General features: G+C 71.2%; 88 protein-coding genes, 5 tRNA genes and 1 pseudogene. 24 read left to right on the forward strand and 70 right to left on the reverse strand.

Annotation, left to right across the window (positions count from 1 at the left end):
• Positions 1 to 34: 34 nt before the first annotated feature.
• From ACZ5Y0_RS23560 to rpsB, 10 genes are all read right to left on the reverse strand, one after another.
• Complete coding sequence (locus ACZ5Y0_RS23560; RefSeq protein ID WP_469130660.1) at positions 35 to 883, reverse strand: maleylpyruvate isomerase N-terminal domain-containing protein; 849 nt, start codon at positions 881 to 883, stop codon at positions 35 to 37.
• Between the two features lie 25 nt (positions 884 to 908).
• Positions 909 to 1,925, reverse strand: coding sequence for an ABC transporter ATP-binding protein (locus ACZ5Y0_RS23565; RefSeq protein ID WP_469130661.1), 1,017 nt, complete (start codon positions 1,923 to 1,925; stop codon positions 909 to 911).
• Positions 1,925 to 3,607 (reverse strand): ABC transporter permease, encoded by a 1,683-nt coding sequence (locus tag ACZ5Y0_RS23570; RefSeq protein ID WP_469130662.1) that lies wholly within the window; start codon positions 3,605 to 3,607, stop codon positions 1,925 to 1,927. The genes ACZ5Y0_RS23565 and ACZ5Y0_RS23570 overlap by 1 nt, the downstream gene beginning before the upstream one ends.
• Positions 3,583 to 4,671: a thiamine ABC transporter substrate-binding protein gene (locus ACZ5Y0_RS23575; protein WP_469130663.1), complete on the reverse strand. Its 1,089-nt coding sequence runs from the start codon at positions 4,669 to 4,671 to the stop codon at positions 3,583 to 3,585. The genes ACZ5Y0_RS23570 and ACZ5Y0_RS23575 overlap by 25 nt, the downstream gene beginning before the upstream one ends.
• Positions 4,672 to 4,929: 258 nt before the next feature.
• Entirely contained in the window at positions 4,930 to 6,036 is a 1,107-nt protein-coding gene (gene rlmN, locus ACZ5Y0_RS23580; protein ID WP_469130664.1) for a dual-specificity RNA methyltransferase RlmN, read from the reverse strand.
• Positions 6,037 to 6,502: 466 nt separating this feature from the next.
• Complete coding sequence (locus ACZ5Y0_RS23585) at positions 6,503 to 7,726, reverse strand: phosphatidate cytidylyltransferase (protein WP_469130665.1); 1,224 nt, start codon at positions 7,724 to 7,726, stop codon at positions 6,503 to 6,505.
• On the reverse strand, positions 7,726 to 8,283 hold the full coding sequence (gene frr / locus ACZ5Y0_RS23590; protein WP_073499094.1) for a ribosome recycling factor: 558 nt from the start codon (positions 8,281 to 8,283) through the stop codon (positions 7,726 to 7,728). The genes ACZ5Y0_RS23585 and frr overlap by 1 nt, the downstream gene beginning before the upstream one ends.
• A gap of 195 nt (positions 8,284 to 8,478) precedes the next feature.
• Positions 8,479 to 9,243 (reverse strand): UMP kinase, encoded by a 765-nt coding sequence (pyrH, locus tag ACZ5Y0_RS23595; protein ID WP_469130666.1) that lies wholly within the window; start codon positions 9,241 to 9,243, stop codon positions 8,479 to 8,481.
• Between the two features lie 185 nt (positions 9,244 to 9,428).
• On the reverse strand, positions 9,429 to 10,265 hold the full coding sequence (gene tsf / locus ACZ5Y0_RS23600) for a translation elongation factor Ts (protein WP_366059832.1): 837 nt from the start codon (positions 10,263 to 10,265) through the stop codon (positions 9,429 to 9,431).
• A 155-nt stretch (positions 10,266 to 10,420) separates the two neighbouring features.
• A complete protein-coding gene (gene rpsB / locus ACZ5Y0_RS23605) occupies positions 10,421 to 11,344 on the reverse strand; it encodes a 30S ribosomal protein S2 (RefSeq protein WP_469130667.1) in 924 nt (307 codons plus the stop codon).
• Between the two features lie 340 nt (positions 11,345 to 11,684).
• Here rpsB and ACZ5Y0_RS23610 point away from each other — a divergent pair, with 340 nt between their 5' ends.
• Positions 11,685 to 12,290 carry a murein hydrolase activator EnvC family protein gene (locus ACZ5Y0_RS23610; RefSeq protein WP_469130668.1) on the forward strand — a complete coding sequence of 202 codons (606 nt, stop codon included), beginning with the start codon at positions 11,685 to 11,687 and terminating at the stop codon, positions 12,288 to 12,290.
• Positions 12,291 to 12,310: 20 nt separating this feature from the next.
• On the opposite strand, the gene ACZ5Y0_RS23615 is transcribed toward ACZ5Y0_RS23610, so the two are convergent.
• From ACZ5Y0_RS23615 to proS, 18 genes are all read right to left on the reverse strand, one after another.
• Complete coding sequence (locus ACZ5Y0_RS23615; RefSeq protein WP_469130732.1) at positions 12,311 to 12,865, reverse strand: TetR/AcrR family transcriptional regulator; 555 nt, start codon at positions 12,863 to 12,865, stop codon at positions 12,311 to 12,313.
• A gap of 105 nt (positions 12,866 to 12,970) precedes the next feature.
• On the reverse strand, positions 12,971 to 13,804 hold the full coding sequence (whiG, locus tag ACZ5Y0_RS23620) for an RNA polymerase sigma factor WhiG (RefSeq protein ID WP_469130669.1): 834 nt from the start codon (positions 13,802 to 13,804) through the stop codon (positions 12,971 to 12,973).
• A gap of 289 nt (positions 13,805 to 14,093) precedes the next feature.
• Positions 14,094 to 15,254 (reverse strand): DNA-processing protein DprA, encoded by a 1,161-nt coding sequence (dprA, locus tag ACZ5Y0_RS23625; RefSeq protein ID WP_469130670.1) that lies wholly within the window; start codon positions 15,252 to 15,254, stop codon positions 14,094 to 14,096.
• Entirely contained in the window at positions 15,251 to 16,864 is a 1,614-nt protein-coding gene (locus ACZ5Y0_RS23630; RefSeq protein WP_469130671.1) for a YifB family Mg chelatase-like AAA ATPase, read from the reverse strand. The genes dprA and ACZ5Y0_RS23630 overlap by 4 nt, the downstream gene beginning before the upstream one ends.
• The gene (locus ACZ5Y0_RS23635; protein ID WP_469130672.1) at positions 16,865 to 17,266 is read right to left on the reverse strand and encodes a YraN family protein; all 402 of its coding nucleotides are present in this window, start codon (positions 17,264 to 17,266) and stop codon (positions 16,865 to 16,867) included.
• 77 nt (positions 17,267 to 17,343) lie between these two features.
• Positions 17,344 to 17,652 carry a DUF2469 domain-containing protein gene (locus tag ACZ5Y0_RS23640; RefSeq protein ID WP_003965949.1) on the reverse strand — a complete coding sequence of 103 codons (309 nt, stop codon included), beginning with the start codon at positions 17,650 to 17,652 and terminating at the stop codon, positions 17,344 to 17,346.
• A gap of 56 nt (positions 17,653 to 17,708) precedes the next feature.
• Positions 17,709 to 18,233 (reverse strand): NUDIX hydrolase, encoded by a 525-nt coding sequence (locus ACZ5Y0_RS23645; RefSeq protein ID WP_469130673.1) that lies wholly within the window; start codon positions 18,231 to 18,233, stop codon positions 17,709 to 17,711.
• Positions 18,223 to 19,005, reverse strand: coding sequence for a signal peptidase I (gene lepB / locus ACZ5Y0_RS23650; RefSeq protein ID WP_469130674.1), 783 nt, complete (start codon positions 19,003 to 19,005; stop codon positions 18,223 to 18,225). The genes ACZ5Y0_RS23645 and lepB (ACZ5Y0_RS23650) overlap by 11 nt, the downstream gene beginning before the upstream one ends.
• A gap of 267 nt (positions 19,006 to 19,272) precedes the next feature.
• Complete coding sequence (lepB, locus tag ACZ5Y0_RS23655) at positions 19,273 to 20,253, reverse strand: signal peptidase I (protein WP_469130675.1); 981 nt, start codon at positions 20,251 to 20,253, stop codon at positions 19,273 to 19,275.
• Positions 20,141 to 21,235, reverse strand: a complete 1,095-nt coding sequence (lepB, locus tag ACZ5Y0_RS23660) for a signal peptidase I (protein WP_469130676.1) — start codon at positions 21,233 to 21,235, stop codon at positions 20,141 to 20,143. Before lepB (ACZ5Y0_RS23660) ends, lepB (ACZ5Y0_RS23655) begins: the two co-directional genes overlap by 113 nt.
• Complete coding sequence (gene lepB / locus ACZ5Y0_RS23665) at positions 21,228 to 21,962, reverse strand: signal peptidase I (protein WP_469130677.1); 735 nt, start codon at positions 21,960 to 21,962, stop codon at positions 21,228 to 21,230. Before lepB (ACZ5Y0_RS23665) ends, lepB (ACZ5Y0_RS23660) begins: the two co-directional genes overlap by 8 nt.
• A 45-nt stretch (positions 21,963 to 22,007) precedes the next feature.
• Positions 22,008 to 22,358, reverse strand: a complete 351-nt coding sequence (rplS, locus tag ACZ5Y0_RS23670) for a 50S ribosomal protein L19 (protein WP_010353847.1) — start codon at positions 22,356 to 22,358, stop codon at positions 22,008 to 22,010.
• Between the two features lie 134 nt (positions 22,359 to 22,492).
• Positions 22,493 to 23,326, reverse strand: coding sequence for a tRNA (guanosine(37)-N1)-methyltransferase TrmD (gene trmD / locus ACZ5Y0_RS23675; protein ID WP_469130678.1), 834 nt, complete (start codon positions 23,324 to 23,326; stop codon positions 22,493 to 22,495).
• Positions 23,326 to 23,916 carry a ribosome maturation factor RimM gene (gene rimM, locus ACZ5Y0_RS23680; RefSeq protein WP_469130679.1) on the reverse strand — a complete coding sequence of 197 codons (591 nt, stop codon included), beginning with the start codon at positions 23,914 to 23,916 and terminating at the stop codon, positions 23,326 to 23,328. Before rimM ends, trmD begins: the two co-directional genes overlap by 1 nt.
• Positions 23,917 to 24,073: 157 nt before the next feature.
• On the reverse strand, positions 24,074 to 24,313 hold the full coding sequence (locus ACZ5Y0_RS23685; RefSeq protein WP_005479813.1) for an RNA-binding protein: 240 nt from the start codon (positions 24,311 to 24,313) through the stop codon (positions 24,074 to 24,076).
• Positions 24,314 to 24,318: 5 nt separating this feature from the next.
• Positions 24,319 to 24,738 (reverse strand): 30S ribosomal protein S16, encoded by a 420-nt coding sequence (gene rpsP, locus ACZ5Y0_RS23690; protein ID WP_469130680.1) that lies wholly within the window; start codon positions 24,736 to 24,738, stop codon positions 24,319 to 24,321.
• Between the two features lie 329 nt (positions 24,739 to 25,067).
• Entirely contained in the window at positions 25,068 to 25,664 is a 597-nt protein-coding gene (locus tag ACZ5Y0_RS23695) for a hypothetical protein (protein WP_469130681.1), read from the reverse strand.
• A 320-nt stretch (positions 25,665 to 25,984) separates the two neighbouring features.
• The gene (gene proS / locus ACZ5Y0_RS23700) at positions 25,985 to 27,400 is read right to left on the reverse strand and encodes a proline--tRNA ligase (protein ID WP_469130682.1); all 1,416 of its coding nucleotides are present in this window, start codon (positions 27,398 to 27,400) and stop codon (positions 25,985 to 25,987) included.
• A 203-nt stretch (positions 27,401 to 27,603) separates the two neighbouring features.
• Here proS and ACZ5Y0_RS23705 point away from each other — a divergent pair, with 203 nt between their 5' ends.
• Positions 27,604 to 28,464, forward strand: a complete 861-nt coding sequence (locus ACZ5Y0_RS23705) for an SAM-dependent methyltransferase (RefSeq protein ID WP_469130683.1) — start codon at positions 27,604 to 27,606, stop codon at positions 28,462 to 28,464.
• Between the two features lie 40 nt (positions 28,465 to 28,504).
• Here ACZ5Y0_RS23705 and ftsH read toward each other — a convergent pair whose 3' ends face one another.
• The 6 genes from ftsH to nsdA form a co-directional block, all read right to left on the reverse strand.
• Entirely contained in the window at positions 28,505 to 30,454 is a 1,950-nt protein-coding gene (ftsH, locus tag ACZ5Y0_RS23710; protein WP_469130684.1) for an ATP-dependent zinc metalloprotease FtsH, read from the reverse strand.
• Positions 30,455 to 30,552: 98 nt separating this feature from the next.
• On the reverse strand, positions 30,553 to 32,103 hold the full coding sequence (gene ffh, locus ACZ5Y0_RS23715; protein ID WP_469130685.1) for a signal recognition particle protein: 1,551 nt from the start codon (positions 32,101 to 32,103) through the stop codon (positions 30,553 to 30,555).
• 245 nt (positions 32,104 to 32,348) lie between these two features.
• Positions 32,349 to 34,802: a [protein-PII] uridylyltransferase gene (locus ACZ5Y0_RS23720; protein ID WP_469130686.1), complete on the reverse strand. Its 2,454-nt coding sequence runs from the start codon at positions 34,800 to 34,802 to the stop codon at positions 32,349 to 32,351.
• 26 nt (positions 34,803 to 34,828) lie between these two features.
• The gene (locus tag ACZ5Y0_RS23725) at positions 34,829 to 35,167 is read right to left on the reverse strand and encodes a P-II family nitrogen regulator (protein ID WP_003997576.1); all 339 of its coding nucleotides are present in this window, start codon (positions 35,165 to 35,167) and stop codon (positions 34,829 to 34,831) included.
• Positions 35,164 to 36,504, reverse strand: a complete 1,341-nt coding sequence (locus ACZ5Y0_RS23730; RefSeq protein ID WP_469130687.1) for an ammonium transporter — start codon at positions 36,502 to 36,504, stop codon at positions 35,164 to 35,166. Before ACZ5Y0_RS23730 ends, ACZ5Y0_RS23725 begins: the two co-directional genes overlap by 4 nt.
• A gap of 327 nt (positions 36,505 to 36,831) precedes the next feature.
• A complete protein-coding gene (nsdA, locus tag ACZ5Y0_RS23735; protein ID WP_469130688.1) occupies positions 36,832 to 38,325 on the reverse strand; it encodes a transcriptional repressor NsdA in 1,494 nt (497 codons plus the stop codon).
• A gap of 445 nt (positions 38,326 to 38,770) precedes the next feature.
• Between nsdA and ACZ5Y0_RS23740 the strand changes: the two genes are divergently transcribed.
• Both ACZ5Y0_RS23740 and ACZ5Y0_RS23745 read left to right on the forward strand, forming a co-directional pair.
• Positions 38,771 to 39,427, forward strand: a complete 657-nt coding sequence (locus tag ACZ5Y0_RS23740; protein WP_469130689.1) for a bifunctional DNA primase/polymerase — start codon at positions 38,771 to 38,773, stop codon at positions 39,425 to 39,427.
• A gap of 231 nt (positions 39,428 to 39,658) precedes the next feature.
• Positions 39,659 to 39,874 (forward strand): hypothetical protein, encoded by a 216-nt coding sequence (locus ACZ5Y0_RS23745; protein ID WP_469130690.1) that lies wholly within the window; start codon positions 39,659 to 39,661, stop codon positions 39,872 to 39,874.
• A gap of 238 nt (positions 39,875 to 40,112) precedes the next feature.
• On the opposite strand, the gene ftsY is transcribed toward ACZ5Y0_RS23745, so the two are convergent.
• Positions 40,113 to 41,315 (reverse strand): signal recognition particle-docking protein FtsY, encoded by a 1,203-nt coding sequence (gene ftsY, locus ACZ5Y0_RS23750; protein WP_469130691.1) that lies wholly within the window; start codon positions 41,313 to 41,315, stop codon positions 40,113 to 40,115.
• Between the two features lie 378 nt (positions 41,316 to 41,693).
• Between ftsY and ACZ5Y0_RS23755 the strand changes: the two genes are divergently transcribed.
• Positions 41,694 to 42,665, forward strand: a complete 972-nt coding sequence (locus ACZ5Y0_RS23755) for an LLM class flavin-dependent oxidoreductase (protein WP_469130692.1) — start codon at positions 41,694 to 41,696, stop codon at positions 42,663 to 42,665.
• A 90-nt stretch (positions 42,666 to 42,755) separates the two neighbouring features.
• Here the strand turns inward: ACZ5Y0_RS23755 and ACZ5Y0_RS23760 are convergent, their stop codons facing one another.
• The 4 genes from ACZ5Y0_RS23760 to ACZ5Y0_RS23775 form a co-directional block, all read right to left on the reverse strand.
• Entirely contained in the window at positions 42,756 to 44,174 is a 1,419-nt protein-coding gene (locus ACZ5Y0_RS23760; RefSeq protein WP_469130693.1) for a sugar porter family MFS transporter, read from the reverse strand.
• Positions 44,175 to 44,427: 253 nt separating this feature from the next.
• Complete coding sequence (locus tag ACZ5Y0_RS23765) at positions 44,428 to 48,201, reverse strand: AAA family ATPase (RefSeq protein ID WP_469130694.1); 3,774 nt, start codon at positions 48,199 to 48,201, stop codon at positions 44,428 to 44,430.
• A 232-nt stretch (positions 48,202 to 48,433) separates the two neighbouring features.
• The gene (locus tag ACZ5Y0_RS23770) at positions 48,434 to 48,637 is read right to left on the reverse strand and encodes a hypothetical protein (protein ID WP_073491170.1); all 204 of its coding nucleotides are present in this window, start codon (positions 48,635 to 48,637) and stop codon (positions 48,434 to 48,436) included.
• A gap of 378 nt (positions 48,638 to 49,015) precedes the next feature.
• Positions 49,016 to 49,297, reverse strand: a complete 282-nt coding sequence (locus ACZ5Y0_RS23775) for an acylphosphatase (RefSeq protein ID WP_469130695.1) — start codon at positions 49,295 to 49,297, stop codon at positions 49,016 to 49,018.
• 222 nt (positions 49,298 to 49,519) lie between these two features.
• Between ACZ5Y0_RS23775 and ACZ5Y0_RS23780 the strand changes: the two genes are divergently transcribed.
• On the forward strand, positions 49,520 to 50,692 hold the full coding sequence (locus ACZ5Y0_RS23780; protein WP_469130696.1) for a CAP domain-containing protein: 1,173 nt from the start codon (positions 49,520 to 49,522) through the stop codon (positions 50,690 to 50,692).
• A gap of 49 nt (positions 50,693 to 50,741) precedes the next feature.
• Here the strand turns inward: ACZ5Y0_RS23780 and ACZ5Y0_RS23785 are convergent, their stop codons facing one another.
• Positions 50,742 to 51,332, reverse strand: coding sequence for a flavodoxin family protein (locus ACZ5Y0_RS23785; RefSeq protein WP_469130697.1), 591 nt, complete (start codon positions 51,330 to 51,332; stop codon positions 50,742 to 50,744).
• Between the two features lie 135 nt (positions 51,333 to 51,467).
• Between ACZ5Y0_RS23785 and ACZ5Y0_RS23790 the strand changes: the two genes are divergently transcribed.
• On the forward strand, positions 51,468 to 51,869 hold the full coding sequence (locus tag ACZ5Y0_RS23790; protein WP_469130698.1) for a winged helix-turn-helix transcriptional regulator: 402 nt from the start codon (positions 51,468 to 51,470) through the stop codon (positions 51,867 to 51,869).
• On the opposite strand, the gene mutM is transcribed toward ACZ5Y0_RS23790, so the two are convergent.
• The 8 genes from mutM to ACZ5Y0_RS23830 form a co-directional block, all read right to left on the reverse strand.
• The gene (gene mutM, locus ACZ5Y0_RS23795; RefSeq protein ID WP_469130699.1) at positions 51,842 to 52,762 is read right to left on the reverse strand and encodes a bifunctional DNA-formamidopyrimidine glycosylase/DNA-(apurinic or apyrimidinic site) lyase; all 921 of its coding nucleotides are present in this window, start codon (positions 52,760 to 52,762) and stop codon (positions 51,842 to 51,844) included. The genes ACZ5Y0_RS23790 and mutM overlap by 28 nt on opposite strands.
• Before the next feature lie 120 nt (positions 52,763 to 52,882).
• On the reverse strand, positions 52,883 to 53,716 hold the full coding sequence (rnc, locus tag ACZ5Y0_RS23800; protein ID WP_469130700.1) for a ribonuclease III: 834 nt from the start codon (positions 53,714 to 53,716) through the stop codon (positions 52,883 to 52,885).
• Between the two features lie 7 nt (positions 53,717 to 53,723).
• The gene (gene rpmF / locus ACZ5Y0_RS23805) at positions 53,724 to 53,897 is read right to left on the reverse strand and encodes a 50S ribosomal protein L32 (RefSeq protein WP_007493396.1); all 174 of its coding nucleotides are present in this window, start codon (positions 53,895 to 53,897) and stop codon (positions 53,724 to 53,726) included.
• 2 nt (positions 53,898 to 53,899) lie between these two features.
• On the reverse strand, positions 53,900 to 54,553 hold the full coding sequence (locus tag ACZ5Y0_RS23810; RefSeq protein WP_469130701.1) for a YceD family protein: 654 nt from the start codon (positions 54,551 to 54,553) through the stop codon (positions 53,900 to 53,902).
• A 155-nt stretch (positions 54,554 to 54,708) separates the two neighbouring features.
• Entirely contained in the window at positions 54,709 to 55,764 is a 1,056-nt protein-coding gene (locus tag ACZ5Y0_RS23815; protein WP_469130702.1) for an ATP synthase F0 subunit B, read from the reverse strand.
• A gap of 122 nt (positions 55,765 to 55,886) precedes the next feature.
• Positions 55,887 to 56,366 carry a pantetheine-phosphate adenylyltransferase gene (coaD, locus tag ACZ5Y0_RS23820; RefSeq protein WP_469130733.1) on the reverse strand — a complete coding sequence of 160 codons (480 nt, stop codon included), beginning with the start codon at positions 56,364 to 56,366 and terminating at the stop codon, positions 55,887 to 55,889.
• A gap of 26 nt (positions 56,367 to 56,392) precedes the next feature.
• Positions 56,393 to 56,980, reverse strand: coding sequence for a 16S rRNA (guanine(966)-N(2))-methyltransferase RsmD (gene rsmD / locus ACZ5Y0_RS23825; RefSeq protein ID WP_469130703.1), 588 nt, complete (start codon positions 56,978 to 56,980; stop codon positions 56,393 to 56,395).
• Positions 56,981 to 57,060: 80 nt separating this feature from the next.
• Positions 57,061 to 60,213 carry a helicase-related protein gene (locus ACZ5Y0_RS23830; RefSeq protein ID WP_469130734.1) on the reverse strand — a complete coding sequence of 1,051 codons (3,153 nt, stop codon included), beginning with the start codon at positions 60,211 to 60,213 and terminating at the stop codon, positions 57,061 to 57,063.
• 232 nt (positions 60,214 to 60,445) lie between these two features.
• Here ACZ5Y0_RS23830 and ACZ5Y0_RS23835 point away from each other — a divergent pair, with 232 nt between their 5' ends.
• Both ACZ5Y0_RS23835 and ACZ5Y0_RS23840 read left to right on the forward strand, forming a co-directional pair.
• Entirely contained in the window at positions 60,446 to 62,290 is a 1,845-nt protein-coding gene (locus tag ACZ5Y0_RS23835; RefSeq protein WP_469130704.1) for an HSP90 family protein, read from the forward strand.
• Entirely contained in the window at positions 62,287 to 65,253 is a 2,967-nt protein-coding gene (locus ACZ5Y0_RS23840) for a tetratricopeptide repeat protein (RefSeq protein ID WP_469130705.1), read from the forward strand. The genes ACZ5Y0_RS23835 and ACZ5Y0_RS23840 overlap by 4 nt, the downstream gene beginning before the upstream one ends.
• 30 nt (positions 65,254 to 65,283) lie before the next feature.
• On the opposite strand, the gene ACZ5Y0_RS23845 is transcribed toward ACZ5Y0_RS23840, so the two are convergent.
• Positions 65,284 to 66,990 carry a DAK2 domain-containing protein gene (locus ACZ5Y0_RS23845; RefSeq protein WP_469130706.1) on the reverse strand — a complete coding sequence of 569 codons (1,707 nt, stop codon included), beginning with the start codon at positions 66,988 to 66,990 and terminating at the stop codon, positions 65,284 to 65,286.
• A 255-nt stretch (positions 66,991 to 67,245) separates the two neighbouring features.
• On the opposite strand from ACZ5Y0_RS23845, the gene rpmB reads away from it, so the two are divergent.
• Positions 67,246 to 67,431: a 50S ribosomal protein L28 gene (rpmB, locus tag ACZ5Y0_RS23850; protein WP_004924906.1), complete on the forward strand. Its 186-nt coding sequence runs from the start codon at positions 67,246 to 67,248 to the stop codon at positions 67,429 to 67,431.
• Between the two features lie 532 nt (positions 67,432 to 67,963).
• Here rpmB and thiD read toward each other — a convergent pair.
• On the reverse strand, positions 67,964 to 68,770 hold the full coding sequence (gene thiD, locus ACZ5Y0_RS23855; RefSeq protein ID WP_469130735.1) for a bifunctional hydroxymethylpyrimidine kinase/phosphomethylpyrimidine kinase: 807 nt from the start codon (positions 68,768 to 68,770) through the stop codon (positions 67,964 to 67,966).
• Entirely contained in the window at positions 68,770 to 69,735 is a 966-nt protein-coding gene (locus ACZ5Y0_RS23860) for a thiamine-phosphate kinase (RefSeq protein WP_469130707.1), read from the reverse strand. Before ACZ5Y0_RS23860 ends, thiD begins: the two co-directional genes overlap by 1 nt.
• Positions 69,736 to 69,941: 206 nt before the next feature.
• Between ACZ5Y0_RS23860 and ACZ5Y0_RS23865 the strand changes: the two genes are divergently transcribed.
• Complete coding sequence (locus ACZ5Y0_RS23865; RefSeq protein ID WP_469130708.1) at positions 69,942 to 70,175, forward strand: Lrp/AsnC family transcriptional regulator; 234 nt, start codon at positions 69,942 to 69,944, stop codon at positions 70,173 to 70,175.
• A gap of 20 nt (positions 70,176 to 70,195) precedes the next feature.
• Complete coding sequence (locus ACZ5Y0_RS23870) at positions 70,196 to 70,705, forward strand: DUF3515 domain-containing protein (RefSeq protein ID WP_469130709.1); 510 nt, start codon at positions 70,196 to 70,198, stop codon at positions 70,703 to 70,705.
• Between the two features lie 50 nt (positions 70,706 to 70,755).
• Here ACZ5Y0_RS23870 and ACZ5Y0_RS23875 read toward each other — a convergent pair whose 3' ends face one another.
• The 3 genes from ACZ5Y0_RS23875 to ACZ5Y0_RS23885 are packed head-to-tail and all read right to left on the reverse strand — an operon-like array spanning position 70,756 to position 73,771.
• Positions 70,756 to 71,913, reverse strand: coding sequence for a D-alanine--D-alanine ligase family protein (locus ACZ5Y0_RS23875; RefSeq protein ID WP_469130710.1), 1,158 nt, complete (start codon positions 71,911 to 71,913; stop codon positions 70,756 to 70,758).
• Between the two features lie 59 nt (positions 71,914 to 71,972).
• Complete coding sequence (locus tag ACZ5Y0_RS23880) at positions 71,973 to 72,983, reverse strand: NAD(P)H-dependent glycerol-3-phosphate dehydrogenase (protein WP_469130711.1); 1,011 nt, start codon at positions 72,981 to 72,983, stop codon at positions 71,973 to 71,975.
• Complete coding sequence (locus tag ACZ5Y0_RS23885) at positions 72,980 to 73,771, reverse strand: lysophospholipid acyltransferase family protein (protein ID WP_469130712.1); 792 nt, start codon at positions 73,769 to 73,771, stop codon at positions 72,980 to 72,982. The genes ACZ5Y0_RS23880 and ACZ5Y0_RS23885 overlap by 4 nt, the downstream gene beginning before the upstream one ends.
• Positions 73,772 to 73,932: 161 nt before the next feature.
• Between ACZ5Y0_RS23885 and cofC the strand changes: the two genes are divergently transcribed.
• Both cofC and ACZ5Y0_RS23895 read left to right on the forward strand, forming a co-directional pair.
• Complete coding sequence (gene cofC, locus ACZ5Y0_RS23890; RefSeq protein ID WP_469130713.1) at positions 73,933 to 74,571, forward strand: 2-phospho-L-lactate guanylyltransferase; 639 nt, start codon at positions 73,933 to 73,935, stop codon at positions 74,569 to 74,571.
• Between the two features lie 10 nt (positions 74,572 to 74,581).
• Positions 74,582 to 74,785, forward strand: a complete 204-nt coding sequence (locus tag ACZ5Y0_RS23895; protein ID WP_469130714.1) for a hypothetical protein — start codon at positions 74,582 to 74,584, stop codon at positions 74,783 to 74,785.
• Positions 74,786 to 74,884: 99 nt separating this feature from the next.
• On the opposite strand, the gene ACZ5Y0_RS23900 is transcribed toward ACZ5Y0_RS23895, so the two are convergent.
• From ACZ5Y0_RS23900 to leuC, 4 genes are all read right to left on the reverse strand, one after another.
• On the reverse strand, positions 74,885 to 75,544 hold the full coding sequence (locus tag ACZ5Y0_RS23900; protein WP_469130715.1) for an HU family DNA-binding protein: 660 nt from the start codon (positions 75,542 to 75,544) through the stop codon (positions 74,885 to 74,887).
• Positions 75,545 to 75,681: 137 nt separating this feature from the next.
• Complete coding sequence (locus tag ACZ5Y0_RS23905; protein WP_469130716.1) at positions 75,682 to 75,912, reverse strand: SCO5555 family protein; 231 nt, start codon at positions 75,910 to 75,912, stop codon at positions 75,682 to 75,684.
• 283 nt (positions 75,913 to 76,195) lie between these two features.
• Positions 76,196 to 76,789 carry a 3-isopropylmalate dehydratase small subunit gene (gene leuD, locus ACZ5Y0_RS23910; protein WP_469130717.1) on the reverse strand — a complete coding sequence of 198 codons (594 nt, stop codon included), beginning with the start codon at positions 76,787 to 76,789 and terminating at the stop codon, positions 76,196 to 76,198.
• A 6-nt stretch (positions 76,790 to 76,795) separates the two neighbouring features.
• Positions 76,796 to 78,226, reverse strand: coding sequence for a 3-isopropylmalate dehydratase large subunit (gene leuC, locus ACZ5Y0_RS23915; RefSeq protein WP_469130718.1), 1,431 nt, complete (start codon positions 78,224 to 78,226; stop codon positions 76,796 to 76,798).
• 207 nt (positions 78,227 to 78,433) lie between these two features.
• Here leuC and ndgR point away from each other — a divergent pair, with 207 nt between their 5' ends.
• Entirely contained in the window at positions 78,434 to 79,150 is a 717-nt protein-coding gene (gene ndgR, locus ACZ5Y0_RS23920) for an IclR family transcriptional regulator NdgR (protein WP_028806673.1), read from the forward strand.
• A 130-nt stretch (positions 79,151 to 79,280) separates the two neighbouring features.
• Here the strand turns inward: ndgR and ACZ5Y0_RS23925 are convergent.
• Positions 79,281 to 79,705 (reverse strand): annotated as a pseudogene (locus tag ACZ5Y0_RS23925) (DUF4188 domain-containing protein); the annotation flags it as partial.
• Between the two features lie 151 nt (positions 79,706 to 79,856).
• On the opposite strand from ACZ5Y0_RS23925, the gene ACZ5Y0_RS23930 reads away from it, so the two are divergent.
• Positions 79,857 to 80,501 carry a MerR family transcriptional regulator gene (locus tag ACZ5Y0_RS23930; RefSeq protein ID WP_469130719.1) on the forward strand — a complete coding sequence of 215 codons (645 nt, stop codon included), beginning with the start codon at positions 79,857 to 79,859 and terminating at the stop codon, positions 80,499 to 80,501.
• A 70-nt stretch (positions 80,502 to 80,571) separates the two neighbouring features.
• Here ACZ5Y0_RS23930 and ACZ5Y0_RS23935 read toward each other — a convergent pair.
• The 9 genes from ACZ5Y0_RS23935 to ACZ5Y0_RS23975 all read right to left on the reverse strand — a co-directional run bounded on the left by ACZ5Y0_RS23935 (position 80,572) and on the right by ACZ5Y0_RS23975 (position 84,632).
• Positions 80,572 to 80,644: transfer RNA gene (locus ACZ5Y0_RS23935), tRNA-Glu, on the reverse strand.
• Between the two features lie 28 nt (positions 80,645 to 80,672).
• Positions 80,673 to 80,744, reverse strand: a tRNA-Gln gene (locus tag ACZ5Y0_RS23940).
• Positions 80,745 to 80,764: 20 nt separating this feature from the next.
• A tRNA-Glu gene (locus ACZ5Y0_RS23945) sits at positions 80,765 to 80,837 on the reverse strand.
• Positions 80,838 to 80,899: 62 nt separating this feature from the next.
• Positions 80,900 to 80,972: transfer RNA gene (locus ACZ5Y0_RS23950), tRNA-Glu, on the reverse strand.
• A 39-nt stretch (positions 80,973 to 81,011) separates the two neighbouring features.
• A tRNA-Gln gene (locus ACZ5Y0_RS23955) sits at positions 81,012 to 81,083 on the reverse strand.
• Positions 81,084 to 81,174: 91 nt separating this feature from the next.
• Positions 81,175 to 81,906: an HAD family hydrolase gene (locus tag ACZ5Y0_RS23960; RefSeq protein WP_469130720.1), complete on the reverse strand. Its 732-nt coding sequence runs from the start codon at positions 81,904 to 81,906 to the stop codon at positions 81,175 to 81,177.
• 153 nt (positions 81,907 to 82,059) lie between these two features.
• Complete coding sequence (gltX, locus tag ACZ5Y0_RS23965; RefSeq protein ID WP_469130721.1) at positions 82,060 to 83,544, reverse strand: glutamate--tRNA ligase; 1,485 nt, start codon at positions 83,542 to 83,544, stop codon at positions 82,060 to 82,062.
• On the reverse strand, positions 83,537 to 84,313 hold the full coding sequence (locus ACZ5Y0_RS23970; RefSeq protein WP_469130722.1) for a fumarylacetoacetate hydrolase family protein: 777 nt from the start codon (positions 84,311 to 84,313) through the stop codon (positions 83,537 to 83,539). The genes gltX and ACZ5Y0_RS23970 overlap by 8 nt, the downstream gene beginning before the upstream one ends.
• 133 nt (positions 84,314 to 84,446) lie before the next feature.
• A complete protein-coding gene (locus tag ACZ5Y0_RS23975; protein ID WP_356562054.1) occupies positions 84,447 to 84,632 on the reverse strand; it encodes a hypothetical protein in 186 nt (61 codons plus the stop codon).
• Positions 84,633 to 85,228: 596 nt separating this feature from the next.
• On the opposite strand from ACZ5Y0_RS23975, the gene ACZ5Y0_RS23980 reads away from it, so the two are divergent.
• The 8 genes from ACZ5Y0_RS23980 (at position 85,229) to ACZ5Y0_RS24015 (ending at position 95,822) form a co-directional block, all read left to right on the forward strand.
• Positions 85,229 to 88,981, forward strand: a complete 3,753-nt coding sequence (locus tag ACZ5Y0_RS23980) for a sensor histidine kinase (protein WP_469130723.1) — start codon at positions 85,229 to 85,231, stop codon at positions 88,979 to 88,981.
• Positions 88,982 to 88,990: 9 nt separating this feature from the next.
• Entirely contained in the window at positions 88,991 to 89,404 is a 414-nt protein-coding gene (locus ACZ5Y0_RS23985) for a roadblock/LC7 domain-containing protein (RefSeq protein ID WP_003993189.1), read from the forward strand.
• Positions 89,405 to 89,517: 113 nt separating this feature from the next.
• Complete coding sequence (locus tag ACZ5Y0_RS23990) at positions 89,518 to 89,916, forward strand: DUF742 domain-containing protein (protein ID WP_019058642.1); 399 nt, start codon at positions 89,518 to 89,520, stop codon at positions 89,914 to 89,916.
• Positions 89,897 to 90,472, forward strand: a complete 576-nt coding sequence (locus ACZ5Y0_RS23995) for a GTP-binding protein (protein ID WP_030793795.1) — start codon at positions 89,897 to 89,899, stop codon at positions 90,470 to 90,472. Before ACZ5Y0_RS23990 ends, ACZ5Y0_RS23995 begins: the two co-directional genes overlap by 20 nt.
• Positions 90,473 to 90,852: 380 nt before the next feature.
• Positions 90,853 to 94,152 carry a sensor histidine kinase gene (locus ACZ5Y0_RS24000; protein WP_469130724.1) on the forward strand — a complete coding sequence of 1,100 codons (3,300 nt, stop codon included), beginning with the start codon at positions 90,853 to 90,855 and terminating at the stop codon, positions 94,150 to 94,152.
• Between the two features lie 10 nt (positions 94,153 to 94,162).
• Positions 94,163 to 94,576 (forward strand): roadblock/LC7 domain-containing protein, encoded by a 414-nt coding sequence (locus ACZ5Y0_RS24005; RefSeq protein ID WP_033321188.1) that lies wholly within the window; start codon positions 94,163 to 94,165, stop codon positions 94,574 to 94,576.
• A gap of 96 nt (positions 94,577 to 94,672) precedes the next feature.
• Positions 94,673 to 95,260: a DUF742 domain-containing protein gene (locus ACZ5Y0_RS24010; protein ID WP_469130725.1), complete on the forward strand. Its 588-nt coding sequence runs from the start codon at positions 94,673 to 94,675 to the stop codon at positions 95,258 to 95,260.
• A complete protein-coding gene (locus tag ACZ5Y0_RS24015; protein ID WP_071369867.1) occupies positions 95,241 to 95,822 on the forward strand; it encodes a GTP-binding protein in 582 nt (193 codons plus the stop codon). Before ACZ5Y0_RS24010 ends, ACZ5Y0_RS24015 begins: the two co-directional genes overlap by 20 nt.
• A gap of 316 nt (positions 95,823 to 96,138) precedes the next feature.
• Here ACZ5Y0_RS24015 and ACZ5Y0_RS24020 read toward each other — a convergent pair whose 3' ends face one another.
• Positions 96,139 to 96,330, reverse strand: a complete 192-nt coding sequence (locus ACZ5Y0_RS24020) for an acyl-CoA carboxylase subunit epsilon (protein WP_469130726.1) — start codon at positions 96,328 to 96,330, stop codon at positions 96,139 to 96,141.
• Between the two features lie 57 nt (positions 96,331 to 96,387).
• Positions 96,388 to 97,274: acyl-CoA carboxylase subunit beta (locus ACZ5Y0_RS24025; protein ID WP_469130727.1), on the reverse strand; the 887-nt coding region annotated here is incomplete at its 5' end.

Consider the following 97,274-nt stretch of genomic DNA (forward strand, 5'->3'; position numbering starts at 1 on the left):
CCCTACCGGGGGTAGGGGCGGGCCACGCGCCGGTTCAGCCGAAGATCGTCTTGTCCAGCCAGAACTCCAGCAGCTTCCGCTCGCCGAGGACCTCCAACCCGGGTGCGTCCAGCGGCAGTCGGCGGTAGAACGCGAGCAGGACCGAGGTGAGCGGGCCGCGCAGCGTGACGGTCGCCTTCTCATGGCTGCTCCGGCGCCAGACGATCCCCTGCTCGGTCAGCTCCACCAGCATCCCCCACCCTTCGGACGGAAAGACCCCCGTCCCGCCCGGCCCGGCGTCCAGCCCGGCCGGGGCGTCCGTGGCGAGAAGTCGGATGGTGCGGCCCCGGTGTTCCGCGGCGCGCAGCTCGTCGGACGCCCGGTGCGGCAGGTTCCGCTGCACCCACTCCACCAGGTAGAGCCACTCGTCGAGCGCGTCGGCGGCGATCTCGGGCGCCACCTCGTAGGGCAGCCCGGCGGTGAGTGCGGCGTCAGCGCGGTGCACGGTGATCTCGTGGGTCATCCGGCGGGCCCAGAAACGGACGTTGCCCTCGCCCGCCCAGCCCCACACCCTGGTGTCGGGCCCGGCCTCCCGCAACGCGGCCACCACCGCCTCACCGGTCCGGGCGAGCCAGGCGTCCAGCGCGGCCGGATCACCCACGGGCTCCGGCCCGCCGTGCGAGGGGACCCGCTCCTGCGGGATGTCCTCCTGCGCCCGCGTCCGCACCAGCAGTTCCACCCAGCACAGGACACCGCCGGTGTGCCGGACGAGCTGCTCCAGGGACCAGTCGGGGCAGGTCGGCACGGTTGCCGAGAGATCGGCACCGGAGGTGACGATGGACCGCAACTGGCCCACCTGGCGAGCGATTTCGTCGCAGTACCTGTCATGCGCGAGAAGGGTCATGCGCCACACGGTACGGCCGGAACGATCAGTCGAGCACGACGATTTCGGCCGAGTCGAACTCCACTCCGACCGTGTCCCCGACCTCCGGCGCGAGCCGCAGCGCACAGGCGGCCTCCAGGCGCGGCGCGTCCTCCGGCTGAAGGTGGACGGCGACATGGGTGCCTTTGAAGGTGCGGGCGGCGACCGTGCACGGCAGGCCCAGCCGGGCGTCGACCAGCCGTACCCCCGCCGGCCGCACGAGCAGCGTCCGGGCGCCCTGCGGGGAACCGGGGGGCACCGGCGTCTTGCCCCAGGGCGTGTCCGCGGCCTCCCCGGCGACGCTCGCCTCCACCACGTTGTCGAAGCCGAGGAAGCGGGCCACGAACGCGTCCGCCGGCCGCTGCCACACCTCGAGCGGCGTGCCGGACTGGGCGATCCGGCCGTCCCGCATCACCACGACCCGGTCGGCCAGCGCGAACGCCTCGCCCTGGTCGTGGGTGACGGCCAGCACCGTGGTGCCCAACCGGGCGAACAGTTCCCTGAGTTCGACGACGAGGCGTTCCCGCAGCGTCCGGTCGAGCTGCCCGAGCGGCTCGTCCAGCATGAGCAGCCGTGGGCTGGGCGCGAGCGCTCGGGCCAGCGCGACCCGCTGCTGCTCACCACCGGAGAGCGCGGCGACGGACCGCCGGGCGGCATCCGGCAGCCCGACCAGGTCGAGCAACTCGTGTACCCGTTCCCGCTGTCGGCGCCGGTCGGTGCCGCGCATGCGCAGGCCGAAGGCGACGTTGCCGCCCACGTCCCGCTGCGGGAACAGCTGATGGTCCTGGAACATCAGCCCCAGACCGCGCCGGTGCGCGGGCACGTCCGCCTGGTCACGTCCGTCGAGCACGACCCGTCCGGCGTCGAGGGGTTGCAGTCCGGCCACGACCCTCAGCAGCGTCGACTTGCCGCTGCCGCTGGGCCCGAGCACGCACACCACCTCGCGCTCGGCGACGGCGAGATCGACGGCGTCCAGTACCGCCCGCCCTCCGAACCGCACGGTCGCGCCTTCGAGCCGCAGCATCAGAACTCCCCCGTACGGTCGGTGCGCAGCCGCTCCAGCACCAGCAGGGCGATCGCGCACACCAGCATCAGAATCGTCGAAAGTGCCATCGCCTGGCCGTAGTTCATCTCGCCGGCCCGCCCCAGCAACCGTGCCACGGCGACGGGCAGGGTCGGGTTGTCGGGCCGCGCGATGAACACCGTCGCGCCGAACTCCCCCAGCGACACGGCGAAGGCGAACCCGGCCGCGACCAGCAGCGCCCGTCGCACCATCGGCAGGTCCACCTCCCGCCACACCCGCCACGGCGACGCCCCGAGCACGGCCGCGGCCTCCCGCAGCCGCTCGTCCACGGCCCGCAGCACCGGCAGGATGGTCCGTACGACGAACGGCACGCCGACCAACGCCTGCGCGAGCGGCACCAGGATCCAGCTGGCCCGCAGGTTCAGCGGAGGTTCGTCGAGCGCGATCAGAAAGCCGAAGCCGACGGTCACCGCGGAGACGCCCAGCGGCAGCATCAGCAGCGCGTCGAACCCGCGGACCAGGCGCCCGGCGTCCCGCCGGGTCAGGGCCGCCGCCGCCAGCCCGCCGATCGTCACCGCGATCACGGTGGCGGCGAGGGCGTACTCCAGCGAATTGCCGATCGCCTCGATCGGCGGGACCAGGAACACGTTGCCGTCGTCGCTGGTCAACGCCCGGTAGTAGGCGAGGTCGGGGGCGTCGAGGGAGCGCTGCACCAGCACGGCCGGCGGCAGCACGAGCAGCAGCGCGACGGTGCCGAGCACCCCGGCCAGCAGGGCCCACTGCCCGGCGCCGCGCGGCCGCCGCGCCGTCCCGGCCGCGTCCACCAGCCGCAGCGCGCTCTCCCGCCGCCGTACCGTCCAGGCGTGCACGGCGAGGATCGCGCCCACGGCGGCGAACTGGACGATCGTGAGGACGGCGGCCGTCGACAGGTCGAAGATCTCCGAGGTCTGCCGGTAGATCTCCACCTCCAGCGTGGAGAACGTCGGCCCGCCGAGGATCTGCACCACGCCGAAGGAGGTGAAGGTGAAGAGGAACACCATGAGCGTGGCGGCGGCCACGGCCGGCGCAAGGGCCGGCAGGGTGACCTGCCGCCAGGCCCGGAAGGGCGAGGCGCCCAGCATCCGGGCGGCCTCCTCCTGCCGCGGGTCGAGCTGCGCCCACAGTCCGCCGACCGTCCGCACGACGACGGCGTAGTTGAAGAAGACGTGCGCGAGCAGGATCGCCCACACGGTGGTGTCCAGCCGTACACCCCACAGGTCGTCGAGGAGACCGCCGCGCCCGACCAGTGCCAGGAACGCGGTACCTACGACGACGGTCGGCAGGACGAAGGGGACGGTCACCACCGCCCGCAGGACCTGTTTGCCGGGGAAGGAGAAGCGGGCGAAGACGTAGGCGGCGGGCAGCGCGATCAGCAGGGTGAGCGCGGTGGAGGCGAGCGCCTGCCAGGTGGTGAACCACAGGACGTGCCGGATGTCGGCCTGCCCGAGCACATCGAACAGGCGTCCGAAGTGCCAGCCGCCACCGGAGTGCAGTCCGCGCGCGAGGATCGCGCCGACCGGATAGGCGAAGAACAGCCCGAAGAACGCGACGGGCGCGGCCATGAGACCCAGCCGCGTCGCGCTCCCGGTACGCCGGCGTCGCGTGGCCGCCCGCCGGTCTACTTCAGTACGAGCGAGGTCCACGACTTGACCCACTGGTCGCGGCCCGCGGCGATCTTCGCCGGGTCCATCGTCTGGGGATCCTTGGCGGCCGGGCCGTACTCGGTGAACTCGGCGGGCACGGCCGCGCCCTTCGCCACCGGGTAGACGAACATGTTGAGCGGCATGCTCTCCTGGAACTCCTTCGAGAGCATGAAGTCGATCAGCGCCTTGCCGCCCGCGCTGTTCTTCGCGTTGCTCAGCAGTCCGGCGAACTCGACCTGCCGGAAGCAGGTGCCGGTCGCCACGCCGGTCGGCGCGGTCGTCGGCTTCGGATCGGCGTAGATCACCTCGGCGGGCGGCGAGGAGGCGTAGGACACGACGAGCGGCCGGTCCCCGCCGGCCTTCCTGCCGCCGGCCGAGCCGGAGAACTCCTCGTTGTAGGCCTGCTCCCAGCCGTCGACCACCTTCACGCCGTTGGCCTTGAGCTTCTTCCAGTAGTCCTCCCAGCCTCCCCGGTCCCCGTCCCCGTACTCGGCGGCGGTGCCCAGCAGGAAGCCGAGGCCGGGCGAGGAGGTGGAGGCGTTCTCGGTGACGAGGAGGTTCCTGTACGCCGGCTTCGCCAGGTCGTCGAAGGTGGCGGGCGGCGCCAGCTTGTGGTCGGCGAAGTACTTCTTGTCGTAGTTGACGCAGATGTCGCCGTAGTCGACGGGGGTGACCCGGTGCTTGCCCGCGTCCAGCTGGTACTGCCCCTCGACCTGGTCGAGTCCCCGGGCCTCGTACGGCTGGAAGAGGCCGTTGTCGAGCGCGCGGGACAGGAGCGTGTTGTCGACGCCGAAGAAGACGTCGCCCTGCGGGTTGTCCTTGGTGAGGATCGCCTTGTTGACGGCCTGCCCGGCGTCGCCGTCCTTGAGGACCTTCACCCGGTAGCCGGACTGCTTCTCGAAGTCGGCGAGCACGTCATCGGAGACGGCCCACGAATCATGGCTGACGAGGGTGACGGTCTTGTCCGAGCTCTGCGAGGAACCGCCGGCGTCCGACGATCCGCAGGCGGACAGCGTGACGAGACCGAGACCGACGGCCGCGGTCACGAACGTCCTGGTGTGCACTGGAATTCCTCCTGGAGGTGACCAGGAAGAGACGCGGCCCCGCCCGGGACCCGCGAGGGGTGCCCGAGCAGGGCGCAACAGCTCGAGTAGTGACCGAACTTCCTACCCAGAATGACCTGGGCGAGGTTCAGAGGGTCTGCGGCCCGGTTGCCGCACTCTCAGCGCTGTGGCGCTCCCCTGTCGGAATATGAAGATGTCTGGTTCATGAACCTGTCCGAGAACAGGACAGTGCTCAAGTCGGTACTTACGTCGGTCAGACTACCGCTCGGTGGCGGCGAGCTGACCACACGCCCCGTCGATCTCCTGGCCACGGGTGTCCCGGACGGTGACGGGTACCCCGTGCGCCGCGATGGCCTCGACGAACGCCTTCTCGTCCTCGGGCCGGGACGCGGTCCACTTGGAGCCCGGCGTCGGGTTCAGCGGGATCAGGTTCACATGCACGGGCCGGCCCTTGAGCATCCGCCCGAGCCGGTCGCCCCGCCAGGCCTGGTCGTTGATGTCGCGGATCAGCGCGTACTCGATGGACAGCCGACGCCCGGACTTCTCGGCGTACTCGAAACCGGCGTCCAGCACCTCGCGCACCTTCCACCGCGTGTTCACGGGGACGAGCGTGTCACGCAGCTCGTCGTCGGGGGCGTGCAGCGAGATGGCGAGCCGGCACTTGAAGCCCTCGTCGGAGAACCGGTTGATCGCCGGAACCAGCCCCACGGTCGAGACGGTGATCCCGCGCTGCGAGAGCCCCAGCCCGTCGGGCGCGGGATCGGTGAGCGCGCGGATGGAGCCGACGACCCGCTTGTAGTTGGCGAGCGGCTCGCCCATCCCCATGAACACGATGTTGGACAGCCTGGCCGGCCCGCCGGGGACCTCCCCGTCGCGCAGCGCCCGCATCCCGTCCACGATCTGGTGCACGATCTCGGCGGTGGACAGGTTACGGTCCAGCCCGGCCTGCCCCGTCGCGCAGAACGGGCAGTTCATCCCGCAGCCGGCCTGCGAACTGATGCACATGGTGACCCGGTCCGGGTACCGCATCAGCACCGACTCCACGAGCGTGCCGTCGAACAGCCGCCACAGCGTCTTGCGGGTGGTCCCCTGGTCCGTCGACAGATGCCGTACGACCGTCATCAGCTCGGGCAGCAGGGCCTCGCGCAGCTTCTCGCGGGCACCGGCGGGAATGTCGGTCCACTCGGCCGGGTCGTGCGCGAACCGCGCGAAGTAGTGCTGGGACAGCTGTTTGGCGCGGAACGGCTTCTCACCGATCTCCGCCACCGCCTCCTTCCGCTCGGCGGGCGAGAGGTCGGCGAGGTGCCGCGGCGGCTTCTTGGCTCCGCGGGGGGCGACGAAAGTGAGTTCTCCGGGTGCAGGCATAACACGTCCAGTGTGGCAGATCATCCGCGGGACCCCAGGCCGGAGCGGGGTGGGGGTGGTCACCCGTGGGTGCCGGCTGTCAACCTTGGTCGGCTTCGGACGGCCCGGGGACGGCACCCGAAGAGGTGCGGCTGCGCCAAACTGGCGGCCCAGAGCGGCCCAGCGCCATCGAAGAGGTTCCGTAGTGCCGACAACGCGGCCAGGGCCCTGCTGTCGGCTCCGCCCGCTCATCCGGGTGCAGGCACAGCACGTGCGGTGGCGCAGACCGACTCGGGTGCCCGGTCGGCTCGGAACAGCCCGCCGATCACGCCGGCGCACCTCTTCGTCCGGTGCCATTCCTCCGCAGTACAGCTTCGGCCTGCGCCGCCCGTTCTGCGCGAGCGGCGGGTCACGCCACGAGCCCCCGTCCGCGGGGACGGGGGCTCGTGGGGCGGACTGGGGCTCGTGGGGAGGGCCGGCGCCCCCCTCAGCCGGACCCCACGAACAGCACCAGCAACAGCCACACCACCGGCGCGGTGGGCAGCAGCGAGTCCAGACGGTCCATGATGCCGCCGTGGCCGGGGAGCAGGGTGCCCATGTCCTTGATGCCGAGGTCCCGCTTGATCATGGACTCGCCGAGGTCACCGAGGGTGGCGCTGGCGGCGACCGCCAGGCCCAGCAGCAGGCCCTGCCACCAGGTGCCGTCCTCGATCACGAACTCCATGCACAGCGCGCCGACGACCATCGCGAACGACACCGCGCCGAGCAGCCCCTCACGCGTCTTGCCGGGGCTGATGCGCGGAGCGAGCTTGTGCTTGCCGAAGCGCCAGCCGACGGCGTACGCCCCGGTGTCGCTGACCACGGTCAGGAGCAGGAACGTCAAGACGCGGCGCGCTCCGTCGTCCGCGGTGAGCATCATGGCGACGAAGGTGGCCAGGAACGGGACGTAGAAGGCCGCGAAGACACCGGCCGTGACGTCCTTGAGGTAGCCCTCCGGCGGTTCCGTCATCCGCCAGACGAGGACCGCCAGCGCGGTCAGGGCCATGGCGACCCAGGCACCCTCGGCGCCGCGGGCGTACCCGGCGACGACCATGGCCGCGCCACCGACCGCGAGCGGCACCAGAGGAGCCTTGATGCCCTTGCGCTCCTGGAGACGGCTGGTCAGTTCCCACAGGCCGACGACGACGGCGACCGCGATGACGCCGACGAACACGGCCTTGACGACGAACAGCGAGGCGATGATCACCGCGCCGAGTCCGACGCCGACGCCTATGGCCGCAGTCAGGTCACGGCCCGCGGTCTTCTTCTGCGGGGCGGGTGCCGGCTGTGGTGCGTCGGGCATGGGCTCCGGATTCTGCGGCACCGCCGCAGGGGGCTGTGCCGACGGGGTGTCGTCACGGAACGTCCCCGCTGGGGACGTCTCGTTCCGGAACGTCCCGCCGTGGGGCCCGCCGCGGAACGTCTCGTCGCGGAACGGGGGGCCGCCCAGCCGAGCGGCCCCCCGGTCGTCGTCCTGGTCTCCGCCATGAGCCGGCACGTCGGGGACGATGGGCATGGGGCGAGTCTGCTGCGCCTCAGGCGCATCGTACGCGGGACCCGCCGAGGCAGCCCCCCGGACAGGTCCGTGCGGGACGGCCCCGTGATCGTTGGGCCCCCAGTACCCGGCCTGTGAACCGGCACGTGGCGGAGCGCCCCAGGAAGAGTCGTTCATCAGACCTCGAGCAGCTCCGCTTCCTTGTGCTTCAGGAGCTCGTCCACCTGCGCGACGTACTTCGCGGTGGTGTCGTCGAGTTCCTTCTCCGCGCGGCGGCCCTCGTCCTCGCCGACCTCGCCGTCCTTGACGAGCTTGTCGATGGCGTCCTTGGCCTTGCGGCGCACGGCGCGGATGGACACCTTGGCGTCCTCGCCCTTGCTCTTGGCCACCTTGATGTAGTCGCGGCGGCGCTCCTCGGTCAGCTCGGGGAACACCACTCGGATGATGTTGCCGTCGTTGCTGGGGTTGACGCCCAGGTCCGAGTCACGGATCGCCTGCTCGATGTTGCGCAGCGCGCTCTTGTCGAACGGGGTCACGACTGCCATCCGCGGCTCCGGCACGGAGAACGAAGCCAGCTGGTTGATCGGCGTCGGCGCGCCGTAGTAGTCGGCCACGATCTTGTTGAACATCGCCGGGTGCGCACGGCCGGTGCGGATCGCGGCGAAGTCCTCCTTGGCGACCACGACGGCCTTCTCCATCTTCTCCTCGGCCTCGAGGAGGGTCTCTTCGATCACCACTTGCTCCTGCGTGTCTTGAGTAGGCCCGGCTGCGGTTCCTGGCGGAGGCGGCGGCCGGCTGCGTCGCGTCTTCTTCCTGCACGGTTCCCGACCGGCAGGACATTGTCCATCCCCCGACCCGGGTCCGTCGCCCGGTCAGGTGCTGTCGTACGAACCGGGGTTCCTACGGACCGGACCGGGGAGTTGCACCGGTCAGGCCCGGCTGCCTTCCTCACTCACCAGCGTGCCGATCTTCTCACCCTTGACGGCCCGCGCGATATTGCCCTCGGCGAGAAGCTCGAAGACGAGGATCGGGAGCTTGTTGTCGCGGCACAGCGTGATGGCGGTGGCGTCGGCGACCTTCAGCTCGCGGGTGATGACCTCGCCGTAGCCGAGGGCGTCGAACTTGACGGCCTCGGGGTTGGTCTTCGGGTCGGAGTCGTAGACGCCGTCCACGCCGTTCTTGCCCATCAGGAGTGCCTCGGCGTCGATCTCCAGGGCGCGCTGGGCGGCGGTGGTGTCGGTGGAGAAGTACGGCATGCCCATACCGGCGCCGAAGATGACCACGCGGCCCTTCTCCAGGTGGCGCACGGCGCGCAGCGGGATGTACGGCTCGGCGACCTGGCCCATGGTGATGGCGGTCTGGACGCGGCTGTCGATGCCCTCCTTCTCCAGGAAGTCCTGGAGGGCGAGGCAGTTCATGACCGTGCCGAGCATGCCCATGTAGTCCGAGCGGGCCCGGTCCATGCCGCGTACCTGGAGTTCTGCGCCGCGGAAGAAGTTGCCGCCGCCGATGACCACCGCGATCTGCGCCCCGTCACGCACGACGGCCGCGATCTCGCGGGCGATCTTGTGCACCACGTCGGGGTCGACACCCAGGCTGCCGCCACCGGCGAAAGCCTCTCCGGACAGCTTCAGCAGGAAGCGTCCGCTCACGTTGCCGTCGTCGCTCTTGTGGGGAGCGTTGGTGGTGGTCATGGGAGATCCCGCCTCTTTCACGTGGTGCACATACGAAGAAGGCCACTGCCGGTGGGGTGTTCGCAACCCATGCGCGGCAATGGCCTCCTCGTCAGATCTGCTGTCGTCCGTCACACGCCAGGTGACGGCGTCCACGGACGACTGCTGCCGACCCTATCGGGCCGGGTGTCCGTCGCGGCACGGACTCAGATGCCGACCTTGATGCGCGCGAAGCGCTTCAGGGTGACACCGGCCTCGTCCAGGACCTTCTGCACGGACTTCTTGTTGTCCAGGGCGTACGGCTGACCGAGGACCGTGGCGTCCTTGAAGAAGCCGTTGAGACGACCCTCGACGATCTTGGCGATCGCGGCCTCGGGCTTGCCCTCGGCGCGGGTGGTCTCCTCGGCGATGCGACGCTCCGACTCGACGACCTCGGCCGGCACGTCCTCCTTGGAGAGGTACTTCGGCGCGAAGGCGGCGATGTGCTGGGCGATGCCCTTGGCGACCTCGGCGTTGGGCTTGTCCAGCTCGACGAGGACACCGATCTGCGGGGGCAGGTCGGGCATCGTGCGGTGCATGTAGACGGACACGTAGCCGTCCGCGAACTGCGCGAAGCGGTCCAGGACGATCTTCTCGCCCAGGTTGGCGTTGGCCTCGTCCACGAACGCCTGGACGGTCTTGCCGGGCTCGATCTCGGAGGCCAGCAGCGCCTCGATGTCGGCCGGGGAGGTCTTGGCGACGTGCTCGGCGATCGCGTTGGCGACGGCCTGGAACTTCTCGCCCTTGGCGACGAAGTCCGTCTCGCACTTCAGCTCGACGAGGACGCCGGAGGAGTTGTCGTCGGCGATGACCGAGACCACGGCGCCGTTCTCGGCGGAGCGGCCTTCGCGCTTGGCGACGCCCTTCTGGCCCTTGATACGGAGCGCCTCGACGGCCTTGTCGACGTTGCCCTCGGCCTCGTCCAGCGCCTTCTTGCAGTCCATCATGCCGGCGCCGGTGAGCTCGCGGAGCTTCTTGACGTCGGCGGCGGTGTAGTTCGCCATGAGTCTGTGAGTCTTTCTCGAAGTCTGGAAGATCGAAGATCTACGGGGTCATTGGCCTACATGGAGCTGTAGGGCCGTGACCCGCCGCTGACCTACGGGTGAACGGCGGGAGCGGACGTGATGTCACCGCTCCCGCCGTCGCACGGCCCGACGGGTCAGGCCTGCTCGTCCTCGGCGGCCGGAGCCTCGGCGGCCGGAGCCTCGGCCTCGGCGGCCGGGGCCTCCGCAGCCGGGGCCTCCTCGGCGGCGGGCGCCTCGGCAGCGGCCTCGGCCGGCTTCTCGGCGGCCTCGTCCGAGTCCGCCTTCTTCTCGCCCTCGAGCAGGTCGCGCTCCCACTCGGCCAGCGGCTCGCCGGCGGCCTTCTCGCCCTTGCCCTCGGTGGCGACACCGGAGCGGGAGATGAGGCCCTCGGCCACGGCGTCGGCGATCACGCGGGTGAGCAGGGTGACGGAGCGGATCGCGTCGTCGTTGCCCGGGATCTTGTAGTCGACCTCGTCGGGGTCGCAGTTGGTGTCGAGGATGGCGACGACCGGGATGTTGAGCTTCCGGGCCTCGCCGACCGCGATGTGCTCCTTCTTGGTGTCCACGATCCAGACGGCGCTGGGAACCTTGGACATCTCGCGGATACCACCGAGGGTCTTCTCGAGCTTGGTCTTCTCACGCGAGAGGACCAGGAGCTCCTTCTTCGTCAGACCCGACGCGGCGACGTCCTCGAAGTCGATCTGCTCGAGCTCCTTGAGGCGCTGCAGACGCTTGTAGACGGTCGAGAAGTTGGTGAGCATGCCGCCCAGCCAGCGCTGGTTGACGTAGGGCATGCCGACGCGGGTGGCCTGCTCGGCGATGGCCTCCTGCGCCTGCTTCTTCGTGCCGACGAACATGACCGTGCCGCCGTGGGCGACGGTCTCCTTGACGAACTCGTAGGCGCGGTCGATGTACGACAGCGACTGGAGCAGGTCGATGATGTAGATGCCGTTGCGCTCGGTGAAGATGAAGCGCTTCATCTTCGGGTTCCAGCGACGGGTCTGGTGACCGAAGTGGACGCCGCTCTCCAGCAGCTCCCGCATCGTGACGACGGCCATGGCCGTTCTCCTCGTTTTTCTCGGTTGTGCCGCGGGGACCGGACGATTCCCGCGCCTGACGCCCGCGATGCGCCGAGCCACGAAGGACCGAGGGGCGCAGATACCGGAATCCGACCGATGTCGGGGCCCCGGTACCGGGGCGTGCGAAGTCGACCCGGTGACCCGGATCGCCAGAAGAAGTGTACGGGACCCGCGGGGCGGCGGGTGACGCCGCTGTGCGACCGGGGAGTGGTCCACAGGTCCGCGCGGACCCGCCCGGTACGGGTGACGCCGCTGTCCACAACCGGGGAGTGGTCCACAGGTCCGGGCGCCGTCGGTCCGCGAGCGGGACGGTTCCCCCATGCGTGTCGTACGACTGCCCGCCCTGCTGCTGGGCCTCCTGTTCACGGCGACGGCCTCGACGGCCGGCGCGACACCCTCGCCGCCGCCCCCGGTCGCGACTCCGGCTCCGGTCGCGGCTCCGCCGCCGGTCGCGGTGCCGATTCCGGTCCCGGCGATCGCCCGGTCCTGGCCGGTAGGCACCCGCCCCGCGGTGGTACGCGGCTGGGACCCCCCGGCGTCCCCGTACGCCCGGGGCCACCGGGGTGTCGACCTGGCGGCCCCCGCCGGCGCCCCGGTACGGGCCGTCGCGGCGGGCCGGGTGCTCTTCGCGGGCCAGGTCGCGGGCAGAGGCGTGGTCTCCCTGGAACTGACGGGCACGGGCATCCCGCCCCTGCGCACGACCTACGAGCCGGTACGTCCGTCGGTCACCGAGGGCGACGAGATCAGCCCGGCCCAGACGATCGGCACCCTCGCCCCCGCGCCCTCCCACTGCCCCACCGCATGCCTCCACTGGGGCCTGCGCGGAGACGGGACCTACCTGAACCCGCTGTCCCTGCTCCCCGCATGGCTGGGAAGAAGGGCCCCGTCACGGCTGCTACCGGTACTGGGCGTGCCGTTGCCCTGATCACATGAAGGACGCGGGACCTACCCCCGAACCCCCCGCGTGACCATCCCCACCGCCGCCTCCGTCACCACGGACGGCTCCTCCACGCCCAGCTCGATCCTCCGCACAGCCGCGTCCACCACCCCCTGCACCAACATCGCCGCCAACCGCGGCTCCGCATGCCCCAGCTCCTCCACCGCCTCGACGATCATCGCCACGAGACCCCCGTGCGCGGCACGGATCTTCTCCCGTGCCCCCGCGTCCAGCTCGCTCGCCGAGATCGCCACCACGGCTCGGTGCCGCCGGTCCCCGACCAGCGCGAGCTGCCGCCGCACATACGCCTCGACCTTGGCCCCCGGCCCGTCCGCCGCGGCCATCGCCGCCCCGACCTCGGCCGCCCAGACGGGGAAGTCGACCTCGCACAGCTCCTCGACCACGGCCGCCCGTGACCGGAAGTACTCGTACACGGAGGAGCGTGCGAGCCCCGTCCGCTCGGCGAGGGCGGGGAAGGTCAGCGCCTCCGTACCGCCCTCGGACAACAGCGAACGAGCCGCGTCCAGCAGGGCGGCTCGCTGCATCGACCGGTGCTCGGCCACGGAGGCCGCTCGAATCCTTGGCACGTCAACCACTGTACGGACGCCGCACCCGCACGGGGAGTGGCTCCGCCCGCACGACCGCCGCACGGCCACGGTCCGCCCAGGTCAACGCCCGAAGCTCGCCAGCTTCGCGCGCAACTGGAGCACGGATTTGGTGTGGATCTGACTGACCCGGCTCTCGGTGACCCCCAGCACGTTGCCGATCTCGGCGAGGGTCAGCCCCTCGTAGTAGTAGAGCGTCACGACCGTCTTCTCCCGCTCGGGCAGCGTGTTGATGGCGCGGGCCAGGAACCGCCGCAGCTCCCGGTCCTCGGCCACCTCCACGGGGTCGTCCGCGGTGGTGTCCTCCAGCGTGTCCATGACGCTGAGGCCGCTCTCGCCGCCGACATGCAGCAGTTCCTCCAGGGCCACCACGTTGGCCAGCGACAACTGACTGAACACCGAGTGCAGATCGTCCACCGCGATACCCAGCTCGGCGGCCACCTCGACCTCCGACGGTGTCCGCCGGAGCCGCGCCTCCAGGGTGGCGTAGGCCCGTTCCACGTTCCGCGCCTTCTGCCGTACGGACCGGGGGATCCAGTCCAGCGCCCGCAGCTCGTCGATCATCGCGCCCCGGATCCGGGTGATCGCGTACGTCTCGAACTTGATCTCCCGCTCGATGTCGAACTTCTCGATCGCGTCGATCAGGCCGAACACCCCCGAGGACACGAAGTCCGCCTGCTCCACGTTGGGCGGCAACCCGACGCTCACTCTTCCCGCCACGTACTTCACGAGGGGCGAGTAGTGCAGGATCAGCTGCTCCCGCAGCCGTTCGTCCCCCGTCGCCTTGTACGACCGCCACAGCTCGTCGAGTGTCGAGGGAGCGGGCGGCCGCACGCCACCGTCACGGGCGGCTGGGGGGATCGCCGCCCGGTCGGACCCGGAGGTGTGCTGGGGCATTCGTCGCCTTGTGTCGTTCTGCCGTGATGTGCGCGCGGTGGGGGTGTCTGAAGTGAGCCGTCGGTCTGCTGTCGGTGGTGCCGAGTGGCCGGTCTGTGCCGTAATCCTCGTGAGCGTAGCGTGACTGGACTGTCGCGGTGTGCGTACAGCGTGTCTGACCCTGTCCGCAGATACGTTCCGCTGGGCGCCCCCGCGGGGCAGGGCGGTCGCCCTGCGTGACCGGCGGTCGCGTCAACTGCGGGCGTGCGCAAGGGGTTCGGCATTCCCCCGGACGGCCGAACCGCCTCGGTCAACACGGGCGTTCCCCCGCCCGGAGGGAGACCATCGCCTGGCGTGTCAACTTCCAGTCGTCGCCGTGTCGTTCGACGTAACCGAGCGCCCTGAGTTCGTACAGTCTCGCGATGGCGTCGTCCGTGGTGGTTCCGCCCTCGCGGGCGATCTCGGTGACCGCCGCGGCCCGCCGGCCGGGAAGCGCGGCCAGGACGCGCCGGGCGTCCGGCTCCAGCAGGTCGCGGGGCAGCACCGGGCCGCGCCGCTCCGGGGCCAGTTCTCCGATGCCGCCGACCAGTTCGACGACCTCCGCGGCGTCGGTGACCAGCACGGCTTCTCCACGCAGGAGCTCGTGCACCCCCGCCGACAGTCCGCTGGTCGCGGGCCCCGGGACACCCATCGTGTGCCGGCCCAGCCGCAGCGCGGCCCGCGCGGTCACGAGGGAACCACTGCGGTAGGCCGCCTCGACGACCACGGTGCCCCCGGTGAGCGCGGCGATGACCCGGTTGCGCAGGATGAACCTGCTCTGCGTGGGATGGTCCCCGGGCGGCAACTCCCCCACCACCAACCCCTGTTCCGCGATGCGGTCGATCAGCGCGGTGTGCCCGCGCGGATAGGGCCGGTCGACCCCGCAGGCCAGTACGGCGACGGTGGCACCGCCCGCGGCGAGCGCGCCCCGGTGAGCGGCGCCGTCGACTCCGTAGGCACCGCCGGAGACCACCACCCAGCCGCGCTCGGCGAGTCCGGCGGCGAGGGTGGCCGCCATGTGCGCGCCGTACTCGGTGCAGGCGCGGGCGCCGACGACCGCGACCGACCTGAGCGCCCACATCCGCAGGCTGGGCCGACCGCGGACCCACAGGCCCAGCGGCCGGGCGTCCCCGAGGTCGTCCAGCGGACCGGGCCACTCGGTGTCCCCCGGGCACACGAACCGCACTCCGGTCTCCCGGGCGACGGCGAGGTCCCGCTCGGGCTGGGCCCGGGCGGCCCGCGCCAGGATCCCGGCCCAACGCTGCTCGGTCACGCCGGGCAGGACCTCCCCGCCGTCCCGCAGCCGCCGCACCACCTCTCCGGCGCCGCGCTCACGCACCCAGCCGCCGCCGATCTCGTCGCCGGGTTCGAGCACCCGTGTGAGGAAGGCCCGCGCGAGCCGTTCCCCGTCCGGCTCGCCGGTGCCCCTCATGTCAGCGCTCCGAGCGCCATCGGCACGCCGCGCGGGACCCCCGTACGCAGTTGCAGGGCCAGGGCGACGTCCCCCGCGTCGGGCCGGTCGTGTCCGACGAGGTCGGCGACGGTCCAGGCGACGCGCAGGACGCGGTCCAGCCCGCGGGCGGTGAGCACCCCCCGCTCCAGACTCCGCTCGGCCTCCTCCATCGCGCCGGACACAGGATGCCAACGGCTGCGCAGCTCCCGTCCCGGCACCTCGCTGTTGGTGCGCCAGGGTGTGCCCGCCAGCCGGGCTCCCGCGCGCTCCCGTGCGGCACGGACCCGGTCGGCGACGGTCGCCGTGGAGTCGCCGCCGGGTCCGCGGTGGGTCAGCTGGGCCCGGCTGACCTGGTCGACCTCGACCCGCAGGTCCACCCGGTCGAGCAGCGGCCCGGAGAGTCGGGCCTGGTAGCGGCGGATCGCCGAGGGCGGGCACTCGCACAGGGTGTCGCGCTGCGAGAACCGGCCGCACGGGCACGGATTCGCCGCCAGCACCATGAGGAACCGCGCGGGAAACCGCACCACCCCGGCGCTGCGCGCGATCACGACGTGTCCCGCTTCCAGGGGCTGTCGCAGGGCGTCCAGGGCGTGGGTGCTGAATTCGGGGGTCTCGTCGAGGAAGAGAATGCCGCGGTGAGCCATCGACACGGCTCCGGGCCGGGCGATGTGGGGGCCGCCGCCGACGAGTGCCTGCATGGTGGCCGAGTGGTGCGGGGCGCAGTACGGGGGGACGTCGATGAGCGGCTTGCCCGGCGGCAGCAGCCCGGCGACCGAGTGGACGGCCGTGACCTCCAGGGACTCTTCCCGGCTCAGCCGGGGCAGGACGGCCGGCATGCGCTCCGCGAGCATGGTCTTGCCCGCTCCTGGCGGCCCTTCCAGGAACAGGTGGTGACCGCCCGCCGCGGACACCTCGACCGCCGTGCGCGCCGACCGCTGTCCCACGACGTCCGCGAGGTCGTGCCCGTGGTCGTGCGGGGCGGCACCGAGACCGTGCCCGCCGGTGCCGGGCATCCGCAGCCCGGCCATGAGCGGGTCCGGCCGTCCCGGCTCCTCCGGTTCCTCGTCGGGCACCGGTTCGTCGGCGAGGACGGCGATCAGCTGGCGCAGACTGCGCACCCCCAGCACGGAGACGCCGGGGACCAGGGAGGCCTCCGCGGCGGCGCACTCGGGCACCACCACCTGTTCGTAGCCGGCGTCCGCCGCGGCCAGCACCGCGGGAAGCATCCCGCGGACCGGGCGGACCCGTCCGTCGAGACCCAGCTCCCCGACCATCACGATGTCGGCGAGCACCCGCGGGTCGATCCGCTCGGCCGCGCCGAGCACGGCACTGGCGATGGCGAGATCGAAGCCGCTTCCGGCCTTGGGCACGGAGGCGGGGCTGAGGCCGACGGTGAGCTTCTTCTGCGGCCATTCACCGCCCGAGTTCACCACGGCCGCCCGTACCCGGTCCCGGCTCTCGCTCAGGCTCTTGTCGGGCAGCCCCACCAGCGTGAACGCCGCCACTCCGGGCTCCAGGTCGGCCTGGACCTCGACCACGACGCCTTCCACGCCCACGAGCGCCACCGAGCAGGTACGCGCGAACCCCATTCAGGCCACCCCCCGCACATGCTCGACGAGAGCGGCCCCGCGGCGGGGCAGGAGGACGCCGACCAGGTCGATGCGGACGCCGCCCGGCGGGGCTCCCCCGTGCGTCTGGATCCATCGCTCGGCGAGTCCGCGCAGCCGCTCGGCCTTCTCGGGCGTCACCCCCGCCATGGGGTGCTGGAAACCGCCGTCCCTGCGGGTCTTCACCTCGCAGAAGACCAGCACGTCGCCGTCCCGCGCGACGATGTCGATCTCTCCGGTCCTGCCGCAGCGCCAGTTGCGCTCCAGGACGGCCATCCCGGCGTCGGCCAGCCGCCGGGCGGCCAGCTCCTCGCCGTACCTGCCGAGTGCCCCTCGTGCCAGATGCGTGTTCATGTCGGCACCACCTCCGGCGCCCACGTTCACGCATCCCCGGCACCGGAAAGGATCTTGGTGCACAAGTCAGGGACTGTGGAAAACTCCGTCACCCCTCCGGGGGACGCTCACCCGCCCGGAAGCTCCAGATCGCTCTTGTTCAGCTCCTCGATGTTCACGTCCTTGAACGTGAGTACGCGCACCTGCTTCACGAACCGGGCCGGCCGATACATGTCCCAAACCCAGGCATCCGCCATCGACACCTCGAAGAACACCTCACCCTGGACCGAGTGCACCTGCATCTCGTAGTCATTGGTCAGGTAGAAACGCCGCTCGGTCTCGATCACGTATTTGAACAGACCGACGACGTCGCGGTACTCCCGGTAGAGCTTCAGCTCCATCTCGGTCTCGTACTTCTCGAGGTCCTCGGCGCTCATGGCATGTTCCCCTTCAGCCGTGCGATCCCCCCATTGTGCGCCAGTCCCGTGCGCCGCTAGACGATTTCCGTGTCAAGGGTCACGGGCCGGGCCGGAGGACCTTCGTCGAGCAGCCTGCTCAGCAGCCCGGCGAGTCTGGTCGGATACACCGTCTCATGTGCCTGGGTCAGTTCCCGGCACGTCCACCAGCGCGCTCCGGAGACGCTCCGCCGCTCCAGCTCGGTCAGGGCCGTCGCCCCGGTCGCGGTCACCGTCGTACGGGCCAGGTAGTACCACTCGTCCTGGTCCCAGCGGCGGCCCGCGAACGGGAAGGAGCACCTCCGGCGCCACAGCACCGGGCCGAGGTCGACCTCGGTGATGCCGGTCTCCTCCGCGAGTTCCCGCAGCGCGGCCTGTTCACGGGTCTCGTCGCCCTCCACGCCCCCACCGGGCGTGAACCACCAGTCGTCGGCCGGATCGTCCGGCTCATGACCGTGCAGCAGGAGGACGCGGTCGTCGGGGTCGAGAAGCACCACCCGGGCGACCTTGCGCAGTCCGCCCTCGTACGGGTCGACGCCCGCGTCCGTCGTCTCAGCGGGCACCGGCGGGCTCCCGGCGCGTGCCGGCGCGGCCCCGGGCGGCGCGCTTGGCGATCGGGCCGTACGCGCCGCCGCCGAGGACGAGCACCGCGCCGGCCACGATCAGCCAGCCGATCGTGCGCAGTGGGCCCGGCTCGGACAGCGCGCCCAGCGACGTGAAGCCGGTGGGGCGCTTGAGCATGCCGTTCATGGGCCATACGACGGCGTCCACGCGGGCCTTGACGGAACCGCGCGCGACCGTGCCGCTGGCGGCGTCCGTGAGGTGGGCGGTGGAGTCCAGGGAGCCCTGGCGTTCGTCGCCGAGCAGGAAGAGGCGGCCCTCGGGGACCTTCACGGTCGGGAAGTCCGTGATCTCGGCGAGGCTGCCCTCGGGCAGATACGGTTCCTCGATCTGCTTGCCGTTGACGGTCAGCTTGCCCTCGGTGCAGCAGGAGACGGTGTCCCCGCCGACCGCGACGACCCGCTTGACCACGGGCGCGTTGCTCGCCCACGTCTTGTCGGTGAAGACGACGACGTCACCGCGGCGCACCTCGTCACCGTCCACGACCTGGGCGAGGACCCGGTCACCGGCGTGGATCGTCGGCGTCATCGAGCTGGTGGGCACGGTGTACGGCCGGTAGATGAGCGCAGCCCAGCCGAATCCGCCGAGGAACAGCGCGAGGCCCAGCGCGACGGCCACACCGGACAGAACGTGTCCGGTCCGGCTGCCCACCGGGCCACTGCTGGTGCCACCGCCGTTGTGCGGGGCCGTCCGTGTCGTGCTCTCGCCACCCATGGATCCGCACCCTACCGGGCGGTACCGAGCCGGGTCAGCCCCTCGTCCCGGCCCGTGCCGTGGCTTGAGGAAGGGTTTGCCCAGCCCCTCCCCAGGTCCCCGGCGGATCACCGGTCCCCATGCGGATCGGCGGAATCCCCTGGCGGATCCACCGGACCCGAGCCGGTCAAACCGGTCCCCCGAGCGGTCAAACCGGTCCCCCGAGCGGACCAACCGGTCCAGGGGCGGATCAGCCGGTCCAGGGCGGATCGCCGGGTCCTGGCCGGATCAGCGGGTCTCGGCCACGTCGGTCCGCCGGCGGCGCCACAGGACCACCGGGACGACACCGACGAGGGCGACGCTCTGCGGCGCGACCGTGAGGGCGGCCGAGGCCGCCGACCGGGTCTTGAGACCGTCCTGGTCGAAGGTGTCCGGCACCGGCAGCGTGCCCCAGCGGTTGATCGGCCAGGCCTTGACGATGGCGCGGCCGACGACCTGGTCGACGGGGACCATGCCGTGGTTCTTGTCGGACTGGTTGTAGCGGGAGTCGCGCGAGTTCTGGCGGTGGTCGCCCATCACCCAGATGAAGCCCTCGGGGACCTTCACCGTGAACTGGCCGCCCTGGTCGTCCATGCTGCACGGGGTGTTGCCCGGGTACACGTACGGCTCGTTCAGCGCCTTGCCGTTGACCCTCAGCGGGCCGGTCTTGTTACAGGAGACGGTGTCACCGCCGACCCCGATCACCCGCTTGATCAGGTCCTTCTCCTCCACCGACGGCATCAGGCCGATCCAGCTGAGGAAGGTCTGGATCGCGTTCGGCTCCGCGGTGGGCTCGCCGGCGAGCCAGGCGTCCGGGTCGTGGAAGACGACGACCTCGCCCCGCTCGGGCTCGGAGCCGAACCACGGGGTGAGCTTGTCGACGAGGACGCGGTCGCCCTCCTGGAGGGTGTTCTGCATCGAGTCGGAAGGGATGGAGAACGCCTGCACCAGGAACGTCTTGATCAGCAGCGCCAGGACGAGCGCGATGCCGATCAGGATCGGCAGTTCCTTCCAGAAGGAGCGCGGCTTCTTCGCCCTGGGGGCCCCGTCACCGGAGCCCTCTGCCGTCACGGGAGGCTGACCGTCCCCGGGCCCGTCGTCTCCGGCCGCCGGGGCATCACTCCCGGAGGTCACAGCGCCGTCCGCGGCCGGACCGGCCGCGTCCACGGGGTGTCCGCGGTGCTCCTCGCCGTCGTGCCCCGACCGTGCGCCAACCGCCACATCCCCCACGCCAACTCCTCACTCTGTGCCGCTGCCTGCCCCACATGCGGCGCAGGCCCACCACTCCCATAACGAGCGGGAGTTCCGCAGGGCTCGGGAGTCGGATCGTTCCGTTCGGATCGTCGGGGGCAACCCTATGCGACCCGTCGGACTGCGCGGTCGCCCCGGACGCCGAGTCGGTCACGGAGGAAAAGGTTTGCGGTTCCTTGAGGGAGTTCCAGTGGCCCAGTGGCCAGGCGATGACCATGGCGCGACCCACCACCCCGTCCTCGGACACCGTGCCGCCGTACTCCGTGTCCTGGTGGGACCGGGAGTCCGCGGAGTTCTCCCGGTGGTCGCCCATCACCCACAGGCGTCCCTCAGGAACGGTGATGTCGAAGGGTGTGAGCGAGGGGGCGTTGGCGGGATGGAGATAGTCCGCCTCGTTCAGGGGGACGCCGTTGACGGTGACCCGTCCCTGCGTGTCACAGCACTGGACGTGGTCGCCGCCCACGCCCACGACCCGCTTGATCAGGTCCTTCTCGTCGTCGGACGGCAGCAGACCGATGAAGGTGAGTCCTTCCTTGATCTGCTTGACGACGATGGGGTCCTCCTTCTTCGTGGTGGGCTGCTCGTCCTTGAGCCAGCCGCCGGGGTCCTTGAAGACGACGACGTCCCCGCGCTGCGGCCTGGAGCCGAACCACGGGGTGAACTTGTCGACCAGGACCCGGTCGCCGATCTGGATCGTCTGCTCCATCGAGCCGGACGGGATCACGAAGGCCTGCACCAGGAAGGTCTTCAGGACGAGCGCTATCAGGACGGCGACACCGACGAGCAGCGGGATCTCGCGGACGGCGCTGCGCCTGCGCTTGCGCTTGACCTTGCGCTGGAGCTTGCGCCGCTCCGCGCGCGTGCGGCCGCCGGCGGGGCCGGCGGCGCGCCGGACGCCGGTGGGCAGGAGGTTGTCCGCGGCGCTGTCGGACACGCCGCGGGGCTTGCCACGGTTACCCATGGGCGCCCGCCGGGTCCGGCTCGGTGCCCGCCCCCGGGACGCGCGCGTAACCGCTGGGGCGGTGCAGGCGGGTGAGGTGGGCGAAGGGCCACACGATCCAGTCGGCCCGGCCGATCACGACGTCGACGGGAATCATGCCGCCGCCCGGCGAGCCGAGATGGTCGCGGGAGTCGCTGGAGTCACTGCGGTGGTCGCCGAGAACGAACAGGGTGCCCTCGGGCACCACCACGTCGAAGGGCACCGTGGACGGGCTGTCGCCCGGATACAGGAACGTCGACTCGTCGACCGGCCGGCCGTCCACCTGGATCCTCCCCTCCTTGTCGCAGCAGACCACGTGGTCTCCCCCCACACCGACGACGCGCTTGATGTAGTCGGCGTCCCCGAAGTACCCGGTGCCGTCGAACACCACGACGTCGCCGCGCCGCGGCTCGGCACCGAAACGGTACGCCAACCTATTTACGAGCACGCGGTCACCGATCCTCAATCCGTTCTCCATGGATCCGCTGGGAATCTGGAACGGTTTCACCACGAAGAGATTGAGGAGCAGCGCGAACAGCAGGCAGATCGACAGGGTCAGACTGATCCACCCGCCCGGCACCCAGTCCGTGATCCGCGCCACCAACGCGAAACGCGACCGTTCCTCCGATCCCTCCGGGTCCGGGATCGCTCCGGGATCGGAAGGGCGGGAGGAGCGGTCGCGCTCCGTCGGCTGAGCTTCGGTGTCCATCGGGGCCAGATGCTATCCGGCCCCGCCATGAACTCCTGAAGGCGCTCAGTTGTCGCGCTTCTCCTTGATCTTCGCGGCCTTGCCGCGCAGCTCACGGAGGTAGTACAGCTTGGCGCGACGCACGTCACCGCGGGTGACCAGCTCGATCTTCTCGACGATCGGGGTGTGCACCGGGAAGGTGCGCTCGACGCCGACGGAGAAGGAGACCTTGCGGACCGTGAAGGTCTCGCGGACACCGGCGCCCTGACGGCGGATGACTACGCCCTTGAACTGCTGCACACGGGAGCGGTTGCCCTCGATGACGCGGACGTGGACGTTGACGGTGTCACCCGGGCGGAAGGCCGGGACGTCGCTGCGCAGCGACGCGGAGTCGACGGTGTCGAGCAGGTGAGACATTTCGTCTGCTTTCCTCGTTGATGCCACAGGTCATCAACGGAAACTAGGAGTTCTGAAGGGGAGTGGTGCACATCGGGGCGGGCGTCATGTCCCCCTGTGGCAGGGGCGCACGCCGGACGGCGCACAACAGCGACCTATTGTTCCACGCCGTCGGTCCTGCGCCAAAATCGGCCGTACGGCTCACCGTCGGGGTCAGGTGACCAGCCCAGGATCGAGAGCATCTCACGGTCCTTCTTGTCGAAGGCCTTGGGGTCACAACGCTCGATCAGGTCGGGCCGGTTGGCCGTCGTACGCCGCAGGGCCTCGTCACGGCGCCAGCGGGCGATCTTCCCGTGGTGGCCGCTGAGCAGCACCTCGGGGATCTCCCGGCCGCGCCAGGCGGGCGGCTTGGTGTAGACGGGGCCTTCCAGGAGGCCGGCCATGGCGCCGGGCGCGAAGGAGTCGTCGCGGTGGGACTCGGCGTTGCCGAGCACGCCGGGCAGCAGCCGGGCCACGGCCTCCGTGACGACCAGGACGGCCGCCTCGCCGCCGGCCAGGACGTAGTCGCCGATGGAGATCTCGTACACGGGGATGCGGGTGGCGTACTCGTCGATGACGCGCCGGTCGATGCCCTCGTAGCGGGCCGGGGTGAAGATCAGCCACGGCCGCTCGGAGAGTTCGACGGCGAGTTCCTGGGTGAAGGGCCGGCCGCTGGGGGTGGGGACGACGAGCGCGGGGGCGTGCGCGCCCTGCTCGTAACCGTCGGCGAGGACGGTGTCGAGGGCGTCGCCCCACGGCTCCGTCTTCATGACCATGCCGGGGCCGCCGCCGTAGGGGGTGTCGTCGACGGTGTTGTGCCGGTCGTACGTCCACCGCCGCAGGTCGTGCACCTGGACGTCCAGTTGCCCCCGCGCGCGTGCCTTGCCGACCAGGGAGACGTTCAGCGGGTCGAGGTACTCCGGGAAGATCGTGACGACGTCGAGACGCATCAGGAGCCGTCCCCGGTCTCGTCGGCGGTCCCGTCCAGTTCCTCGTCCGCGCTCTCGTCCCGCGCGGAGGCGATCTCGGCGCGGTCGTCGATGAGGCCGGGCGGCGGGTCGATGACCGCCCGCTGCTCCTCCAGGTCGATCTCGACGACGATCGCCTCGACGAAGGGGATCATCACCTCGCTCCCGTCGGCCCGCTCGACGATGAAGAGGTCCTGGGAGGGCAGGTGCGAGATCTCCGTGATCCGTCCCACCTCGACGCCGTCCGTCGTCACCACGTCCAGGTCCATGAGCTGGTGGTCGTAGTACTCGTCCTCCTCCTCGGGGAGCTCCTCCGGGTCCACCTCGGCGATCAGGAGGATGTTGCGCAGGGCCTCGGCCGCCGTGCGGTCGGTGACTCCCTCGAAGCGCAGGAGGAGACGGCCGCTGTGCACCCGGCCGGTCTCGATCGTGAGCGGACCCTTGGCGGCGGGGTCCGTGGCCAGTACGGCGCCGGGGGCGAGCCGCAGTTCCGGCTCGTCGGTGCGGACCTCCACGGTGACCTCGCCCTTGATGCCGTGGGCGCGGCCGATCCGTGCGACTACGAGCTGCACTGTCGAAGATCTCCTGTCGTACCTGTCGTACCTGTCGTACCTGTCGTACCTGTCATGCCTGGCGTACGTGTGTACCTGTCGTCACGACCGCCGTAACGACTGCGGGCCGGGGACGGCCCAGTGGCCCTCCCCGGCCCGAGCCGGTGCTGCTGACGCGTCAGCGGACGTGGTCGACGTCGACGAGGTCGACGCGGACACCGCGGCCGCCGATGGCGCCCACGACGGTGCGCAGAGCGCGTGCGGTGCGACCGTTGCGGCCGATCACCTTGCCGAGGTCGTCCGGGTGGACCCGGACCTCGAGCACCCGCCCACGGCGCAGGTCGCGCGAGGCGACCTGCACGTCGTCGGGGTTGTCGACGATGCCCTTCACGAGGTGCTCAAGCGCCTCTTCGAGCATGGTGCTCAGGCCTCGGTCGACTCGGACTCAGCCGCGGCCTCGTCCTTCTTCTCAGCCTTCTTCTTCTGGGTGATGGCCTCACCCTTGCCCGCGTCGTCGCCGCCGAGGGCCTCGAACGACGGGCGCGCCTTCTTCGGCTCGGCGACGAGCAGCGGAGCCGGGGCGGGCTCGCCCTTGAACTTCTGCCAGTCGCCGGTCTTCTTCAGGATGGCGAGGACGGGCTCGGTCGGCTGCGCGCCGACACTCAGCCAGTAGGCCACGCGGTCGGCGTCGACCTCCATGACCGACGGGTTGTACGTCGGGTGGTACTTGCCGATCTCCTCGATCGCACGACCGTCACGACGGGTACGGGAGTCGGCGACGACGATGCGGTAGTGAGGCGCACGGATCTTGCCCAGACGCTTCAGCTTGATCTTGACTGCCACGGGAGTCAGTTCTCCTGGATTGACGTGGTTGGGCACGGCAGATTGCCGCGTGGGGTTGCGGTACCCGAGTGCCCGATGGACGCGTCAGCCGGAGGAGAGAGGGGTCCTGTGCGGCTGTCGAGTACAGCTGGCCATTCTGCCACACCCTGAGGGCCCTCCTGAGCCGTGGGTTCACCGGGGCATGCGGCAGCAGCACCCGGCGCCACGATCGCCCACGGCGGCCGTGCGTCAGGTGCGCGTGCCGCGCCGCGGGGAGCCGTCGGGTGACGGCTCCCCGCGGCGTCCGTCGGACCGGCAGCCACGAGATGCCGGTACGTCCGCGCCCGCGGTCACGCCGCGCCCATGACCTCCGGGATACGGAACGGCTTGCCGCAGCCGCCGCACACGATGGGAGCCTGGGCCAGGACCGACGGCACGACCCGGACGTTGCGCCCGCAGTCGCAGACGGCCTTGACGCGGACGCCGCCACCGGAGGAGCCGTGCCGGGCGGCCGGGCCTCGGAAGGCACGAGTCGTCTCGGCGGTGGTGGCGGCCATGTGGGCCTTGAGTGCCCGCTGGAGGCGCTCGATCGTCGGGCGGTAACGCCGCTTTGCCTCGGGGTTGAGCGTGACCAGCGAGAAACCGCTGCTGGGATGCGGTTCCTCAGGGTGGTCGAGGCCCAGTTCCTCGGCGATCGCGAGGAAGCGGCGGTTGTGGTAGCGGCCGGCGCGGGAGGTGTCGCGGACGCCGCGGGCTGCGGCGATGCCATGGACTGCCTCATGAAGCAGTCGCTCGAAGGAGAGTTCGTGACCGCAGGCGGACGACGACTCCCCGATCAGTGACTCTGGCGCGGCAAGGTCCGGCAGCTCGGGGTGGTACCGCTGAATGTCGGCCCACGCCTGTGCCAGCTCTGCGGCGAGAACAGGTGGTGTCTGTGTCGTGCTCACGTAATGACAACGAGCGGGGGTGCCCCTGTGTTCCTATTCCGGGGCATCCCAAATAATTTGCACTTACCCGTCAGTTGCCGCTGATGTGTCGTGACGAGGGCGGGTGCGCTGATCTGCGGAGAAGCCTCACAGCTCCTACCAAGCTGGTGCGTAGTCCTGCATACGCCCGCCCGTCTCCGGTCACTGCACTCGACCGGGGGCCGACGGACCACCCCGGCGGGCGGAAGGAGTCCACGTGCCGGGGAGGAAGGGTCGGCCGCGGCGCGAGCAGCGTCTCGGTCGCTCTCCGGGCGTCGCTCTCCCGGACCGGGGGCACCGACTCAGTAGGCGCGCGCGACCACCGCGACGTTACCGGGCGCGTTCTCGTCCTCCGGCACCGACCCGTCCTCGGCGACCAGACACCGTACGGTCGCCGCCTGCGCGGCCAGCCTGTTCTCGCCGTCCTCGCCGAGTGTGGCCCAGGGGACGCGGGCCCAGCCCCCGGCGGCGGCCACCTCGACGGCCTCGGCGAGCGTCGACACGTCCGTCGTGCGGGACTCACGGCGCTCCCGGGCCTGCCTGAGCAGCAGCGCCTGGTCCTCCTCCAGGAGCGCGGGCAGCATGCCGGCCAGCGCGTCCAGGGCGACCGGCTCCTTGCCCCCCGGAATGCGCCGGGCCAGCATCGCCGTACCGTTCTCCAGATCGCGCGGGCCGATCTCGACGCGGACGGGGACGCCCTTCAGCTCCCAGTCGACCGCGCGCCGCCCGAACGGCGTGTCGGTGCGGTCGTCGACGTGGACACGGATCCCGGCCGCCTTCAGCCGGTCGCCGACCTCGCGGACCTTGGCAAGAACCGCCTCGTCGCCCTTGATCGCGAGGACGACGGCCTGGATCTGCGCCAGCCGGGGCGGGACCCGTAGGCCGTTGTCGTCGCCGTGCATCATCACCAGGGCGCCGATCATGCGGGTCGTCGAGCCCCAGGAGGTCTGCCAGACCAGTTCCTGCGCACCGTCCTTCGAAAGGTACGAGGTGTTGAAGGCCTTGGCGAAGTTCTGTCCCAGCTCGTGGCTGGTGGCCATCTGGAGGGCCTTGCCGTCGCCCATCATGCCTTCGAGCGTGAGGGTGTTGATCGCGCCGGCGAACCGCTCCTTGGCGGTCTTGCGGCCGGCCACGACGTCCATGGCGAGGACGTTCACCATGAAGTCCTCGTAGACCCGGCGGTGGATGCGCGCGGCGAAGTCGCGGGCTTCCTCGTACGTGGCGTGCGCGGTGTGGCCCTCCTGCCACAGGAACTCCGTGGTGCGCAGGAACAGCCTGGGCCGCAGTTCCCAACGCACCACGTTGGCCCACTGGTTGATGAGCAGCGGCAGGTCGCGGTAGCTCTGCACCCACTTCGCGAAGTAGTCGTTGACGATCATCTCGGAGGTGGGCCGGACGACCGCCGGCTCCTCCAGCTCCTTGCCACCGCCGTGGGTCACCACGGCCAGCTCGGGCGCGAAGCCCTCGACATGGTCCGCCTCGCGGGCGAGGTAGGACTGCGGGATCAGCAGCGGGAAGTACGCGTTCTGGGTGCCCGTGTCCTTGATGCGGGCGTCCATCTCCGCCTGCATCCGCTCCCACAGCCCGTAGCCGTACGGTCGGATCACCATGGTGCCGCGCACCGGTCCGTTGTCGGCCAGTTCCGCCTTGGCGATCAGATCCTGGTACCAGCGGGGGAAGTCGTCCGCCCGCGGGGTGAGAACGGGTGCCTTTGCCATGGCGCGATGGTACGGGCCCGGGTTGCCGGAACGTGAAATCTCGCCACACGCGCGGGCGGCGCGCAAGCGGGCCTCCGCAACCCCTGGACGCGAGCACGAGTGGGGAGTTACCTGGCATACGGGAGGGAGTGCGGGCGCACTGACGGGGGCCACCACCTGAACGGGTACTGCGGCAAACTCTCGGCGGATTGGGGCGCTTATCCATGACACCTACGCTCGTGCGGGAGCACCTTCCTCATGCGGGGCCCGCGCTCCGCATCGACCTCGGTGCACGCGCGCGTGACTGGTCCGAGATCCAGGAGCGGATGCTGGTCCCGCTCTACGAGGCCGTCTACGAGCGACTGGAAGTGGGAGCCGGCACCCGGCTTCTGGGCCTCGGCTGCGGTTCCGGGCTGGCCCTGCTGATGGCGGCCTCCAGAGGCGCGGCGCTCACCGGCGTCGAGGCCCTGGCCCCGGAGCGGCTGGCCCTCGCGCGGCAGCGGCTGACTCCGGAGGCACGGGGCACGCGCACGGGAGGCGACGCGCGCCTCGTCGACGGCTCACCCGAGGACGCGGCCGACGCCAGGACGCCCGCGTACAACCTGGTGACCGCGTTCGAGCCGATCGGATGTCTGGCGGGCGACTCGCAAGGACTCCGCGAATCGCTCGCGGCGGCCACGCCGCTGGCCGAGCGCGGGGCGGCCGTCGTGCTGGTCGGCTGGGGTCCGCCGGAGCGCTGCGCGACCTCGTCCGTGCTGCGCGTCGCCACCCGGCTGGCCGAACCGCCGCGGGCCGCCGCGGGCGGTTGGCGTCCCGCGCTGCGCGACGACCTGGAGGAGGTCGCCCAGCGGGCCGGCCTCAGACCCGACGGCTCGGGGCGGGTGGCCTGCCCGTTCGGGTACGCGGGCGTGGACAGCGCCCTCAGGGGCCTGTTGTCCACGGGCCTGTTCGACGCGGCGATCTCCGCGACGGACCAGGCGCGGGTGGACAAGGAGGTGACCGAGGCGCTCCACCCGTACCGGCGGGCGGACGGCACGGTGTGGATGCCGAACGTCTTCCGGTACCTGGTCGCCCGGGTCACCTGAGACTCCTGCGTCCCGTGAGAACGGCGTCCTTCGCACGCGCCTAGGATCCTTCGTCGTCCTTGGTGAGCCTGGTGATGCCCGCGATGCGGTACGCGTCCGCCTCGTCCAGCGTCTCGTTCTCCAGCAGCGCCCGGGCGAGGGCGTCCAACTGGCCGCGGTGGTCGCGGAGTTTGCGGCAGGCCTCCTCGTAGCACTCGTCGACGACGCGTCGCATCTCGTCGTCGATGGCGTCGAGGGTCTGCGGGGCGGCCGAGAGACCGTAGGCCTGCTGGGCGTCGCCGGGCAGGGCCGACAGGCGGCCGACGCGCGCGCTCATGCCCCAGCGGGCGACCATGCCCCGCACGATGTTGGTGACCTGCTCCAGGTCGTTCTCGGAGCCGGTCGTGATCATGCCGTAGACGACGTGCTCGGCCGCCATGCCGCCGAGCGCGCCGATGACCCGGCCGCGCAGGTACTCCTCCGTGTACGCGTACCGGTCCGCGTCCGGCGTGGACAGTGTCACGCCGAGGGCACGCCCGCGCGGCACGATGGTGATCTTGCGGACCGGGTCGGCGCCCGGCTGAAGCATCCCCAGCAGGGCGTGACCGCTCTCGTGGTACGCCGTTCTGCGCCGCTCCTCCTCGGGCATCACCAGGGAGCGTTCGGCGCCGAGCTGCACCTTCTCCAGGGCCTCGGACAGGTCGCTGCGGGTCACCTGGTCCTGTCCCCGCTTGACGGCGAGCAGGGCCGCCTCGTTGGCGAGGTTGGCCAGCTCGGCGCCGGTCATGCCGGGGGTCGTACGGGCCACCTGGGCGAGGTCGACGTCGCGGGCGAGCGGGATCTCGCGGGTGTGGATCGCGAGGATCGCCTCACGGCCGCCGCGGTCGGGGGGCGAGACGTTGACGATCCGGTCGAAGCGGCCCGGACGGGTGAGGGCCGGATCCAGGATGTCGGCGCGGTTGGTGGCGGCGAGCACGATCACGCCCTCGGAGCCGGAGAAGCCGTCCATCTCGGTCAGGATCTGGTTGAGGGTCTGCTCGCGCTCGTCGTGGCCGCTCATGGCCGAGCCGCCGCCGCGGGCCCGCCCGATGGTGTCGATCTCGTCGATGAAGATGATCGACGGGGCCACCTTGCGGGCCTCCGCGAACAGCTCCCGCACGCGGGAGGCGCCGACCCCCACGATCATCTCGATGAACTCGGACGCCGACGCGGAGAAGAACGGCACCCCCGCCTCCCCGGCGACCGCCCGCGCCAGCAGGGTCTTGCCGGTGCCGGGCGGGCCGGCGAGCAGCACGCCACGGGGCATCTTGGCGCCCATCCTGCGGTAGGCGTCGGGGTTCTTCAGGAAGTCGACGACATCGCTCAGCTCGCCCGCGACCTCGTCGATGCCTGCGACGTCGTCGAACGTGGTCCGCTCCTGCCCCGGCTCCAGCTCGACCGGCTTGGGCGGCGCCTTGCGGCCGAGCATGCCGCCCGCCGCGCCCAGGCCGCCGCCCGAGCGCAGCCGCCGGGCGATGAACACCCACACGGCGATGAGCAGCACCATCGATGCCAGGGAGATGAGCAGATTGGCGAGAAGGCTGCGCTGCCGGACGACGGGCTCGGCGGTGACGGTGACGTCGTGCTCGGTCAGGTCGTCCCACAGCCGGTCGTCCGCGAAGGTGGGCCGTTCGGTGCGGAACTTGGTGTACTTGCCGTCTCCCTGGGGGTTGTCCTGCTCCTTCTCGAGCTGCCCCTGGATCGCGTCGCCCTTGGCGTAGATCTTGCTGACGTTGCCGGCGTCGACCTGCTTGCTGAACTCGGTGTACGAGATCGTCGGCTCGTCGCCCTCGTTGAAGAACGACAGTGCGAGCAGCGCGATCAGGAACACGACCAGCGCGGCGAGGATCAGACTCCACCAGCCGCCGGGCAGCCTCCGCCCCGTCGGCGGCGGCTTCGGCGGCTCGTCCGGGGCGCCCTCGGTGCGCCAGGGCTTGTCGGGCGACTTCCGCTGGGGCGCAGGGTTGGTCATATCGGGACGTTACGACACGCGGCGCTCGTCAGCACCGCGGGGAACGCGAAGGGGGCACCCCCCGCGAGGAGGGCGCCCCCGGCACCGTACGGCCGCGATCAGCCCATGAACTTCTTGAACTCGTCGGGAAGCTCGAAGTCCTGACCGCCCTGCTGGCCCGGCAGGCCGAGGGCGCCGCCCTGGGCTCCGGCGGCCCTGCGCGCGGCCTCCTCCTGCTCCTGCTGCCTGCGCTTCATCGGGTTGCCGGAGCGCTGCTTGCCCTTGGCCTTCTTGGGCTGCTTCTTGGCGCGGCCGGGGCCGCCGCCCATGCCCGGCATCCCCGGCATCCCCGGCATCCCGCCGCCCTGGGCCATGCGGGACATCATCTTGCGGGCCTCGAAGAAGCGCTCGACCAGGCCCTTCACCGCGCTGACCTCGACACCGGAACCCTTCGCGATGCGGGCCCGGCGCGAGCCGTTGATGATCGTCGGGTCCTGGCGCTCACCCGGCGTCATCGACTTGATGATCGCGGCCGTGCGGTCGACGTCACGCTCGTCGATGTTCTGGATCTGGTCCTTGATCTGGCCCATGCCCGGCAGCATGCCGAGCAGCTTGGAGATCGATCCCATCTTCCTGACCTGTTCCATCTGGGACAGGAAGTCGTCCAGGGTGAAGTCCTGGCCCTTCTTCGACGCCAGCTTGGAGGCCATCTTCTCGGCCTCTTCCTGACTGAACGTCTTCTCCGCCTGCTCGATCAGGGTGAGCAGGTCACCCATGTCGAGGATGCGGGAGGCCATCCGGTCAGGGTGGAACGCGTCGAAGTCGTCGAGCTTCTCGCCGTTCGACGCGAACATGATCGGCTTGCCGGTGATCTGCCGGATCGACAGGGCCGCGCCACCACGGGCGTCGCCGTCGAGCTTGGAGAGCACCACGCCGTCGAAGCCGACGCCGTCGCGAAAGGCCTCGGCGGTGTTGACGGCGTCCTGGCCGATCATCGCGTCGACGACGAAGAGGATCTCGTCGGGCGAGACGGCGTCGCGGATGTCCGCGGCCTGCCGCATCAGCTCGGCGTCGATGCCCAGCCGGCCGGCGGTGTCCACGATCACGATGTCGTGGACCTTGGACTTCGCGAAGTCGATGGAGTCCTTGGCGACCTGGACCGGGTCTCCGACGCCGTTGCCCGGCTGCGGGGCGTAGACGGCCACGCCGGCCCGCTCGGCGACGACGCTGAGCTGGTTGACGGCGTTGGGGCGCTGGAGGTCGGCGGCGACGAGCAGCGGCGAATGGCCCTGCTCCCTCAGCCAGCGGCCTAGCTTGCCCGCGAGAGTGGTCTTACCGGCGCCCTGGAGACCGGCCAGCATGATCACGGTCGGCGGATTCTTGGCGAAGCGCAGACGCCGCGTCTCGCCGCCCAGGATCGTGACCAGCTCGTCGTTGACGATCTTGAGGACCTGCTGGGCCGGGTTCAGCGCCCGCGAGACTTCGACGCCGAGGGCACGTTCCTTGACGTTCTTGATGAAGGAGCGGACGACCGGCAGGGCGACGTCCGCCTCGAGGAGGGCGATGCGGATTTCACGAGCCGTCGCGTCGATGTCCGCTTCACTCAGCCGGCCTTTTCCGCGGAGGTTTTTGAAAGTCGCGCTGAGGCGGTCGGAGAGAGTATCGAACACGGCGGCGTCGGTCCTCGGAGTCGGGGGCAGTACGGGCGTCTTCCAGAGTATCCGGCTCCGCAGGGCAATGGTCCCCGCCTGCCGCGGTCAGCGGGCGGGGACACACCCCGGCTGCGGCGGGGAGCCCCCTCCGGACGTCCCCGCGCCAAGGGGGCGACGCCCAGGCCCCCCCGCCTCGGCGGGGATCACGTCCGCTCGTCGCATGCAGAGGATCACATGCGCTCGACGCATGGAACGGCCGTGGGTCACCCCCGCAACATCTCCTCCAGCTTCCGTGCCACGGCGGCCGCCTCGTCACCGGGCAGCGGACTGCCGGAGCCCCCGGTGACGTAGAACGCGTCCACGGCGTTCGCGCCCAGCGTGCTGACATGCGCGCTGCGCATCCGCACGCCGGCGTCCTCCAGCGCCCGCCCGATCCGGAACAGCAGCCCCGGTGCGTCCTGCGCGCGGACCTCGATCACGGTGGCCAGGTGGGAGGCCGCAGAGGCGACGGTCACGCGCGGCGGGGGCGCGACCACACCCCGGCGCCGGGGGTAGGCCGCGTCGCGTTCCGCGAGCCGGCCCGCGATGTCCAGGGAGCCGTCCAGGGCGCGCACGAGGTCGGCGCGGAGCCGGGCTGCCTGGGGCAGTGAGCCGTACTCGGCGGCGACCCGCCAGTCCAGCAGCAGTACGGCGCCCTCGACGCCGGACGGCAGCTCCAGGGCGCGCAGTTCGGCCGTACGCACGGTCAGCCGGTGCATGGCGAGCACGCCGGCGACGGCGGGCAGCACGCGCGGCCGGTCGGGTACGGCGATGAGCAGCTCGACGCCCAGCGGCTCGGGATCGCCGGACGGCTGGTCCGCGGGCTGAGCCGGGGGTTCGGTCTGGGCGCGCAGCGACAGGACGGGGCTGCCGGTGGCGACCGCCTCGATGGCGAGCCGCTCCTGCTCCGCCGTGACCGCGGCGGCCTCGGGCTCCTCCGGGACGTCCCCGGCGAGCACCGCCGAGACGCGCTTGACCAGGTCCGCCACGAGCGAACCCCGCCAGGACGACCAGGCGGCCGGACCGGTGGCCAGCGCGTCCGCCTCGGTCAGCGCGTGCAGCAGCTCCAGGGTGCCCTGCGAGCCGACGGCCTCGGCGACCGAGCGGACGGTGGCCGGGTCCTCCAGGTCACGCCGGGTGGCCGTCTCGATGAGCAGCAGGTGATGCCGTACGAGGGTGGAGAGGACGGCCACGTCGGTGCGGTCGAAGCCGATGCGGGTGGCCGCGTCCTTGGCGATGGTCTCGCCGGCCACGGAGTGGTCGCCCGGCCAGCCCTTGCCGATGTCGTGCAGCAGGGCGGCGACCAGCAGCAGGTCGGGGCGGCTGACGCGGCGGGTGAACCCGGAGGCGCGCACGGCGGTCTCGATGAGGTGCCGGTCGACGGTCCAGATGTGCACGGCGTTGCGCTGCGGCCGGCAGCGCACCCGCTCCCAGTCGGGCAGCAGCCGGGTGATCAGCCCCTCGGCCTCCAGCGCCTCCCAGACCTCGATGGTGGGCTGCCCCGAGCCGAGCAGGGTCACGAGCTGCTCGCGGGCCTCGGCCGGCCAGGGCGTCGGCAGGGGGCGCGCGGTGGCGGCGAGGCGCCGTACCGCGTGCAGGGACAGCGGGAGACCGGCCTGGGCGGCGGCGGCCGCGGCGCGCAGGGGCAGCACCGGGTCGCGTTCGGGGCGCGCGGCGCGGGCGAGCACCACCTCGCCGTCCTGCTCCACGACGCCTTCGGCCAGCGGGGAACGCTCGGCGACGGGCTTTCCGCCCCCGAGCATGGCGCGCAGCCGGGGCCGCACCGAGCGTGATCGGAGCACGCGCCCCACTTCACGCCAGGTGACGTCGCTGGCGTACGAGATGACGCGCGCCGCCTCGTACACCTGGCGCAGGAGTGTGTCGGCGTCGAGGAGGCCCAGTTCGGCGGCGACCTGGTCCTGTTCCTGGAGGGCCAGCCGGTCGGTCGCGCGGCCGGTCGTCAGGTGCAGGGCGTCGCGGACGTCGAGGAGCCGGCGGCGGGCGTCGTCGAGGCCCTCGCGAGGGGCGTCGGCGAGCCAGGAGGCGGCGACGGCGCGCAGGGCGGTGGCGTCGCGCAGGCCGCCGCGGGCCTCCTTGAGGTCGGGTTCCAGCAGGTACTGCAACTCGCCCTGGCGTTCGGCGCGCTCGGCGCACAGGTGCTGGAGCTCGGGCAGCCGCTTGGGCGCCTGGTTGCGCCAGTCGGCCAGGACGGCCGTCCGCAGTCCCGCCGTCAGCCCCGCGTCGCCTGCGAGGTGGCGGGCGTCGAGCAGACCGAGCTGCACCTTCAGATCCTCGCCGGCGGTCCTGCGGGCCTCCGCCGGGGTGCGGACGGAGTGGTCGAGGGCGAGGCCGAGGTCCCAGACCGGGTACCAGAGGCGGTCGGCGAGGGCGGCGACGGCCTGGGGCGCGCTGCCGTCGTGCAGCAGGAGGAGGTCGAGGTCGCTGCGCGGGGACAGCTCGCCGCGGCCGTAGCCGCCGACGGCGACCAGGGAGACGCCCCCGAGTTCCTCGCTGCCGGCGGTGAACAGGCCGCCGAGCCAGTCGTCGGTCAGTTCGGAGAGGGCGCGACGGCGCGGCGGCCCGGACCGCGCCCCCTCGGTGAGGAGGCGCAGCCGGGCCGCCGCGTAGCCGCTGGGTCCCGAGTCCTCTGCATCCTTGCGCACGTCCGTTCCCGTCACCCAGTGGCTCCTGTTCTGTTCTTCTGTCAGAGCGCGTCCGGGCCGCGCTCACCGGTGCGGACCCGCACGGCGGTCTCGACCGGGAGGGACCAGACCTTGCCGTCACCGATCTTGCCGGTGCGGGCCGCCTTGACGATGACGTCGATCAACTGCTCGGCGTCGTCGTCCTCGGCCAGCACCTCGATGCGGATCTTGGGGACGAGGTCGACGGTGTACTCCGCGCCGCGGTAGACCTCGGTGTGTCCCCGCTGACGACCGTAACCGCTGGCCTCGGTGACCGTGAGGCCGTGGACGCCGAAGGCCTGGAGGGCCTCCTTGATCTCGTCGAGCCGGTGGGGCTTCACGACGGCGGTGATGAGCTTCATGCGTCCACCTTCTTGCTCGCGATGTCGGCCACCGGGCCGGTGACGTTGGTCCTGGCGGCACCGCCACCCGCACCGCTGAAGTCGTATGCGGTCTCGGCGTGCTCGGCCTGGTCGATGCCGGCCACCTCGTCGTCCTCGGGGACCCGCATGCCGATCGTCCTGTCCAGCAGGAAGGCGAGGATCGCGGAGACCACCAGCGAGTAGCCGAGGACCGCGAAGACACCGGCGCACTGCTTCCAGAACTGGTCGAGGCCGCCGCCGTAGAAGAGGCCCTCGACGTCGGACTGGCCCTTGCCGCTGGCGAAGAGGCCGATCAGCAGGGAGCCGGCGATTCCGCCGACCAGGTGGACGCCGACCACGTCGAGCGAGTCGTCGTAGCCGAACTTGTACTTCAGGCCGACGGCCATGGCGCACAGGACACCGGCGATGGCGCCGACGGCGATCGCGCCGAGCGGGGAGACCGCGCCGCCCGCGGGGGTGATGGCGACCAGGCCGGCGACCGCGCCGGAGGCGGCGCCCAGCGTGGTGAACGCGCCGTGGCGGATCTTCTCGTAGATCAGCCAGGCCAGCATGGCGGCGGCGGTGGCCACCTGCGTGTTGACGAACATCAGCGCGCCGACGCCGTCGTCGTTGCCGAGCCACGAGCCGGCGTTGAAGCCGAACCAGCCGAACCACAGCAGACCCGCGCCGAGCATGACGAGCGGGAGGCTGTGCGGACGCATCGGGTCCCGCTTGAAGCCGACGCGCTTGCCGATGACCAGGATGACGCCGAGGGCCGCGGCACCGGCGTTGATGTGCACCGCCGTACCACCGGCGAAGTCGATCACGCCGAGTTCGAAGGCCCAGCCGCCGGTGCCCCATACCCAGTGGGCGACCGGGAAGTAGACGACCGTGGCCCACAGGGTGATGAACAGCGCCCAGGCGGAGAACTTGACGCGGTCGGCGAGCGCACCGCTGATCAGGGCGGGCGTGATGATGGCGAACATCAGCTGGAAGACCAGGAAGACGAAGACGGGGACGGTGTACCCGTCCCACAGCTCGGTCAGGCCGATGTTGCTGAGGCCGACCCAGTCGGAGTTCCAGCCGATGAGCGAGCCGGAGTCGGTGCCGAAGGCGAGGGAGAAGCCGTAGAGCACCCACAGGATGGTGACGATCCCCAGGCTGATGAAGCTCATCATCAGCATGTTCAGGGTGCTCTTGACGCGGACCATGCCTCCGTAGAAGAAGGCCAGGCCCGGGGTCATGAGCATCACCAGGGCGGAACAGATGAGCATGAAGCCTGTGTTCGCGGACGACAGCGTGGGTGCGTCCGCCGCAAGCGTGATGGCTGGTGCCATCGGCGTCTCCTCGTCGTTGGTACGGCCCCGTGCGGGCGAAGCCAGAGCGGGATCTGAGGGGTGGGCCGGTTATGCGCCATGAGATTGGCGCAGCGCCGTTTCGGTCGACGCCCCTCGTTGTTTCGCCGCCGTGACGAAGGCACCTCGTGCGTTACGCCTCGATGAACTGCCTGATGTCCGCCGACTGGATCGTTATCGTGGCGCAACCTTCATCGTGACGACGCGAACCGGCCGCGGTCGGCCTTCCGATGACCTGGCACGGGGGAGCCGAGTCGGGCGGTTCGGGAGGGCCGGCCGCGGCCGGGGTACAGGGGTTTCGCAGGGGCCTCAGACCGCTTCCGCGGTCTCCGGAAGCTCCACGGCGAGCCGGTCGGTGAGATCGACGATCTCGGTGAGATCCCCGAAGTCACGGACGGCGGTGTCGACGGTCTTTCGGATACGGGTGTTGACCCGCTCGGAGCGGACCCTCTTCGCCGCCTTCATGGCCTGCGCGGCGAGTACGGCGCTCTGCTCGGGCTCCTGGCGCAGCAGGTGCACGGTGGCCATGCCGATGAGGTTCAGCGCGTAGGACCGCTGGTGCTCGCCGTCCTTCGCGAACAGGTCGACCGCCCTCTGCATCAGGGGCTCGGCCAGCGAGGCGTACGTCGGGCTGCGGCCGGCCACGTACGCCAGATCGCGGTAGGAGTGGGAGTTCTCGCCGTACAGCTCGGCCTCGGAGAAGAAGCGGATCCAGTCGGGGTCGGGTGCGTCCCAGTCGTCCGCGTCGGCGAAGGTGTCCTCGGCCATCCTGACGGCCCTCTTGCACCGGCCGGGCTGGCCCATGTTGGCGTAGGCGCGGGCCTCCATCGCATACAGCATCGACTGGGTGCGCGGGCTCGCGCAGTCCCGGCTGCCGTACTGCGCGAGATGGATCAGCTCCAGGGCGTCCTCCGGCCGTCCGAGGTGGATCATCTGGCGGCTCATGCTGGACAGGACGTACGAGCCGAGCGGCCGGTCACCGGCCTCCTTGGCGGCGTGCAGCGCGAGGACGAAGTACTTCTGCGCGGTGGGCTGGAGGCCCACGTCGTACGACATCCAGCCGGCCAGCTCGGCCAGCTCGGCGGCGACCTTGAAGAGTTTCCTGCCGGTGGCCTCGGGCTGGGGTTCCTGGAGAAGGTCCGTCACCTCGTGGAGCTGGCCGACGACCGCCTTGCGGCGCAGTCCGCCGCCGCACTGGGCGTCCCACTGGCGGAACATGACGGTGGTGGACTCCAGCAGCTCCAGCTCGGGCCGGGAGAGCCGGCCGCGGGCACGGCTGGTCGGGAGGGAGTCGGTGTCCTCGTGCGCGGCGGGCGGGGAGGGGACGAGCCAGCGCTGCATGGGCTCGATGAGGGTGGGGCCCGCGGACAGGGCCAGCGAGGTGCCGAGGAAGCCGCGCCGCGCGAGCATCAGGTCGCTGCGCGAGAACTCGCTGAGCAGGGCCACCGTCTGCGGTCCCGTCCAGGGCAGGTCCACGCCGGTGGCGGAGGGCACCTGGCGGGCGGTGCGCAGACCGAGGTCCTCGACGGAGACGACACAGCCGAACCGCTCGGAGAACAGGTCGGACAGGATGCGGGGGATCGGCTCGCGGGGATTCTCGCCGTCGAGCCAGCGGCGCACGCGTGAAGTATCCGTGGAGATGTGGTTGGCGCCCAACTGGCGTGCCCTACGGTTGACTTGGCGGGCGAGTTCACCCTTCGACCAACCGCTGCGCACGAACCAGGAGGTGAGCAGGCCGTTCGGGCGCTTGTCCGCGTGCACGGCGCTCCCAGCGCCCGTCCCGCCTCCGCCGTTGCCGCCCACTGGAACGCCCCCATCCCTGAGACCACTTGTCGCTCTGGTGCGCCAAGCCTTATCAGAATGCCGGTAAATACGGCCCGCCGTCCGGCGGTTCTCACCCTTCGAACGGAAAGCCGCCTTGCCTCCGGCATACCCAGGGGGGCATGTGCCCCCGGGCCTCGCGCACTCAGAGTAATGCCACGATCACGCTCCAGCCATGGCGATCCCGGAAACGCCACCATTCGCCACCCCTTCGGATGAACTCGCAGTGGCGCGCAGCCGATTCACTTGACACGAGGCGGCGAGAGTGGGCGGAACGATGCACTCAGGAGCGCGCGGCGCCCGCCACGCCACCCACGACGCTTCCGAGCGCTGCCTGAAACGGGTGGCGGCGGGAGGTCGCCAGCACACAGAGTAACCGTATGTGTCCGCTACGTAACCACCGGTGCGTCGGACCGTTGGAGGGGGCATGGGCTTCACGATCGGCGGTATCCGCGAGATCCGCTCCGGCACGCGCAGGCGCGGTCGCTCGTCCGAGTGCACCGCGGTCGCCGAGTTCACGGGCCTGTGGGGCTGGGACGTGGTGCCGGGCGCGCGCGCCGCGGCCGGCGCCTGCTCCTGCGGCCGATCCGACTGCCGCCGGCCCGGCGCGCACCCCCTGGATTTCGCGCCCCTCGTGCCGGCCGGCGCCACTCTCGACGACGTGACGAGAACCTGGGCGGACTTCCCCGGCGCCGCTGTGATGCTCCCGGTCGGCCGGGCCTTCGACGTGATCGAGGTGGCCGAGTCCGCCGGGCGCCGGGCACTGGTGCGCCTGGAGCGCATGGGCCTCCCCCTCGGCCCGGTGACCGCCACTCCCGAGGGCCGCACCCAGTTCCTGGTCGCCCCCGGCACCGTCGCCGACCTCCCCGGCCTGCTCTATCGGATGGGCTGGGACGACCCGGTCTCCCTCGACCTGCGCGGCCTGGGCCCGGGTACGTACATCACGGCGCCGCCCTCCGACCGCGGCGGCCTCGGCCCGGTGCGCTGGCTGCGGCCGCCCGCGCTGGACTCGGCGACGAAGCCTCCGGCGGCCCGGCTGCTGCTGGGCACGCTGGCGTACGTGGCACACCGGTCGCGCCCCTAGGCCTTGTCCGGCACATGGTGTCGGGGGGCTCGGCGAGCCGACGGATGCGGCAGGGGCAACGGACAGCCGCCATGCCACGGCGAAGTGGGCGTGGCCATGAAGACCGCTCGGTGCCGCTCGAAAGGTCGCGACGGCCGTCGGCCGGGCCACGGGACCGGCGGGCACGTCGCAGGTGTCGCGATCGGCGGTTGGGGCCGAACCCGATCACCCACGGACACCAGAGGGAGAGCCGTGGAACTCCGCCATCTCGCCGCCCAGGAGAAGACGGGCTTCCTGCCCACCGCCGCCGTGATGATCGTTGTCATCACCGACATCACCGTCATCACCGTCATCACCGGGGGGAGTCGGCATCGGGCGGAGCCGCACAACGAAGAAGGGGACGGGCGGGCCGGACAAGTAGCGGAAGCGAGCGTTCTGCCCCCGGCAGGGCTCCGCTGCGGCTGCTGACGTCGGCGGGCAACGGGCCCGGCGACGGAAACGGCGCCTCCCCTGCGTCGTCACGGTCCGGGTGTCACTCCTCGGCCGCGGATCCGGTTCGGCCGACACGGCGGCCCGGCCGAGGCGCAGGCGCACGGCGTGCGGCGTGCGGCAAGGCGCACGGCGTGCGGCAAGGCGCCCGTCCCCCGACCGCATCTCGGGGGGGGCGGGCGCCTCGTCGTCGACGGCTACCGCGTTCGGTACCCGGTCACTCCCCGATGAGAGCGTCGACGAACGCCTCCGGCTCGAACGGCGCAAGATCGTCCGCGCCCTCGCCGAGTCCGATGAGCTTGACCGGTACGCCCAGCTCGCGCTGGACGGCGATCACGATGCCGCCCTTGGCCGTGCCGTCCAGCTTGGTCAGCACGATGCCGGTGATGTCGACGACCTCCGCGAACACGCGGGCCTGCACGAGGCCGTTCTGCCCGGTGGTGGCGTCGAGGACGAGCAGCACCTCGTCGAGCGGGGCGTGCTTCTCCACGACCCGCTTGACCTTGCCCAGCTCGTCCATGAGCCCGGTCTTGGTGTGCAGTCGGCCGGCGGTGTCGATGAGGACCACGTCGACCCCCATCTCCTTGCCCTCCTTGACCGCGTCGAAGGCGACGGAGGCGGGGTCACCGGCCTCGGGGCCGCGCACGGTGTGGGCACCGACACGCTCGCCCCAGGTCTGGAGCTGGTCGGCGGCGGCGGCCCGGAAGGTGTCGGCGGCGCCCAGGACGACCGTACGGCCGTCGGCCACGAGCACGCGGGCGAGCTTGCCGGTGGTGGTGGTCTTGCCGGTGCCGTTGACGCCGACGACCATCACGATGCCGGGCTTGCGGCCCTCGGGCTCGGTCCTCACGGTGCGGTCGACCTCGGTGCCGACCAGCTTGAGCAGCTCGTCGCGCAGCAGGCCGCGCAGCTCGTCGGGCGTGCGGGTGCCGAGCACCTTCACCCGCTCGCGCAGCCGTTCGACCAGCTCCTGGGTGGGCATGACGCCGACGTCGGCGGTGAGGAGGGTCTCCTCGATCTCCTCCCAGGTGTCCTCGTCGAGGTGCTCGCGCGAGAGCAGCGTGAGCAGGCCCTGACCGAGGGCGTTCTGTGAGCGGGAGAGGCGGGCGCGGAGGCGGACCAGCCGCCCCGCGGTGGGCTCCGGGATCTCGATCCCGGGAGCCTCGACAACGGGAGGCTCCTCGACGGCGGTGGGTGCGCCGCCGCCGGGAAGGTCCACCTCCTCGATCGTGCGGCGCGATTCTTCGCGGGGCGTCTCGGCCTCGTCGCCGACGTGCGGCTCGGCCGGGGGCGCGGTGATGTCGGGTGCGGTCGGGGGCGGCGGAGGCAGCGGCTTCTTCCGCCGGCTGCCGACGATGAGCCCGCCGAGCGCCGCGAGCACGACCACGGCGATGACTACAGCAAGGATGACGGTTTCCATAACCCGTCCAGTATGCGTGACCCCCCTCGGCCGGGGCGGGTGACGGCCCGCCCGTTCCTCGGCCGATCGGTCGGCTCCCGTGCCGCGCGGCCCGTTCCCGGGACCGCGGGCGCGGGGCAGCGCTCCTCGACCCCGGCGGGCGGGGCAGCGCTCCTCGACCCCGGCGGGCGCGTCCTCGGCGCACCAGCGGTGCCCGGCGAGTCGGCGCGGGTATTCGGGGTCGAACCGCAGGGCGACCCGACCCGCTGCGGCCTTCGCTCGCATCGGTGGCTGCGGCGGGCCCGGTCACGGCGGGAGCACGGGGGCCGGCCCGCCACGGCCATGGCGATCTGACAGCCCGTCAGCTACCGTCCGCCCTCCACCCCGGAGGGAGCCCCCATGCCCGTCACCGTCGTCCGCTTCAACCTCGTCGCACCCGGCGCCTCACCCGCGGCGCTCGGCGCCCGCTACCGGGCCGCTCTGGAGATGGCCGCGTACGCCGACGAGCACGCAATCACCACCGTGCAGACCGAGGAGCACCACGGCGCCGAGAACAACTGGCTGCCCTCGCCGTTCACCTTCGCGGGCGCCGTCCTCGGGGCGACCCGGCGGCTGGCCGTCACGGTCTCGGCGGTCATCGGCCCGCTGCACGACCCTCTGCGGCTGGCGGAGGACATCGCGGTGCTGGACCTGCTGAGCGGCGGCCGCCTGGTGACCGTCGCCGGGATCGGATACCGGCCGCAGGAGTACGCCCGCGCGGGCATCGACTGGAAGCGGCGCGGCCGGCTCCAGGACGAGCTGCTGGAGACCCTGCTGAAGGCCTGGACCGGCGAGGAGTTCACCTACCGCGGCCGGACGGTACGGGTCACCCCGCGCCCCTGCACCGAGCCGCACCCCCTGCTGCTGGTCGGCGGCTCGTCCCGGGCGGCCGCTCGCCGGGCCGCGCGGCTGGGCCTGCCCTTCTTCCCCAGCGCCCATCTGCCGGAGCTGGAGGCCTACTACAAGGAGCGGCTGGTGGAGTACGGCACCGAGGGCTGGGTGATGATGCCCGCCGCCGAGACCCCGCTGCTGCACCTGGCCGAGGATCCGGACCGCGCGTGGGCGGCGTACGGCGAACACTTCCTGCACGAGGCCCGCACCTACGCGTCCTGGCAGTCGGCGGACATCCGCTCCGCGGTGCGGTCGGCGGCGACGAGCGTACGGGAGCTGCGCGACGAGGGCGTCTACCGGATTCTGACGCCCGACGAGTGCGTGGCGCAGGGGCTCGACAACCTCGTCCTGCATCCGCTGGCGGGCGGCATGCCGGTGGCGGAGGGCCGGCGCAGCCTGCGGCTGTTCTGCGAGAACGTGCTGCCCCGGCTCACCGTGTGAACCGGGGCGGCACGCCTGACGGGTATCGAGGAGAAGGGCAGCGGGGACTTGGCCCGTCTCCTCGAGTCCAGGGGCCTCTGTGCGCGAGGCTCAGCCCATCTCCTCCAGCGTCTTGCCCTTCGTCTCCTTGACGTACTTGAGCACGAACGGGATGGAGAGCGCGGCGAAGACCGTGTAGATCACGTACGTCGCGGAGAGGTTCCAGTCGGCCAGCGACGGGAAGCTCGCGGTGATGGCCCAGTTGGCGATCCACTGCGCGGAGGCGGCCACGCCCAGGGCGGCGGCGCGGATCTTGTTCGGGAACATCTCGCCGAGGAAGACCCAGACGACCACACCCCACGACAGGGCGAAGAAGAGCACGAAGACGTGGGCGGCGATCAGGGCGACCCAGCCCTGGGCGGCGGGCAGCTTGCCGCCGACGAGGTCGAAGGAGAACGCCCAGGCCTCCAGCGCGAGGCCGATCACCATGCCGACGGAGCCGATGAGGGCGAGCGGCCGGCGGCCGACGCGGTCCACGAAGATCATCGCGATCACGGTGCCGAGGATGTTGATGATCGACGTCGTGAAGGAGTAGAAGAACGAGTCCGTCGGGTCGACGCCGACCGACTGCCACAGCGTCGAGGAGTAGTAGAACGCGACGTTGATGCCGACGAACTGCTGGAAGACCGACAGGCCGATACCGATCCAGACGATCGGCTTGAAGAAGAAGGAGCCGCCGAGCAGGTCCTTGAAGCTGGACTTGTGCTCGCTCTTCATGCCGTGCTCGATCTCGGCGATGCGGGCGTCGAAGTCGACGTCCTTGCCCTCGACCTCCATGAGGATCTCGCGGGCACGCTCGTGCTTGCCGACGGAGATCAGAAAGCGCGGGGACTCGGGGATCGCGAAGGAGAGCAGGCCGTACAGGACGGCCGGGATCACCATGACCCCCAGCATGACCTGCCAGGCCTCCAGGCCCATGATCTCGCCGCGCTGGTCACCGCCGGCGGCGTTCAGCAGACCCCAATTGACCAGCTGCGACACGGCGATGCCGATGACGATCGCGGCCTGCTGGAAGGAGCCGAGGCGGCCGCGGTAGGCGGGCGGGGCGACCTCGGCTATGTAGGCCGGGCCGATGACCGAGGCCATGCCGATGGCGAAGCCGCCGACGACCCGCCAGAAGGCGAGGTCCCACAGCGAGAAGGGCAGCGCCGAGCCGACGGCACTGATCGTGAACAGCACGGCGGAGATCTGCATGCAGCGGATACGGCCGATGCGGTCGGCCATGCGGCCGGCGGTGGCGGCGCCGATGGCACAACCGATCAGGGCGATGGCGATGACCTGGGCCAGGGCCGCGGAGCCGACGTCGTAACGGCCTCGGATGGCCTCGACGGCACCGTTGATCACGGAACTGTCGTAGCCGAACAGGAAGCCGCCCATCGCGGCCGCCGCCGCGATGAAGATGACGTGCCCGAGGTGATCGGGGTGAGCCGTCCTGGCTCCTGGCTGAGGTGCCTGCGCTGTGCTGGTCACGTGTTCTCCTCGGGCCACCCGGCAGCGCTGCCGGGGGTGGGGGCGAGCCCTGTCAGGTGAGGGTTCGAGTGGCGCGGGGATCAACGCCGCTCCCACCTGAAGGTAAAAGCAACGTTGCAGAGACTATGCCTTCAAGTTTCGAAGTCAATAGTTCACCAGTCAGTGACCTTCCCCCCGACCGCGGGGACTCCGTGTTCATTTCTTGAAGGGATGACAAAGGGGCTGGTCACGGTAGATGTAGACGGCACGGGGATCAGCGAAGGCGCTGCGAGATGACCTTCGACACACCGTCGCCCTGCATGGAGACGCCGTAGAGCGCGTCGGCGACCTCCATCGTGCGCTTCTGGTGCGTGATCACGATCAGCTGCGAGGACTCCTGGAGCTCCTGCATGATCCGGATGAGCCGCTGGAGGTTGGTGTCGTCGAGGGCGGCCTCGACCTCGTCCATGACGTAGAACGGGCTGGGCCGGGCCTTGAAGATCGACACGAGCATCGCGACGGCCGTCAGCGACCGCTCGCCGCCCGAGAGCAGACTGAGCCGCTTGACCTTCTTGCCGGGCGGCCGGGCCTCCACGTCCACCCCCGTGGTGAGCATGTTGTCGGGGTCCGTCAGGATCAACCGCCCCTCGCCGCCGGGGAACAGCCGGCTGAACACGCCCTCGAACTCACGGGCGGTGTCGCGGAACGCCTCGCTGAAGACCTGCTCGACGCGCTCGTCGACCTCCTTCACCACCTGGAGCAGGTCGGCGCGCGTCTTCCTCAGATCCTCCAGCTGCTCACCGAGGAACTGGTGGCGCTCCTCCAGCGCGGCGAACTCCTCCAGGGCGAGCGGATTCACCTTCCCGAGCTGCTGGTACGCGCGCTCGGCCGCCCTCAACCGCTTCTCCTGCTCCGCCCGGACGAAGGGCCGGGGCTGGTTGCGCGGGTCCTCGGGGTTTTCCGGCAGCTCCTCGCCCTCGGCGGGCGGCGACGGCGGCACCGGCTGGTGCGGACCGTACTCGGACACCAGGCCCGCGGGCTCGACGCCCAGCTCCTCCAGCGCCTTCGTCTCCAGCTGCTCGATCCGCAACCGCTTCTCGGCCCCGAGCACCTCTCCCCGGTGGACCGAGTCCGTCAGCTTGTCGAGTTCGGCCTTGAGGTCGCGACCCGCGGTCCGCGCGGCGGCCAGCTCCTGCTCCCGCCGCGCCTTGGCGGCGTCAGCGGCGACCCGCTCCCGCTCGGCCCGGCCGAGCGACACCTCGACGTGCGTGAGCAGCTGTCGCGCGCCGACGGCGACGGCCCCGGCGACGGCGGCCTCGTGCCGCAGCCGCGCCCGGCGCTGCTCGGCACGCGCGCGTGCCTCGCGTTCCGCCCGCGCGGCCCGGTCCAGCGAGTCGGCCCGTCCGGCGAGCCCCTTGACCCGCTCCTCGTGCGTACGGACCTGGAGCCGCGCCTCCATCTCCGTCTGCCGCGCGTTCGCCCCGTCGGCGGCGAGCCGGTCCCGCGCGGAGGTGTCGGGCTCCTCCTCGACCGGCATCTCCTCGGCGACGGCCAGCCGCTCGGCCAGCTCCTCCGCCTCCGCCACGGCCCGGTCGAGCGCCTCCTGCGCACGGGCGGCCGCGGCGGCGGACCGCTCGGCCTCCCCGGCGGCACCGCGCGCCTGCCCGGCGAGCCGCCCGAGCTGCTGGGCGACGGCGGACTTCTCCCGGTCGGCGGCCCGCCGCCGCTCCCCCAGCTCCTCGACGGACGCGGCGCACTCCCGGCGCCGCTCCCCCGCGGCACGCTGCGCCTCGGTCAGCATCTCGCACCGCTCCGCCAGCTCCTTCAGCTCGGCGGCGGCCTCGTCGACGGAGGCCCGCACCTCCAGGAGACTGGGCGCTCCGGCGGACCCGCCCTGCGCGAAGTGCGCCCCCAGCAGGTCGCCTTCGGCCGTGACGGCGGTCAGCTCGGGCCGCGCGTGGACGAGATCCTCGGCGTCCTCCAACGTCCCGACGACGACAACGCCCCGCAACAGCCGACGTACGGCGGGCAGCAGCTCGGAGGGGGCACGGACCAGGTCGGCGGCGAAGGGGGCGCCGACCGCGGTGGGCGCCACGGCCCTGGCACGGGCCGCCCCCTCGACGGCAGCCGACGCCACGGCACCGGCGCCCGGGGCTCCCGCCAGGGCCGGCGGGCTGCCCACCGGCCCGGCACCCGGGGACGCCGCCCGACGGGCACCGGCGTCCGGCTCCACACCCCCCGCCGACGCCCCTGCCCCCATGGCCGGCGACCGCCCGCCGTCCACGGGACCGTCGGCGGCCACCGGTCCTGCGGGCGGCGGCTCCTCGGGTGCGCCCGCCAGCAGGAGCGCCGCCCGGCCCGCGTCCTGCTTGCGCAGGAGGCGGATGGCTTCCGCGGCGGCGGACGGAGTGGTGACGGCGAGGGCGTCGGCGGCGGCGCCGAGGGCCGCGGCGAGTGCGACCTCGTGGCCGGGGGTGATGGTGAGGAACTCCGCGGCCGGGCCCAGCAGGCCGGTGAAGCGGTCCCGCGCGTCGAGGAGTGCGCCCGTGCCGTCCTTGCGGCGCAGGCCCATGGCCAGGGTCTCGTGGCGGGCCTGGGTGGCGGCGCGCCGGCGTTCGCCCGCGGTGACGGCCTCGCGGGCGGCGGTCAGGGCGGTCTCGGCCTCGGCGAGGCGCCGCTTGGCCTCGTCGTGCCGCTCGCCCAGTTCCCGGTCGCCCGCGTCCAGCCCGTCTACCTCCGCCTTGAGGGCCTCGTACTCCTCCTGTGCCGTGACCGCCCGCTCCCGCGCCTCGTCGCGGGCGGACGCCAGGCGGCCGATCTCGGCCTGGGCGGACGCGGCGCGCGAGCGGGACGCGTTGACCTGGCCGTGCAACCGGGCGAGCCCCTCACGCCGGTCGGCGATCGCGCGGGCGACGTCCTTCAGCCGCCGCTCCTCGACGGCCAGCTCGCGCTCCAGGTCGGCACGGTGGGAGACGGTGTCGTCGAGGGCGTGCTGGGCCGCCTCGAGGGCGGCCTCCAGTTCCGCCTCCTGTTCGCGGACGCGGGCGGCCTCGCGCTCCAGGTCCTCGGGGTCGCGGCCGCGCCGTTCCTCGGGGGGCGCGGAGGTGGCGCTCTTCACGCGGGCGTCGGCCAGCGAGACCGTCCCGCGGACGCGTTCGGCGAACTGGGACAGCTCGTACCAGGTCTGCTGGGCCCGTTGGAGTCGGGGCGCGAGCCGGCGGACCTCGTCCTCCAGCAAGGCCTCGCGCCGGAGGGCCTTGCGCAGTTCCTGCTCGGCGGCGTCCTTGCGTTCCTTGAGGGCCGCCTCGTCGGCGATCTCCGACCTGAGCGCCTCGCGCAGCCGTACGAGGTCGTCGGCGAGAAGGCGCAGGCGGGCGTCGCGCAGGTCGGCCTGGATGACGGCGGCGCGCCGGGCGACGGCGGCCTGGCGGCCCAACGGCTTCAGCTGTCTGCGCAGCTCGTCGGTCAGGTCCTGCACGCGCGCGAGGTTCGCCCGCATCGCGTCCAGTTTCCGCAGCGCCTTCTCCTTGCGCTTGCGGTGCTTGAGGACGCCCGCGGCCTCCTCGATGAACGCGCGGCGCCCCATGGGGTCGGCGTGCAGTACGGAGTCGAGCTGGCCCTGGCCGACGATGACGTGCATCTCTCGGCCGATGCCGGAGTCGGACAGGAGGTCCTGGATGTCGAGGAGCCGGCAGGTGTCGCCGTTGATCTGGTACTCGCTGCCGCCGTTGCGGAACATGATCCGCGTGATGGTGACCTCGGCGTACTCGATGGGCAGGGCCCCGTCGGAGTTGTCGATGGTGAGCGACACCTCGGCGCGGCCCAGCGGGGGGCGGCCGGTGGTGCCGGCGAAGATGACGTCCTCCATCTTGCCGCCGCGCAACGACTTGGCACCCTGCTCGCCCATGACCCAGCTGAGGGCGTCCACGACGTTGGACTTGCCCGAGCCGTTGGGCCCGACGACGCACGTGATGCCCGGCTCGAACCGGAGTGTGGTCGCGGAGGCGAACGACTTGAACCCTCGCAGGGTCAGGGCCTTGAGGTGCACGCCGCTGGACTCTACCGCCCGTCGATGTCTCACTCCATGAACCCGCGGTTTCACCCATGAACGCGGAGGGCAGACCAGACGTTGACAGCAGGGAAAGGATGCACGGGGGAAACACGAGAAAAGAAAGAAGGGACGCCGAAGCGTCCCTTGCACATTCTGCAGATTTAGCGGTCCGACGCGGTTTCATGAGCCGCCCGACCACTGCGTGTGCTGTTGTGGAGCAGTGCAGCGATCAGGTGAGCGCAGGCTCCGCCTGGTGTGCGTCGATGCTCTCCATGAACCTGTCGTGAGAAGCGGCAGCCGTCAGAGCGTCGTTCTCGGCCTGGATGCGTCCGAGCTCGTTTTCCAGGTCCTGGACTCGCTGCTGGAGCCGTCGCATCTCGGCGAGGAGCCGCGGGTCGGAGCCGCCGACGTAACCGAGAAGCGCCTTTGCCATGATGGATGGTCCTCCACAATGAGTGACCGACCGAAGCGGTGTGGGTCGTGAGGGATTCGCACCCGCGGTGTTGACCGGATCTTGTTTGGTGTTGCCGTTCATCCATGCCAAACAGCTAGGTGCGCGGGGTGCTTTCAGCGTCTCACCAAAATGTTTGACGGTCAACACGATCACGCCCCGTATTGGCGGGCAACCCTGTGCGCGCGGCCTGACACGGCGGCGCTGCGACACCTGCGGGACCCTCGGGGCGTGGCGATCATCCTTGCGTGCGGGGCCTGTCGATGCAAGCGATTCTCGGCAACGACCTGCCGGTTTCTGTTGCGGCCGGGTGCCGGTCGCCGGCCCGTCCGCCTTCGCGCGGCGGCGCCGCGCGCCGGGTCAGCGCACCGCGAAGCCGTCGTAGCCGCCCCGGGGTGTGTCCCATATCTCTGTTACTCCGTCCACGCGTCCGGGCGTGTCGTCGCTCCGCAACCAGTCCAGCAGTCCTTCGCAGCCCGCTCGGGCACCCTCGGCGACCACCTGCACCCGTCCGTCGCCCAAATTGAGAGCAAAACCACTCAGGCCGCCGATCTCCAGCGCCTTCGCCCGCGTGAACCAGCGGAAACCCACGCCCTGGACGTGTCCGCGCACCCAGGCGACCAGCCGTACATCCTCGCTCATGGACGCAACCTAACCAGGCGAAGTCACTCGGGACACTTCCTCCCCCAGCGGCATGCGGTACCGTCCCGACCCAATGAATCTCATATGAAACTCACTCGATCGAGTGAGTCAGGTTGACCATGAGGAGTCACGCGCCGCACCGGCGCCGGTCGACCACGGGGCCCCGCACGCACCAGGAGACGGGGACCCCGCCCGGACCAGTTGGACGAGGAAGGCCAGAACATGGGACGCCACCGACGCTCCGCCGCCGGCCGCGCCACGGCGGCCGGCCACACCGACGGCTCGCACCCGGAAGGCCGCTCGTGGCGGGACGCGTACGGCGGCGACCACCCCACGATGGGCATCGCGCCCTACCTGAACCCGGAGGCGTACGCCGACACGGTCGCCCGGAGCCAGGAGTACCTGTTCGCCCCGGACGACGACCGCACGCGCGCCGCCGACGACACCGCGGTCCTCGCCCCGGACCGCTTCGGGTCCGACCGCTTCGCGTCCGACGGCTTCACGCCGGGCGGCGGATCACCGCACGGCGGCTCGCCGCGCGTCGGTGGCGGCCGGGGCGGCGCGGGCCGCCGTCGCAAGCGGAAGGCCGTGACGCCGGTCAGGACCGGTCTGCTCGGGATGTCCGCGGCGGTCGCTCTCGGCACGGTCGCGGTGGCCACGGGCGTGGTGCCCGGCCTCGACAACTACCAGCTGGGCGGCGGCGCCGGCGACCGGGTCCAGGCCGCCGACTCCCCCACCAACTCGGCCTCCGAGCAGGGCGGCACCTCCGGCTCCGCCGAGACCGACCGCGACCGTACGTCGACCAGCCGCGACGCCGGCCGTTCCACCTCGCCCTCGGCCTCCGCCCCGACCTCGGCCTCCGCCTCGCCCTCCCCGTCGGCCTCGACCGCGTCGCCGAGCGCGTCGGCGACCACCGAGAAGCCGAAGGCCACCCCCACGAAGGAGCCGAAGAGGACCCCGTCCAGGGCGGCCACGAAGGCGCCGGCGAAGTCCCAGGCGCCGGTGGCGGTCTCGGCGGAGGTCCAGGCCGCGGCCGAGGTGTTGCAACTCGTCAACGAGGAGCGCGCCAAGGTCGGCTGTAGTGCCGTCTCCGCGAACAGCTCGCTCGCCGATCTCGCCCAGAGGTTCAGCGAGGACATGGCGGCCCGCGGCTTCTTCGACCACACCGACCCGGACGGTGCGACCCCGTGGGACCGCGCCGGCAAGGCCGGCATATCCGACCTCGGCGGCGAGAACATAGCCCGCGGCCAGGCCGACGCGGCGGCGGTGATGGAGGCCTGGATGAACAGCCCCGGTCACCGCGCCAACATTCTGAACTGCGACTTCAAGACCCTGGGCGTCGGAGTGCACCTCGGTTCCGGCGGTCCGTGGTGGACGCAGGACTTCGGCTACTAGCAGTGGTGCCCGGCGCCGGGATCCGGCGGCCTGATACGGACGAAGGTCCCTAGGCGGCCAAGGCGGCGCGGCCCGCGGCGAGGATCTTCGCGGTCTCCGTGACCCGGCGGCCCAGGTGATCCGCCGTGGCGATGTCCGCCTTGTGGACGGCGTCGGGACCCTCGTCGACGTTGGTCTGGGCGGCCGCGCCGAGGAAGACGCCGAGGCGGTTGAGGTCGGTCTCGGAGCCCGTGCTGCTGTTCCAGCCGGGGAGGAGGCCCAGGTTGACCCAGTGCATGCCGAGCTGTGCGGCCAGGATCTGGAAGAACTGCAAAGTGTGCAGCTTGTCGCCGCTCTTGGAACCGGAGTTGGTGAAGCCCGCGGCCAGCTTGTCCTTCCAGTCCTGGGTGGCCCAGCGGGCGGAGGTCGCCTCGGCGAAGGTGTGGAAGGCGGCCGACGCGGTGCCCATGTAGGTGGGCGAGCCGAACACGATCGCGTCCGACCGGTCGAGCACCGCCCACTGCTCCTCGGTGATCTCGTCGACCTTGATCAGGTGCACCTCGGCACCGGCCTGCACGGCGCCGGAGCGGACTGCCTCCGCGATGACGGCGGTGTGGCCGTAGCCGGAGTGGTAGGCGATGGAGACAACGGGGGTGGTCACGTGCGTACTCCTCAGGACAGGAAAGGGGAGTCGACGAAAGCGGGTAAGCAGCTCATCGCCGATGACGAAAGGAAAGCACTAACCAAGGGTTAGTGCAACCTGCCGGTTAGCGCTGCGTTCGAGTACGCTTGAGTCATGACCGGCATTCAGGAGCGCACCCCGGAGCAGGATCTCCCGTACAACGTGTTCGCCAAGGCCTGTCCCTCGCGCGGCACGCTGGAGCATGTGACGGGACGCTGGGGCGCTCTCACCCTGGGAGCCCTGCACCAGGGTTCGCTGCGCTTCAACGAACTGCGCCGGCGCATCGACGGCGTCAGCGAGAAGATGCTCTCCCAGACGCTGCACGCCCTGGAGCGTGACGGCCTGGTGCACCGCGAGGCACAGCCGACCAACCCGCCCCGCGTGGACTACGAACTGACCCCCCTCGGCCACGAGGTCGCCGAGCGGCTCCTCGGCCTGATCCACCTGGTGGAGGGACGGATGGACGAGGTGCTGGCCTCCCGCGGGCGCTACGACGAGACGCGCGGCGGCCTCTGACACTTCGGGCAGAAGTAGCTGGACCGGTTCATCCAGGGACGTCGGCGCATCGGTGTGCCGCAGCGCCTGCACGGCAGCCCCTCACGTCCGTAGGCGTCCAGTGACCGGTCGAAATAGCCCGACTCGCCGTTGACGTTGACGTACAGGCTGTCGAAGCTGGTGCCGCCGACGGCGAGGGCCGCGTTCATCACGTCCCGGATGTGGCCGAGCAGTTCGAGGGTGCGCGGGCGGGTGAAGCCGGCCGTGGGGCGGTCGTAGTGGAGGCGGGAGCGCCAGAGCGCCTCGTCGGCGTAGATGTTGCCGACGCCGCTGATCAGCGACTGGTCGAGCAGGGCTCGTTTGACCGTGCTGCGCTTGCGCCGAAGGGCCTGGTGGAAGGCCTCGTCGTCGAACAGCGGGTCGAGGGGGTCGCGGGCGATGTGCGCGATGACGTCGGGCAGCCCGTCGGGGGTGGTGTCGTGCAGCGACAGGCCGCCGAAGGTGCGCTGGTCGACGAAGCGCAGCTCGGTGGCGCCGGCAGCGAGTGGGTCGCCTCCCGTCGGAGCCGAGCCGAGCGTGGGGGAGGCCGGAGTCAGCGCGTCGGCGAAGCGGACCCGGATGCGCAGATGCTTCTCGTCGGGTGCCCCCTGCGGTCGCACCAGGAGCTGACCGCTCATGCCGAGGTGCGCCAGGATCGCCTGCGGGGTGTCCTCCAGCGGCAGCCACAGATACTTGCCGCGGCGGCTCGGGGCACCGATCCGGTGGCCCTCGAGGCGGTGCGTGAAGTCGTCGGCGCCGGCCACATGTCGTCGTACGGCACGCGGGTGCAGCACTTCGGCCTCGGCGACCGTGCGATGGGCGACCCACCGCTCCAGGCCGCGCCGGACGACCTCGACCTCGGGCAACTCGGGCATGAGGACCCGTCACTCCCTCTGGGTACGGCCCGAGCGCCCGCCCCTGTGGCGGGGCGGGCGCTCGGTGCACGTGGTGCTGTCACTCCTGCGTGGCAGTCCTGGCGGGTGGGGCCAGTACTGTCACGCGGAGGCGGATTCCTGCTCCGCGGGGCCGTCCGCGGGCACGACGGCCCGAGCCGAGGCCCGCGCTTCAGCCTGGGCGCGCTCGTCCGCCGCGGTCCGGATGGACCGCCACGCGGACTCGGCGGCCTGCTGCTCCGCCTCCTTCTTGCTGCGGCCGGTGCCGGTGCCGTACGAGACGCCTCCGACGCGGGCGGCAGCAGTGAAGGTCTTCTCGTGATCGGGGCCGGTCTCCGTGACCAGGTACTCGGGCACACCGAGCCCTTCGGTCGCGGTCAGCTCCTGGAGACTGGTCTTCCAGTCCAGGCCCGCTCCGAGGTTAGAGGACTTCTCGATCAGCGGGTCGAACAGGCGGTGCACCAGTTCGGAGGCCGCGTCGAGGCCCTGGTCGAGATAGACCGCGCCGATCACCGCTTCAAGGGTGTCGGCGAGGATGGACGCCTTGTCCCGGCCGCCCGTGCCCTCTTCGCCCCGGCCGAGCCGGATGAAGGAGCCCAGGTCGAGGCCACGACCGACCTCCGCCAGCGCACGCGAGTTGACCACCGCGGCCCGCAACTTGGCCAGTTGGCCTTCGGGCAGGTCGGGGTGGGTGCGGTACAGCGTGTCCGTGACGACGAGGCCGAGCACGGAGTCCCCGAGGAACTCCAGCCGCTCGTTCGTCGGCAGGCCGCCGTTCTCGTATGCGTAGGAACGGTGGGTCAGCGCACGCACCAGAAGGGCGGACTCGAGCTGATAGCCGAGCCGCCCTTCCAGAAGCGTGTGGGACGAGGCCGTGTTGTCCGCCTTTTTCTTGGCGACTGAATCCGCCTTGGCGTCAGACATGGAGCCTCTCACCGGCCGCTCAGACCTCGAGGACCTGGCGCTTGTTGTAGGTGCCGCAAGACGGGCACGCGATGTGCTGCAGCTTGGGCTCGTGGCAGCGCTCGCACGCAACCAGGGTGGGGACCGCAGCCTTCCACTGCGACCGGCGGTGGCGCGTGTTGCTGCGCGACATCTTCCGCTTCGGAACAGCCACGGCTACTTCTCCTGCTTCTCGTTGGCGCGCGCCGATCGAGGCGCTTCGCCACTCATCTCGTCCTTCTCGCCGTCTTCGAGTGAACCGGCGAGTCCCTGCAGTGCCGCCCAACGGATGTCGACGGCGTCATGGTGGTGGTCCGGGTCGTCCGCAAGGCGTGCTCCGCACTCGGCACACAATCCTGGGCAGTCGTCCTGGCACACCGGCTGCATCGGCAGTGCGAGCACCACCGCATCACGCAGCACAGGCTCGAGGTCGAACAAGCCGTCCTCGAGAAAGAGCCTGTCCTCGTCTTCCTCGGCGTCGTCGGCCGGCTCCGCCTTCACGCGGCCCCGGTCGTCGGCGTCAGGGTACGAGAACATCTCCTGGAAATCCGCTTCGAGCTCCAGCTCGACCGGCTCCAGACACCTTACGCACTCCCCCTCGGCCTGTGCACGGGCGGTGCCTGTGACAAGCACTCCGTCCATGACCGACTCGAGTCGCAGTTCCAGCTTCACCGGGGCACCTTCCGGCACTCCGATGACCCCCTGGATCCCGAGATCCGCGGGGGCTTCGATCTCACGGGACAGGCGCTGCAGCGCGCCAGGACGCCGCCCCAGCTCGTGTGTGTCGAACACGAGAGGGTTGCGGTGGTCGAGGCGGGCGTTCAGGGCCATTCCTGCTTTCGATCTTCCGTGCTGAGGGGGCCGCCGCCCTCAGGTGTTGCGGGCAGCAGCGATCGCGGACCTACACGCGACCGAAGAGCCAGGATACTGGAGCATTGCCTCACAGCCCAATCCGGTGTCCGCGACCCCGCTGCGGACCGCGGCTCCTACAGGCCGCGGCCCTGTTCGTAGGCGCGCAGTTGCTCGGCACTGATCATGCCTGTGTCGAACAGACTGGTCTCGTCGAGGGCGTACTCCTGCTGCTCCTGCTGGGGCGCCTGGGGCTGCTGCTGGACGGCCTGCTGCGGGTCGTACGGCGCCTGCTGGGTGTCGTAGCCCTGGTAGGGGGCGTACGGATCGGCCTGCTGGTAGCCGTAGGCGTCCTGCTGCCGGTCGTAGCCCTGCTGCTGGTAGCCGTACGGGTCCGCTTGCTGCTGGTAGGCATAGGCCTCCTGCGGCTGCTCGTACGAGCGCTGCGGGGGCTGCTCGGCCGCGGTCTCCTGCTCCGTGAGGGCGGCGAGGTCGGCGAGGTAGTCGGCGTCGGAGGAGTGCTGGAAGGTCGTGTCGTCGTCGGCGAGGGCGCCGAGGTCGTCGCTGGCGATCCGGCCGTGCAACTTCTGCCGGCCGCGGCCCACGGCGTCCAGGGTTTTGGCCAGGACCGCCTCGAAGGCGCCCAGCTTGACGTCGACGTAGGCGTCGGCGTCGCGGCGCAGGGTCTCGGGGTCGTGGCTGCGCTGGGGGGCGTCCTCGTCCTCGTGGCCCCGCTCGTCCACGCCCGGCCCGGTTCCGAGGAGCTTCTCGCGGCCGCGGCCGACGGAACCGAGGGTCTTGGTGAGGACGACCTCGAAGTTGGCGAGCTTGGAGTCGACGTAGTCGTCGGCCTCGGCGCGGATGTCCTCGGCCTCCTTGCGAGCCTCGGCGAGGATGCGGTCGGCCTCGGCCTGGGAGCGGCGGGCGATCTCGGTGTCGGAGATCAGGGAGCCGCGCTCGGCGTGCGCGGTGGAGATGATCCGCTCGGCCTCCTGGCGGGCCTGCTCGACCATCTGCTCGCGTCCGCCGATCAGCTCGCGGGCCTGGGCGAGGGAGTCGGGCAGGGCCGCGCGCACCTCTTCGAGCATGGCGAGCAGTTCCGCGCGGTTGACCACGCACGAGGCCGACATCGGCATCGACCGGGCACTGGAGACCGTGGTGACGATCTCGTCGAGCTTCTTCTGCACGTCCACCGGTTGCTCGCCACTTCCTGCTGCTGTGTTGGAGACGGACGCAACGACTGTACGGCCATGAGGTGTCCGCCGGACACCGAGTGACGGGACGTCAGGTTCCCGGTCCTCGCGCAGGTGTTCAGTCAGTCCTTGCGCAGGCGCTCGGTGAGTGCTTCGAGGACGGGCGGCGGGACCAGGTGGGACACGTCGCCACCCCAGGTCGCGACCTCCTTGACCAGGGAGGACGACAGGAAGCTGTAGGTGGGGTTGGTGGGGACGAACAGCGTCTCGACACCGGAGAGGCCGTTGTTCATCTGGGCCATCTGCAACTCGTAGTCGAAGTCGCTGACCGCGCGCAGGCCCTTGACGATGGCCGGGATCTCGCGCTGCTTGCAGAAGTCGACGAGGAGGCCGTGGAAGGCCTCGACACGGACGTTTCCGTACTCGGCGGTCACCTGGCGGATCAGGTCGATCCGCTCGTCGATCTCGAACAGGCCCTTCTTGGACTTGTTGATCATCACCGCGACGTAGACCTCGTCGTACAGACGGGAGGCGCGGGAAATGATGTCGAGATGTCCGTTGGTGATCGGGTCGAACGACCCGGGACAGACGGCGCGGCGCACTTGAGATCCCTCGCTCTCCGGTCCGGTCATCGTGCGTCTTCGCACGTAGAGGCGGCGCGACCGTACCAAAACGTTCCCTCGCCGTAGCGACGGGACCGGATCGCTTCGAAGCCGTCCGGCCAGTCGAAGACGCCGCCTCTGGTGCTGCGCTCCACGGTGACGAGGGCTTCCTCCGCGAGCCACCCCTCCGAGCGGAGTGTGAGCAGGATCTCCCGAAGATCGTCGTCCGTGACGGCGTACGGGGGGTCGAGGAAGACGAGGTCGTACGGCTCGGCCGGCGGCGTCTGGACGATCTGCCGGGCCTTGCCGGCCCGGACCTCCGCGCCGGGCAGGCCGAGGGTCCTCACGTTCTCCCGGATCGTGCGGGCCGCTCGGGCGTCGGCCTCGACGAGCAGGGTGTGGCCCGCGCCGCGGGAGAGGGCCTCCAGCCCTACGGCGCCGGAGCCGGCGTACAGGTCGAGGACGCGTTCGCCGTCGAGGGGGGCGCCGCCCAGCAAGGACTGCCAGGTGGAGAAGAGAGCCTCGCGTGCGCGGTCGGAAGTGGGGCGGGTGCCGGTCCCTGGCGGGACGGCCAGGCGACGTCCGCCGGCCTTGCCGGCGATCACGCGGGTCATCTTCGGTCCTAGGTTGTGAGCGTGTTTGGGTTCATTGTGGCTGGTCGCGCGGTTCCCCGCGCCTCCGAGGTCGATCCGGCTCAGCCCTTTTCCAGGTACTGCTCCCGCTCCGCGTCCAGGAGGGCGTCCAGGGCTGTGCGCAGGCCCGGGTAGGCGGCCAGCTCCGGGTCGGAGGCGACCACCTGTGCCGCCTCCTGCCTCGCCTCGGCGATGACCTCCTCGTCCTCGATGACGGCGAGGACGCGCAGGCTGGAGCGGGCCCCGGACTGGGCCTGGCCCAGGACATCGCCCTCGCGGCGCTGTTCGAGGTCGATGCGGGACAGCTCGAAGCCGTCGAGCGTGGTGGCGACCGCGTGGAGGCGCTGGCGGGCCGGGCTGGCCTCGGGCATCTCGGTGACGAGGAGACAGAGTCCGGGGGCCGAGCCGCGGCCGACCCGCCCGCGCAGCTGGTGCAGCTGGGAGACGCCGAAGCGATCGGCATCCATGATCACCATCGCGGTGGCGTTCGGCACGTTGACCCCGACCTCGATGACGGTCGTGGCCACGAGGACGTCGGTGTCGCCGGCGGCGAAGCGCCGCATGACGGCGTCCTTGTCGTCGGGAGGCATACGGCCGTGCAGCACCTCGACCTCGAGCCCCTGGAGCGGGCCCTTGGCGAGCTGGTCGGCCACCTCCAGGACGGCGAGCGGCGGGCGCTTCTCGGCCTCGTCCTCCGGGGTCTTCTTCCTGGCCTTGCCGGGGGCGTCCTCCTCGTCGCCGATGCGGGGACAGACCACGTACGCCTGATGGCCGGCCTCGACCTCCTCGCGGACCCGCTCCCAGGCGCGGGCCAGGAAGTGCGGTTTGTCGGCGGCGGGGACGACATGGCTGGCGATGGGGGAACGTCCGGCCGGGAGCTCGTCCAGGACGGAGGTCTCCAGGTCGCCGAAGACCGTCATGGCGACCGTGCGCGGGATGGGCGTGGCGGTCATGACGAGCAGGTGCGGAGGCTGCTTGCCCTTGCCGCGCAGGGCGTCCCGCTGCTCGACGCCGAACCGGTGCTGTTCGTCGACCACGACCAGCCCCAGATCGTGGAACTGCACCTTGTCCTCGATCAGCGCGTGGGTGCCGATGACGATGCCGGCCTCGCCGGTGACGAGGTCGAGCAGAGCCTGGCGCCGTCCCGCGGCCCCCATCGAGCCGGTGAGGAGCACGACCTTGGTGGCGTTCTCGACTCCGCCGAGCATCCCGCCCTCGGCCAGCTCCCCCATCATCTCCACCACGGAGCGGTGGTGCTGCTGGGCGAGGACCTCGGTGGGCGCGAGCATGGCGGCCTGCCCGCCGGCGTCGACGACGGCGAGCATGGCGCGCAGGGCCACCATGGTGTTGTGCGTGACCGTGAAGTTGTCGGTGACGTAGGCCCGGCTCGGGTGAGCGACGCTGATGCACTTCACCGGCTTGCGTCCGACGTACTCGACGGCGCGGATCCCGCGTCGGAAGGTGTCGTCCTTCGGACGCGGGCGTACGCGGTTCGCCTTGCGGGTCAGCCGGAACGGTGGGTGGTGCTCGGGCAGGGACACCGAGACGTCGAAGGCGGCTCGCGTCGGCAGGACCCTCGCTCGGCCGCCCAGTGAGCGCACGATCCATGCGACGTCGTCCGCGAGCCTTTCCGACGCCGAGCGGAGGGAGACGCTCATGCCATCGGGGTGGACGGTGCCGTCCGTGTCCAGCAGCCCTTGCAGCAGGGCGAGACGGTTCTTGACCGAGGTGTTCTTGAACTCGTCCGGGACGAACTTGGCGTGCGAGGTCCGGTCCCACAGGTGCAGCTCACGCAGGGCCTGGATCACGGGATTCCGCGCGCCCGCGGCCCGCGTCGTCAGCTCGATCGTGCAGTCGCGGCCAGAGCCCTCCACGGGCACCGGTCGGCACTCGGGGGCCACGGCCGCCGTCACGGCATCGCGGAGCTCGGGGTCGATCGCGGACAGCCGGAGGTCGTGGCGGAACGAGCCGTCCCCCAGCAGCAGGCCGAGCAGGTAGGGATCCAGTGGCAGTCCCGAGTCGTCGCCGAGGTCGACCGGTGTCGCCGCCGGGATGCACCACTTGGAGGATCCGTCGGGCGTGAACGTGTCCAGGCGGATCTCGCGGGTCGTCATGACCTTGGCAGCTTGTCCATGATGCCGGCCGTGGCTCGTACCGACGATCCAGAGGTGTTCGTCGTCGCATTCGACGGAGCTGCCGTCGCACAGAACGAGGCGCCAGACGTCTCGCTCCCCTTGTGGGAACACACCGTCGATCACCGCGATCTCGCCGTCCGGCACGACGATCTCGTCGCCCACCTCCATATCCCCCATGCGGCGGAAACCGGCGGGCGTGAGCACGAGTGAGTCGAGTGGCTGGGCCTTGCCCGAGCCGACCTCCCCCTGGAGCAGGCGGTGCATCGGGTGGTTCGTCGCCAGGTCGTCGAAGATCTCCTTCGAGACCTTCCGCTGGCCCTCGGTGAGGGTGAAGGGGAGGCGGTCGTCGAAGGCGGACAGCAGGCCATCCGGGGCGGGCTCGCGGGGGACGGCCGGGAGTTGGGCGTCCGCGTGGCGGCGGCGGGCCAGGGCGACCTGGAGGACGAAGGCCTCGTCCCACTTCAGGCGGGCGCGGGCGTCGTCGACATCGGCCTTGGTGTGCGGGCGGTGGATCTTGAGGAGGGCTTCGGGGAGGGCGAGCAGGCCGCGCCCCTCGCGCAGGGAGTCCGGGAGCGGGTCGACGGCTTCCAGGGCACTGGGCAGGACCGTCTGGATCGCCTTGCCGATCTTCCAGGACTCGAGCTTGGCGGTGGCCGGATAGATCGGGATGAGGGCTCCGGCCCAGGTCTCGACGGTTTCGTCGGTGTCGCCGCGCAGCAGTTCGTACGCCGGATGGGCCAGCTGGAGGCGACGGTTGAAGAGGGACACCTTGCCGGAGAACATCGCGCGGGTGCCCGGCAGGAGTTCCTTGTGGGGCTTGTGCACGCCGTTGCCGAAGAAGACCAGCTGGAGGCGGCCGCTGCCGTCCGTGATGGTGACCTCGAGCCGCTGGCCCTTGCCGCGGGGGGCCTTGGACGAGGCGAAGGTGTGCAGACGGGCGTCGGCGACCTGGGCGACCACGGTGACGTGCTCGTCCATCGGGAGGTCGGCGAGGTGCGTGAGCTGGCCACGCTCCTCGTATCTGCGCGGGTAATGGTGCAGGAGGTCGCCGACGGTGTGCAGGCCGAGGTGCTCGGCCATCACCTTCGCGGTCGGTGGGCCAAGCACCTTTTTGAGCGGTTCTTCGAGCGCGGGCACGGATCCATTGCACACCACCCCACTGACATCGCCGTATACGTGTCCCGAAACCCCTGGTCAGGTGGGTCGTTCGGGCTCTAGGATGACGCGCTCCGGCCATCCCCCGCGGTCACCGCCCCACCGGGACCGCCCGACCCCGCGCCGTCGACCCTCCCCAAGCCACGGCGCAGCAGCGATGGACTCCCAGACCTCACCGTCATCCCAGGCATCCCCGTCACCTCACACCTTCCAGGTCGACCTGCGCGGTCTCGTGGACCTGCTGTCCCACCACCTCTACTCCAGTCCCAGGGTCTATCTGCGCGAGCTGCTCCAGAACGCCGTGGACGCCATCACCGCCCGGCGGGCGGAGGAGCCCGGAGCCCCGGCACGGGTGCGGCTGTTCGCCGTGGACGGGGAGCTGCGGGTGGAGGACTCCGGTGTCGGACTCACCGAGTCCGACGTGCACAGCCTGCTGGCCACCATCGGACGCAGCTCCAAGCGGGCGGACGGGCTCCAGGAGGCCCGCTCCGACTTCCTCGGGCAGTTCGGCATCGGACTGCTGGCCTGCTTCGTGGTCGCCGAGCGCATCCGGGTGGTCAGCCGCAGTTCCCGTACGCCCGGTGCGCCCCCGGTGGAGTGGACGGCCCGCGACGACGGTTCGTACACCGTGCGGACGCTGCCCCACGAGGAGCGCCCCGAGCCGGGCACGACCGTGCACCTGGTGGCGCGGGCCGGTGCCGCGGAGTGGCTCACCGAGCAGCGGGTTCTTCAGCTGGCGCGCGACTTCGGCTCGCTGCTGCCGTACGACGTCAAGGTAGGCGGGGAGGCGGTCACCGATCTGCCGGCGCCCTGGGACCGGCCGTACGCCTCACCCGCGAACCGGCGGGTGGCGCTGGCCCGGCACTGTCACGAGCTGTTCGGGTTCACGCCGTTGGACTCGATCGAGCTGAACGTGCCGCTCGCGGGGATCCGCGGAGTGGCGTACGTGCTGCCGGCCGCGGTCAGTCCGGCCCAGCGGGCGGGTCACCGCGTGCACCTCAAGGGCATGTTGCTGACGGAACGGGCCGAACAGCTGTTGCCCGACTGGGCGTTCTTCGTGCGCTGTGTCCTGGACACCGACAGTCTGCGGCCCACGGCCTCGCGCGAGTCGCTGTACGAGGACGAGACGCTCGCGGCCGTACGGGAGGCGCTGGGCGAGCGGATACGGGCGTGGCTGACGGGGCTGGCCGCCGGGGATCCGGGGCGGCTGGCGGCGTTCCTCGCCGTGCACCACCTGGGGGTGAAGTCCCTGGCGCGGCACGACGCGGAGATGCTGCGGACGATGCTGCCGTGGCTGCCGTTCGAGACGACGGACGGGCGGCTGTCGCTGGAGGAGTTCGCGCAGCGGCATCCGGTGGTGCACTTCACGCGGACCGTGGAGGAGTACCGGCAGGTCGCGCCGATCGCGTCCGCGCAGGGTGTCGGTGTGATCAACGGCGGTTACACGTACGACACGGAGCTGGTGGAGGCGCTGCCGTCGGTGCGGCCGGGCACGGTGGTCGCCGAGCTGGACGCGGACACCGTGACCGCGCACCTGGACGCCGTGGACGCGGCTGAGGAGCTGGCGCTGTCGGGTTTCCTGGCGGCCGCGCGGGCGAAGCTCGATCCACTGGGCTGTGACGTCGTCCTGCGCTCCTTCCACCCGCTGTCGGTGCCCGCGCTGCACCTGGACGACCGGGCGGCCCGGCACGAGCAGGCTCGGGCGGACGCCGAGTCGCAGGCCGACGACCTGTGGGCGGGCATCCTGGGCTCGCTGCGCGGCAGCGCCCCGCGCGCGCGTCTGGTGCTCAATCACCTCAACCCGCTGATCCGGCGGATCAGTTCCCTGCGGGACGCCGAGCTGATCGGCACCGCCACGGAGTCGCTGTACGGGCAGGCGCTGCTGATGGCGCAGCGGCCGCTGCGGCCGGCGGACTCCGCGCTCCTGAACCGGGCGTTCATCGGCCTGCTGGAGTGGGCCACGCACGGGGAAGCCACACCTGAGGAGGACGGCCGGCGATGACCGCGATCACGGACTTCGACTCCCTGCGCCGGGCGATGGCGGACAACGGCGAGCAGCCGGAGGGCCCGGCCCGCAACGCGCGCGCGGAGCTGCTGCTCGCCGAGGCCGAGAAGCTGAACATCCCGCTGGCCGTGATCGAGGCGCTCGGACACCAGCTGAAGGTCTACAACTACAGCTCCGAGAAGGACAAGATGTTCGTCCCGTTCGCGCGCCTGCTGCGCATGTGGGACGAACGGCCCGAGGACTTCGACGCGCACGAGACGCACGCGCTGCACTGGGTGTTCAAGTGGATGTCGGCCGGCATGCTCGACCAGCCGCACGTTCCGCTGGCGTCGGTGGAGAAGTGGCTCGGCGAGATGGAGCACCGGTACCGGCTCGCCGGGCACTCCGAGCGGGCCGTGCGCAGCGCCGAGTTCAGTGTGGCCGCGCATGTCGGGGACGAGGAACGGGCCGAGCGGGCGTTCGCCGCCTGGCTGGCCGCGGACCGCGACAGCATGGCCGACTGTCACGCGTGCGAGCTGCACGGCCAGGGCTGGTGGCGGGCGGAGCGGGGCCGGGACGCCGAGGCCCTGGAGCTGTGGGCGCCCGTGCTGGAGGGGTCGTACACGTGCGCGCACGAGCCGCACACCGTGCTCGCGTCGTCCTTGCTGCCGCTGCTGCGACTGGGCCGCCCGGAGGAGGCGCGCGCCCATCACCTGCGCGGCTTCCGGCTGGTGCGGGCCATGGAGAGCATGCGGGGCGCCTACGCCGACCATGTGGAGTTCTGCGCGCTGACCGGCAACGAGGCGCGGGGCCTGGAGCTGCTCGCGGAGCGCCCGGCGTACTTCACGGACGAGGGGCAGCCGCGCAGCAAGCTCGACTTCCTGAGCGTGGTCGTGCTGCTCATGGAGCGGCTGTCCGCGCTGGGCCTGGGCGGGCAGCGGGTGCCCGGGCCGGCCGGGCGGGCCTGGACGGCGGCGGACCTCGCGGTCCACGCGCGCGGGGAGGCGCTCGCGCTGGCCGCGCGCTTCGACGAGCGCAACGGCACGTCGCACATCAGTGAGCGGGCCCGCGCGCGGATGGTGCGGGAGCCGCTGGTGGAGCGGCTGCCGCTGGGCGTGCGCGCGGTGCGGCCGGCGGCCCCCGCGGTCGCTCCCCCGGCTGCGGCAACGGCCGCGGCGGAGGCGGACGCGCCGGATCTGCCCGCGCTGCTCGCGCGGGCGCGGCGGCTGTCGGACACGTTGCAGCCGCATGCCGTGGAGGCGTGGGCGGCCGTGGCGGCGGCCGCGGAGGGGGCCGAGCTGGGCCCGCGCGACCGCGCGGAGATCGCGGACCACCGGGCGATGGGGCTGGGTCCGGAGGGTGCCGAAACGTTCGAGCTGGCGGCCGGCCTGTACGCGGAGGCGGGCGACCCCGGTGAGGCTCTGGCGGCACGCACGCGCGCGGCCTACGTCCGCGCCCTCACCGGAGAGATCGACGAGGCGCTCACCGAGGTCGCCGAGCCGTACGACCGGGTTCTCGCGCTGTACGCCGAGGGCGGCACGGAGGTGCGGCAGGCGGCGGGCGTCCTCATGGGCCGCGCGCGGATACTGATGCGGCGCATCCACGAGGCCGACGGGCCCGTCGCCGAGCAGGTGCTCACGGAGGCCGAGGCGGCCGTACGGGAGCTGCTCGCGCTCGTCGAGGGGCGGGCCGGGGACGACGTACGGCTCGTCGCGCGGGTCGCCGAGGGCCACGCGATGCTGGCGGAGCTGACGGTCAGGTCGGGGGACACCGAGGGGGGCGCGGAGCTGTTCGCGCGGGCCGCCGGGGAGTTCGTCGGGGCGGGGCTGCCCTGGTTCGCCGTGGAGTACGAGGCCAGGCTGGCCGCTCTCGCTCATCACCTGGGCGACATGGTGGGGGCGGAGCGGGCGTTGCGGGCGGCTCTGGAGCACGGTGGCGGTCATCTGGAGCCGGTGGGCCGCGCGCAGCTGCACCTCCAGCTCGCCGAGGTCGTCGCGGGCCGGGAACAGGTGGAGGAGGCCGCCGAGCACGCCCTGGAGGCGGCGCACTGGGCGGACGAGGCGGGCGAGGGCCCGACGTTCGGCGCGTGGGCGCGGCACCAGCTGGGCGGGTTCCTGGTGCGGCGGGGCCGGTGGGCGGAGGCCGCGGAGGTGCTGGAGTCGGCGCTGGCGGACCTGACCGCGCAGACGCATGGCGACGGGGCGGTCGTCCAGACGCAATGGTGGCTCGGCGACTGCCTGAGCGAGCTGGGCGAGCACCGGGCCGCCGCCGAACGCCGGTTGCAGGCCGCCGAGATCGCCCGGCACTGGCCCGAACAGCACGACCACGCGACGCTCGCGCACCTGGCCGCCGAGTCCCTCGGCCAGGCCGGGCTGCACGCCGACGCGGACCGGGCGTACGCGCGCGCGGGCGAGCTGTGGCGCTCTCTGGGCAATGTCCACGGGCTGGTGCGGTCCTTGCGCGCGCGGGCGTGGCTCGCGTTGCGCACCGAGGACGGCACGGACGCGGCGCGGCAGCTGATGGCGGGCGCCGTCGAGGAGTGCGCCGACGCGCTGGAGGTCGCGGACGACGAGGAGACGCGCCTGCGGCTGGTCTTCGAACTCGGTCACAGCCACCGTCAGTTCGGCGACCTCCTGGCCCGCTCGGCCGCCGAGGACGCCGACGACGACTCGATCCGTTCCGCCATGGAGGAGGCGCTGTCCCAGATGTCGGAGGCGGTCGCGGTGTTCGTCTCCCTCGGGGACGCCGCCCTGCCGCCGCGCACCGGCGCCGAGCTGGCCGCGGGCTGGCTGGAGGCCGACCTGGGCCGTCCCGCGGAGGCGGCCGCACGCGCGCGTGCGGTGCTCGGGGCGTACGCGGACGCGGAGACCGACCCCGACTTCGAGGGCGGGGACGAGGGGACCGCGCGGGCGCGGCGGGCGGAGGCGGAGCAGCTGCTCCAGGCGGCGCAGGAGACGGCCGCGGGGCAGGAGGAGCGCTGACGGGCGGCGCTCACCGCGTCCGGCCGCTCGTCACTCCACGCCGATCAGCAGCAGCGCGCCTTGCCGTCCCCCGTGGTACACCACCGTGTCGACGGCGAGGTACGCCTGCCGCACCCGCGCCTCCAGGCGTTCGGCGACGTCTTCGGGAGCCTGGTCGCCGAGGACGAGGGTGACGAGTTCGCCGCCTGCCGCCAGCATGCGGTCCAGGACGGTCTCGGCGGTGGCGGTGACGTCGGCGCCGATGACGGCCACGTCGCCGTCGACGAGGCCGAGGACGTCACCGGCCTGGCAGATGCCGGCCATGGTCCACGACTGGTGTTCGGCGACGGTGACCTCGGCGTAGCGGGTGGCGCCGGCCGCCGAGGTCATCGAGACGACGTCCTCGTCGAAGCGGCGGTCCGGTTGGTGCACGGCCAGCGCGGCGATCCCCTGGACCGCGGAACGGGTCGGGATGAGGGCCACCCGGATGCCTTCCGCGCGGGCCTGCTCGGCCGCTGCGGCAGCGGTGTGACGCAGGTCCGCGTCGTTGGGCAGCAGCACGACCTCGCGCGCGTGGGCCCGCCGCACGGCCTGGACCAGCTCGCCGCTGGCGGGCGGCTCTCCGGGGCGCGCGAGCACGGCGGTCGCGCCGGCCTCGGCGTACAGACCGGCCAGTCCCTCGCCGGGTACGACGGCGACGACCGCCCGCTGGACGCGCTCCCGAGGCGGACGCTCGCCCCCGCGCGCGTGCACGTCGTCGGCGCCGAAGTGCGTGATACGGATCCGGTACGGCCGGCCGGCCTCGACGCCCGCCTCCACGGCGGCGCCGGCGTCGTCCACGTGCACATGCACGTTCCACAGCCCGTCGCCGCCGACCACGACGAGCGAGTCCCCCAGCGCGTCGAGCCGCCGCCGCAGCCGGTCGACGGCCACGTCCTCGGCCTCCAGCAGGTAGATCACCTCGAAGGCCGGACCGTCGCTCTCGGTGTCGTCGTCCGCACAGGAGTCCGCACGTGTGCGGACCACGGTGACCTCGGCGTCCGCCGGGACGCCCACCCGCCCGCCGAAGGAGTCGCGGCCACGCCCCTCGAAGACCGGCGTCTCCCCCGTGAACGTCTCCACCAGCGCGGCGAGCACCGCCACCAGCCCCCGCCCGCCCGCGTCCACCACCCCGGCACGCTCCAGGACGGCCAGCTGCCCCGGCGTCGCGGCGAGCGCCGCGCACGCACCCCGGTAGGCGGCCTTCGCGACCGTCCCACAGTCCCCCTCGGCCCCCGCGGCCGCGTCGGCGGCGGCCGAGGCGACCGACAGGACCGTGCCCTCGACCGGGTGGGCCACGGCCAGGCGGGCGGAGTCGGCGGCCCGCCGCAGCGCCAGGCGCAGTCCCGCCGCGTCGGTGTGCGGGTCGGCGTCCTCGGCGGCGAGCACCTGGGCCATGCCGCGCAGCAGCTGCGCCAGGATCGTCCCGGAGTTCCCGCGCGCGCCGATGAGCGCTCCGTGCGCCATCGCGCGCGCGGCGTCGGCCAGTGAGGGGGCGCCGGGCGCGGAGCCGGCCGCGTGACCGGTGAACACCGCCTCGACGGCGGTCGCGGCGGACTCCACGGTCAGGTACAGGTTGGTTCCGGTGTCCCCGTCGGCGACCGGGTACACGTTGATCGCGTCGATCTCCTCACGTGCGCGGCCCAGCGCCCGGAGCGCGAGACCACACCAGGTGCGGACCGCGAGAGCATCGAAGAATGTCTGCGGCACCTGCGGCACCTGGGCCTCCCTGAGCTGCTGGACTGGGACGCAGCGTAGACCGTGGACGGGTGTCCGCCGGTAGAGGGCAGGGGCCGGACCCCTGGGCAGCCATGGTAGTTTCGTTGTACTGGCGCAGCCGTTGTATGCTGCTCCGGTTGCCCGATCCCATCGGGCCATCCCCCTGGCAGCGCCACTCAGGTCTCTGATCCCACGATCTTGATCCCGGCATGCCGGGATCAACCGTACGTGCATCTGAAGTCTTTGGAGTGACCCGTGGCTGCCAACTGCGACGTCTGCGGCAAGGGGCCGGGCTTCGGCAACAACATCTCGCACTCGCACCGCCGTACGCCCCGTCGCTGGAACCCGAACATCCAGCGCGTGCGTACCGTGGTCGGTGGGACGCCGAAGCGCGTGAACGCTTGCACCTCGTGCATCAAGGCCGGCAAGGTCTCGCGCTGACGCACAGCTAAGCGCGCGGCCACTGCTGGTTGCTGCATGAAGCCGGTCCACCTCTGGTGGGCCGGCTTTCTGCCGTACCCACCCGCCGACCGCCCCGGCCTGCCGGCATCCGGCCCATCCGCTTCGCCACTGCGGGCCCCTGGACCCGCGCACGGACGGCGGCACCCCCTCCCCCGGCGACCCCCCGCGCCGCGCTCGCCCTCCCGCTGCTCGGCACCGGGACGGCGTCTCCGTCGACCGCCTCGACCCCCGAGGGTCACCCCGACGCCGGACCGCCGCCTCGCCCCCCGAAGGGCCACCCCGACGCCGGGCAACGTCCCCCTTATCCAGATCCAGGCGGCATCGCCGGCCGGCCCGCCCTCCGAGAACGAGGCGGCGCCTGCCCGCGACGTGATCGACGCCGGGCCGTACGCCTCGACGTCCACCGTTCCGGGCGACTGACGGCACTGGGCCCGCCCGGCGGCGCTCGCGTCGGCGAGCAGTGCGGTAGCCGGAGTCGGTGCGCCCGGCCGGGGGCGACCTGCCCGCGGGGCTAACCCGCTCCGCCGCCGCGCCGAGCCCCGAGGGCCCAGCCGTGGTCCACGGGCCCGATCCCGGCGCCGAGCGCGAACCCGCCGGCGATCGCCCCGGTGACGTACTCCTTGGCCGCCGCCACCGCCTCCGGCACGGTGTCCCCCTGCGCGAGCCGCGCCGCGATCGCCGACGCGAGGGTGCAGCCCGTGCCGTGCGTGTGCCGGTTGTCGAACCGGGGCGCGCGCAGCCAGTGCTCCTCGGAGCCGTCGGTGAGCAGGTCGACGGCGTCGCCGGGCAGATGACCGCCCTTGATCAGCACCCAGCGCGGCCCGTACGCCAGGACGGCAGCCGCGGCCTGCCGGAGTCCGCGCTCCGACCCGACCCGCACGCCGGTCAGTTGGGCCACCTCGTCGAGGTTCGGCGTGGCGACGGTGGCGACGGGAAGCAGTGTGCCGCGGACGGAGTCGAGGGCGGAGGCGGCCAGCAGCGGGTCGCCGTGCTTGGAGACGCCGACCGGGTCGACGACCACCGGAGCATCCGTGTCGGCGATCAACTCGGCCACGGCTTCCACGAGTTCGGCGGAGGACAGCATCCCGGTCTTCACGGCCTGGACGCCGATGTCGTCGACGACGCTGCGGTACTGGGCGCGCACCGCCTCCACGGGCAGCTCCCAGGCGCCGTGCACGCCGAGGGAGTTCTGCGCCGTGACCGCGGTGATCACGCTCATGCCGTGCGTGCCGAGCGCGAGCATCGTCTTGAGGTCGGCCTGGATGCCCGCGCCGCCGCCGGAGTCCGATCCGGCCACCGTCAGCACCCTCGGGGGGATCACGACTCCATGTCCCCGAAGTGGTCCCAGCCGCCCTTGCTGGTCCAGGGCGCCCCGTCGACCGTCACCTGGGGCAGGGCGGAGGGGTTGAGGACCTCACCGATCACCTTCCAGCGGGCCGGGAGTTTCACGTCGGGCGGGAAGGTCGCCACGATCGCGTGGTCCTCTCCGCCGGTCAGCACCCACTGGATGGGGTCGACGCCGACGGCCTGCCCGATGTCGTTCATCTGGGAGGGCACGTCGATCGCGCCGGAGCGGATGTCGATGCGGACCTTGCTGGCCTCCGCGATGTGTCCCAGGTCCGCGATGAGCCCGTCGCTCACGTCGCACATCGAGGTCGCGCCCAGCGCCGCGGCCGCGGGACCGGCGTGGTACGGCGGCTCGGGGCGACGGTGGGCCTCGACGAAGGCGCGCGGCGAGCGGAAACCGCGGGCGAGGACCGCGTACCCGGCGGCCGACCAGCCCAGCCAGCCGGTCACCGCGACGAGGTCGCCGGGCTGGGCGCCGGACCGGGTGACCGGCTCCTGGTTGCGCAGATCTCCGAGCGCGGTGATCGACACCATGATGGTGTCGCCGCGTACGACGTCGCCGCCGACCACCGAGGCCCCGGCGACCTGGCACTCGTCGCGCAGGCCGTCCATCAGCTCGGTGGGCCAGGTGACCGGCAGTTCGCCGGGCACGACGAGGCCGAGGAGCAGCGCGGTCGGTACGGCGCCCATCGCGGCGATGTCGGCGAGGTTCTGGGCGGCGGCCTTGCGGCCGACGTCGTAGGCCGTGGACCAGTCGCGGCGGAAGTGCCGGCCCTCCAGCAGGATGTCGGTGCTCGCCACGACCCGGCGGTCGGGCGCGGCCACCACCGCGGCGTCGTCACCGGGTCCGACCCGGACCGCCGGCGTGGTGGTGAGACGGGAGGTGAGCTCCCTGATGAGCCCGAACTCCCCGAGCTCACCAACAGTGCCCTTCATCGCCCCAGCTCCCCTTCTGTCCCTGTTCGTGCCCGGTCGCGCGTCACCAGTGTCCTCGATACGGTCGAGGAGACCGTCAACTTCTGTCCTGCCCGCACCCCGGCGCGCGAGCCTTGGTTCCCGCAGGTCTCCCCGCGGCGGGCGGCGACGCGATACCGTGGCGTTCCTTTTCCCCACATGATCCTCGTGGCCGCCCTGGAGGTTCCGTGGTACAGGCGTACATCCTGATCCAGACGGAGGTCGGCAAGGCGTCGACCGTCGCCGAATCGATCGGCAGGATTCCTGGGGTCGTCCAGGCCGAGGACGTCACGGGTCCGTACGACGTGATCGTGCGGGCCCAGGCCGACACGGTCGACGATCTCGGTCGCATGGTGGTCGCCAAGGTCCAGCAGGTGGACGGGATCACCCGCACACTGACCTGCCCGGTCGTGCATCTGTAGCCCCCGTCTACCCTTGACCGGTGAACCTTTTCCGTCACCGGCACCGCACTGTCTTCGGGTTGCCCGCCCTCGTCCTGCTGATCACGACCGCGGGCTGCTCCTCAGCAGACGACAGCGCCTCGACGGCGGTTCCCAGCCCCGGTGTGAACGCCACGAAGCTGTGCCGGAACCTGGACAAGGTACTGCCGTCGAAGGTGGACGGTGAGAGCCGCCACGATCCCGAGCCCGCCTCCGCGCTGACAGCGGGCTGGGGAGGCCCGGCGATCATACTGCGCTGCGGTGTCACGCGGCCGCCGAAGATGACCGACCCGAAGGTCCCGGTGGGGGCCGACCCGGACGCGGTGGCGGGCGGAGTGAACGGCGTGGACTGGCTGATGGAGCAGCGGGACGGCGGCGGCAACCGCTTCACCACGGCCAATCGGAGCGCGTACGTCGAGGTGACGGTGCTCGAGGGCGCGGACGACTCCGGGGCTCTGATCGATCTGGCGCCGGCCATCAAGAAGGCGATCCCCGTGGGGATCGCCGACTAGAGCATCCGGCCGGACCGGTCCCGGATCGGTCCGGACCGGTCCGGTCCGGATCAACGCAGGCCCGTGGACCTGCGCAGGGCCGCCTGGACGAGGAGGTCGATCAGCTCCGGGTAGCTGACGCCGCTCGCCCGCCACATCTGCGGGTACATCGAGATCGGCGTGAAGCCCGGCATCGTGTTGATCTCGTTGATGACGAACTCGCCGTCCTCGGTGAGGAAGAAGTCCGCCCGGACCAGCCCCTCGCAGGAGGCGGCCTCGAAGGCGTCCACCGCGAGCCTCTGGACCTGCGCGGTCTCCTCGGGCGTCAGCGGGGCCGGCACCAGACCGGGGGTCGAGTCGATGTACTTGGCCTCGAAGTCGTAGTACGCGTGCGCGTCCGGCGGCGGGATCTCGGCCGGCACGGAGGCGCGCGGCCCGTCCTCGAACTCCAGCACGCCGCACTCGATCTCGCGGCCGCGCAGCGCGGCCTCGACGAGGATCTTCGGGTCGTGGCGCTGGGCCTCGGCGATGGCCTCCTCCAGCCCCGACAGGTCGTCGACCTTGGTGATGCCGATCGACGAACCCGCGCGCGCGGGCTTCACGAACAGCGGCCAGCCGTGCTCACCGGCGAAGTCGGCGATCTTCTTGCGGGCGGCGGACTCGTCCCGCTCCCACTCGCGCGGGCGGATCACCACGTACGGGCCGACCTTGAGCCCGAAGGAGGTGAACACCCGCTTCATGTACTCCTTGTCCTGGCCGACGGCCGAGGCGAGCACACCCGAGCCCACGTACGGCACGCCGGACAGTTCCAGCAGCCCCTGGAGGGTGCCGTCCTCGCCGTAGGGGCCGTGCAGGACCGGGAAGACCACGTCGACGTCCCCGAGGGCCTTGGGTACCGAACCGGGCTCGCTGTAGACGACTTCGCGGTTCGCGGGGTCGACGGAGAGCACCACGGCGCCCTCCTGCGAGTCGGCCATTTCCTCGACGCTGGGCGTACGGCGCTCGGTGATCGCCATCCGCTCCGGCTCGTCGGCGGTGAGCACCCAACGGCCTTCCCGGGTGATACCGATCGGCAGGACCTCGTACCTCGTCCGGTCGATGGCCTTGAGGACGGCGCCGGCGGTGACCATGGAGATCCCGTGCTCGGAGCTGCGTCCGCCGAACACGACGGCCACACGCGGCTTACGAGACGGCTGCTCAGGGCTCTGGGGAAGGTTCTCGGTGCTCATATCGGCATGAGAGTACCCGGTGGTAGGGCGCGGATACAGCGTCGACTCAGGGGGGTCGCTCAGCGTCGTTCGGGTTTCGCGCTGCGCGACATCAGCTCCTTGAGGGCGACCACCGGCGGCTTGCCCTCGTGGACGATGCCGACGACGGTTTCCGTGATGGGCATGTCGACACCGTGCCGGCGGGCCAGATCCAGCACGGACTCACAGGACTTGACGCCCTCGGCGGTCTGCCTGGTGGCCGCGATGGTCTGCTGGAGGGTCATGCCCTTGCCGAGGTTGGTGCCGAAGGTGTGGTTGCGCGAGAGCGGCGAGGAACAGGTCGCCACCAGGTCGCCGAGGCCGGCGAGTCCGGAGAAGGTCAGCGGGTCGGCGCCCATCGCCAGGCCCAGCCGGGTGGTCTCGGCGAGCCCGCGTGTGATGAGCGAGCCCTTGGCGTTGTCGCCGAGGCCCATGCCGTCCGCGATGCCGACGGCGAGCCCGATGACGTTCTTCACCGCACCGCCGAGTTCGCAGCCGACGACGTCGGTGTTGGTGTACGGGCGGAAGTACGGCGTGTGGCAGGCCGCCTGGAGCCGCTGGGCGACGCTCTCGTCGGTGCAGGCGACCACGGACGCGGCCGGCCTGCGCGAGGCGATCTCCTTGGCCAGGTTGGGCCCGGTGACCACGGCGATCCGGTCCCGGCCCACTGCGGCGACGTCCTCGATCACCTCACTCATCCGCATGGTCGTACCGAGTTCGACGCCCTTCATCAGTGAGACGAGGACGGTGTCCGGGGCGAGCAGCGGGCGCCAGGCGGCGAGGTTGGCGCGCAGGGTCTGCGACGGGATCGCGAGAACGGTGAAGTCGGCGTCGCGGGCGGCCTCGGCGGGGTCCGCGGTCGCACGGAGGTTCTCCGGGAGTTCGACACCGGGGAGGTAGTCCGGGTTGGTGCGCGTGGAGTTGACCGTGTCGGCGAGCGAGGCGCGGCGCGCCCACAGCGTCACCTCGCAGCCCGCGTCGGCGAGCACCGTGCCGAAGGCCGTACCCCAGGATCCGGTGCCGAAGACGGCGGCCTTGACGGGCTTGCTCACTTGCTGTTCTCCCCCTTGTGGCCGGTCCGCGCCTGGGACCTGCCGTAGCTGGTCTGCGCCTGGGTCCGGCGCCGCTGCTCGATCCGCTCCCGGCGCGGGTCGTAGGGCTGGTCGGGCGCCTTCTCGCCGCGGATCTCCTCCAGCTGGCGGGTGACGGCGGCCATGATGGCCTCCGTCGCCTCCTTCAGCAGTTCGGGAGTCATCTCCCGGTCGTAGAACCGGGAGAGGTCCACGGGCGGGCCCGCCAGGACGTGATGGGTCTTGCGCGGCAGGAGGTCGGGCTTCCTGGCGTAGGGCGGCAGCAGTGCGTTGACACCCCACTGCGCGACCGGGATCACCGGACACTTGGTCTGGAGGGCGACGCGCGCCGCCCCGGTCTTGGCGGTCATCGGCCAGCCGTCGGGGTCGCGGGTGAGGGTGCCCTCCGGGTAGAAGGCGACGCATTCGCCGCGCTCCACGGCGTCGATCGCGGCCCGGAAGGCGCTGAGCGCGTCCGTGGACTCGCGGTAGACGGGGATCTGGCCGGTGCCGCGCATCGCCGCGCCCACGAACCCCTTCCCGAAAAGCGCGCTCTTCGCCAGGAATCGCGGCACCCGTCCGGTGTTGTACTGGTAGTGCGCGTATGCGAACGGGTCGACGTGCGAATTGTGGTTCACCGCGGTGATGAACCCGCCCTCGGCCGGGATGTGCTCCATTCCGCGCCAGTCCCGCTTGATCAGAATCACCAGCGGCGGTTTGCAGAGCACCGCTGCGAAGCGATACCAGAAACCGATTCTGCGGCGGGGCACGCGGACACCTTCCTTCGGGACTTCCCTGACTTCCTCCGGGCCGGGGCCGGACAAGTGTCGCGCCGGGCCGCCGGTCTGTCGAGGACACCGTACGCCCCGACCGAACCGGTGCCGGAAGGAGCGGGGGACAATGTCCCCGACAAGAGAGGGACGGTACGTCGGTGCAGTGGAGCTTGGTCATCCCCCTGAAGCCCTTGGCGCTGGCCAAGAGCAGGCTCGCGGACACCGCCGCCGACGCACTGCGTCCGGGCCTCGCCCTGGCCTTCGCCGTGGACACCGTGGCGGCCGCGCTGGCGTGCGCCGCGGTGCGCGATGTGGCAGTGGTCACGGACGATGGGCTGGCCGGGCGCGAACTCGCGGCGCTCGGCGCCCGTATCGTCCCCGACGAACCGCGCGCGGGGCTGAACGCCGCCCTGGCACATGCGGCGGCCGCCGTGCGCGCCACACGTCCCGACAGTGCGGTGGCCGCTCTCAACGCCGATCTGCCGGCACTGCGTCCACCGGAATTGGCGCGTGTACTGGAAGCCGCCGATGAATTTCCCCGTGCTTTTCTCCCCGATGCGGCAGCAATCGGTACAACACTTCTCGCCGTGGCCCCCGGCCGTGAATTGCTCCCCGCTTTCGGTAGCGATTCCCGAGCCCGCCACCGCGCGTCCGGCGCCGTGGAGCTGCGGCCGTCGGCGGTCGATTCCGTACGCCAGGACGTGGACACCGGCGAGGATCTGCGGGCGGCCCTGGCGCTCGGGGTGGGTCCCCGAACGGCCGCCGTGGCCGCGCGCCTGCTGATTCCGGGGCAGTAGGCTGCCGGTCATGCAGGCCACCGCATACACGTACGACCCCGGCACCCGCAGCGGCCAGGTGCTGCTGGACGACGGCACCCCGCTGCCCTTCGACGCGCCGGCGTTCGACGCGGGCGGGCTGAGGCTGCTGCGCCCCGGACAGCGCGTGCGCATCGAGACCGAGGGCGACGGCGACTCCCGGCGCGTCACCCTCGTCACCCTCCAGACGTTCTGACCCGCCGGCCCGCCGACCTGCACGTCCGGGAAAACGCCGCGGGCCGGACTCCGAGAGGGAGTCCGGCCCGGCGCGTGAGTGCCGTGGAACGCTTGCGCCTCAGCGAGCGGTGGTCTTCTTGGCGGCGGTCTTGCGGGCGCTCGACTTCTTGGCGGGGGCCTTCTTGGCCGTCGCCTTCTTCGCCGGGGCCTTCTTGGCGGCGGTCTTCTGGGCCGTGGCCGTCTTCGCCGTGGTCTTCTTCGCGGTCGGCGTCGCCGTCTGGGCGGTCGACTTCTTGGCGGTCGACTTCTTGGCGGCGCCGGTGGTCTTCTTCGCCGCGGTCGTCGTCTTCTTCGCCGGCGTCGCCTTCTTCGCGGCGGCCGTCGCCCTCTTCGCCGGGGCGGACTTCTTCGCGGCGGCCTTCTTGACCGTGGCGGTGGCACCGCCGGTCAGGCTGCCCTTGGGGGCCTTCTTGACGGCGACCTCGCCGCCACGCGGCAGCTTCTTCGAACCGCTCACCAGGTCCTTGAAGCCCTGGCCCGCGCGGAAGCGCGGCACGGACGTCTTCTTGACCCGAACCCGCTCGCCCGTCTGGGGGTTGCGGGCGTAGCGGGCCGGGCGGTCGACCTTCTCGAACGATCCGAAGCCGGTGACCGAGACCCTGTCCCCCGCGACGGTCGCGCGGACGATGGCGTCCAGGACCGCGTCGACCGCGTCGGCGGCCTGCTGACGGCCGCCGAGCTTGTCGGCAATCGCTTCTACGAGCTGCGCCTTGTTCACGTCTTCCCCTTCGGAGACATTGCCAGAACGAAAGTGTTCAAGCGTTTTCGCACGTTAGGCAGATATATACCGCAAATCAAACACGAAACGGGCTAATCACCCTTGTGCCGCAACGAACTCGGCTGCTCCGGAGGCGATCAACGCTCCTCTTCGGGGGTGCGTCCCGCGTCGAGGTCCGCGATGAACCGCTCCAGCCGCCTTGTCGCGTCGGCGAGATCGTGCTTGGCCGCGGCCGTAATGACCAGCAGCTTCCGGGTCAGCGCCATCCGTACGCCCTCCGGGACTTGCAGTGCGCGCACTCTTGCGTGCGCTTCCTTGAGCTGGTTCGCGACCGCCGTATAGAGCTCGAGTTGGCCGTCGTGTTCCATGCACAGATTGTGCCATCTGGGGCGAGTTGTCGCCCGCTCAGGGGGCAACTGTCGCGCAGAGCGGCGTTCCCGGCACCTCGGGAAGTCACGTCCTCAAAGGGCGCTTACCCCGGTAACCACCGCCTTAACGTGGGAAGTTGGGAGATACGGCGAAGACCTGCGGGGCCGAACGGGTGCAGACATGGCTGTACCCCCGATCGGGCCGATCGGGGGTACGGAAGGCATTCGCGGTGGCCGGAATTCGACCAAGGCCGGTCGTCTCCGGCCGGTCGTCCCCGGCGGCTCAGGCCGGGAGCGTCCTCGGCTTGTACGACGGTCGCTTGGCCTCGTACGCGGCGATGTCGGGCTCGTTCTGAAGCGTGATGGAGATGTCGTCCAGCCCGTTCAGCAGCCGCCAGCGGGCGTTCTCGTCGAGTTCGAAGGCGGCGGTGATGCCCTCGGCGCGCACCTCACGCCTCTCCAGGTCGACGGTGATCTCGGCGGTGGGGTCCTGCTCGGTCAGCTCCCACAGCGCGTCCACGATCTTCTGCTCCAGAAGGACCGTGAGCAGGCCGTTCTTCAGCGAGTTACCCCGGAAGATGTCGGCGAAGCGGGAGGAGATCACGGCCTTGAAGCCGTAGTTCTGGAGCGCCCAGACGGCGTGCTCGCGGGAGGAGCCCGTCCCGAAGTCGGGGCCGGCGACCAGGACGGTCGCGCCCTTGCGCTCGGGCTGGTTGAGGATGAAGGACCCGTCCTTGCGCCAGGCCTCGAACAGCCCGTCCTCGAACCCGTCCCGCGTGACCTTCTTGAGCCAGTGAGCGGGGATGATCTGGTCGGTGTCGACGTTGGAGCGGCGCAGCGGGACGGCCCGGCCGGTGTGCGTGGTGAATGCTTCCATGACTGATCAGACTCCAGCGGGCGTACGGGTCTCGGCGGCGGACAGGTCGGCCGGGGAGGCCAGGTGGCCCAGGACGGCCGTGGCGGCCGCGACCTGCGGCGACACCAGGTGCGTACGCCCCCCCTTGCCCTGCCGGCCCTCGAAGTTGCGGTTGGAGGTGGACGCGGAGCGCTCACCCGGCGCCAGCTGGTCGGGGTTCATGCCCAGACACATCGAGCAGCCCGCGTGCCGCCATTCGGCGCCGGCCTCCTTGAAGACGACGTCCAGGCCCTCGGAGACGGCCTGGAGACCCACCCGCGCGGAGCCGGGGACGACCAGCATCCGTACGCCCTCGGCGACTTTGCGGCTGCGTACGATCTCGGCGGCCGCGCGCAGGTCCTCGATCCGCCCGTTGGTGCAGGAACCTACGAAGACGGTGTCCACCTTGATGGAACGCAGCGGCTGACCGGCCTCCAACCCCATGTATTCCAGGGCCTTTTCGGCGGCGTTGCGCTCCGAAGCGTCTTCGTACGATGCCGGGTCGGGGACGGCTGCCGAAAGCGGCGCACCCTGGCCCGGGTTGGTGCCCCAGGTGACGAACGGCGACAGTTCGTCGGCCTTGATGACGACCTCGGCGTCGAACTCCGCGTCCTCGTCCGTCCTCAGCGTCTTCCAGTACGCGACGGCGGCGTCCCAGTCCTCGCCCTTGGGGGCGTGCGGGCGGCCCTTGAGGTACGCGAAGGTGGTCTCGTCGGGGGCGATCATGCCCGCGCGGGCGCCGGCCTCGATCGACATGTTGCAGATGGTCATCCGGGCCTCCATCGAGAGCTTCTCGATGGCGGAGCCGCGGTACTCCAGTACGTAGCCCTGACCGCCGCCGGTGCCGATCCTCGCGATGATCGCGAGGATCAGGTCCTTGGCGGTGACGCCGTCGGGCAGTTCGCCGTCGACGGTGATCGCCATGGTCTTCGGGCGGGCCATCGGCAGCGTCTGGGTGGCCAGCACATGCTCGACCTGCGAGGTGCCGATGCCGAAGGCCAGGCCGCCGAAGGCGCCGTGCGTGGAGGTGTGGGAGTCGCCGCAGACGACGGTCATGCCGGGCTGGGTCAGTCCGAGCTGCGGGCCGACGACGTGCACGACGCCTTGCTCGATGTCGCCCAGCGGGTGCAGCCGGACGCCGAACTCGGCGCAGTTCCTGCGCAGCGTCTCCAGCTGGACGCGCGAGACGGGGTCGGCGATCGGCTTGTCGATGTCGAGGGTCGGGGTGTTGTGGTCCTCGGTGGCGATGGTGAGGTCGAGGCGCCGCACCTGTCGGCCGCCCTTACGGAGGCCGTCGAAGGCCTGCGGGCTGGTCACCTCGTGCAGCAGGTGCAGATCGATGAAGAGGAGGTCGGGCTCGCCCTCGGCGCGCCGGACGACGTGGTCGTCCCAGACCTTCTCCGCGAGTGTCCTACCCATCGCTTTCCCTCCGACCGGCAAGCCGCGCCGGCCCAACTAGAGATCTTGTGGAGGCGGCACGCGCCTCTCCGGCTCTGCGACCGCCCCTGCTTCCCGGGCACCCGCCGCCAGGCCCGTCGGTTCCTCGGGCCGCTGTGCATCCAAGGGTTGCGCGTCTCACGGAAAATTGAACTTGCGTTTCACAGAGTGAGACGGGAATATCGTTTCATGGACAACAGTAGCGGCGTCGGCGTTCTGGACAAGGCAGCCCTTGTCCTGAGCGCCCTGGAGTCCGGTCCGGCCACCCTCGCGGGCTTGGTCGCCGCCACCGGACTCGCACGACCCACGGCCCACCGTCTGGCCGTGGCCCTGGAACACCACCGTATGGTGGCGCGGGACATGCAGGGCCGGTTCATCCTCGGTCCGCGCCTGGCCGAACTGGCCGCGGCGGCGGGTGAGGACCGTCTCCTCGCGACCGCCGGCCCGGTGCTCACCCACCTCCGGGACATCACGGGCGAGAGCGCCCAGCTCTACCGCCGCCAGGGCGACATGCGCATCTGCGTCGCCGCGGCGGAGCGCCTGTCCGGCCTGCGGGACACGGTCCCGGTCGGCTCGACGCTCACGATGAAGGCGGGTTCCTCGGCGCAGATCCTGATGGCCTGGGAGGAGCCCGAGCGCCTCCACCGCGGCCTCCAGGGCGCCCGCTTCACGGCGACGGCCCTGTCGGGCGTACGACGTCGGGGCTGGGCCCAGTCGATCGGCGAGCGCGAGCCCGGCGTCGCGTCGGTCTCCGCGCCGGTGCGGGGCCCGTCGAACCGTGTGGTGGCCGCCGTGTCGGTCTCGGGCCCCATCGAGCGCCTGACCCGTCACCCGGGCCGGATGCACGCCCAGGCGGTCATCGACGCGGCGGGCCGCCTGTCGGAGGCGCTGCGCCGCACCGGCTGACACGGAACAGGGGGACACGGGACACGGCCACGGACAGGGGACGGGGAACAGAGCGGGCCTCAACGCCGCGGCACGCTCCCACCCCGCACCCCCTTCCCCCGAGCCCTCTACGACGACGGGGAGCGCCAGGTCGGCCGTTCGCGGAACGCCCCCGCTCCCCCGAGGACACCTGGATGTGCGCCGCCGCGAGCCCGAACCCCGGCATGCCGCCGTGGACCGCCTCGTACCGCCCCTCGGGCACGACGTACGCCTCGTGCCAGACCCCCACGTGCCCGCGCACCTTCCCGCCCCGTCCCATGCGGTTGATCCGGGTCCACGCCACGTGATGGAACGCGTCGGTCGCACTCGCGTAGGCGTACGGCTTCTCCGCGGACTCCCGTACTGGACGACGTGGTACGTCCGCGGCGAGGCCGTCAGCAGTACCCCGTGGAGCGGTCCGCGGCTCGGGTCCTTCCTCAGCTCGGCCAGCATGCGGAACATCGCCACCATGACCGGGATCCACTGGTGCACGGCCCGGAAGTGATTGACGCGCGCCCCGATGAGCAGGACGACCACGTCACCGCGGGCGTCGGCGGTGGTGCGGCCGGCTGCGGCGGACTGCGCGGACTCCGTGGACTCCGTGGACCTATGCACCCTCCTCGTCGGCTGACGACGCTCCGGGCGGCCATGCTTGGATAGTGAAGCTGACCAAGGAGGACCGCAAGGGATGCGACTGGCCGAGCTGAGCGAACGCAGCGGGGTGTCCACCGCGACGATCAAGTACTACCTGCGCGAGGGACTGCTGCCGCCCGGCCGCCAGGTCAACGCGACGACCGCCGAGTACGACGAGGAGCATCTGCGCCGGCTGCGGCTGGTGCGGGCGATGATCCAGGTGGGCCGGGTGCCGGTGGCCACGGTCCGGGAGGTCCTCGGGCATGTCGACGACGAGTCCCTGGGCCGCACGATCCGCCTCGGCGCGGCCCTGTGGGCGCTGCCCCACGTCCCGGAGCCGGACGCGGACGACGAGTATCTCCGGGCCGCCCACCGCGAGGCGGGCGAACTCCTGCGGACCCTGGGCTGGCGGAACGCCGAACTGCTCACCAGCGTCTCGCCGTCCTACCGCTCACTGGTGGTGGCGGTGGCCGCGATGCGGCGGCTCGGTTACGACTGGGACGCCGAACTCCTCGTTGCCTACGCCCGGTTGATGCACCGCGCGGCCGCCCTGGACCTGGACTTCGTGGAGACGCGGGAGTCGGAGACGGAGCGGGTCGAGGCGGCGGTGCTGGGCACGATCCTGGTCGAGCCGATGCTCCAGGCGCTGCACCGGCTGGCCCAGGAGGAGGAGTCCGCGCGGCGCTACGGCTTCGAGTGAGCCGCCGTACGCGATTCCGGGCGGGAAAAGCGAAGGCCCCCCACCGAAGTGGAGGGCCTTCCCTGAGATGTACCCCCGACCGGATTCGAACCGGCGCTACCGCCTTGAGAGGGCGGCGTGCTAGGCCGCTACACAACGGGGGCCTGGACGCTGCGTTTCCGCAGGTCCGAGCTGGTCTACCTGGACTCGAACCAAGACTAACTGAACCAGAATCAGTCGTGCTGCCAATTACACCATAGACCAAAGTGGTTTAGACCAGTCAGTACCCCCGACCGGATTCGAACCGGCGCTACCGCCTTGAGAGGGCGGCGTGCTAGGCCGCTACACAACGGGGGCCCTAGCGATCCTGCGTCGGCAACAACGGGTGCGACCCGGACTGTTCCCGCGGGAAGGATCTGTACCCCCGACCGGATTCGAACCGGCGCTACTGCCTTGAGAGGGCAGCGTGCTAGGCCGCTACACAACGGGGGCTTTGCGGATGTCATCCGCGGCGCAGATAAGCTCTGCGAGCTGGCCTACCTGGACTCGAACCAAGACTAACTGAACCAGAATCAGTCGTGCTGCCAATTACACCATAGGCCACTGGAACTCAAGCCCCGTAGGGGATCTTGTTCTAGTTCGCTCCCCCAGGGCCCGGCCTCTCGGCCCGCTCCCCGGCGGCGCAGGAAGAACATTACCCGAAGGTGGACTGCGCTCCAAAACGGGTATCGGCGCCGAGGAGCGCGGGCAGTTCGGCGAGGGTGATGATCCGATGCCGTCCGGACGGGAGGTCGACGGTGGCCGTGCCGCCGTGGCGGTCGATCCACACCGAGAGCAGCCCGGCGTCCGCCGCGCCCCGGCCGTCGATCTCGGGATGATCGCCGACGTACGCCACCTCGTGCGGGGGGAGGCAGAGGGCCTCGCAAGCGGCGAGGAAGGCCGCGGCGTCGGGCTTGGAGACGCCCAGCTCGGCCGCGCACAGGATGGACTCGAAGCGGTCGTGGACGCCGAGGACGCGCAGCTTGCGGTCCTGGACGTGGATGCTCGAGTTGGAGAGCACCGCGTGCCGGTGGCTGGCGGCGAGGGCGTCCAGGACGGGCAGGACGTCCGGGAAGAGGGCCCAGGCGGTCTCGTAGTGCGCGAGGTATCGCTGGAACCAGGCGTCGGCCTCGGTGTCGGTCATCTCCCGCTCCAGGAAGGCCCGGACCCGGTCACGGCGCTGCTCCTCGAAGGTGAGACCGCCGGCGGAGAAGCGCGCCCACTGCTGCTCGGTGACCTCCCGCCACCGCTTCAGCGCCCGCTCGGCGGTGCCGTACCGGTCGAGGAGGCCCTCCACCGCGAGGTGGCCGCGCATGCCCTCGCGGTCGGCGGTCGTGTAGTCGAAGAGAGTGTCGTCGACGTCCCAGACGACGGCTGTGATCGCCATGACGCCGACGGTAACCCGGAGAGGGCCGGCGCGTCCGGCGGAACGGCGAAGGTGCGACACCCGGACGGGGTGCCGCACCTCACAGGCGCCGGACGGTCTGCCGCAACCTCACAGGCGCCGACGGTCCGCCGCGCCTCCCAGGCGCGGGACGGTCTACGCAGCGAGCCTGGCCAGTGCCGCGTCGATACGGGACAGCGCCTTCTCCTTGCCCAGGACCTCCAGGGACTCGAAGAGGGGCAGGCCGACCGTGCGGCCGGTGACGGCGACGCGGACCGGCGCCTGGGCCTTGCCGAGCTTGAGGCCGTGGGCCTCGCCGGCGGCCAGGACGGCCTCCTTGAGCGCCTCCGGGCTGGTCCAGTCGGCCTCGGCCAGCTTCTCGCGGGCCGTGGCGAGCAGGGCGTCCGAGCCCTCCTTCATCGCCTTCGTCCAGCTCGCGTCGTCGACGGCCGGCTCGGCGAGGAAGAGGAAGTCGACGTTGTCGGTGATCTCGGAGAGGACCTTGAGGCGGGTCTGGGCGTGCGGGGCGATCCGCTGCCACTTCGTCTCGTCGAAGTCCTCCGGCGCCCAGGGGGCGAACGGGGCCCGCAACCACGGACGGCAGCGCTCGGTGAAGTCCTTCACGTCCAGCAGCCGGATGTGGTCGGAGTTGATCGCCTCGCACTTCTTCAGGTCGAAGCGCGCCGGGTTGGGGTTGACGTCCGCGATGTCGAAGGCCGCGACCACCTCGTCCATCGTGAAGATGTCCTGGTCGGCCGAGAGGGACCAGCCGAGCAGCGAGAGGTAGTTGAGCAGGCCCTCGGGGAGGAAGCCGCGCTCCCGGTAGAGGTTGAGGGACGACTCGGGGTCGCGCTTGGAGAGCTTCTTGTTGCCCTCGCCCATCACGTACGGCAGATGGCCGAAGGCGGGGATCTCCTTGGCGATGCCCAGCTCGATCAGTGCCTTGTACAGGGCGATCTGGCGGGGGGTGGAGGAGAGCAGGTCCTCGCCGCGCAGGACGTGGGTGATCTCCATCAGGGCGTCGTCGACCGGGTTGACCAGCGTGTACAGGGGGGCGCCGTTGGCGCGGACGATGCCGTAGTCCGGGACGTTCTCCGGGGTGAAGGTCAGCTCGCCGCGGACCAGGTCCGTGAAGGTGATCGCCTCGTCGGGCATCCGGAAGCGGACGATCGGGGTGCGGCCCTGGGCCTGGTACTCCTCGACCTGCGCGGCGGTCAGCTCGCGGCAGTGACCGTCGTAGCCGGAGGGCCGGCCCGCGGCGCGGGCGGCCTCGCGGCGGGTGTCCAGCTCCTCCTGGGAGCAGTAGCAGCGGTAGGCGTGACCGGCGGCGAGGAGCTTCTCGGCGACGTCCTTGTAGAGGTCCATCCGCTGCGACTGGCGGTACGGCGCGTGCGGGCCGCCGATCTCGGGACCCTCGTCCCAGTCGAAGCCCAGCCAGCGCAGCGAGTCCAGGAGCTGGTTGTAGGACTCCTCGGAGTCGCGGGCCGCGTCGGTGTCCTCGATGCGGAAGACCAGCGTGCCCTGGTGGTGCTTGGCGAACGCCCAGTTGAACAGGGCCGTACGGACCAGGCCCACGTGGGGGTTGCCGGTCGGCGACGGACAGAAACGGACACGTACGGGGGAGCCGGGTGCGCTAGCCACGCTTGACAACCTTGTTGGTGAGAGTGCCGATGCCTTCGATGCTGACGGAGACCTCGTCGCCGACAGCGAGCGGGCCGACCCCTGCCGGGGTGCCCGTGAGGATCACGTCGCCGGGGAGCAGCGTCATGGCCTCGGTGATGTTGACGATCAGATCCTCGATCGAGTGGATCATCTCGCTGGTGCGGCCGAGCTGCCGCTGCTGCCCGTTGACGGTCAGCTGGACGGTGAGGTCGCCCGGGTCGAGGTCGGTCTCCACCCAGGGGCCGAGCGGACAGGCGGAGTCGAAGCCCTTGGCCCTGGCCCACTGCTTCTCGCGCTTCTGGACGTCCCGCGCGGTGACGTCGTTGGCGCAGGTGTAGCCGAAGATCACGTCCTTGACGCGCTCGCGCGGGACCTCACGGCACATGCGGCCGATCACCACGGCCAGTTCGGCCTCGTGGTGGAGGTCCTCGGAGTAGGACGGGTACTGGATGTCGTCCCCGGGTCCGACCACGGAGGTGGAGGGCTTGAAGAAGGCGAACGGGGCGTCTGGCACCTCGTTGCCGAGTTCGCGTGCGTGCTCGGCGTAGTTGCGGCCGAAGGCCACGATCTTGCTGGGGAGCACGGGTGGCAGCAGCCGGACCTTGCTCAGCGGCACCTTGGTGCCGGAGAGCTCGTGTTCCGTGAACGGGATGCCCTTGATGATGTCGAGGACGAGCTCGTCCGGCTTGTCGCCCTCGACCGCGCCGAAGGCGACGTTCCCGTCGATGGAGAACCTGGCGATGCGCACGGGTTGGTTGGCCCCTTGACTGAGCTGGCTGGAGTCTGACGCTCCAGGCTAACGCGGAAGGGCGTCCCCGGCCGGAGACGCCCTTGACATCCGTGACCGGCCTCCCTGAACATGCGGCGGCCGGTGCGCGTACCTACTCGGCGGAGGAGGTCACGGGGATCTCCATGAGGATGGTGCGCCTGGGGTTGGCGGTCTGGGCCGGGAGGTCGACGGAGTGCTCCTGCTGCTCCGGGAGCCGCAGTTCGTCGGCGTCCTTGAGGTGCGCCAGCGTCGTGCGTCGCGGGTTGGCGATCTTGTGGAACATCGTCGTCGTCTTCACTGTCGTACTGAGCCCTGTCCTGTCCGGGCGCCGGGCGGGCGGAGGGAGCCCCCGTAAGCGCGTCTTGTCGGATTTGCCATCGCTGTAAAGCGTCAGGCTAAACACGCGATTCCCGAAGTACGCGTGCGGGCCTCATGATCTAGGTGTGAGTTTGCTCACGAATCCGCGCCCAAACCGGTCAATCCAGACTCTCGGTCGACCGCTAGAAAACGGACATTGCCCCCCTGAAGCTCTCATTCCGCTCCTGATCATGGCGACTGGGACACCCCGTCTCGCCTGACCCTTCGCCCCCGTTTGCCCGTATTGCCACGGATCACTTTCTACGTCCGGTCATGCACTCCTCACCCGCTGTCACGGATGTCACAGCCCGGCCAACAAGCCTTGTTGGAGATCCGGCACTGTGCTGGAATTCCACGGACCGCCGCGGGAACGAGCCGGCGCGCAGGGCGCACAGCAGCGCCGAGCGGCGGCTGGAAGGGGGAGCCAGCGCCGGTACTCACGACCAATCGGGGGGCGTATTCAGGGCGCCCCTCAAGACGCCGACACCGTCCTTCCGTTCACGCGGAGGGGCGCCTGGTCCAGAGGTTGCGACGCTAGTGCAGGGACGTTTCAAGAGGGATGGCAGTGCTCCGGCCGAGCCGGGGCCGCACGGCGGGACTGGCCCCACGGCCGGCAGCTCCTCGCCCCAGCACGCCCAGAACCCGGGCCCGGCCGGCGACGGCGGTGAGCGCCCCGGGCGCTCCGGCGCGTCCGCGTCGACGAGCTCCCTTCAACCGACTCCGACGGTCAGGCCACCGGTCGAAACTCCCGGCTCCGGATCGCGTATGGCCCTGCGCAACTGGCGCATCTCCACGCGTCTCGTCGCACTGCTGACACTGCCCGTGGTCGCCGCCACCACGCTGGGCACGTTCCGCATCAACCAGTCCATGGACGACATCCAGCAGCTCGACAACATGAAGCTGCTGACGGACATGACCAAGCAGGCGACCGAGCTGGCCATCCGGCTCCAGGACGAGCGCGACAAGTCCGCGGGTCCGCTCGCCCACGGCAAGACCGCGGCCGACTTCACGGTCAAGGGCGCCCGCGAGAAGACCGACCTGACGCTGGACTCCTTCAAGGACGCCTCCGAGAAGATCGACGCCTCCAGCACGGACGGCGACCTCCAGGGTGTCCGCGACAGCCTCGTGGGTCTCCTCAGCGACCTCGGCAACCTCGCGAAGGTCCGGAAGACGGCCTATGCGGAGCAGAAGAACTCCACCCAGACGGTGGAGGCCTACCACCGCCTCATCACCCACCTGCTCGACCTCTCGCAGGACATGGCGCAGGCCACGAGCAACCCGGAGATGATCCAGCGCACCCGCGCGCTGGCCGCCTTCTCGGCCGCCAAGGAGTACGCCTCCGTCCAGCGCGCCGTCCTCGCGGCCGCGCTGCCGGTCAACGACGACGTCTACGGCGAGATATCCGAGAACGACCGGCAGTACGCCGAGGCCGCGCTGGAGAACCAGGACTCCGAACTGGCGAGCTTCGCCAGCATCTACGGCGACGGGGGCGCCGAGGAACTGCTCCAGCCCGTCGAGCAGGGCAGCCCGACCATCGAGGACGCCGACACCTACGCCACGCGTGCGCTCAGCTCCCCCACCGGTCTGAAGTCGCTGGACAAGCGGTCGTACCAGGACTGGTTCGACGCCAGCACGACCAAGATCCGGCAGATGAACAACATCGAGACCACGCTGCTCGAGGACATGGAGCAGAAGGCCCGCGAGCTGCGCGCCGAGTCCGAGCGCGAGGCGATCATCTCCGGTGCGCTGATCCTGCTGGTCCTCGGTGTGTCGCTGGTCGGCGCGTTCGTCGTCGCCCGGTCCATGATCCGCTCGCTGCGCCGGCTCCAGGAGACGGCCACCAAGGTCGCCCAGGACCGGCTGCCCGAGCTGGTCAAGCAGCTGTCCGAGTCCGACCCGCAGGACGTCGACACGTCCGTGGAATCGGTCGGCGTGCACTCCCGGGACGAGATCGGCCAGGTGGCCGCGGCCTTCGACGACGTGCACCGCGAGGCCGTCCGCCTCGCCGCCGAGCAGGCCCTCCTGCGGGGCAACGTCAACGCGATGTTCACCAACCTCTCGCGCCGCTCCCAGGGCCTCATCCAGCGTCAGCTGTCGCTCATCTCCGAACTGGAGTCCCGCGAGGCCGACCCGGACCAGCTGTCCTCCCTGTTCAAGCTCGACCACCTCGCGACCCGCATGCGCCGTAACGGTGAGAACCTCCTGGTCCTCGCCGGTGAGGAGCCCGGCCGCCGCTGGACCCGTCCGGTCCCGCTGGTCGACGTGCTCCGGGCCGCCGCCTCCGAGGTGGAGCAGTACGAGCGGATCGAGCTGTCCTCCGTGCCGACCACCGAAGTGGCCGGCCGGGTCGTCAACGACCTCGTGCACCTCCTCGCCGAGCTGCTCGAGAACGCGACCTCGTTCTCCTCCCCGCAGACCAAGGTCAAGGTCACCGGTCACGCGCTGCCCGACGGCCGCGTCCTGATCGAGATCCACGACACCGGCATCGGCCTCTCCCCCGAGGACCTCGCCGCGATCAACGAACGGCTCGCGTCACCGCCCACCGTGGACGTGTCGGTCTCCCGCCGCATGGGCCTCTTCGTGGTCGGCCGGCTGTCCCAGCGGCACGGCATCCGCATCCAGCTCCGCCCGTCCGACTCCGGCGGTACGACCGCGCTGGTCATGCTGCCCGTGGACGTCGCCCAGGGCGGCAAGAAGCCGCAGCCCAAGTCCGGTCAGGGCAGCGTGTCGGGTGGTCCCGCCGCCGCGCAGGCCGCCGCCGGTGTCGCCGCGGCCCGCCGTCAGAGCGGCCAGGGTGGCCAGGGCGGTGCGCTCGGTGCCGGTGCGCCCGGCGGCGGTCCCCTCGGTGCCGGCTCCGGCACGGGTGGCCGGCTCGCCGCCGGTCAGGGGCCCCGGGCCGCGTTGCCCGGCCGTGACGGCGGTGGCCGTCCCGGTGCGCCGCGCGGACCGCAGGGTCCGGCCTCGCCCCCGCAGGCTCGCCCGGCTCCGGCCGGCGCCGGCTTCGGCGGTCAGGCCCCGGGTGCGCCGCAGGGTCTCCAGTCGGCCGGTACCGGTACGCCGGGCCAGGGCCAGGACATGTTCGGCGCCGGGCGTCCGCCCGCGCCGCGCCAGAACGACAACCGTGGCGAGCAGGGCGGTCGCGGCCGTGGCCGTCAGCCGCAGCTGCCGCCGCGCGGTGGGCCGCGTGCCGAGCTGCCGGGTGGCGACCCGCAGCCCCGCGGCGCCGGGTGGGGCGGCGACAACGCCCAGCCGCCGGTCCCGCGCACCCCGTTGGACGCCCCGCGCGGACACGACGAGCCGGAGGTCGCGCAGACCTCGCGGATGCCGCGCATCGACGACCGTCAGGGGCCCGGTGGCACCGCCGAGATACCGAGGATCGAGGAGCACCAGGGCCCGGCCGGCCCCGCGGACTTCGCGCGCCCCGGCACCGGCGGCCCGCAGCATCCCGGTCAGTACCAGGACATGGCCCACTTCTCGGGTCTGAACGGCGCTCAGGACACGGGCCAGTTCCCGGCTCCGGGCACGGGCGGACGGCAGGACGGCTACGTCCGCAACGACGTCTTCGGCACCCCGGGCGGGCAGAACGCCCCGGCGGGCCCCAACCGGTTCGCCGCTCCGCAGGCCTACGACAACAACTCCACCGGTCAGTTCCCCGCACCCGGCCACGACGGTTCCGGCACCGGCCAGCACTCGCTGCCCGGCGGCCAGGACGTCTCGTCCCCGGGCCGGTTCGACCGCTCCCAGAACGCCAACGGCGGCAACGGCTACGACTCCCCGCAGCAGCAGCCCGTTCCGCCGCGCCCCGCCCCCCGCTCCGAGCCGGAGGCCCTGCCCCCGGCCGGTCCGGGTGACGGCCGGACCCCGCTGTACGACACCCTGGAGACCAACTGGTTCCACGGACAGCAGGCCGACGGAAACGGCGACGGCTCGGCTCCCACGCCGCAGCAACAGCAGCCGCAGGCTCCGGCTGCTCCCCAGCGTCCCGCGGCGACCGGCTCCTCCTGGCGCACCTCGCCCAACGACGAACTCGTTCGTCAGGCCGAGCGCGTCCGGCAGCCCGCCGCGGGCGGCATCACCACTTCCGGCCTGCCGCGCCGGGTGCCCAGGGCGAACCTCGTCCCGGGCACGGCTCAGCAGCAACAGCACCAAGCCGGTCCGCAGGTCTCGCGTGCGCCTGACGACGTACGCGGACGGCTGACCAATCTCCGTCGGGGCATCGCGCAGGGTCGACAGGCCGGCAACGGCTCGACCGGCAGTTTCCCGAGCCCCACTCACCAGCAGGAGCGTTAGTTGAGCCAGATGAGCCAGGCGGCACAGAATCTGAACTGGTTGATCACCAACTTCGTGGACAACACCCCTGGGGTGTCCCACACCGTTGTCGTGTCCGCCGACGGGCTCCTGCTCGCCATGTCAGAGGGTTTCCCCCGCGACCGTGCCGACCAGTTGGCGGCCGTCGCGTCCGGCCTCACGTCGCTGACGGCCGGGGCCTCCCGGATCTTCGAGGGCGGCAGCGTGGCACAGACGGTCGTCGAGATGGAGCGGGGATTCCTCTTCCTCATGTCCGTCTCGGACGGCTCGTCCCTCGCCGTTCTCGCGCACCCCGAGTGCGACATCGGCCTTGTCGGCTACGAGATGGCGCTCCTGGTCGACCGCGCCGGGGCGGTGCTCACGCCCGACCTGCGCGCCGAACTACAGGGCAGTCTGCTCCACTGACCCGCCCAGGCACCACCCGCCTCACGAAATCACCGTCCGGCCGACACAATCCCCCCACCGGCCTCGACGGACGGCACGACTGACCGAGACTTGCTGTCCCGCCCGGAGGATTCATGACCCCGCCCACCGCCTCTCATGATCCGTACGCGGAGCCGTACGGGGACGAGGGCGACCAGCCGCTGGTGCGTCCGTACGCGATGACCGGCGGCCGGACCCGGCCGCGCTACCAGCTCGCCATCGAGGCGCTGATCAGCACCACGGCCGACCCGGCAGCGCTCATGGGGCTGCTCCCCGAGCACCAGCGCATCTGCCACCTCTGCCGTGAGGTGAAGTCGGTCGCGGAGGTCTCGGCGCTCCTCGCCATGCCGCTCGGTGTGGCCCGGATCCTCGTGGCCGACCTCGCCGAAGCCGGACTGGTGGCCATTCACCAGCCGGGCGGCGACGAGAACAACGGTGGCGCACCTGACGTGACGCTGCTCGAAAGGGTGCTCAGTGGACTTCGCAAGCTCTGACGGAGGGCGGGCCACCACCTCCGCGAAGATCGTGGTGGCGGGCGGCTTCGGCGTGGGCAAGACCACGTTCGTGGGCGCCGTCTCCGAGATCAACCCGCTGCGCACCGAGGCCGTGATGACGTCCGCGAGCGCGGGCATCGACGACCTCACCCACACCGGGGACAAGACCACCACCACGGTGGCCATGGACTTCGGACGTATCACGCTCGACCAGGACCTGATCCTGTACCTCTTCGGTACACCGGGCCAGGACCGCTTCTGGTTCATGTGGGACGACCTGGTGCGCGGTGCCATCGGCGCCGTGGTGCTGGTGGACACCCGCCGGCTGGCCGACTGCTTCCCGGCGGTGGACTACTTCGAGAACTCGGGTCTGCCGTTCGTCGTCGCCCTCAACGGCTTCGACGGGCAGCAGCCGTACCAGCCCGAGGAGGTGCGCGAGGCGCTGCAGATCGGGCCGGACACCCCGATCATCACGACCGACGCACGCCACCGTTCGGACGCCAAGTCGGCGCTGATCACGCTGGTAGAGCACGCGCTCATGGCTCGCCTGCGGTGAGCCGGGACCACATCCGTGGTGTCGTACGTCAGTTGCCGTAGACGTTCCGGAGCCGACTGTGGCCTTTGACACGGCCGGCTCCGGTGTTCATAACGTTTCGGCAGAGGAATCGGGTGGTACGGCCACGCGTCGCGGTCGCTTGGTGTCGCTGCGCGCACGAACGCCCCGTCATTTGACGGGGCTAGTTCGTTTTGACCGTTTTATCTGGGGCTTACATCGCTTCGAACCGGCACTTCCCCATGTTTGGAACTGCGCTGGTCGTCGTGCTGGAATGCCTGAACTGCCCAATGGTCAATGACGTACTCATGGTCGATGGCTGACCGGGCTCTGAGACACTGCGGCACGACGAAGGTGCCGACCGCCGAGAGGTTGTTGGTCGAGTGAGGCGAAGCAAGAAAAGTCCCGAGCCGGCGGCCCGGGGCAACTTCACCCCGCCGCCGCGCGGAGCGGCACCCGCCCCTGTGCCCGGTTCGGAGCCGTCGGCAGCACCCGCGAAGAGCGGTGGCCGTCTTTCCCCGCGCAACTGGCGGGTGCCCACCAGGCTGAACGCGATCCTGCTCATACCCGTGCTGGTCGGCCTCGTCATGGGCGGCTTCCAGGTGAAGGGCTCGATCGACACGTGGCAGGAGGCCCGCGACGCGGAGAAGGTGGCGAAGATCGTGGCCGCCGCCGGCGCGTACGCCGAGGCGCTGCTGAACGAGCGTGACGTCTCCGCCGAACCACTGCTTCAGAACAAGAAGGACAGCGAGGTCGTCAAGGACGCCCGCGCCGTGACCGACCAGAAAGCCGTCGCCTTCCACAACGAGACGGTCGGCATGCCGGACAAGGAAGGCCTCAAGCGCCGCCTCGGCCTGGTGAAGGACATGGAGCCGACTCTCGCGAAGATCCGCGCGGCCGCCTACACCAAGGCGCTGGACCCGGTGAAGACCGAAGAGGGCTACGTCGCGATCGAGCACCTGCTGATGGAGTTCTCCAACGAACTCGGCCTCGGCACCGGCAACATCACGGCGTACGGCCGCACCGTCTACGCGATCGCCCTCGCCAAGGGCGCCGAGTCGCTCCAGCGCTCGATCGGCATGCACCTCCTCGTCCGGCCCAGCCCCGACAAGACGGTCTTCCGCCAGCAGCTCACCGCCTTCACCTCGTACGCCTACCTGGAGAACGTGGCCCTCCAGGAGTACGTCTCCGGTGGCACCACGCAGGACGCGGCGCGCCTCAAGCAGGTCATGAACGAGAAGACCGAGGAAGGCAAGAAGCAGGCCGCGGAAGCCCAGGAGAAGGCCGAGGCGGCCGACCAGGACTTCGTCGCCCCGCCCCCCATGGACAAGATGATCCAGGCGATCGGCAGCGGGCAGTCGCCCGCCCAGCTGGCCGAGCAGGGCGTCACCGCCCAGGCCTGGATGTCGGCGGCGACCCTGAAGTTCGAGGGTTACAGCCAGATCGAGACCGACCTCATCAACCGTGCGGTGACCGACGCCGGGCAGATCGCCTCCGACGCCCAGCGGGACGCCATCATCAACGGCGCGATCGTCATCATCGCCCTGCTGACCGCGTTCATCATCGCCAGCCTCATGGCCCGCCAGATGAGCCAGTCCATGCGCCAGCTGCGCAACGCCGCCTTCGGCATCGCCGAGCAGCGGCTGCCGATGCTGGTCGACCAGCTCTCGCGCACCGATCCCGGCCGGGTCGACACCCGGGTCTCGCCGATCCCGATCAACACCACGGACGAGATCGGCGAGGTCGCCCGCGCCTTCGACCAGGTCCACCGTGAGGCCGTCCGGCTCGCCGCCGAGCAGGCACTGCTGCGGGGCAACATCAACGCGATCTTCACCAACCTGTCGCGCCGCAACCAGTCCCTGATCGAGGGCCAGCTGACGCTGATCACCGAACTGGAGAACAACGAGGCCGACCCGGACCAGCTGGAGAACCTCTTCCGCCTGGACCACCTCGCGACCCGTATGCGCCGCAACGGCGAGAACCTGCTGGTCCTCGCCGGCGAGGAGCCGGGCCGTCGCTGGGACCAGCCGGTCCCGCTGGTCGACGTGCTGCGCGCCGCCTCCTCCGAGGTGGAGCAGTACGAGCGCGTCGAGCTGTCGGGCGTACCGGAGGCCGAGATCCACGGCCGTGCCGTGACCGACCTCGTGCACCTGCTGGCGGAGCTGCTGGAGAACGCCACCACGTTCTCCTCCCCGCAGACCAAGGTGCGGGTCACCGCGACCCGTCTCCCCGACGGCCGCGTGATGATCGAGATCCACGACAAGGGCATCGGTCTCACCGCCGAGGACTTCGCGGACATCAACCACAAGCTGGCCAACCCGCCGACCGTGGACGCCGCGATCTCGCAGCGCATGGGCCTGTTCGTGGTCGGGCGGCTGTCCGACCGGCACGGCATCCGGGTCCAGCTGCGCCCCTCGGGCGAACAGGCCGGCACCACCTCGCTGGTCATGCTGCCCGACGCCATCACCCACGGCGGTGGTGGCGAGCACCAGCCCGAGCGCGACGACTTCACCGTCTCGCAGATCATCCCGGAGCAGCGGTTCCCGGGCGAGGACTTCAACCACCAGCCGCTGCGCACGGCGGCCGAACTGGGCTTCGACGACAGCCAGTACACGGAGGTCCCCGACGACCCGCGTGACCTGGACCCGGTCGGCCGCTCCCTGGTGCGCGAGGAGCGCCGGGCGGCCCTGGACGCCCCCGCACCCGGTCATCCGAACCAGCCGGGCCGGCAGCAGTCCGCCGAGGCACCCGCGTACGGCGACGGTTTCGACCAGACGCGGCAGCGGCCCGCGTTCGACGCCTCCCCCAACGGCTTCGTCCCGCCGCAGAACGGCTACGACGGCGGCGCGACCGGATACGCCGAGCAGCCGGCGGCGTACGACCCGCAGACGTCGTACGAGGAGCAGCAGCACACGGCGTACGAGGATCCGTACGGCGCGTCCAACGGCGGTGTGCCGCAGAGCGAGGCCTTCCCGGCGAACGGGACGGGGGCGCGGAACGGTGCCTTCGGGCAGCACGGCGGCTACCCCGACTCCGCGTATGCGGAGGCTCCCCAGGACGAGCGGACGCCGGAGCGGCAGGCCGCGCCGGAGGGCTTCCAGTCGTACGAGGAGCAGCCCTACCAGGACGACTGGCCGCAGCAGAACAGCTACCAGAACGGCTACCAGGACCAGTACGCTCCGCAAGCGGAATCCGTGCAGGCCGCTGACGCCGGTGAGCAGGACAGCGTAGGCTTCGACCGTGCGGGGCCGGGCCCCTCCGAGCCCCAGGCGTTGACCGACGCCGGACTGCCCCGCCGCGGGTCCCACGCGGCGAGCGGTTCGAACGGTGCGCGGCCCGTGCCCCAGGAAGCGTCGGCTCCCGCTTCGGACGGCCCCGCGGACTGGCGTTCGGCGAACGACGCGCGCTGGCAGCAGGCCGCCCAGCTCAAGAAGCCGAAGGCTGGCGGGGTCACCTCCTCCGGTCTGCCGCGACGGGTGCCCAAGGCCAATCTGGTCGAGGGCACCGCCGAGAGCACCCCCCAGGGAGGCCCCCAGGTCTCCCGCGCCCCGGAGGACGTCCGAGGCAGGTTGAGCAACCTGCGTCGAGGCGTTCAGCGCGGACGCAACGCAGGAAGTGAACCGAACGGTCAGGCCAGGAATCAGCACAGTGGTCCTGACAGCACCTACAACCAGGAGCGTTAGTGTGAGCCCGATGAGCCAGGCGGCACAGAACCTGAACTGGTTGATCACCAACTTCGTGGACAACACCCCGGGGGTGTCCCACACGGTGGTGGTCTCCGCCGACGGACTCCTTCTGGCGATGTCCGAAGGCTTTCCCCGCGACCGTGCCGACCAGCTCGCGGCCGTCGCCTCCGGTCTGACGTCGCTGACGGCAGGCGCCTCCCGGATCTTCGAGGGGGGCAGCGTGAACCAGACGGTCGTGGAGATGGAACGGGGATTCCTGTTCATCATGTCCATCTCGGACGGTTCGTCGCTCGCGGTGCTCGCTCACCCCGAGGCGGACATCGGCCTCGTCGGCTACGAGATGGCCCTTCTGGTGGACCGGGCCGGCACGGTCCTGACGCCCGACCTTCGAGCGGAGCTCCAAGGGAGCCTTCTCAACTAATAGATGGACGGTGCGTTTTGGCGTCCCGAGGCCGTAGGGTTTCGGGACGCGGCTTCCACGTGGTGGGTGCCAGGCACAGTCGGAGGAGGAGAGAAAGTGGCAACACCCCCAGGCGGTTCCCATTCGGGCAACTGGTCGTACGGCCCTGCCCAGGGCCAGGGCGACGGTTCTCAGAACCCGAACCGTTACGACTTCCCCTCCGCTCCGAGCCAGCGTCAGCCGTACGCACCTCAGGGTCCGCAGGGTCCCGGGCCGTCGCCGTACGACCAGCCGCACCAGCCGCGCATCGAGCCCGTGCAGCCGCATCGCCGCGCCCCCGAGTCGGCGCCCGCCGGGGCGTCGAACAACCCCTTGGTGCGTCCGTACGCCATGACCGGCGGTCGGACCCGCCCGCGGTACCAGCTCGCCATCGAGGCGCTGGTGCACACCACCGCGGCTCCGCACCAGATGCAGGGGCAGCTGCCCGAGCATCAGCGGATCTGCAACCTGTGCCGGGAGATCAAGTCGGTGGCCGAGATCTCGGCCCTCCTGACGATCCCTCTCGGCGTGGCCAGGATCCTCGTCGCCGACTTGGCGGAGGCGGGACTGGTCGCCATCCATCAGCCCGGCGGCGACGAGAACGCCGGCGGCCAGCCAGACGTGACACTGCTCGAAAGGGTGCTCAGTGGACTTCGCAAGCTCTAGCGGCGGTCCTTCCCGCTCCACCACCTCAGCGAAGATCGTGGTGGCGGGTGGCTTCGGCGTGGGCAAGACCACGTTCGTCGGGGCCGTCTCGGAGATCAACCCGCTGCGTACCGAGGCCGTCATGACGTCCGCTTCGGCGGGCATCGACGACCTCACCCACACCGGAGACAAGACGACCACGACGGTCGCCATGGACTTCGGCCGTATCACCTTGGACCAGGACCTGATCCTGTACCTCTTCGGTACGCCCGGCCAGGACCGCTTCTGGTTCATGTGGGACGACCTGGTGCGCGGCGCCATCGGGGCGATCGTCCTCGTGGACACCCGCCGACTCGCCGACTGCTTCCCGGCGGTCGACTACTTCGAGAACTCGGGTCTCCCCTTCGTCATCGCCCTCAACGGCTTCGACGGCAACCAGCCGTACCAGCCGGACGAGGTGCGCGAGGCCCTCCAGATCGGCCCCGACACCCCGATCATCACGACGGACGCACGCCACCGCGCGGACGCCAAGTCGGCGCTGATCACGCTGGTCGAGCACGCGCTGATGGCGCGTCTGCGGTAGGACCACCGGCTTCCGGCTTCCTCCGGCTTCCGTGCAACGGCCCCTTGCCCCCTTCCCGGGGAGGCGCAGGGGCCTTTGCACGTCACCAGGGTCCGGCGGGGTCCCGGCGATCGGCGGCCGCAGGAGGCCCTGGAGCGATGCGGTCCGGTTCGCCAGGGGCGCCGGAGCGCGTCGATCTGCTCCACCTCGTCCTCGCGTTCCGCCGGCCCGCCCACCGCCCGCCCCCGCGTGGGGGGGCGGACGCCCCCCGCACGACGAAGGCCCCGGCCGCCCATAGGGCGTCGGGGCCTTCGTCGTGCTCGTGGCGCGCGGGCGGTCAGCGCCAGCTGTGCGGGGCGCGGAAACCGCCCTCGCGCTCCAGGCGGCGCCAGCCGGCCTTGAGGCGGCCGCGGTGGGCCGGGGTGGGCTCGGGGGAACGGGCGGCACGGGCCAGCAGGATCGCCGTGATGGCGGCGACTTCCTCGGGCTCGGCGTGGCCCTTCTCGACGCGGATGTCAGGCGTGGTCATGGGTGTCAGTCTCCGTGAGAGAGGTTTCCGCAGGGGTGGCGCGGAAAGTCCGCTGGGTTACTGCGGGGGGTTGCCGTGCTTGCGTGAGGGCAGGTCGGCGTGCTTGGTGTGCAGCATCGCCAGGGACCTGACGAGGATCTCACGGGTCTCGGCGGGGTCGATGACGTCGTCGACGAGACCGCGCTCGGCCGCGTAGTAGGGGTGCATCAGCTCGGACTTGTACTCCTTGACCATGCGGGCCCGCATGGCCTCGGAGTCCTCGGCCTCGGCGATCTGGCGGCGGAAGATGACGTTGGCGGCGCCCTCGGCGCCCATCACGGCGATCTCGTTGGTGGGCCAGGCGAACGTGAGGTCGGCGCCGATGGACTGGCTGTCCATGACGATGTAGGCGCCTCCGTACGCCTTGCGCAGGATCAGGGAGATCCGGGGCACGGTCGCGTTGCAGTAGGCGTAGAGGAGCTTCGCGCCGTGGCGGATGATCCCGCCGTGCTCCTGGTCGACGCCGGGCAGGAAGCCGGGGACGTCCAGGAGAGTGATGATCGGGATGTTGAAGGCGTCACACATCTGCACGAAGCGGGCGGCCTTCTCGCTGGCCTCGATGTCCAGGACGCCCGCCAGGGTCTGCGGCTGGTTGGCGACGATGCCCACGGCCCGGCCGTCCAGCCGGGCCAGCGCGCAGATGATGTTGCGCGCCCAGCGCTCGTGCACCTCCAGGTACTCGCCGTCGTCGACGATCTCCTCGATGACCTTGGTCATGTCGTACGGCCGGTTGCCGTCCGCGGGGACCAGGTCGAGCAGGACGTCACCCCGGCGCTCGGCCGGGTCGGTGCACTCGACGCGTGGCGGATTCTCGCGGTTGTTCTGCGGGAGGAGGGAGAGGAGGTAGCGCACCTCCGCGATGCAGGTCTCCTCGTCGTCGTAGGCGAAGTGGCAGACGCCGGAGG

It is taken from the genome of Streptomyces sp. NPDC033216 (assembly GCF_055577115.1).

What these genes read in the sequence shown, in the direction of transcription:
- ACZ5Y0_RS23610 (WP_469130668.1), top strand. Translation starts at nt 11,685, where the DNA reads ATGCGTGTCGTACGACTGCCCGCCCTGCTGCTGGGCCTCCTGTTCACG.
- ACZ5Y0_RS23930 (WP_469130719.1), top strand. Translation starts at nt 79,857, where the DNA reads ATGCGACTGGCCGAGCTGAGCGAACGCAGCGGGGTGTCCACCGCGACG.
- ACZ5Y0_RS23565 (WP_469130661.1), bottom strand. Translation starts at nt 1,925, where the DNA reads ATGCTGCGGCTCGAAGGCGCGACCGTGCGGTTCGGAGGGCGGGCGGTA.
- ACZ5Y0_RS23860 (WP_469130707.1), bottom strand. Translation starts at nt 69,735, where the DNA reads ATGAAGGGCACTGTTGGTGAGCTCGGGGAGTTCGGGCTCATCAGGGAG.
- lepB (WP_469130676.1), bottom strand. Translation starts at nt 21,235, where the DNA reads ATGGGTAACCGTGGCAAGCCCCGCGGCGTGTCCGACAGCGCCGCGGAC.
- ACZ5Y0_RS23985 (WP_003993189.1), top strand. Translation starts at nt 88,991, where the DNA reads ATGAGCCAGGCGGCACAGAATCTGAACTGGTTGATCACCAACTTCGTG.
- ACZ5Y0_RS23705 (WP_469130683.1), top strand. Translation starts at nt 27,604, where the DNA reads ATGACACCTACGCTCGTGCGGGAGCACCTTCCTCATGCGGGGCCCGCG.
- ACZ5Y0_RS23740 (WP_469130689.1), top strand. Translation starts at nt 38,771, where the DNA reads ATGGGCTTCACGATCGGCGGTATCCGCGAGATCCGCTCCGGCACGCGC.
- ACZ5Y0_RS23905 (WP_469130716.1), bottom strand. Translation starts at nt 75,912, where the DNA reads ATGGAACACGACGGCCAACTCGAGCTCTATACGGCGGTCGCGAACCAG.
- ACZ5Y0_RS23840 (WP_469130705.1), top strand. Translation starts at nt 62,287, where the DNA reads ATGACCGCGATCACGGACTTCGACTCCCTGCGCCGGGCGATGGCGGAC.
- ACZ5Y0_RS23780 (WP_469130696.1), top strand. Translation starts at nt 49,520, where the DNA reads ATGGGACGCCACCGACGCTCCGCCGCCGGCCGCGCCACGGCGGCCGGC.
- ACZ5Y0_RS23725 (WP_003997576.1), bottom strand. Translation starts at nt 35,167, where the DNA reads ATGAAGCTCATCACCGCCGTCGTGAAGCCCCACCGGCTCGACGAGATC.
- rplS (WP_010353847.1), bottom strand. Translation starts at nt 22,358, where the DNA reads ATGTCTCACCTGCTCGACACCGTCGACTCCGCGTCGCTGCGCAGCGAC.
- ACZ5Y0_RS23770 (WP_073491170.1), bottom strand. Translation starts at nt 48,637, where the DNA reads ATGGCAAAGGCGCTTCTCGGTTACGTCGGCGGCTCCGACCCGCGGCTC.
- ACZ5Y0_RS24020 (WP_469130726.1), bottom strand. Translation starts at nt 96,330, where the DNA reads ATGACCACGCCTGACATCCGCGTCGAGAAGGGCCACGCCGAGCCCGAG.
- ftsH (WP_469130684.1), bottom strand. Translation starts at nt 30,454, where the DNA reads ATGACCAACCCTGCGCCCCAGCGGAAGTCGCCCGACAAGCCCTGGCGC.
- ACZ5Y0_RS23895 (WP_469130714.1), top strand. Translation starts at nt 74,582, where the DNA reads ATGCAGGCCACCGCATACACGTACGACCCCGGCACCCGCAGCGGCCAG.
- tsf (WP_366059832.1), bottom strand. Translation starts at nt 10,265, where the DNA reads ATGGCGAACTACACCGCCGCCGACGTCAAGAAGCTCCGCGAGCTCACC.
- ACZ5Y0_RS23755 (WP_469130692.1), top strand. Translation starts at nt 41,694, where the DNA reads ATGCCCGTCACCGTCGTCCGCTTCAACCTCGTCGCACCCGGCGCCTCA.
- mutM (WP_469130699.1), bottom strand. Translation starts at nt 52,762, where the DNA reads ATGCCCGAGTTGCCCGAGGTCGAGGTCGTCCGGCGCGGCCTGGAGCGG.
- ACZ5Y0_RS23775 (WP_469130695.1), bottom strand. Translation starts at nt 49,297, where the DNA reads ATGAGCGAGGATGTACGGCTGGTCGCCTGGGTGCGCGGACACGTCCAG.
- lepB (WP_469130674.1), bottom strand. Translation starts at nt 19,005, where the DNA reads ATGGGTGGCGAGAGCACGACACGGACGGCCCCGCACAACGGCGGTGGC.
- dprA (WP_469130670.1), bottom strand. Translation starts at nt 15,254, where the DNA reads ATGAGGGGCACCGGCGAGCCGGACGGGGAACGGCTCGCGCGGGCCTTC.
- whiG (WP_469130669.1), bottom strand. Translation starts at nt 13,804, where the DNA reads ATGCCCCAGCACACCTCCGGGTCCGACCGGGCGGCGATCCCCCCAGCC.
- ACZ5Y0_RS23685 (WP_005479813.1), bottom strand. Translation starts at nt 24,313, where the DNA reads ATGCTCGAAGAGGCGCTTGAGCACCTCGTGAAGGGCATCGTCGACAAC.
- rsmD (WP_469130703.1), bottom strand. Translation starts at nt 56,980, where the DNA reads ATGACCCGCGTGATCGCCGGCAAGGCCGGCGGACGTCGCCTGGCCGTC.
- ACZ5Y0_RS23835 (WP_469130704.1), top strand. Translation starts at nt 60,446, where the DNA reads ATGGACTCCCAGACCTCACCGTCATCCCAGGCATCCCCGTCACCTCAC.
- ACZ5Y0_RS23640 (WP_003965949.1), bottom strand. Translation starts at nt 17,652, where the DNA reads ATGAGCGCCGAGGACCTCGAGAAGTACGAGACCGAGATGGAGCTGAAG.
- trmD (WP_469130678.1), bottom strand. Translation starts at nt 23,326, where the DNA reads ATGCGTCTCGACGTCGTCACGATCTTCCCGGAGTACCTCGACCCGCTG.
- ACZ5Y0_RS23730 (WP_469130687.1), bottom strand. Translation starts at nt 36,504, where the DNA reads ATGGCACCAGCCATCACGCTTGCGGCGGACGCACCCACGCTGTCGTCC.
- ftsY (WP_469130691.1), bottom strand. Translation starts at nt 41,315, where the DNA reads ATGGAAACCGTCATCCTTGCTGTAGTCATCGCCGTGGTCGTGCTCGCG.
- pyrH (WP_469130666.1), bottom strand. Translation starts at nt 9,243, where the DNA reads ATGACCACCACCAACGCTCCCCACAAGAGCGACGACGGCAACGTGAGC.
- lepB (WP_469130677.1), bottom strand. Translation starts at nt 21,962, where the DNA reads ATGGACACCGAAGCTCAGCCGACGGAGCGCGACCGCTCCTCCCGCCCT.
- ACZ5Y0_RS23990 (WP_019058642.1), top strand. Translation starts at nt 89,518, where the DNA reads ATGACCCCGCCCACCGCCTCTCATGATCCGTACGCGGAGCCGTACGGG.
- ACZ5Y0_RS23960 (WP_469130720.1), bottom strand. Translation starts at nt 81,906, where the DNA reads ATGGCGATCACAGCCGTCGTCTGGGACGTCGACGACACTCTCTTCGAC.
- ACZ5Y0_RS23585 (WP_469130665.1), bottom strand. Translation starts at nt 7,726, where the DNA reads ATGAACGACTCTTCCTGGGGCGCTCCGCCACGTGCCGGTTCACAGGCC.
- rpsB (WP_469130667.1), bottom strand. Translation starts at nt 11,344, where the DNA reads ATGGCCGTCGTCACGATGCGGGAGCTGCTGGAGAGCGGCGTCCACTTC.
- leuD (WP_469130717.1), bottom strand. Translation starts at nt 76,789, where the DNA reads ATGGAAGCATTCACCACGCACACCGGCCGGGCCGTCCCGCTGCGCCGC.
- ACZ5Y0_RS23875 (WP_469130710.1), bottom strand. Translation starts at nt 71,913, where the DNA reads ATGAGCACCGAGAACCTTCCCCAGAGCCCTGAGCAGCCGTCTCGTAAG.
- ACZ5Y0_RS23810 (WP_469130701.1), bottom strand. Translation starts at nt 54,553, where the DNA reads ATGGCCCTGAACGCCCGCCTCGACCACCGCAACCCTCTCGTGTTCGAC.
- ndgR (WP_028806673.1), top strand. Translation starts at nt 78,434, where the DNA reads ATGGACAACAGTAGCGGCGTCGGCGTTCTGGACAAGGCAGCCCTTGTC.
- ACZ5Y0_RS23790 (WP_469130698.1), top strand. Translation starts at nt 51,468, where the DNA reads ATGACCGGCATTCAGGAGCGCACCCCGGAGCAGGATCTCCCGTACAAC.
- ACZ5Y0_RS23560 (WP_469130660.1), bottom strand. Translation starts at nt 883, where the DNA reads ATGACCCTTCTCGCGCATGACAGGTACTGCGACGAAATCGCTCGCCAG.
- ACZ5Y0_RS23630 (WP_469130671.1), bottom strand. Translation starts at nt 16,864, where the DNA reads ATGGGGTTCGCGCGTACCTGCTCGGTGGCGCTCGTGGGCGTGGAAGGC.
- ACZ5Y0_RS24005 (WP_033321188.1), top strand. Translation starts at nt 94,163, where the DNA reads ATGAGCCAGGCGGCACAGAACCTGAACTGGTTGATCACCAACTTCGTG.
- leuC (WP_469130718.1), bottom strand. Translation starts at nt 78,226, where the DNA reads ATGGGTAGGACACTCGCGGAGAAGGTCTGGGACGACCACGTCGTCCGG.
- proS (WP_469130682.1), bottom strand. Translation starts at nt 27,400, where the DNA reads ATGGCAAAGGCACCCGTTCTCACCCCGCGGGCGGACGACTTCCCCCGC.
- rlmN (WP_469130664.1), bottom strand. Translation starts at nt 6,036, where the DNA reads ATGCCTGCACCCGGAGAACTCACTTTCGTCGCCCCCCGCGGAGCCAAG.
- ACZ5Y0_RS23830 (WP_469130734.1), bottom strand. Translation starts at nt 60,213, where the DNA reads ATGGCCGAGCACCTCGGCCTGCACACCGTCGGCGACCTCCTGCACCAT.